General features: G+C 38.9%; 100 protein-coding genes and 5 tRNA genes (2 of these 105 only partly in view). 63 read left to right on the plus strand and 42 right to left on the minus strand.

The features are described from left to right. The 3 genes in view from ACKPCE_RS10955 to ACKPCE_RS10965 are tightly spaced (at most 27 nt apart) and all read left to right on the plus strand, a layout consistent with a single transcriptional unit that may run on beyond the window. Positions 1-51: the 3' end of an ABC transporter ATP-binding protein gene (locus ACKPCE_RS10955; protein ID WP_319505215.1), read on the plus strand. Its footprint begins 837 nt before the window's first position; only the last 51 of its 888 coding nucleotides appear in the window; its start codon lies beyond the left edge, outside the window; the stop codon is at positions 49-51. A gap of 18 nt (positions 52-69) precedes the next feature. Then, the gene (locus tag ACKPCE_RS10960; protein ID WP_319505216.1) at positions 70-741 is read left to right on the plus strand and encodes a hypothetical protein; all 672 of its coding nucleotides are present in this window, start codon (positions 70-72) and stop codon (positions 739-741) included. A gap of 27 nt (positions 742-768) precedes the next feature. Beyond that, a complete protein-coding gene (locus tag ACKPCE_RS10965) occupies positions 769-1,827 on the plus strand; it encodes a DUF4857 domain-containing protein (RefSeq protein ID WP_319505217.1) in 1,059 nt (352 codons plus the stop codon). A 118-nt stretch (positions 1,828-1,945) separates the two neighbouring features. Here ACKPCE_RS10965 and glyA read toward each other — a convergent pair whose 3' ends face one another. The 5 genes from glyA to pyrB form a co-directional block, all read right to left on the minus strand. Continuing rightward, positions 1,946-3,226, minus strand: a complete 1,281-nt coding sequence (gene glyA, locus ACKPCE_RS10970; protein ID WP_027318239.1) for a serine hydroxymethyltransferase — start codon at positions 3,224-3,226, stop codon at positions 1,946-1,948. 121 nt (positions 3,227-3,347) lie between these two features. Continuing rightward, the gene (locus tag ACKPCE_RS10975) at positions 3,348-4,175 is read right to left on the minus strand and encodes a porin family protein (RefSeq protein ID WP_319505218.1); all 828 of its coding nucleotides are present in this window, start codon (positions 4,173-4,175) and stop codon (positions 3,348-3,350) included. A 23-nt stretch (positions 4,176-4,198) separates the two neighbouring features. Next, positions 4,199-4,771 (minus strand): flavin reductase family protein, encoded by a 573-nt coding sequence (locus ACKPCE_RS10980; RefSeq protein WP_024997342.1) that lies wholly within the window; start codon positions 4,769-4,771, stop codon positions 4,199-4,201. Beyond that, positions 4,768-5,229, minus strand: a complete 462-nt coding sequence (pyrI, locus tag ACKPCE_RS10985) for an aspartate carbamoyltransferase regulatory subunit (RefSeq protein ID WP_319505219.1) — start codon at positions 5,227-5,229, stop codon at positions 4,768-4,770. The genes ACKPCE_RS10980 and pyrI overlap by 4 nt, the downstream gene beginning before the upstream one ends. Positions 5,230-5,250: 21 nt before the next feature. Beyond that, entirely contained in the window at positions 5,251-6,177 is a 927-nt protein-coding gene (gene pyrB, locus ACKPCE_RS10990) for an aspartate carbamoyltransferase (protein WP_319505220.1), read from the minus strand. A gap of 238 nt (positions 6,178-6,415) precedes the next feature. On the opposite strand from pyrB, the gene ACKPCE_RS10995 reads away from it, so the two are divergent. From ACKPCE_RS10995 to ACKPCE_RS11015, 5 genes are all read left to right on the plus strand, one after another. Continuing rightward, positions 6,416-8,743: a transglycosylase domain-containing protein gene (locus ACKPCE_RS10995; RefSeq protein ID WP_319505221.1), complete on the plus strand. Its 2,328-nt coding sequence runs from the start codon at positions 6,416-6,418 to the stop codon at positions 8,741-8,743. Between the two features lie 11 nt (positions 8,744-8,754). Further along, a complete protein-coding gene (locus ACKPCE_RS11000) occupies positions 8,755-9,132 on the plus strand; it encodes a 2-amino-4-hydroxy-6-hydroxymethyldihydropteridine diphosphokinase (RefSeq protein WP_319505222.1) in 378 nt (125 codons plus the stop codon). 17 nt (positions 9,133-9,149) lie between these two features. Continuing rightward, positions 9,150-9,908 carry a 3-deoxy-manno-octulosonate cytidylyltransferase gene (kdsB, locus tag ACKPCE_RS11005; protein ID WP_319505223.1) on the plus strand — a complete coding sequence of 253 codons (759 nt, stop codon included), beginning with the start codon at positions 9,150-9,152 and terminating at the stop codon, positions 9,906-9,908. Between the two features lies 1 nt (position 9,909). Next, positions 9,910-11,196 carry a M16 family metallopeptidase gene (locus ACKPCE_RS11010; protein ID WP_319505224.1) on the plus strand — a complete coding sequence of 429 codons (1,287 nt, stop codon included), beginning with the start codon at positions 9,910-9,912 and terminating at the stop codon, positions 11,194-11,196. A 78-nt stretch (positions 11,197-11,274) separates the two neighbouring features. After that, positions 11,275-12,429: an MORN repeat-containing protein gene (locus ACKPCE_RS11015; RefSeq protein WP_319505225.1), complete on the plus strand. Its 1,155-nt coding sequence runs from the start codon at positions 11,275-11,277 to the stop codon at positions 12,427-12,429. 184 nt (positions 12,430-12,613) lie between these two features. On the opposite strand, the gene ACKPCE_RS11020 is transcribed toward ACKPCE_RS11015, so the two are convergent. Beyond that, entirely contained in the window at positions 12,614-13,018 is a 405-nt protein-coding gene (locus tag ACKPCE_RS11020) for a hypothetical protein (RefSeq protein ID WP_319505226.1), read from the minus strand. A 264-nt stretch (positions 13,019-13,282) separates the two neighbouring features. On the opposite strand from ACKPCE_RS11020, the gene ACKPCE_RS11025 reads away from it, so the two are divergent. The 9 genes from ACKPCE_RS11025 to ACKPCE_RS11065 all read left to right on the plus strand — a co-directional run bounded on the left by ACKPCE_RS11025 (position 13,283) and on the right by ACKPCE_RS11065 (position 18,951). Continuing rightward, a complete protein-coding gene (locus tag ACKPCE_RS11025; protein ID WP_319505227.1) occupies positions 13,283-13,630 on the plus strand; it encodes an SH3 beta-barrel fold-containing protein in 348 nt (115 codons plus the stop codon). A gap of 122 nt (positions 13,631-13,752) precedes the next feature. Beyond that, positions 13,753-13,875, plus strand: a complete 123-nt coding sequence (locus ACKPCE_RS11030; RefSeq protein WP_276963758.1) for a hypothetical protein — start codon at positions 13,753-13,755, stop codon at positions 13,873-13,875. 958 nt (positions 13,876-14,833) lie between these two features. Then, the gene (locus ACKPCE_RS11035) at positions 14,834-15,334 is read left to right on the plus strand and encodes an NUMOD4 domain-containing protein (protein WP_319505228.1); all 501 of its coding nucleotides are present in this window, start codon (positions 14,834-14,836) and stop codon (positions 15,332-15,334) included. Positions 15,335-15,363: 29 nt separating this feature from the next. Further along, positions 15,364-15,813: an N-acetylmuramoyl-L-alanine amidase gene (locus tag ACKPCE_RS11040; RefSeq protein ID WP_319505956.1), complete on the plus strand. Its 450-nt coding sequence runs from the start codon at positions 15,364-15,366 to the stop codon at positions 15,811-15,813. Between the two features lie 5 nt (positions 15,814-15,818). Then, positions 15,819-17,039, plus strand: coding sequence for a DUF4373 domain-containing protein (locus tag ACKPCE_RS11045; protein WP_319505229.1), 1,221 nt, complete (start codon positions 15,819-15,821; stop codon positions 17,037-17,039). 28 nt (positions 17,040-17,067) lie between these two features. After that, on the plus strand, positions 17,068-17,298 hold the full coding sequence (locus tag ACKPCE_RS11050; RefSeq protein ID WP_276963766.1) for a DUF4248 domain-containing protein: 231 nt from the start codon (positions 17,068-17,070) through the stop codon (positions 17,296-17,298). 163 nt (positions 17,299-17,461) lie between these two features. After that, positions 17,462-17,986, plus strand: coding sequence for an HU family DNA-binding protein (locus tag ACKPCE_RS11055; protein WP_319505230.1), 525 nt, complete (start codon positions 17,462-17,464; stop codon positions 17,984-17,986). A gap of 156 nt (positions 17,987-18,142) precedes the next feature. After that, positions 18,143-18,238 (plus strand): smalltalk protein, encoded by a 96-nt coding sequence (locus ACKPCE_RS11060; RefSeq protein WP_319505231.1) that lies wholly within the window; start codon positions 18,143-18,145, stop codon positions 18,236-18,238. Between the two features lie 146 nt (positions 18,239-18,384). Beyond that, positions 18,385-18,951: a hypothetical protein gene (locus ACKPCE_RS11065; RefSeq protein WP_319505232.1), complete on the plus strand. Its 567-nt coding sequence runs from the start codon at positions 18,385-18,387 to the stop codon at positions 18,949-18,951. Positions 18,952-19,028: 77 nt separating this feature from the next. Here the strand turns inward: ACKPCE_RS11065 and ACKPCE_RS11070 are convergent. The 4 genes from ACKPCE_RS11070 to ACKPCE_RS11085 form a co-directional block, all read right to left on the minus strand. Beyond that, positions 19,029-19,101 (minus strand) — tRNA-Lys (locus ACKPCE_RS11070). Positions 19,102-19,123: 22 nt separating this feature from the next. Continuing rightward, positions 19,124-19,196: transfer RNA gene (locus tag ACKPCE_RS11075), tRNA-Lys, on the minus strand. A gap of 91 nt (positions 19,197-19,287) precedes the next feature. Next, positions 19,288-20,091 carry an MBL fold metallo-hydrolase gene (locus ACKPCE_RS11080; protein WP_024996978.1) on the minus strand — a complete coding sequence of 268 codons (804 nt, stop codon included), beginning with the start codon at positions 20,089-20,091 and terminating at the stop codon, positions 19,288-19,290. Between the two features lie 65 nt (positions 20,092-20,156). After that, complete coding sequence (locus ACKPCE_RS11085) at positions 20,157-21,533, minus strand: MFS transporter (RefSeq protein ID WP_319505233.1); 1,377 nt, start codon at positions 21,531-21,533, stop codon at positions 20,157-20,159. 81 nt (positions 21,534-21,614) lie between these two features. On the opposite strand from ACKPCE_RS11085, the gene ACKPCE_RS11090 reads away from it, so the two are divergent. Next, on the plus strand, positions 21,615-22,379 hold the full coding sequence (locus tag ACKPCE_RS11090; protein ID WP_319505234.1) for a TIGR02757 family protein: 765 nt from the start codon (positions 21,615-21,617) through the stop codon (positions 22,377-22,379). A gap of 84 nt (positions 22,380-22,463) precedes the next feature. Here the strand turns inward: ACKPCE_RS11090 and ACKPCE_RS11095 are convergent, their stop codons facing one another. The 8 genes from ACKPCE_RS11095 to ACKPCE_RS11130 are packed head-to-tail and all read right to left on the minus strand — an operon-like array spanning position 22,464 to position 33,288. Then, entirely contained in the window at positions 22,464-23,525 is a 1,062-nt protein-coding gene (locus ACKPCE_RS11095; RefSeq protein WP_319505235.1) for an acyltransferase family protein, read from the minus strand. A 39-nt stretch (positions 23,526-23,564) separates the two neighbouring features. Beyond that, positions 23,565-25,853, minus strand: coding sequence for a DUF4906 domain-containing protein (locus tag ACKPCE_RS11100; RefSeq protein WP_319505236.1), 2,289 nt, complete (start codon positions 25,851-25,853; stop codon positions 23,565-23,567). Between the two features lie 5 nt (positions 25,854-25,858). Next, positions 25,859-28,177: a DUF4906 domain-containing protein gene (locus ACKPCE_RS11105; protein ID WP_319505237.1), complete on the minus strand. Its 2,319-nt coding sequence runs from the start codon at positions 28,175-28,177 to the stop codon at positions 25,859-25,861. Positions 28,178-28,196: 19 nt separating this feature from the next. Next, positions 28,197-29,216, minus strand: a complete 1,020-nt coding sequence (locus ACKPCE_RS11110) for a hypothetical protein (protein ID WP_319505238.1) — start codon at positions 29,214-29,216, stop codon at positions 28,197-28,199. Positions 29,217-29,251: 35 nt separating this feature from the next. Beyond that, positions 29,252-30,154: a FimB/Mfa2 family fimbrial subunit gene (locus ACKPCE_RS11115; RefSeq protein ID WP_308765498.1), complete on the minus strand. Its 903-nt coding sequence runs from the start codon at positions 30,152-30,154 to the stop codon at positions 29,252-29,254. A gap of 57 nt (positions 30,155-30,211) precedes the next feature. Continuing rightward, positions 30,212-31,333: a hypothetical protein gene (locus ACKPCE_RS11120; protein ID WP_319505239.1), complete on the minus strand. Its 1,122-nt coding sequence runs from the start codon at positions 31,331-31,333 to the stop codon at positions 30,212-30,214. Between the two features lie 36 nt (positions 31,334-31,369). Next, positions 31,370-31,873 carry a hypothetical protein gene (locus ACKPCE_RS11125; RefSeq protein ID WP_308765500.1) on the minus strand — a complete coding sequence of 168 codons (504 nt, stop codon included), beginning with the start codon at positions 31,871-31,873 and terminating at the stop codon, positions 31,370-31,372. A 59-nt stretch (positions 31,874-31,932) separates the two neighbouring features. Continuing rightward, positions 31,933-33,288, minus strand: coding sequence for a DUF3575 domain-containing protein (locus ACKPCE_RS11130; RefSeq protein ID WP_319505240.1), 1,356 nt, complete (start codon positions 33,286-33,288; stop codon positions 31,933-31,935). 713 nt (positions 33,289-34,001) lie between these two features. Between ACKPCE_RS11130 and ACKPCE_RS11135 the strand changes: the two genes are divergently transcribed. Continuing rightward, positions 34,002-34,736, plus strand: coding sequence for a tetratricopeptide repeat protein (locus ACKPCE_RS11135; RefSeq protein WP_319505241.1), 735 nt, complete (start codon positions 34,002-34,004; stop codon positions 34,734-34,736). An 80-nt stretch (positions 34,737-34,816) separates the two neighbouring features. Here the strand turns inward: ACKPCE_RS11135 and spt are convergent, their stop codons facing one another. Next, positions 34,817-36,001 carry a serine palmitoyltransferase gene (gene spt / locus ACKPCE_RS11140; RefSeq protein WP_319505242.1) on the minus strand — a complete coding sequence of 395 codons (1,185 nt, stop codon included), beginning with the start codon at positions 35,999-36,001 and terminating at the stop codon, positions 34,817-34,819. Between the two features lie 194 nt (positions 36,002-36,195). Between spt and ACKPCE_RS11145 the strand changes: the two genes are divergently transcribed. From ACKPCE_RS11145 to ACKPCE_RS11165, 5 genes are all read left to right on the plus strand, one after another. Beyond that, positions 36,196-37,233: a diacylglycerol/lipid kinase family protein gene (locus ACKPCE_RS11145; protein ID WP_319505957.1), complete on the plus strand. Its 1,038-nt coding sequence runs from the start codon at positions 36,196-36,198 to the stop codon at positions 37,231-37,233. Between the two features lie 106 nt (positions 37,234-37,339). Continuing rightward, a complete protein-coding gene (aspS, locus tag ACKPCE_RS11150; protein ID WP_319505243.1) occupies positions 37,340-39,097 on the plus strand; it encodes an aspartate--tRNA ligase in 1,758 nt (585 codons plus the stop codon). A 313-nt stretch (positions 39,098-39,410) separates the two neighbouring features. Further along, positions 39,411-40,076, plus strand: coding sequence for a DUF2461 domain-containing protein (locus ACKPCE_RS11155; RefSeq protein ID WP_319505244.1), 666 nt, complete (start codon positions 39,411-39,413; stop codon positions 40,074-40,076). A 24-nt stretch (positions 40,077-40,100) separates the two neighbouring features. Then, the gene (locus ACKPCE_RS11160) at positions 40,101-40,547 is read left to right on the plus strand and encodes a NanQ anomerase/TabA/YiaL family protein (protein WP_276990891.1); all 447 of its coding nucleotides are present in this window, start codon (positions 40,101-40,103) and stop codon (positions 40,545-40,547) included. A gap of 26 nt (positions 40,548-40,573) precedes the next feature. Beyond that, positions 40,574-42,583 (plus strand): alpha amylase C-terminal domain-containing protein, encoded by a 2,010-nt coding sequence (locus ACKPCE_RS11165; RefSeq protein ID WP_319505245.1) that lies wholly within the window; start codon positions 40,574-40,576, stop codon positions 42,581-42,583. Positions 42,584-42,689: 106 nt separating this feature from the next. Here the strand turns inward: ACKPCE_RS11165 and ACKPCE_RS11170 are convergent, their stop codons facing one another. The 5 genes from ACKPCE_RS11170 to fabD form a co-directional block, all read right to left on the minus strand. Next, the gene (locus ACKPCE_RS11170; RefSeq protein ID WP_407654968.1) at positions 42,690-44,390 is read right to left on the minus strand and encodes an alpha-amylase family glycosyl hydrolase; all 1,701 of its coding nucleotides are present in this window, start codon (positions 44,388-44,390) and stop codon (positions 42,690-42,692) included. 8 nt (positions 44,391-44,398) lie between these two features. Beyond that, complete coding sequence (locus ACKPCE_RS11175; RefSeq protein ID WP_319505246.1) at positions 44,399-45,457, minus strand: Gfo/Idh/MocA family oxidoreductase; 1,059 nt, start codon at positions 45,455-45,457, stop codon at positions 44,399-44,401. Then, the gene (locus tag ACKPCE_RS11180) at positions 45,448-46,224 is read right to left on the minus strand and encodes a patatin-like phospholipase family protein (RefSeq protein ID WP_024996967.1); all 777 of its coding nucleotides are present in this window, start codon (positions 46,222-46,224) and stop codon (positions 45,448-45,450) included. The genes ACKPCE_RS11175 and ACKPCE_RS11180 overlap by 10 nt, the downstream gene beginning before the upstream one ends. Positions 46,225-46,317: 93 nt before the next feature. Further along, positions 46,318-46,815 carry a 3'-5' exonuclease gene (locus ACKPCE_RS11185; RefSeq protein WP_276963800.1) on the minus strand — a complete coding sequence of 166 codons (498 nt, stop codon included), beginning with the start codon at positions 46,813-46,815 and terminating at the stop codon, positions 46,318-46,320. 76 nt (positions 46,816-46,891) lie between these two features. Continuing rightward, positions 46,892-47,773: an ACP S-malonyltransferase gene (gene fabD, locus ACKPCE_RS11190; protein ID WP_319505247.1), complete on the minus strand. Its 882-nt coding sequence runs from the start codon at positions 47,771-47,773 to the stop codon at positions 46,892-46,894. Between the two features lie 418 nt (positions 47,774-48,191). Here fabD and ACKPCE_RS11195 point away from each other — a divergent pair, with 418 nt between their 5' ends. From ACKPCE_RS11195 to xylE, 4 genes are all read left to right on the plus strand, one after another. Further along, entirely contained in the window at positions 48,192-48,923 is a 732-nt protein-coding gene (locus ACKPCE_RS11195) for an NUDIX hydrolase (protein ID WP_024996965.1), read from the plus strand. Between the two features lie 53 nt (positions 48,924-48,976). Further along, positions 48,977-50,467 (plus strand): xylulokinase, encoded by a 1,491-nt coding sequence (locus ACKPCE_RS11200; RefSeq protein WP_276963803.1) that lies wholly within the window; start codon positions 48,977-48,979, stop codon positions 50,465-50,467. 89 nt (positions 50,468-50,556) lie between these two features. Continuing rightward, a complete protein-coding gene (gene xylA / locus ACKPCE_RS11205) occupies positions 50,557-51,873 on the plus strand; it encodes a xylose isomerase (protein ID WP_319505248.1) in 1,317 nt (438 codons plus the stop codon). Between the two features lie 14 nt (positions 51,874-51,887). Then, positions 51,888-53,336, plus strand: coding sequence for a D-xylose transporter XylE (gene xylE / locus ACKPCE_RS11210; RefSeq protein ID WP_319505249.1), 1,449 nt, complete (start codon positions 51,888-51,890; stop codon positions 53,334-53,336). 87 nt (positions 53,337-53,423) lie between these two features. Here the strand turns inward: xylE and ACKPCE_RS11215 are convergent, their stop codons facing one another. After that, complete coding sequence (locus ACKPCE_RS11215; RefSeq protein WP_319505250.1) at positions 53,424-54,647, minus strand: alkaline phosphatase family protein; 1,224 nt, start codon at positions 54,645-54,647, stop codon at positions 53,424-53,426. A 179-nt stretch (positions 54,648-54,826) separates the two neighbouring features. Between ACKPCE_RS11215 and ACKPCE_RS11220 the strand changes: the two genes are divergently transcribed. Next, on the plus strand, positions 54,827-55,459 hold the full coding sequence (locus ACKPCE_RS11220; protein WP_024996961.1) for a peroxiredoxin: 633 nt from the start codon (positions 54,827-54,829) through the stop codon (positions 55,457-55,459). A gap of 339 nt (positions 55,460-55,798) precedes the next feature. After that, positions 55,799-56,044, plus strand: coding sequence for an RNA-binding regulator (locus ACKPCE_RS11225; protein WP_024996960.1), 246 nt, complete (start codon positions 55,799-55,801; stop codon positions 56,042-56,044). 202 nt (positions 56,045-56,246) lie between these two features. On the opposite strand, the gene ACKPCE_RS11230 is transcribed toward ACKPCE_RS11225, so the two are convergent. After that, positions 56,247-57,449 carry an MFS transporter gene (locus tag ACKPCE_RS11230; protein ID WP_319505251.1) on the minus strand — a complete coding sequence of 401 codons (1,203 nt, stop codon included), beginning with the start codon at positions 57,447-57,449 and terminating at the stop codon, positions 56,247-56,249. 198 nt (positions 57,450-57,647) lie between these two features. Between ACKPCE_RS11230 and ileS the strand changes: the two genes are divergently transcribed. From ileS to ACKPCE_RS11255, 5 genes are all read left to right on the plus strand, one after another. Continuing rightward, a complete protein-coding gene (gene ileS / locus ACKPCE_RS11235) occupies positions 57,648-61,073 on the plus strand; it encodes an isoleucine--tRNA ligase (RefSeq protein WP_319505252.1) in 3,426 nt (1,141 codons plus the stop codon). A gap of 34 nt (positions 61,074-61,107) precedes the next feature. Then, positions 61,108-61,488 (plus strand): TraR/DksA family transcriptional regulator, encoded by a 381-nt coding sequence (locus ACKPCE_RS11240; protein WP_024996959.1) that lies wholly within the window; start codon positions 61,108-61,110, stop codon positions 61,486-61,488. Between the two features lie 107 nt (positions 61,489-61,595). Further along, on the plus strand, positions 61,596-62,219 hold the full coding sequence (locus tag ACKPCE_RS11245) for a lipoprotein signal peptidase (protein WP_319505253.1): 624 nt from the start codon (positions 61,596-61,598) through the stop codon (positions 62,217-62,219). Between the two features lie 22 nt (positions 62,220-62,241). Beyond that, positions 62,242-63,168 carry a DUF4296 domain-containing protein gene (locus ACKPCE_RS11250; protein ID WP_319505254.1) on the plus strand — a complete coding sequence of 309 codons (927 nt, stop codon included), beginning with the start codon at positions 62,242-62,244 and terminating at the stop codon, positions 63,166-63,168. Between the two features lie 11 nt (positions 63,169-63,179). Then, positions 63,180-63,548 carry a hypothetical protein gene (locus tag ACKPCE_RS11255; RefSeq protein WP_276990918.1) on the plus strand — a complete coding sequence of 123 codons (369 nt, stop codon included), beginning with the start codon at positions 63,180-63,182 and terminating at the stop codon, positions 63,546-63,548. Here ACKPCE_RS11255 and ACKPCE_RS11260 read toward each other — a convergent pair. After that, the gene (locus ACKPCE_RS11260) at positions 63,531-64,292 is read right to left on the minus strand and encodes a TrmH family RNA methyltransferase (RefSeq protein WP_319505255.1); all 762 of its coding nucleotides are present in this window, start codon (positions 64,290-64,292) and stop codon (positions 63,531-63,533) included. The genes ACKPCE_RS11255 and ACKPCE_RS11260 overlap by 18 nt on opposite strands. A gap of 144 nt (positions 64,293-64,436) precedes the next feature. On the opposite strand from ACKPCE_RS11260, the gene tamL reads away from it, so the two are divergent. Beyond that, positions 64,437-66,746, plus strand: a complete 2,310-nt coding sequence (gene tamL, locus ACKPCE_RS11265; RefSeq protein ID WP_319505256.1) for a translocation and assembly module lipoprotein TamL — start codon at positions 64,437-64,439, stop codon at positions 66,744-66,746. An 89-nt stretch (positions 66,747-66,835) separates the two neighbouring features. Here tamL and ACKPCE_RS11270 read toward each other — a convergent pair whose 3' ends face one another. Together ACKPCE_RS11270 and ACKPCE_RS11275 are read right to left on the minus strand one after the other, a co-directional pair. Further along, complete coding sequence (locus tag ACKPCE_RS11270; protein WP_319505257.1) at positions 66,836-67,384, minus strand: DUF3332 domain-containing protein; 549 nt, start codon at positions 67,382-67,384, stop codon at positions 66,836-66,838. A 79-nt stretch (positions 67,385-67,463) separates the two neighbouring features. Next, a complete protein-coding gene (locus ACKPCE_RS11275) occupies positions 67,464-67,895 on the minus strand; it encodes a DoxX family protein (RefSeq protein WP_319505258.1) in 432 nt (143 codons plus the stop codon). Between the two features lie 142 nt (positions 67,896-68,037). Here ACKPCE_RS11275 and ACKPCE_RS11280 point away from each other — a divergent pair, with 142 nt between their 5' ends. Further along, entirely contained in the window at positions 68,038-69,156 is a 1,119-nt protein-coding gene (locus ACKPCE_RS11280; protein WP_319505259.1) for a lipid II:glycine glycyltransferase FemX, read from the plus strand. Here ACKPCE_RS11280 and ACKPCE_RS11285 read toward each other — a convergent pair. Both ACKPCE_RS11285 and ACKPCE_RS11290 read right to left on the minus strand, forming a co-directional pair. Further along, entirely contained in the window at positions 69,151-69,705 is a 555-nt protein-coding gene (locus tag ACKPCE_RS11285; protein WP_024996954.1) for a glutathione peroxidase, read from the minus strand. The two genes, ACKPCE_RS11280 and ACKPCE_RS11285, sit on opposite strands and share 6 nt — an antisense overlap. 94 nt (positions 69,706-69,799) lie before the next feature. Further along, positions 69,800-69,874, minus strand: a tRNA-Pro gene (locus ACKPCE_RS11290). A 392-nt stretch (positions 69,875-70,266) separates the two neighbouring features. Here ACKPCE_RS11290 and ACKPCE_RS11295 point away from each other — a divergent pair. After that, a complete protein-coding gene (locus tag ACKPCE_RS11295; protein ID WP_319505260.1) occupies positions 70,267-72,435 on the plus strand; it encodes a bifunctional alpha,alpha-trehalose-phosphate synthase (UDP-forming)/trehalose-phosphatase in 2,169 nt (722 codons plus the stop codon). Here the strand turns inward: ACKPCE_RS11295 and ACKPCE_RS11300 are convergent. Continuing rightward, a complete protein-coding gene (locus ACKPCE_RS11300; RefSeq protein ID WP_319505261.1) occupies positions 72,432-74,231 on the minus strand; it encodes a glycoside hydrolase family 15 protein in 1,800 nt (599 codons plus the stop codon). The two genes, ACKPCE_RS11295 and ACKPCE_RS11300, sit on opposite strands and share 4 nt — an antisense overlap. Beyond that, a complete protein-coding gene (locus tag ACKPCE_RS11305) occupies positions 74,228-78,643 on the minus strand; it encodes a translocation/assembly module TamB domain-containing protein (protein ID WP_407655033.1) in 4,416 nt (1,471 codons plus the stop codon). The genes ACKPCE_RS11300 and ACKPCE_RS11305 overlap by 4 nt, the downstream gene beginning before the upstream one ends. A gap of 149 nt (positions 78,644-78,792) precedes the next feature. Here ACKPCE_RS11305 and tsaD point away from each other — a divergent pair, with 149 nt between their 5' ends. From tsaD to ACKPCE_RS11400, 19 genes are all read left to right on the plus strand, one after another. Then, positions 78,793-79,812: a tRNA (adenosine(37)-N6)-threonylcarbamoyltransferase complex transferase subunit TsaD gene (gene tsaD / locus ACKPCE_RS11310; RefSeq protein WP_308765517.1), complete on the plus strand. Its 1,020-nt coding sequence runs from the start codon at positions 78,793-78,795 to the stop codon at positions 79,810-79,812. A gap of 18 nt (positions 79,813-79,830) precedes the next feature. Further along, entirely contained in the window at positions 79,831-80,337 is a 507-nt protein-coding gene (locus ACKPCE_RS11315) for a CinA family protein (RefSeq protein ID WP_407654969.1), read from the plus strand. A 110-nt stretch (positions 80,338-80,447) separates the two neighbouring features. Beyond that, positions 80,448-80,708: a 50S ribosomal protein L28 gene (rpmB, locus tag ACKPCE_RS11320; protein ID WP_024996950.1), complete on the plus strand. Its 261-nt coding sequence runs from the start codon at positions 80,448-80,450 to the stop codon at positions 80,706-80,708. Between the two features lie 21 nt (positions 80,709-80,729). Beyond that, positions 80,730-80,918, plus strand: a complete 189-nt coding sequence (rpmG, locus tag ACKPCE_RS11325) for a 50S ribosomal protein L33 (RefSeq protein WP_008761579.1) — start codon at positions 80,730-80,732, stop codon at positions 80,916-80,918. A gap of 9 nt (positions 80,919-80,927) precedes the next feature. Beyond that, a complete protein-coding gene (locus ACKPCE_RS11330; protein WP_081698317.1) occupies positions 80,928-81,086 on the plus strand; it encodes a DUF4295 domain-containing protein in 159 nt (52 codons plus the stop codon). A 169-nt stretch (positions 81,087-81,255) separates the two neighbouring features. Then, positions 81,256-82,230: a signal recognition particle-docking protein FtsY gene (ftsY, locus tag ACKPCE_RS11335; protein ID WP_319505263.1), complete on the plus strand. Its 975-nt coding sequence runs from the start codon at positions 81,256-81,258 to the stop codon at positions 82,228-82,230. Then, the gene (gene rimO, locus ACKPCE_RS11340; protein WP_319505264.1) at positions 82,211-83,512 is read left to right on the plus strand and encodes a 30S ribosomal protein S12 methylthiotransferase RimO; all 1,302 of its coding nucleotides are present in this window, start codon (positions 82,211-82,213) and stop codon (positions 83,510-83,512) included. The genes ftsY and rimO overlap by 20 nt, the downstream gene beginning before the upstream one ends. A 33-nt stretch (positions 83,513-83,545) precedes the next feature. Then, complete coding sequence (locus ACKPCE_RS11345) at positions 83,546-83,818, plus strand: HU family DNA-binding protein (RefSeq protein WP_319505265.1); 273 nt, start codon at positions 83,546-83,548, stop codon at positions 83,816-83,818. A 10-nt stretch (positions 83,819-83,828) separates the two neighbouring features. Beyond that, positions 83,829-84,977 carry an HU family DNA-binding protein gene (locus tag ACKPCE_RS11350; RefSeq protein WP_319505266.1) on the plus strand — a complete coding sequence of 383 codons (1,149 nt, stop codon included), beginning with the start codon at positions 83,829-83,831 and terminating at the stop codon, positions 84,975-84,977. Positions 84,978-85,110: 133 nt separating this feature from the next. Beyond that, the gene (locus ACKPCE_RS11355) at positions 85,111-86,106 is read left to right on the plus strand and encodes an AAA family ATPase (protein WP_277638258.1); all 996 of its coding nucleotides are present in this window, start codon (positions 85,111-85,113) and stop codon (positions 86,104-86,106) included. 58 nt (positions 86,107-86,164) lie between these two features. Beyond that, entirely contained in the window at positions 86,165-87,031 is an 867-nt protein-coding gene (locus tag ACKPCE_RS11360; protein WP_319505267.1) for a DUF58 domain-containing protein, read from the plus strand. Between the two features lie 8 nt (positions 87,032-87,039). Further along, positions 87,040-88,122, plus strand: a complete 1,083-nt coding sequence (locus tag ACKPCE_RS11365) for a BatD family protein (RefSeq protein ID WP_319505960.1) — start codon at positions 87,040-87,042, stop codon at positions 88,120-88,122. 22 nt (positions 88,123-88,144) lie between these two features. Further along, a complete protein-coding gene (locus ACKPCE_RS11370) occupies positions 88,145-89,128 on the plus strand; it encodes a vWA domain-containing protein (RefSeq protein ID WP_319505268.1) in 984 nt (327 codons plus the stop codon). A gap of 27 nt (positions 89,129-89,155) precedes the next feature. After that, complete coding sequence (locus tag ACKPCE_RS11375) at positions 89,156-90,178, plus strand: VWA domain-containing protein (protein WP_319505269.1); 1,023 nt, start codon at positions 89,156-89,158, stop codon at positions 90,176-90,178. Positions 90,179-90,188: 10 nt separating this feature from the next. After that, positions 90,189-90,869: a TPR repeat aerotolerance protein BatC gene (locus ACKPCE_RS11380; RefSeq protein WP_319505270.1), complete on the plus strand. Its 681-nt coding sequence runs from the start codon at positions 90,189-90,191 to the stop codon at positions 90,867-90,869. 26 nt (positions 90,870-90,895) lie between these two features. Beyond that, on the plus strand, positions 90,896-92,722 hold the full coding sequence (locus ACKPCE_RS11385; protein ID WP_319505271.1) for an aerotolerance protein BatD: 1,827 nt from the start codon (positions 90,896-90,898) through the stop codon (positions 92,720-92,722). Positions 92,723-92,731: 9 nt separating this feature from the next. Beyond that, positions 92,732-93,559 (plus strand): tetratricopeptide repeat protein, encoded by an 828-nt coding sequence (locus tag ACKPCE_RS11390; RefSeq protein WP_319505272.1) that lies wholly within the window; start codon positions 92,732-92,734, stop codon positions 93,557-93,559. A 168-nt stretch (positions 93,560-93,727) separates the two neighbouring features. Further along, positions 93,728-94,021, plus strand: a complete 294-nt coding sequence (locus ACKPCE_RS11395; RefSeq protein WP_276991064.1) for a DNA-binding protein — start codon at positions 93,728-93,730, stop codon at positions 94,019-94,021. Positions 94,022-94,094: 73 nt separating this feature from the next. Further along, on the plus strand, positions 94,095-95,234 hold the full coding sequence (locus ACKPCE_RS11400) for a universal stress protein (protein ID WP_319505273.1): 1,140 nt from the start codon (positions 94,095-94,097) through the stop codon (positions 95,232-95,234). Positions 95,235-95,394: 160 nt separating this feature from the next. Here the strand turns inward: ACKPCE_RS11400 and ACKPCE_RS11405 are convergent, their stop codons facing one another. Together ACKPCE_RS11405 and gyrA are read right to left on the minus strand one after the other, a co-directional pair. Beyond that, positions 95,395-96,612, minus strand: coding sequence for a tetratricopeptide repeat protein (locus ACKPCE_RS11405; protein ID WP_319505274.1), 1,218 nt, complete (start codon positions 96,610-96,612; stop codon positions 95,395-95,397). Between the two features lie 40 nt (positions 96,613-96,652). After that, positions 96,653-99,187 (minus strand): DNA gyrase subunit A, encoded by a 2,535-nt coding sequence (gyrA, locus tag ACKPCE_RS11410; protein WP_319505275.1) that lies wholly within the window; start codon positions 99,185-99,187, stop codon positions 96,653-96,655. A 346-nt stretch (positions 99,188-99,533) separates the two neighbouring features. Here gyrA and ACKPCE_RS11415 point away from each other — a divergent pair, with 346 nt between their 5' ends. The 5 genes from ACKPCE_RS11415 (at position 99,534) to ACKPCE_RS11435 (ending at position 106,935) form a co-directional block, all read left to right on the plus strand. Further along, on the plus strand, positions 99,534-102,062 hold the full coding sequence (locus ACKPCE_RS11415; protein ID WP_319505276.1) for an ATP-dependent Clp protease ATP-binding subunit: 2,529 nt from the start codon (positions 99,534-99,536) through the stop codon (positions 102,060-102,062). A 106-nt stretch (positions 102,063-102,168) separates the two neighbouring features. Continuing rightward, positions 102,169-104,214, plus strand: coding sequence for a molecular chaperone HtpG (gene htpG, locus ACKPCE_RS11420; protein WP_319505277.1), 2,046 nt, complete (start codon positions 102,169-102,171; stop codon positions 104,212-104,214). A gap of 178 nt (positions 104,215-104,392) precedes the next feature. Then, on the plus strand, positions 104,393-106,696 hold the full coding sequence (locus tag ACKPCE_RS11425; protein ID WP_319505278.1) for a patatin-like phospholipase family protein: 2,304 nt from the start codon (positions 104,393-104,395) through the stop codon (positions 106,694-106,696). Positions 106,697-106,772: 76 nt separating this feature from the next. Then, positions 106,773-106,846 (plus strand) — tRNA-Arg (locus ACKPCE_RS11430). A 15-nt stretch (positions 106,847-106,861) separates the two neighbouring features. Beyond that, positions 106,862-106,935 (plus strand) — tRNA-Arg (locus tag ACKPCE_RS11435). Positions 106,936-107,039: 104 nt separating this feature from the next. On the opposite strand, the gene dapA is transcribed toward ACKPCE_RS11435, so the two are convergent. Continuing rightward, positions 107,040-107,933, minus strand: a complete 894-nt coding sequence (dapA, locus tag ACKPCE_RS11440) for a 4-hydroxy-tetrahydrodipicolinate synthase (protein WP_319505279.1) — start codon at positions 107,931-107,933, stop codon at positions 107,040-107,042. Positions 107,934-108,036: 103 nt separating this feature from the next. Then, on the minus strand, positions 108,037-110,037 hold the full coding sequence (gene ligA / locus ACKPCE_RS11445) for an NAD-dependent DNA ligase LigA (RefSeq protein ID WP_319505280.1): 2,001 nt from the start codon (positions 110,035-110,037) through the stop codon (positions 108,037-108,039). A gap of 72 nt (positions 110,038-110,109) precedes the next feature. Between ligA and trmD the strand changes: the two genes are divergently transcribed. After that, a complete protein-coding gene (gene trmD / locus ACKPCE_RS11450) occupies positions 110,110-110,787 on the plus strand; it encodes a tRNA (guanosine(37)-N1)-methyltransferase TrmD (protein WP_027318263.1) in 678 nt (225 codons plus the stop codon). A gap of 281 nt (positions 110,788-111,068) precedes the next feature. On the opposite strand, the gene ACKPCE_RS11455 is transcribed toward trmD, so the two are convergent. From ACKPCE_RS11455 to ACKPCE_RS11475, 5 genes are all read right to left on the minus strand, one after another. Then, positions 111,069-111,980, minus strand: coding sequence for a dihydroorotate dehydrogenase (locus ACKPCE_RS11455; protein ID WP_319505281.1), 912 nt, complete (start codon positions 111,978-111,980; stop codon positions 111,069-111,071). After that, the gene (locus tag ACKPCE_RS11460) at positions 111,968-112,744 is read right to left on the minus strand and encodes a dihydroorotate dehydrogenase electron transfer subunit (RefSeq protein WP_319505282.1); all 777 of its coding nucleotides are present in this window, start codon (positions 112,742-112,744) and stop codon (positions 111,968-111,970) included. The genes ACKPCE_RS11455 and ACKPCE_RS11460 overlap by 13 nt, the downstream gene beginning before the upstream one ends. Before the next feature lie 79 nt (positions 112,745-112,823). Further along, positions 112,824-113,282: a helix-turn-helix domain-containing protein gene (locus ACKPCE_RS11465; RefSeq protein WP_319505283.1), complete on the minus strand. Its 459-nt coding sequence runs from the start codon at positions 113,280-113,282 to the stop codon at positions 112,824-112,826. Positions 113,283-114,105: 823 nt separating this feature from the next. Next, positions 114,106-115,125, minus strand: coding sequence for a DNA polymerase III subunit delta (gene holA, locus ACKPCE_RS11470; RefSeq protein WP_319505284.1), 1,020 nt, complete (start codon positions 115,123-115,125; stop codon positions 114,106-114,108). Between the two features lie 11 nt (positions 115,126-115,136). Continuing rightward, on the minus strand, positions 115,137-115,343 hold the 3' end of the coding sequence (locus ACKPCE_RS11475) for an AMP nucleosidase (protein WP_319505285.1). It continues 570 nt past the right edge of the window; 207 of the gene's 777 nt are visible here — the last part of the coding sequence; its start codon lies off the right edge, out of view; it ends in the stop codon at positions 115,137-115,139.

A 115,343-nucleotide genomic window follows, 5' to 3' on the forward strand; every position in this document is an offset into this window, starting at 1 on the left:
GAAAAAGTCAATTTGGAAGACGCTTTCATAGGTCTTACCGGAAAATATTAACTTCAAAACAATTGTTTTATGTTGAAAGCTATCTTTTTCAAAGAATGGATTAAAACGCGCTGGTACTTGCTGCTTGCGCTACTGGTAACATTAGGATTCTCGGGCTATGGCATGCTTCGAATTGACCGTGTGGTTACGCTCAAGGGCGTGGAACACGTGTGGGAGGTCATGCTCTCGCGTGACACGATATTTATTGACCTCTTGAAATACATCCCCCTGCTTGCAGGATTATTGCTTGCCGTGGTGCAGTTTGTACCCGAGATGCACAAAAAGTGCCTGAAGCTCACGTTGCATCTGCCTTATTCGCAACAGAAGATGGTAGTTGCCATGCTTTTTTACGGACTGGTTGCCCTGCTGGTATGCTTCGGTTTAAACTTTCTATTGATGGGTGTGTACCTCAACGGGATACTGGCAACGGAGCTGCAACGCCACATTTTACTCACCGCTGTGCCTTGGTTTGTGGCCGGTTTGGCAGCTTATTTTCTGGTAGCATGGGTTTGTTTGGAACCCACTTGGAAGCGCCGGGTGCTGAACCTGTTGGTGTCGCTGCTGCTGTTGCGCATCTTCTTCCTGTCGGATACGCCGGAAGCCTACAACTCCTTTGTGCCGTTGCTCGTAGTGTTTACACTGCTCACAGCAACGTTGTCATGGTTGTCTGTTTGTCGCTTCAAAATAGGGAAACAAGATTGATTCGTTTTATCATTAAGTCAAGAAAATATGTTACGATTTAGCAAAATATTATTTTATTTTATCTTGGTCATGTTGCTTGTATGGCAATTACCTTGGTGCTACGACTTCTTTACTGCAAAGCCTTCCAAAGGAAACTTTGTGCTTTACAGTTCGGTGTCCAATGACTTTATTTTGACCGGTCAGCAAGAAGGCAAAGGGGTGGTTCGTCGCGACCTTGCCGGCAACAAATACACGCAAGATGAGGTCGACAGTTTGTTGCCTACATTCTATTGCCGTCAGCTGATGAGCGACGAGCGCTTTCCGGATACGCTGCACGGTGTAGCGGTTACGCCCCGCCTGATACAGAATGAGAACTTCATGTTCAAGGCCAGCCCGTCCGACATCAATGCACCGCGCATCGGTCTGTACCCGTTGCTCGAGTCACGTTCGGGACGTGTCGATTTGGAAATGCCATCGGATGTATTCCGCTTCACAGCCTCGGGCATTGAATTTGTTGACATGGCCACCAACCGGATTGATGCCGATAAAAGTGCCCGTTTCACGGATGCTTTGCAGAAAAAAGGATTTCACTTCCCTGCCACTGAGATTGCAGGTAACCCCACCACCCGTAAAGATTACGACGAAGGTTACGTGTTGCTTGATGCAAAAGGCGGGTTGTTTCACCTGAAACAAATCAAAGGGCGTCCTTACGTTCGTGCGGTTCAGGTGCCCGATGGTGTGAAGCTTGAGCATTTGTTCATTACCGAATTTAAAAACCGCAAAACGTTGGCGTTTATGACCGATGTCAAGCATGCTCTCTACGTGCTCACCACGCCTTACGAGGTGCTGAAAGTGGATATACCGGCTTACGATGCGGAAAAAGAGGCGCTTACGATCATCGGCAACCTGTTCGACTGGACCATACGCGTAACCGGGCTGACATCCGACCGTTATTTTGCGGTGAATGCTGATCATTATTCGTTAATCAGCTCATACACCGTTCCAACTGAAGAAGAGTCGGTGGCAACAAAAATAGGACGTTACATCCTGCCTGTCAGACTCACTTTCACCAGCGAGCTTGATAAATTTGTGAAGCCCCGTTTGTAACCTAAATAAAAAAAGCCACCGCGCAATTCACATTGAGCGGTGGCTGTAATTAAATTATTTTTTATTATGAAAAACAAACAATTTACACGTCTCACGACGCTTATTTAAAAGAAGAATCTTAATATGCAAACAGAGGATATTTCTCCATTGTTTTGTTTACGCGTGCACGAACTTCGGCAATAACAGCCTCATTCTCTACGTTTGACAATACAGTTTCAATCATTTCGGCTATTTCAGCCATTAAATCCTCTTTGGCACCACGAGTCGTAATAGCCGGAGTTCCCAAACGGATACCCGAAGTCTGGAAAGCCGAGCGACTATCAAACGGAACCATATTTTTGTTTACAGTAATATCAGCAGAAACCAAAGCCTTTTCGGCTACTTTACCGGTCAATTCGGGGTATTTGGCACGAAGATCAACCAACATAGAGTGGTTGTCGGTACCGCCCGAAACGATGGTAAATCCGCGATCCATCAATGCTTTTGCCAATGCAGCAGCATTCTTTTGAACCTGTTGTTGGTATTCTTTGTATTCGGGTTGCAAGCACTCGCCAAATGAAACAGCTTTGGCAGCAATGACATGCTCCAGCGGTCCACCCTGAATACCGGGGAACACAGCAGAGTCAAGCAACTGCGACATCATTTTCACTTCGCCTTTCGGAGTGGTTTTTCCCCATGGATTTGGGAAATCCTTACCCATCAGGATCACACCACCGCGTGGACCACGCAATGTTTTGTGAGTGGTAGAAGTCACGATGTGTGCGTACTTAACCGGGTTTTCGAGCAAACCTGCAGCAATGAGTCCGGCAGGATGCGCCATGTCAATCATCAGCAGTGCACCCACTTTATCGGCAATTTCGCGCATGCGTTTGTAGTCCCATTCGCGAGAGTAGGCAGAGCCACCACCAATAATCAATTTGGGTTTTTCACGTAAAGCAACTTCTTCCATCTGGTCGTAATCTACGCGACCGGTTTCTTGCTTCACGTTATATTCGCAGGGAGTATAGATAATTCCCGAAGTATTAACCAATGAACCGTGAGAAAGGTGACCACCGTGTGCCAGGTTCAATCCCAGGAATTTATCACCGGGGTTCAGAACAGCCAAGAAAACAGCGGCATTAGCCTGAGCGCCCGAGTGCGGTTGCACGTTGGCCCATTCGGCACCGAATATTTCCTTTAAGCGGTCAATAGCAATTTGCTCGCTCTGATCCACCACTTCGCAACCACCATAATAACGCTTGCCGGGGTAACCTTCAGCGTATTTATTCGTTAAGCAAGAGCCCATGGCCTGCATTACTTGGTCACTAACAAAATTTTCTGATGCAATCAGTTCGATGCCTTTCAACTGACGTTGATGCTCTTTTTCGATAATATCGAAAATTAAATCGTCTCTTTTCATTCTTTTTGTAGTAAGATAATAAGTAGTTGTTTCGAGATCCTTTGTTTAAGCGCACAAAATTAATCAAAAAGAATGATATATTCATGCAAACTATCGGAATTAATGCCGATAAAATTTCAATTTAGAATATTACGCCCAGCGAAAAACTCAGCACATTGTCTCGTCTTTTGAACGAAATATCACCACTCGATGTTCCTCCGGTTGTTGTTGCATCCGTGTAAGTAACAGATTTGGTGAGGTTGTTGAACCCCTGTTCGTAACGGAAGTCAAAGTAAATGTGCGATATGCTCACCGATACGCCGGCGGCCATTCCCACGTTAAACCTGCGCAATTCTTCTACCACATCTTGCTGCCCGAAGTTCTCAAACTCAATGTCGTTTTTCCCTGTGCGGATGTACTTGAGTTTGGGACCTGCGAAGACTGACATATTGTAAGGCCCTTCTTTCACGAGGCTGTAACCGTAATACACCGGCACGTCAATGCTGTGAATGCTAGACCGCAGGTAAGCATATTGCGGCTCCACATCCGTGCCGTGCTCACCCAGTCTGTCGAACTGAATTTCGCCCCGGCTGATGGTGTATGACACCTCGGGCTGAATGAAATGCTTCCTGATGTTGAACCGCATGAACAACGTTCCGGCATAACCAATCTTGTAATTGTTCTGTACATCGTCGATCGTGATGCCGCTTATCTTCAGCGACGAAACCTGGTACATGGTAGAGTTGAACCCCGCCCTGAAACCAACGTTCACCTTGTGTTGGTTAGGAAGCCGGTGTGTTTTCTTTTTTTGTTGTGGCAACACAGAACCGGCAGCCGAGTTTGTTTCGGAGCGGGTGCCGATAACTACGCCGTCTTGTTGCGACGGCACGGTTGTTAACGTATCTGTTTCTTGCGAAAAGATACTGCCCACGGCACAGGAACAAATGATAAAAGCAAGCAGTCGTTTCATTCTTTATCTTTTAGAGGTGACTATCACTTCTTATTCTTCTTCTCGACGGACCATCCGAACTTGCCGATGTGCGCTCCCAATTCGAAATATCCCCCGTGCACATACACCAGCGGGTTTGTTTCGGCCAGCTCCAGCTTGCCCGTTTCACGGTTCAGGTGCTCCTGATCTGCCCGCACATTCACCACATCGGCAATGAACATGTGGTGCGATCCCAGCGCCATGATTTCCTTTACGCGGCATTCAATGCACAAGGGCGACTCCTCCACCAGCGGAGCCTGCACCACGGAGCACTTGCCGGGAGTGAGTTTCATCTCCTCGAACTTATTAAAATCCTTGCCCGAACGCACCCCACACCAGTCGGTTGCAAACGCCATATCTTTCGTTGTGAGGTTAATCACAAACTCCATGTTCTTCTTGATAATGTCATACGAATGCCTTTCGGGGCGCACCGAAATGTAACACATGGGCGGATTGGTACAGATGGTTCCCACCCACGAAAGCGTAATGAGGTTGTACTCCTCCTCGGTGCTTCCGCAGCTTACGATAACAGCAGGCAGCGGATAAATCATCGTTCCCGGTTTCCAGTCTTCTTTCATAAAATAACAATCTCTTCTTTTCTTTGTTCCTTTTCGCAGTAGTGACATTTGAGCACACAATTCTCCTTATCGGTTACGTGAAACAGTGTGGCCATGGGCTCATTGTTGGTAATGCATTTGGGGTTGGCACACTTCACGATGCCTTTCAGATCATCGGGCATGCGCACCTCTTTCTTTTCAATAACCTCGTAATCACGAATAATGTTCAGTTTCACGTGCGGTGCCACGACAGAAATTCGGTTAATCTCCTCGTCGCAGAAAAACTTATCGGCTATTTTGATGATGCCCTTTGTGCCCAGCTTCTTGCTTTCGAGGTTGAAACCGATGGTGATGTTATTCTCCATGTGTTCCAGTCCCAACAGAGAAACCACTGTGAAGAGCTTTTCGGCAGGAATATGGTCAATTACAGTGCCGTTTCTTAGAGCGGCCACCTGCAAAGCTTGTTTATTCTTATTCATTTGTGCGTTCCGTTAATCAATTTATAAGATATCTTGAAGAGTAATTCCCAGCACATCACACAAGATGGCTTCGCGCGCATAAAGTCCGTTGAGCGCCTGCTGAAAATAGTACGCCTTGGGACTATCGTCTACGTCATACGCAATTTCGTTCACACGGGGCAGCGGATGCAGAATGCGCAGGTTGGGGCGCGTTTGCTCCAGCATTTTACTCCTTAATATATACACATTCTTCACTCGTTCGTATTCCATCATGTCGGTAAAGCGTTCGCGTTGCACACGAGTCATGTACAAAATATCCGCATCGGCAATGATTTCTTCGTTGAAATCAGTGTGTTCCACATACCTGATGTTGTTTTGCCTGCAATACATCTTGTATTCCTCGGGCATCTTCAGCTCCTCGGGCGCAATGAAATGAAAAACAGGGTTGAAGTGGCGCATGGCCATGAGCAGCGAGTGCACGGTGCGTCCGTATTTCAGGTCGCCCACCAGGTAAATGTTCAGATTCTCGAGCGTTCCCTGTGTTTTGTAAATGGAATACAAGTCGAGCATGGTTTGCGAAGGATGCTGGTTGGCACCGTCGCCCGCGTTGACAATGGGGATGGGAGACACCTCACTGGCATAGCGTGCCGCCCCTTCGAGGTGATGCCTCATGACGATGACATCGGCATAATTGCTCACCATCATAATGGTGTCTTTCAGTGTTTCTCCTTTTGAAGAACTGGTTGCTTTGGGGTCACTGAACCCGATAACCCTAGCCCCCAAACGATTGGCAGCAGTTTCAAAACTCAGTCGGGTGCGGGTAGACGGTTCAAAAAACAACGTGGCCACTACCTTACCCTGAAGAATTTTCCGGTTGGGGGTTTTTTCAAACTGCTTCGCCATTTCGAGCATATAGAGAATTTTCTCTTTGGAATACTCGGCTATGGTTACTAAACTCCTGTTTTCCATATTGTTATCTGTTAATTTATACAACATCATAAATACGGAGCGTAAAGGTACGAATAAAATATGTTACCTCACGTATTTTTGCATTAACTTTGTGTTAGAAATATGCACGAAAGCGTTCAAAAATGATAAAAATGAAAAGGCTTGGCAAATATGTTGTGAAAGAGCAACTTTTATTTTAATTTTGCACACTTATTGCAGATGCAAAAGAAGTGATTATTCGTAAAAATACACCCGTAAAATGATAAAAAAAGTAGTATTAGCATTGTGGATATTCTTTGCCGTAGGCCTAGTGGCAGCCGTTATGCTGTTTGCCTCCATTGCATACGGATGGATAGGTTACATGCCCGCGATTGAAGAATTGGAAAACCCGAATTACAAGTTTGCCACCGAAATCCTCTCCGAAGACGGTAAAGTAATGGGCACCTGGTCGCTCAGCAAAGAAAACCGTGTGTACACCAGTTACAACGAGTTGTCGGCCAACGTGATCAACGCCCTCATTGCTACGGAAGATGTTCGCTTCAAAGACCATTCGGGCATTGACGCCATTGCTTTGGCGCGTGCCGTTGTGAAACGCGGCATATTCATGCAGAAGAATGCCGGTGGTGGTAGTACCATTACCCAACAGCTGTCCAAACAGCTCTATTCGCCCGATGCGAACAGCGTGACGCAACGTTTGTTTCAGAAACCCATTGAATGGGTGATAGCCGTGCGCCTGGAACGCTATTATACAAAAGAGGAAATACTCACGATGTACCTCAATAAGTTCGACTTCTTAAATAACGCCGTGGGCATTAAAACCGCTTCGTACACCTATTTCGGTTGCGAACCCTCGGAACTGAAAATAGAAGAAGCCGCCACGCTGGTGGGCATGTGTAAAAACCCGTCGCTCTTCAACCCGGTGCGTTTCAACGAACGCTCGCGCGGCAGACGCAACGTGGTGCTCGATCAGATGCGCAAGGCCGATTACATTACCGAAGAAGAGTGCGACTCGCTGCAAGAGCTGCCCCTTACGCTGAAATACCACCGTGTGGACCACAAAGAGGGCCTCGCCACTTACTTCCGCGAATACCTGCGCAGCATGATGACCGCCCGCAAGCCTAGCCGTGGCGATTACCGCAGCTGGCAGATGCAGAAGTATTACGAAGATTCGCTGGCATGGGAAACAAACCCGCTGTACGGATGGTGCCAAAAGAATCACAAGAAAGACGGTTCGAATTACAACATTTACACCGACGGACTGAAAATATACACCACCATCGACTCGCGCATGCAGAAATATGCCGAAGAAGCGGTGGAAGAACACTTGGGAGGCTACTTGCAAGGTCGTTTCTTTGCCGAAAAGAAAAACCGCAAAACAGCCCCTTACACCAATCAGCTCACCGAAGAACAGGTGAAACAGATACTCGACAAGGCCATGAAGCAGACAGACCGTTACCGCATTATGAAGGACAACGGTGCCTCGGAATCGGAAATCAGACGGGCATTCAACACGCCCGAAGAGATGTCGGTCTTCACTTGGCATGGCGAGAAAGATACGGTGATGACTCCGATGGACTCCATCAGGTACTACAAATACTTCCTGCGCACCGGCTTTGTGTCGATGGATCCGTTCAACGGCCATGTGAAAGCCTACGTGGGCGGTCCCAACTACACCTATTTCCAATATGACATGGCCATGGTGGGACGCCGGCAGATTGGTTCAACCATTAAGCCGTACTTGTATTCGCTCGCCATGGAAAACGGATTCTCTCCGTGTGACGAGGCGCGCAACGTGGAACAAACCATCATTACCGAGGCCGGTGAGGCGTGGTCGCCCCGCAACAGCTCGCGCGACCGCTACGGCGAAATGGTTACGTTGAAATGGGGATTGGCCCGTTCTAACAACTGGATCTCGGCTTACCTCATGAGTAAACTCAATCCGTATGCGTTGGTGAGACTTATTCACTCGTTCGGAGTGCTGAACAAAGACATTCAGCCCACACCTTCGCTTTGTCTGGGCCCGTGCGAAATTTCCGTGGGCGAGATGGTGAGCGCCTACACCGCTTTTGCCAACAAGGGTATTCGCGTGGCACCGCTGCTGGTGACTAAAATAGAAGATAGTGACGGCAACGTGATAGCCAACTTCACTCCGCAAATGGAGGAGGTAATCAGCGCTACCAGTGCTTACAAAATGCTTATTATGCTGCGTGCCGTGATTAACGAAGGTACGGGCGGGCGCGTGCGCCGCTACGGCATTACGGCAGATATGGGTGGTAAAACGGGTACCACAAACCGTAATTCGGACGGATGGTTCATGGGCTTCACCCCCTCGCTCGTATCGGGCTGTTGGGTAGGTGGCGAGGAGCGCGACATCCATTTCGATACCATGTATGACGGACAAGGTGCTTCCATGGCTCTGCCTATCTGGGCGCTTTACATGAACAAGGTGTATGCCGACAAATCGCTGGGTTACGACCAAACGGAACGGTTCAAGTTACCCGAAGGATTCGACCCCTGCGGTAGTGGTGAAGGAGATCCTTCGACTACGCCGACGGAGAGCACCGGTCTTGACGACCTGTTCAGATAAGCACCGGTGGCATGAATACCTGCATTATCTGCCTGGGGAGCAACGACGGCCGGGAGCAACACCTGCAACTGGCACGTGAACGACTGACGGAAATTTATCCGTCTGTTCGTTTTTCTGAGGCATACCTCACTGCTGCGGAAGGACTTCAAAACCCGTCGCCCTTCCTCAATCAGGTGGCGGTGGTGCACACCCGGCAAACGGCCGACGAGGTGCGGGCTACGCTCAAGGAGCTGGAACGAGAGGCGGGTAGACTGCCTGCTCACAAGCAGCTCGAGGTGATCAAGTTGGATGCCGACCTGTTGCAATTTAACGACCGGGTGCTGAAACCGGCCGACATGCAGCGCAGTTACGTGCAGCGCGGCATGGCGCAAGTAATGACCAATGAATAACTTAAAAACAAGATAAGATGAAATTTCTGGGAATTATTCCGGCCCGATATGCATCCACCCGTTTCCCTGCGAAACCGTTGGCGCTCTTGGGCGGAAAAACCGTGATTCAACGTGTATATGAACAGGTGGCGGGCGTGCTCGACGAGGTGTATGTGGCTACCGATGACGAACGCATTGAGGCTGCCGTGAAGGCTTTCGGCGGGAAAGTGATTATGACTTCGCCGCATCACAACAGCGGTACCGACCGTTGTTACGAGGCTGCCACCCGTGCGGGAGGCGATTTTGATGTGGTTATCAATATTCAGGGCGACGAACCGTTTATTCAGCCTTCGCAGCTGGAAGCCATCAAAGAATGCTTCAACGATGCCACCACACAGATAGCCACTTTGGTGAAACCGTTTACCGAAGCCGACGGCTTTGAAGCGTTGGAGAATCCCAATTCGCCCAAGGTGGTGCTCAACAAAAACCGCCATGCACTCTATTTCAGCCGCTCCGTTATACCGTTTCAGCGCAACGCCGAGAAGAAAGATTGGCTGAAAGGGCAGGTGTACTACAAGCACATCGGACTCTATGCTTACCGCACCGAGGTGTTGAAAGAGATAACCGCCTTGCCGCAATCGGCCCTTGAATTGGCGGAATCGCTGGAGCAGCTGCGCTGGCTGGAGAACGGCTACACCATCAAAGCGGGTATCACCCACGTTGAAACCATTGGCATCGACACGCCTCAGGATTTGCAGCGAGCAGAAGAATTTCTTCGTCAGATGAATGCCCGATAAGATGGACAGAACCCAACAACCACCCATCTCTGAGCTCGAGGAACTTGATCTTCAGAAGCCCGTGCGCACGGTACTTCCCAACGGTATTCCGCTCAGTGTAATCAACAGCGGCGAACAGGAAGTGTGCCGCATCGACTTGGTGTTTGAAGCGGGACAACTGCGTCAGAACACCCTGCTTCAGGCGCTTTTTACCAACCGCATGTTGCGCGAAGGTACGGTTCGCTACACATCGGCCGAAATTGCTTCGAAACTCGATTACTACGGGGCATGGCTGGAGCTGACCTGCTCCATGGAGCACGCCATTGTAACGCTTTACACGCTGAACCGTTACTGCCGCGAAACCCTGTCGGTACTGCACTCCATGGTGACCGAACCGGTATTTCCGGAGAAGGAATTCGCCACTGTTGTTGACATGAACCTGCAACGACTGCAAGTGAATTTGGCCAACGTGGAGTACCTGTCGCAACGCTCCCTGCTTGGTTCGCTGTTTGGCGAAAACCATCCGTACGGGAAGTTTGCGAAGGAGGAAGATTACCGCAATCTCACAACAGAACACCTGAAATCGTTTTACGACAAGTATTACACGTCGGATAACTGTCACATCTTTTTGGCGGGAAAGATAACTCCTGCCGTGATGGATGCGGTGACCGATGTGATGGGCACCAAACCCTTCGGGAGCAACAAAGCCGACCTCACCAGACCTTGTTTTGAGATACAGTCGGCACCGCAGAAACGCATCTTTACCGAGAAGTCGGACGCCGTGCAAAGTTCCCTCAGGATGGGAGCTGTCACGATTGACCACAACCACGAAGACTACCTGAAACTGCGTGTGCTTATCACCCTTTTCGGTGGTTACTTCGGCAGCCGACTGATGACGAACATACGCGAAGAAAAAGGCTACACGTATGGCATTTCGGCGGGACTGATGTCGTACCCCGATACCAGTGTGTTGATGATTAACTCGGAATCTGACAACGAATATGTAGAAGCCGTTGTGCGCGAAGTGTACGCCGAGATTGACCGTTTGCATACCGAACCGGTGAGCGAACAGGAACTTACGATGGTGAAAAATTACATGATCGGAGAGATGTGCCGCTCGTATGAATCGGCCTTTGCATTGCAAGACGGCTGGATATTTATTTACGTGTCGAAACTTGATGATGATTATTTCAGGCGTTCGCTGCGTGCCGTGAAGGAAGCCACACCGCAAGATATGGCCCGTTTGGCACAGCAATATTTATGTAAAGAGACTTTAAAAGAGGTTGTTGCAGGTAAAAAGATGTCATAATAGCCGGCTGCGCTGGCGGTAATTTGAATAAAAATTGTATTTTTGTGATGATTACTAATCCAAAACACACCATAATAGATGAGATATTTTTACACTATCATATTGGCCTCCTACTTATCATACACACCTGTTCAGGCTCAGGACAATGGCGGCTTCTTCGGAAAAATCACCGAACGCTTTTCGGGCGAAGTGAAGATTGGCAGCTACACGTTCAAAGACGGCTCGGTGTACACGGGCGAACTCAAAAGCCGCAAGCCGCATGGCAAAGGCAAAACCATCTTCAAAAACGGCGACGTGTATGAGGGCGAATACGTAAAAGGTAAGCGCGAGGGCTTTGGCGTGTACAGCTTTCCCGATGGCGAAAAGTACGAGGGACAGTGGTTTCAGGATCAGCAACACGGCAGTGGTACGTATTATTTTCTGAATAATAACCGCTACACGGGCATGTGGTTTCAAGATTACCAGCACGGACAGGGCACTATGTTTTATCACAACGGCGACATGTACGAAGGGGGCTGGGCGAATGATAAACGCGAAGGTCAGGGCATTTACACCTGGAAGAACGGCTCGAAGTACTCGGGTGCCTGGAAGGGCGACAAGAAGAACGGGCAAGGCGAGCTCATGTGGAACGATGGCTGCAAGTACACCGGCAACTGGAAAAACGACTCGAGAGACGGTAAGGGTACTTTTGAATATGCCAACGGCGATAAGTACGTGGGCGACTGGGTAGATGATATTCAGCACGGCAAGGGTATTTATTTCTTCCACACGGGCGACCGTTACGAGGGGGCTTATCTGCTGGGTGAACGCACCGGTGCCGGTATTTATTATCATGCCAACGGCGATAAGTATGTGGGCAACTTCAAGGAAGGTATGCAAGATGGCAAGGGTACTTTCACCTGGGCCAACGGTGCTGTGTACGAGGGCGACTGGAAGGACAATAAACGCAACGGTTTTGGCCGTTATAAATGGAACAACGGTGATGTGTACGAGGGTGAGTGGAAGGATAACCAGCCCAACGGGCAGGGCACTTTGACGCTGACCAACGGAACCAAATACAAAGGCAGTTTCGTGAACGGTATGGAAGATGGCAACGGGGTGCAGGAAGACAAAGACGGCAACCGCTTTGAAGGCTTCTTCAAACAAGGAAAAAAACACGGTCCTTTCGTTGAAACCGATAAAGACGGTAACGTGATTCGTAAGGGTACTTATAAATTTGGGGCTTTGCAATAGTCTTACCTCGCTTTTTAATAGAAAACTTAGGGTGTGTTAGCATACCCAAAACATACAATCACCCTCGTTACAGATAGCTGTAGCGAGGGTGATTTTAGTTTATGAGAGGTTCTCAACATCCCCTCACTTCTAGGGTCCAACGGAGCGCTGGAGTCTATGGCTTGCCAGCCGTCCGAACACACGTTTACCATGCAGTAATGGCCTTGAAGTCTATTGCTAGTGCTTGTTCCGCCTTGTCGAAGTCTATAATGTACTTTTGGGGCACTCTGGAACGATTGGCTCCTTCATCACACAAAATCGCTTTGTACTTGGCCGGAATACTTAAAATATTCTGTAGCATGTAGAAAAGCTCGCCGAACAGCTCACGTATTTCGGGCCAATAAAGCGCATAAGCCTCGAACATGTGCAGAGCGCTTTTGCTGTTAATGCATTCGCCCGCTTCGATGTTGCTGACAGTACGTTGGGTAGTAGCGGCCATATTGGCAATGTCTTTTTGTGTTATTTTACGTCCTTTTCTAGCAAACAATAAGCGCACATAGAATAATAACTCCGATTGTCTCCTCCCAATTAATGAAAAAATATTTTTCATAGTATATTAATTTTGTTTAATGTTATCAATCACATTAAGGTTTTTTATTCTGCAAAAATAAGCAGGATATTTGTAATATCCACTATAAAAAGTTTCTAAAATGCATATTTTAATTTTAGAAACTTTTTTATCCTAGTTATCTGATTAATATTACTAGGTTTGCAGCACTTAATTTTTTATTAATAATTAATCAAGATGATGTAATTGATTATATAAATACATAATCAAGAAGTACTAATTTTAAAAATGACGAATATGGATTTTATGAACCAGTTGAGAATTAAAGCAGTGATTATCAAGCAAGAAAGTGGGTGCAGTTTTAGTTTAGCTATGGAAAAAGCAAGTTTAGCATTTAACTTAATTGAAAAACTTCACGCCGGCAATGTGACCTTTCAGTATCAGAAGGAAGATGGCACCCTGAGAGAGGCGGAGGGTACCTTGTGTAATTACGAATATTGTTTCAAACGACCTTATAAACCTCGCCACAATACGAGTTTTGTGGTTTACTATGATGTGCAACGGCAGGCGTGGCGCGCATGCAAAGCGGCTAATCTCATTCAGATTTGCACTCCTGAGCATGCTATCCAGCCGAAGTCGGATTTGTTGCCATGAGCACACTGCCCAACCAAAGTGAGGCGCGGGCGCTGCACATCCGCCTCTGCAAGCAGTATCAGGTTGATTCGCTTCGCGAGGCTGCCCTGGCGCTTGCAGAGGAGCTGCAATACGTGTTGAGCATGGTCGATGAGCTGGAGCCACAACCTGATACCTCTTCTCCCTCTTGCTATTATTCGGCCGAGGAGTTGGAGCAGGAACGCCAGGCTCTTTGCCGCCAATTGGGAATTTCTCGCTGGTGTTGACTAATTAGATAACGATTATTTCGATGTGCTTGAGGATCAGCTGTTTGCAGCGGTTGGATTATTTTTTTTGCTAGTGTTGTCTAAATGGTTAACGATTATTTCGATGTGCTTGAGGATCAGCTGTTTGCAGCGGTGGAATTATTTTTTTTGCCGGTGTTGTCTAAATGGTTAACGGTTATTTCGATGTGCTTGAGTATCAGCGGTTTACATTGGTTGGATTATTTTTTTTGCCGGTGTTGTTTAAATGGTTAACGATTATTTCGATGTGCTTGATTATCAGCTGTTTGCATTAGTGGGATTATTTTTTTTGCCGGTGTTGTTTAAATGGTTAACGATTATTTCGATGTGTTTGATTATCAGCGGTTTACATTGGTGGGATTATTTTTTTTGCCGGTGTTGTCTAAATGGTTAACGATTATTTCGATGTGCTTGAGGATCAGCGGTTTACATTGGTGGGATTATTTTTTTTGCCGGTGTTGTCTAAATGGTTAACGATTATTTCGATGTGCTTGAGGATCAGCGGTTTGCAACGGTGGAATTATTTTTTTTGCCGGTGTTGTCTAAATGGTTAACGGTTTTTTCGATGTGCTTGAGGATCAGCGGTTTGTGGTGGTGAGTGGTGGTTTTGTTTCTCTGCTTCAAAAATGATCTTTGACGGTAATAAATCGTTAAATCAAAAAGAGCTGTTTGTGTTTATGAAATAATAAAAACAAACGAGAAAAGAGCGTAATCAATGTCTTTTTGCCCTTAAAAATAGCTACAACGTATGGATGCTAGTTGTGCGTTGCGTGTTTTTAGTATATACACGAAAAGCGTGCAAGTTGTACACACAAAAGAAACTTCTTGTATTGAACGTTTCAAATGGTAATAAAATGGGCCGGCAGGCGTTAAATGAATGGCGTGCCGACTTCATAAATAATAGGAATAGTAATTTTATTTTATAACAAAAAACAATATCATGGAAAATTGGAGATTTATTGAAGGAACCGACTGTCGTTACATGGTGTCTGATGCCGGCAGGGTGGCGAGTTTTAAGCGTGGTGGAAGCTGCTTTCACAAAGCAAAGAACTCTTCTATGGGGTATGCGTCGGTGGGGATTTGCATGAAGGGTATTATGACTCAACACTTGGTTCATCGGTTGGTGGCCAAGGCCTTTCTTCCTAATCCCAAGAATCTGCCGATGGTGAATCACCTCGACGGTAACAAAGCGAACAACCGGGCGGATAACCTGGAGTGGTGTGATCAATATGAAAATTTTCAGCATGCATTGCTGCACGGACTGGTTAATTTTAAGGCCAAGCCTTGTGGCGTGCTCAACGAAGCGGGCGAGGTGGTAAGGCGTTATCCGTCGGTTAGCGCCATGTGCCGGGCCGAGAATTTTTCGATAGCTACCATCAACACGCAGTTGCGGGTACCTGCCGTTTGCGGGAAATATAAAAATGTAGTAACATATCTTTAAATTATAAACAGTAAATATATTAATTAATGATGAGAGATACAATCGTTATTCATTGTTCGGCCACACGTGCCGGTCACGATGTTACCGCGGCGGTTATTGATGCATGGCATCGCGATCGCGGATTTTGGAGCATTGGTTATCATTACGTAATTCGCCTGGATGGCAGCATTGAGGCGGGGCGCGACGTGATGCTCGACGGGGCGCATTGCATGGGGTGGAATGCCCGTTCTATAGGCATTTGTTACGTGGGTGGGCTCAACGAGGCGGGTCAGCCGTGCGACACACGCACTCAGCCGCAGAAGGAGGCGTTGCACAAATTGGTAGATGCGCTTTGCCTGACCTTTCCTTCGGTGAAGCAGGTGATAGGGCATCGGGATGCCAGTCCGGATGCAGATGGCAACGGTGTTATCACACCGAATGAATTTCTTAAATCCTGTCCCTGTTTTGATGTCAAAAATGAATTTATAATAACAAAATAACGAACATGGCAAGACCACAGAAAGACGGACTCGATTATTTTCCGTTCGACGTTGATTTTATGAAAGACACCAAAGTACGCCGCATTGCGCGTACTTTCGGTTGCACGGGCACCATGGCCATCGTGGTGCTGTTTACCGATATTTACCGCACGCGGGGGTATTACATGAATTGGGATGAGGACACTTGTTTCGACCTCAGCGAGAACCTGCAATGCGACCCCGAGCTAGCTGCTAAAATTGTTGATGCGTGCGTTTTGGCTAAGATTTTTAACGTTGATTTGTTTCAAGACAAGGCGGTGCTTACCTCGGCTGCCATTCAGCTGCGCTACCTGAAAATTAATCAGGATTGCAAGCGGCAACGCACCATCAATCCCGAATTTAGTTTGATTGAATTACCGCAGGAAGTACCCCAACTACCCGCTGAAAAACCCAAAAGAAAGGGTCGTAAACGGGCTGCTTCGGACGAACTGCCCCCAAATGCGCCTTCCGAAGCAGTTACTTCGGAAGGAATGCCCCAAAGGAAACAAGAGGAGACAAGAGGAAACCAAAACAAAGGAGAGAATAGTACAGCAAATCAAAATGAATTAAAACAGACTACAGAAGAGCATAGCACAGCAGATGAAATCGCCCGGTGTGGCATAACAGCCGCGGGCTGCCTGCCCCCACAAAGCGTTGCCGGAAACAGGGGTGAACCCGCTGTTGTTTCTAATGGTCTGTCTTCCGCTTCCGCTGATTTTATTTTTTCTTCTCCGTCTGGCGAGTCTATTAGGGAAGAGTTTTCGGGGGCCTATAAACCTGCTGGCTTCGGAGGGGGTAATAGCGAAGCTGCTCTTCCAACTGGAGCACTAAACATGAACGACGATCCGCAAAGCAGCGATGCAAACGGAACTCTTCCTGCAACCCTCTTAAACTCCCTTCGTGGAGCGCCCCCGCACGACGAAGGCACGTATCTTCGGGCGGTTGCCCGGGTGCGTGAAGTGATGAACATGCTCGAGGTGACCGACGAAAAATCCGTGTCGGCCATTTGTGAGATGTGCCGTCGCACCGAGCTTGGCGGCATCGGCGGACTGGTGTGGCGCATCTTGAACTTCTCTTATTTACCCGAGCTGAAGCGTAAGGAACGCCCTGCCGTTTATGTGCTTTGGGCATTTAACCACCCCGATCTGTTTATGGATACGTACGAAAAGTACATACGCAAGATACAGCGCAAAAACGGTAAATTATAAGCGAAGAAACATCTAAAATGAAAGAATAATGGAAACACAAGAAATGCAATTTCCCTATACCAGTCTCACGAAAACAGAACTGGCGCAGTTATATCTGCCCGAATTCACGGCTGCCGTGGCACGCAGAAAGCTCAATGTGTGGATTGCCCGCAACCGGCAACTAACCGACTGTTTGCAGCAAACGGGCTACTCATCGCGCTTGCACCTGCTCACTCCCGCACAGGTGAAATGTATTGTACACTATTTGGGAGAGCCTTAGAACGAATCAAACCTTTATAAACCACTGCGAACCATAAATAGCTACCCTCTTTGGGGCAGGTTGTACCTTTGCACTGTTCCGGAACAAAGGCAAGAAGCGAGAGTTCTGAATGCCACGAACCCGCTTCTTTCCATGAGTAATTAACCCTTAAAAGTAACTATTTATGACTTTATTTTACAAACCACGTCAGAGTAACATTGTGTCGAAAGACGGAGTGAAGAAATGGCATCCGCGCCTGGTCAAAGTGGGCAAGGTAATCGACACTCAGAAAGTGGGCGAACTGATTGCCGAAAAGGCTTCACTCACCCCGGGAGATGTGCACAACGTAATTCGCAACCTGATGAGTGTGCTCAGAGAACAGCTGCTCAACAGCCGCACCGTGCGGCTCGACGGATTGGGCTCGTTTACCATCCTTGCCAATGCCAGCGGTCGCGGCGTGAATAAAGCCGATGATGTTTCGGCTTCGCAGATTGGCGCCCTCAGGGTGCAGTTTACACCCACATCGACCCGCAGTCCGAGCACCCGAGGCGCTACCCGAGCCTTGTTTAGCGGGGTGGAGTATCAGCGGTGGACGGGAACGGAGGATGCCGAAACTCCCGATGAACCGGTTGATCCGGGCACAGGCGGAACAGGCGGTACCGGTGGCACAGGAGGTGCTGGCGAAGATCCCGATGATCCGAACGGATAACGCTGGCTCGGCCGTCCATGCCGATAACCAGAACGCATAATGCTGGCCCGACCGGTCATTCTATAACCCTGGCGAATAACGCTTCCCAAACCGATTGACCGGTCAGGCATGGGGTACATAAATGTAATACAATTGTTGAATTAAAAACCTGAAAAAATGAAGAAATTCAATTGGGGAATTCTCCTGAAAATCATCATCGCAGTGGCTAGTGCCGTTGCAGGTGCCGTGGGCGCACAAGCCATGACACTGTAAATAGTAATTTCCGGCTCCATGTACCTTGATTAAATAGCGTGCACGAGCCGGAAATTTTATTTAAAATTACTTGTATTTTGCAAATTATGATTTACCTTTGTGTTATTCATTTACATTACTGGAATTAACAAAACTATTTATTACGTATGAAAAAATTAGCTTTATCCCTCCTTTTGCTCCTCGTTACCGGAGGTGCAGGTGCGCAGGTCAGCACCGTTTACACAGATATTTACGGCAAGTTTGAGGTAATGATTGACCTCGAAGATGGTGGTTACGCCGTTGTTAACATGTATGGTGACATTCTTGAAATTGACACGCAGGCGTTTATTGATTATTATTCCGACTTTTGGTCATACGAGGCGGGCAAGGTGAAGCGCATCGGCAACGTTTCTTTCTCTTATTATTCTGACTTCTGGTCGTACGAATCGGGAAAAATAAAAAGCATCGGCAATGTGGGCTTTCAGTATTACTCCGACTTTTGGTCGTATGAGGCAGGCAAGGTGAAAAGCATCGGGCGAACTCAGTTTTCTTACTATTCTGATTTCAACGACTGGGAATGTGGAAAGCTCAAATCCATTGGTGGCAACCGTTACTCGTATGTGCCTTCTTACAATGGCAGGCGTGGCTCGACACCGGTATCCGGCAGGTTGAAGGTTGAAGACGGTGGAATAGCGTTTCGAGTCATGGGACCTGCACCGCGCAGGCGTTACTGATAAAAGTATAAAAAATAACCCCATTCTGAATCACACCAGAAAGGGGTTATAATTTAAAACAACAAAAACTAACAAAGTACACCCTCAGGGACTCGAACCCTGGACCCATTGATTAAGAGTCAATTGCTCTACCAGCTGAGCTAAGAGTGCAACAAATATGCAACAAGAAAAGTACACCCTCAGGGACTCGAACCCTGGACCCATTGATTAAGAGTCAATTGCTCTACCAGCTGAGCTAAGAGTGCATTTTTTTTCTGTTTGCGGGTGCAAAAATAGGCTTTTTATTTTTTACTGCCAAGTAAAAAAGAACCTTTTTTAAAGGCTTTTTTCGAGCGGCTACTCAAATACATACACTTCGGATGGCGTACTGCGCTTTAAAGCAGCGAGTTGCACATCTTTTCCGGCAATAATTCCTTTGCTTCTTAATTTCCATTCAATGGTTTTATAAGCCAGTTCGGGGTGATTATTGTCTTTGCTTAAATGGCATAGCCAGATGTATTTTAAGTGTTCGCTTATGTTTTCGGCCAGAAACTCGGCCGTATCCATGTTGCACATGTGTCCGGTGCTTCCGGAAATGCGTTCTTTCAAATAGGCAGGGTAGGGACCCATTTTCAGCATTTCTTCGTCATAATTAGCTTCTATAATAAGGTAATTGGCCTTTGAAATGTAGTGGGCTGCGGTGGGCGTAATCTCGCCAAGGTCGGTGGCAAAAGAGAATGTTTTGCCGTCAATTTCTACGCAGTAACCCACATTATCCGTTCCGTCATGCGGAACTTCAAATGAGGTTATGCGGAAATCTTCCAGTTGCATGGGCGCTTCTTTCTCGAGGTAACGCACGCTGTGGCACAACTTTTCGGTCATGCAGTAGCTTTTGTTTATTCCTTCGTGAATGCGCGCGGTGGTGTAAACCGGTATGTGAAGTTTTTCGCCCAAATGTCCCACGGCTTTTATGTGATCGGCATGATCATGCGTAACGAAAACGCCCCGAAGGCTTTCCATGGGTATTTGTACTTCTTTCAATGTCTTTTTTATGGTGCGGATTCCGATGCCTGCGTCAATCAGTATGCCGTATTTTTCTGTGCCTAAGTAGTAGCAGTTACCGCTACTACCGCTGGCAAGGCTTATAAATTTTATTTTCATGTTGAATATACGCGATGGTAAAATGGCCACAAATATACACAATAAAAAAGAACTGAACGTACCGACTATCCTTTTTTGTCCATTTTGTTGGTTATTTTAGCAAATGCCAGCAGTGCAAAAGCGGCTACCAAACCGATGCCTGCAAAATAATACCAGATGTAATGGGCGTTGGCGCTGGCGGCCATCCATGCCTCGCGGCTGTCGAACAAAGCGGGGTCGGGACAGTATTTGGTGAGCAGGATTCCTGCCAACCCGAAACCGAAAATGGACGAAAGGAAGGAGTGCAGGTGACTGAACCCGAGGTACATGCCTTCTTCGCCTTTGGGTGCCTGAAGCGAAAAATACTCTAGGTAGCGCGGTGAAATGAAGCATTCTGCCAGTGCCTGAACCACAATTCCGAGTATCATCATCAGGGTGATGTTGCTCATGCTGCCCAGCAAATCGTTACCCAGCAGGTTGCCACACGCCATCAGCAGGGCAGAAATGGGGATGAGGAACATGCCGATGTTCATCGATGTAATGGCGCTTTTGCGAGCCATGAGGCGTGTCACGAAACTAACGCAGCACACCACGATGAAGGGGTTAACGTTGGCTATCCATCCGGGTTTGGCGGTTTCGCCTGCCATGCGGATTACGTATTTGGGCATGGTGGCGTAAAGCTGTTGTTGCACCATCCAGAAACCGGTTACGATGAGTATCAGTATGAGCAATCGCCAGTTGGTGATGATGCGCAGAAAACCGCGACCGATGTCGCCCATGCTTTTGCCTTCGCCGGCTGTCTCGGTCGATTTGTAAAGTAATATAACGGCTAGCAGGGCGATGAATGTCATGGCGCCGGCAAAGTAATTGATGTAAATGTAGGCTTGGTCGCCAATCTGATCACGCAAGGGGTCGATAACGGTTTTGCCCGTAAAGGCTCCGATGTTCACCATCATGTAAAAAATGGAGTAGCCGCGTGCACGGGTAGCTTCGGTGGTTTCTTTGGCAACGGAAGCCGATATGATGGACTTGATGAAGGAACCGCCAATCATCAGCGTGACCAGCACAGGCACAATAATCCAGCGTTCGCTGCTTTGCGGCAAACCGTTAAACTGTGTGGTGCTGCCGTAGGTTACCAGTCCGGATGCTTCCAGAAAAGTGGGCAACGCACCCAGTCCCAGGTAAGCAATGGTGAGCAGGGTGAAAGCGGTAATCATTGACTTGCGGAAGCCTATTTTGTCGGCATAAGCTCCCGTCAAAATGGGTAGCAGATACAAACCGCCCGAGAATAGCCCGGAAATGATACTTGCCTCGAAATCATTGAAACCTAAAATACTCGATAAATAGATGGTTAGAACGATAAATACGGCATAGTATGCCATGCGTTCAAACAGTTCGACTGTGTTGCTAACCCAAAAGGCTCTTGTAAAGCCTTTGTTAGCAGCTTGAGGGGAATTGTTCATTTTTTCTGTTACTTTATTAAATTAGGAGAGCAAAGATAAAAAAAGTGCTGGAATTTTAAGATAAATCCTATCTTTGCGTGCATGCAGTTAAAGGATTTATTAGAAGAATTGACAGAAAAATACAATGTGCAGGCGTTTATTGATACGGATCCGGTGCAATTTCCCCGTCGGTTTTCGCGTTTGCAAGATGTGGAGGTGTCGGCTTTGCTGACTTCTGTGATCACCTGGGGGCGGCGCGACATGGTGCGCCGTGATGCGCAGCGGTTGCACGAAGCCATGGGCGATTCTCCGTTCGACTTCATCATAGAGGGTGGCTGGCAACGATGGGAGGATTCTGCGCGCAACGTGCACCGCACTATTTTTGAGCGCGATTTGTTCTTTGTTTGCCGGGCGTTGCAGGGGTTTTACGCCACGCACCATTCTTTAGAGGAGCTGTTTACCGGTCGCAACGGAGTGTTGGGCGGATTGCATGAACTATCTGCTTTGTTGCAAACCCGGCACGTGGCTTCGCCGCTTACGAAGAGCCCGTGCAAGCGTTCCAACCTGATGCTTCGCTGGCTGGTGAGGAATGACGGCATTGTCGATTTGGGCGTGTGGCAGCGCATCTCGCCTGCAGAGCTTATCATTCCGCTCGATGTGCATGTGGGGCGCATCTCGCGTGAGCTGTGGACGGACATTCCCCGAACCGAGCGGCTGAAAACGGCATTGATCATCACGGAACACCTCAAGGAATTTTGTCCGCACGACCCGTGCAAGTACGACTTTGCCTTGTTTGGTTTTGGCGAGGAGCAGAGCCGTATGAAGTTGGCCTCGACTTCTCTTACTGACCCCGAAAAAACTTTATAAACTTTCTTTTTTTGGGAAGTATTGTTCTGTAATCCATTCATAGGCGGGGTTTTCAAGTCGATGAGCGACCTTGCTTTGTGGGGATCAGTCTCTTTTACCCACCGTAAAGCGACTGAGCGCAGGCACGAAACGTTGTTGCAGGTAATACAGTGCCAAGGTAATGCCAACGGTGAGCAACAGGGGGAGCAGATACAGTATGAAAGAGGCTGTTTCACTGGTATCGGGCACAAAAGTAACCAGTGTTTTTCGGATCTGACTCAGCATTTGTTCGTGCGCAGCGTACACAAAAAAGCTTCCCGAAGCCAGAAAATGCCGGGGACGTATTTTCTCCTTTTCGATGAGCCACGAGGTGATGTTGAAGGTGAACACAATGCCTAGCAGGAGGCCTGCCGGATGCAGGTACGTGGTAGCCACTGTGCCTTTGCAAAGGGTATCGGCCAGCGCAATGGCGGGGTATGCCACCCACGAGAAACGTTGTATCTTTCTGCATTCGGTTACCATATTTCTGCCCTGAATGCTCAGCAATGCACCGATTGAAAAGAAGAAGATGGCACCCGTGTTGAGTCCGGTGACACGAAACGAAAAACCGCCGATCCACGCCACAAAAAGGGCGGCAATGAAGAGGTGCGGCAGGCGTTTTATGCCTGCATACACAAGGGGAGTGAGGAGCACGGTTACCATGAGGTCGCGTACAAACCACAGCGGATACACCAGCGGATAATGCGGTGCGCGGATGTCCCAGAAACACCGCAGATAGTCGGCTATCTGCCACGTTTCAACTCTGTCTACAGGACCGTAAGCCAGTGTGCGCAACTCAAAAACTTCTTGTAGTACAACGTATGTGATAATAGCCCACAAGTTCCAAAATAGGTAGGGCACCAGTAGGGAAGAGGCTCTCTTGCGGAGCTTCTCCCGGTATGTTGCACCGTTAAACTGCTTCAGTTTATAAAAAAACAGGTAGCCCGCAATGAGAAAAAACAGCGGAACGCAAAAGCGTGCCACGACTTCGGACGATAGGTTGCGCACAAACACAAATACCTCCCCTTTCGGATGAATGGGGTTGTAGCTGTGTATCAGCAATACGCCTATAATCATAGGGAATCTGAGCCACGCAATGGTTTTTGATTGTACTTCTTGCGGTGTCATGTTGGGGAACAAAGGTACTGTTTTTTTTGTTCCCTCTACTTATTCATTAATTAAAACGCATCGTATGGAGCAAGCCATTGATCTATCTTTGTACGTTGTATTATCTAAAGGATCTGTTAACGAAGGGTGTTCGTGGAATGTAAAGACAGCTCCTCCGGCACTGGATGCAGAGGTGAAGTATGTTCCACAATGACCAATTCTAAATGTATTGCCACTATATTCCCTTTCTCCATTAGATGGATAAAAGATGGTTTTGCCTGTTTTCCATCCACCAACAAAATAAGTATATCCGTAATTGAAAGCACTGCTCATGTTGATATTTGCTTCAGATGATGTAGATAATCCTGTTTTACTTAGTACTAAAAAGGCATCACTAGGTGGAAGCATCCATCCCGACGGACATGGATCAAATATTGATTTTTCTATTGCACCGTTATTAGCTAGCGCAGTTCCATATTTTTTTGTTGCTGTATTAAAATCGCTTCCACCCCATAATCTATCGTTGTGTCCCCAGAACCAGTCGCCATCATTAACTCTTGCTCCATTTGTATCGTAACCATCTGAAACGACAGCAGCACCACACACAAAAGCTGTAGGGTTTTTTGTTACATAATCGATTGTACCGTACGTACTCGAGGATACCAGAGACTTAAACAATCCTGTAGAACTTCCAACGGTCATATCGGTCCACGTAATTCTTGCACCTGCATTGTCATAAACAGGAATAACATTCGCGGAGGTATATGTAGTACCTAAATGATCCAACAATGCGCTTGCTTGCGGAAAAGGATCTTTTCTTCCCCATTGATAGTACAGACCGTACGCTGTTTGACTGCCTACAGTATTGTTTTCTGCCCCGAGGTTACATGACATAAAGCTATGACCTTTAATCAGCGTTGACGGATAAATGCCGCTGGCATCCCAATAATATGTATAATACTCTACTGCATTGGCCACGTTGGCAGGCTTCTGATTATTCACCCAAATGTGCCACGACCACAGAATTTGATTGCTGCTGTTGTATCCTGCAATGACTGCGTTTCCGTTTATGGCTCCTGTTTTTACATAAATCTTGTTATCTTTTAAGTATGCGTAGGCATTTGAGGAGTTGTTGCCCAGAGCTAATGAAGTGCTGCTGGTTCCTGTCTGCCACAAAATCTTCACACTTGTTATTGTTTTTGTGCTGACAGACTTGTTTACGTAATCCGAGTATTTAAAACCTCCACCTGTTTCGGGACGTGTGTAAGGGTCAAATCGGATCATACTATTTGTACTTACCACAAAACAGTTGGCAGGAGATGCGTCGACACGGGCGTCAGACAAATTGATATTGTTGATGTTTAATGTAACATTGTAATTGTAATTCCTGCGGATGTTAAAATCATTGGTGATATTCTCTCCCGGATACACCGTGAACACATACGAATTTCCATCATCCTTGTAATCGCCGTATAGTCTTATGTACATGCCATTCTGTGGGGCAAGGTCATTTTTAGCGTTTGCATTTGTATTACTTACCGTGCCTTTTTGGTTCTCGGGAACGTACCATGTGTAAGTAGCGGTTTTGGTACCTGCTGCAACAGCCGTCTCACTGTAAACAGCAGTGCTGAAACCACTAACTGCCGGATGTATATCAGTGCTTCCGGGAGCACCGCAACGTATTACATTGGGCACATTGTAAATACCCACGCTGGTAACACTTAAGTTCAACGCTTGTGGGATGGTGAATGTAAAAGTTATTTTAGCAAGCATTCTTGTTAAGGCAACACTGACAGACGTTTGCGAGGATATATACTGCGGACCGCTGCTGCCCATCATCATTAAGTTCTCATTTCCGTTACCGTAAATGGCTGCTTCTGTACTCAGCGTTGTGGCCTTATTGTTCAATGTGGCAACCGTACTGCCTTTGGTCAGGTCTGCTGCCCAAGTGCTACTGTTGGTATTGGCAATGATAAAAATCTGATATCTTTGGCTGGTAGATGTCTGTAATAAAAGCTTTAACGAAGTTGCTCCGGCTGATAAAGAATAATAGCGCGGAGCCTCTACCAACGTACTGCTGGTAGGATTCGATTCATTATAAGCATATTGAAGAACCCATATATTACTAATTTTTTTCTCATTGGTTATCAGTGTTTGCGATGCATTTCTGGTATTTGCACCTTTTGATACGCCTCCCACGAGCTTGGGCTCGTCGGCTCTCATCTTAAGAGTGACTTCTGATAGTGATGTCTCGGGCGATTCAACGTCGCTGAACTGTGATTCTGTACACGACGTTATCATTAACATGGTAACAAATACGAAGCTAAAAATAGTAAGTCTGTTTATCATCTCTATTATTCATTGATTAATATACATCTGATAGGTGCCCCGTTGGCTCTGTACGAATATCTGTCGCCAGGGCCCGACCATGGGTTTACCATCGCATCTGTATCCCAATTATGACAGTGTAATGTGTAAACACGGTTGTCGGAAGGGGTGGCGGCCGATGTTCTGTATACTCCACAGATAGCGGGACGGGTTATCTGACCGGTATACATGCGTGTTCCATTAAAAGGGAAATAGCTGGTAGGTGCTGTTTTCCATCCACCTACGTAATAAGTATATCCGTAGCGTGTAGCCGAAACAACATTTAAATTATCAATGCCCGCTGCCGCTAGTCCTGTTTGAGTGAAAATCATGTATGCGTCTGCCGGTGGCAACATCCAGCCTGCCGGACATGGGTCGAATATGGATTTCGAGGTGGCTCCGTTGTTTGCAAGCAGCGTGCCGTCGGGGGCTGTATATTTCACCGTGGCCTCACTATATGGAATGCCCCCCCAAAGGCGGTCGTTTAATCCGTAATACCAATCGCCGTAGTTCAACAGATCTGTTCCATCACCAGGGATGCTTGTGGCGCATATAAATGTTGTGGGGTTTTGTGTAGCATAGGCAATGGTGCCTACTGTTGGCGATGTACTAACTGCTTTGAAAACAGATGTGCTGTTGCCTACAGTAGATGGCATGTCTATCAATGCTCCGTTGTTATCATAAACAGCTTGAATGTTTGCCGAAGTATAATCAAAATCACTTAAACTACCCGATTCTGCACTTGGGTCGAGCACCAGCTTGTTTGCTCCCGGGAAAGGATCTTTTCGGCCCCATTGATAATAAAGTCCATAAGACGTGAGGCTCTGAAATTGACTGTCTTCAGCGCCCAGATTACATGACATGAAACTATGTCCTTGAACCAACTGATTGGTGTAAATGCCGGTTGCATCCCATTTATAAGTCATGTATTTTACTGCATTAGCCACATTGGCCGGCTTTTTATTATTAACCCAGATGTGCCATGACCATAAAATCTGATTGCTGGAATTGTATCCTGCAATGACTGCATTTCCATTAATGTTTCCACTTTTTACATAGATTTTGTCATCGAGCATGTAAACTAAATTATTTGCCGAATTATTCCCGATAGCCAAAGATGTTCCATTACCGGTTTGCCACAGTATTTTAACGTAGCTGATTGTTTTGGTTGTATTGGACTTATTTACGTAGTCTGAATACTTAAAGCCTCCTCCCGATTCTGTTCTGTTATAGGGGTTGAAGCGGATTGTACTGTTTTGCGTTACTACAAAACAGTTGGCAGGAGATGCATCTACTCTGGCGTCAGAGAGATTGACACTGTTTATGTCTAAGTTAACTGTGTAGTTGTAATTTCTTCGTATGTTAAAGTCATTGGTTTCATTCATGCCGGGATAAACAGTGAATACATACGAGTTTCCATTATCTTTGAAATCGCCGTATAGTCTTATGAACATGGCATTTTGAGGAGCCAAGTCATTTTTGGTATTTGCACTGCTGTTTGTTATGATCCCTTGTTGATTTTCGGGAACGTACCATGTGTACGTTGCGGTCTTTGTGCCTGCTGTCACAGCTATTTCACTATAGACAGCTGTGTTGAAACCGCTTGACGGATAAATATCGGAACTCCCTGGAGCACCGCATTTAATGATATTAGGTACATTGTAAATACCAACGTTGGTTACACTTAAATTTAGTGCATCCGGAATTTTAAATGTAAAAGTGATTTTGGCTAGCAGTCTGTTTAATGCAACATTAACGTTTGTTTGTGATGAAATTAATCCCGGAGTGCCGGTACCCATCATTAGTAAATTTTCATTGCCATTGCCATACATGGCTGCTTCATTAGCATAAGTTGTTGTTTTGCTGTAAAGTGAGCTAAGAGCACTTCCTTTAGCAATATCCGATGCCCAAGTGCTGCTGTTTGTATTGGCCACGACAACTATTTGATACTGTGTAGCCTTCGATGTTTGCAATAAGATACTTTGGCTGGTAGCACCGGCCGACAGAGAATAGTAGCGGGGAGCTTCAACTAATGTGCTGCTCAACGGCGTACTTTGATTGTATTCATATTGAAAAACCCATATATTACTGATTTTTTTCTCGTTAGTTGTTAGGGCCTGACTAGCGGTTCTAGTCTCTATACTTTTAGAGGTCGCATTACCTACCAAAGTAGGTGAACTAGTAGTTATGTTGAGCGTAACCTCTGTTTTTTCTGCCGAATTGTTGTCCGTAAAATCACTTTCGGTGCAGGTGCTTATTGTTAAACTTAACGATAATAATAATGTAATAATGATATATTTTTTCATATGGCTCTACGCTGGCTATTTAGCTAATTACAAAACTGTTTGTTATAGTAGTTACTCCATTTACAGAAAGAGTTATTCCTTCTTTGTATATTGTTGCTTTTACTTGATAAACACTATTGGGCACAATGGATAATGAACTACCATAGGTGTTGTTCGTCGATAAATATAATACATAATTATATGTCATTGTGTAACCGCTTTCGGTATAGGCTATCGTTATATTCAACTTGTTGACATCAGTTTCTACAAATGATGAACCTAACTTATTGGTAAAAGAATAGTTATATGAAACAAACGTGTATGTGTTATCTGTTGCCGGAGCGCTTGTTACTGCTGTAACAACTACGCCACTTGTGGTAGTTAGGGTTCCTGCATTTATATTGGCAATTGGGTATGTATAACTGTTTGTTTCGTCATATAATTTACCTGCTTTTCGAGTGTTCTCAAGCGTAACACTTTTGACCACTAAGCTGCCGCTTACATTAGCCTCTTTTCTCAGATAGAAATCAACTCTGGCCATTTTGCGCTCAAGAGAAATATCTATAGTGGCAGTATTTTGTGTTATTTGTTTGCTTTCTGCTTTTCCTGCCATTAATATACCTTTTGTAGGAATATTTGATACGGATGCATCAAATGAGCTAGCGTTAGTAATCATGGATAATAATTCTTGTCGAGACGGTTTGGCTGCAAGTCTGGTTTGTAGTTCAGCATCAGGATTAGCTATTACGTACACGTGTTTTATTCCTTCTTTTACCACCCAACGTTTGCTGGCAAGATTTCCGGCAGTAACTGAAAGGTCGCTTCCATTCTCTAGTATATAGTTCGAGTTGTAGATAAAAACATAAACGTTGGTGAGCGTTTCTTCACCAGTCAAGGCATTTTCATCGGATAATGAACGCGTTTGCAGGTTGATAGCCATGTTTACATCTTCACCTGTAGTAGCTAGTACCTCTGCTTGTGTGCACGAAAGCATCGTTAAACTACTAAGTGTGAAGAATATAATGTAATATATTTTTTTATAAATGCCTCTGATATTCATTTCTTCAGAATTATTTGATTATACAAATTATACATTTACCATTGAGGTGATACAGGCACTTCCTTCCAATCGGGAATGCTAATTGTTACTCCTAGCGGACTATATTCAAGTAATATAGCGATTGAAACCTCTTCTTTCTGAGAGATACTAATTTGGTTTTTGCTTATGAATTCACATAAACTAATTTTGTCTATAAGTTTTCTGTTTGAACCGTTATATACGTAAATAGAAGCGTCCGTGTTTTCGTCAAACCTAAAAACGGAACAATGTGACATGTACACTAATCTATCTTCTCTATAAGATGATTCGGGATAATAACAGATTTTATCTCCTTGAGCCCTCATGTCAAAATCGCATGAAGAGGGAAGATAACCAACGCTAATTACTGGTGCTATTGAAGCTGTAGTTGTTGATTGATCTATAATGCCTTTAACATATACCCAAATATCAATATGGGCACAGCAGAAATTGACTTCTGCGCTGCTGCTTAGTTTTTCTGAAGAGACCTCGAGGGTCGTTTTTGCGTAATATAAAGGGTCTGTGGTTTTTAATTGCTGTTCGCTGCTAGTTCTTGTATTTGCAATAATAGCTTTAGTTTTTCCTGATGTTACGTCTGCTAATAAAGTGTTATCATTTACATTCCCCCAACATATAACGTCATATTTGCCGGGATCTAGTAGTAAATCTGTTTGTTGAGAGCTAAGTAGCTGGTTGTTACTCACTTTGGCCGATTGGACGAATTTTCCCGTTTCGGCATCGTACACATATATCATTACACTGCCAATATATTCAGGAAGCACATCTTGTGTGCCTCCTGCTTTATATTGGAAATATAATGTCACATTCTTTCCCTCGCATAATTCTGCTTTGGTACATCCGGAAGCAAATATTATGAGTGCAAAGGAGCATAACGCGATAAATAACATTTTATATTTCATGCCTGATTTTTTATTATTCGTCTTCTTAAAAAATCAAGAAGACGAACAATTTGGTTACTACATAATCGGGGTAACTACCTCAACTTTCCATGTGTTAATTGTTACAGTAACCCATAAATTAATATCTTCAGGGTCTGGAAATTGAGTTAAATTATTTTTCTCAATGCTTACTTCATTAATATGGTAAATCGTACCTGGTGCAAAAGTGGTAATAGCTGTACCTGTACTATTTAAGAATCCACGTATGTTCACAAACTGAGGGTCGAGATAACTTTCGCCAGCAACACTACTAGTTATGCCGCTTAATTTTAAAGTAATTCTTGGATTCTCTGCACCTCCGGGGAAAAATTGATAAGCCCATACATTACCTGTTTTTGGTGAGGTTGTCAGTAAGGTCTTGTTGCCAATGCTAGTTGCGTCCTGATCGCACATCGTTTGGTAGGTACTATATACTCCTGTACCGGCGACTCCGAAATTGTCTGTTGATTCTTCATTTTGCAAATTGGCGAACACATTACTAAGAGTTTTATTTGCATAAAACCTATTAACATAGATACCTTTTAACGTATAATCTGTTATGGTTCCAGTCACTTTGATAGCACCAACCTCAATGCGAGCACAGAGCGGAGTCAATGATACTACTGCTTGTTTATCTGTTTCTGCACCTTCGAGAACAGCTGTCACTCCTCCTTCTCCAACAATAGTAAGGTCTTGTACGTTGTTCTGAGAAGAAATGCTAATGTTAACACCGGCTTTTAGTTCAGATAACGTTTTAAATCCTTCCATGGTAGTAGCTTCGCCACTTCCTAAATTGGGGTTACCAACAATGTACACTTTACTAACTTCTCCTGATACATTGCTAAATTTAAAGCCATTTTTTAAGTCAGTAGTTGTTATAACTTTGTTTGCGACATCAGAAGTACCCGAAGATGCTATCTTGTACCACTCTTTAATACCGTCTTGTGCGGTAATAAAGTAAATGTATCCATCGGTTAATGTTACGGCCTCTGCCTCAGTAACAGCGGTACCTTCAGATCTGGTTTGAGCAGATTCAATGTTACCAATTTTTAGGTAAATACTTTGATTGTCGGTGTCAACAGGCAAATCATTGTTCTCGGAACATGACATTAAGCCTAATGCAACTACAAGGGTTGCTAAAAAGGAGAATTTTGTTTTCATTTGTTTTGTTTTGTTACTTTTGAATTATAATCTTATTTATTTGTTTTGATTTTTTTCTGCGTTAACTCCTGAAACAGATAATTGTCTTCCTTGTACGGCTAAACTATATGTATAGGTGTATCCGGATGGCCAAGTGTCTTTCTCGTTTACATAAGGCAGTAGTACTGATAAAGGGTACCCGTCTACTATTACGCTTAGCATAAGTCCGCGTGGAGCATATACAGAACCCATTACTAATGAAGAAGTGACTTTTGTTTGACGTTGTAAACTGTAGGGATTAATTTTTGCTTTTCCAGTAAGTGTTAGTGAACCTACACTTTTTGAAGGGGTTAATTCTCCTTCTGTTTTAACATCTTCACTAAAAAAACCTGATAAAGTCAGCTCTGTCAACGCTCCGGAAGCATTTGTTTCAAACACTTCTCCGCGGCTGATAATAAAGCGAAAGACCGATTGCTCCGTTTTGATTGTTGTTTGTGCTTTTGCAGTTACAAATAATACCTGCAGCGCAATAATGGCTAAAAAAATAAATAATTTTTTCATTTTAATTGTTTTGGGGATTTGTTTTGTATGTAGTTATTTTCTCTATTTCAAATTAGAAATTAGAATCTGTACATCAGATTTATGCAGGTTCCTGTTATGTCAAATCTGTCTTTATTATGGGAGTACAAAAACAAATTATAATTGCTATCTTGCTTGTATTCGTTAACTTTTGAATGAACGTATCCAAATTTAAAGTTTAATTCGGCAGCAAAAGGACCATAAATAGGTTGCAAATATCCAACCGAAAGTCCTTCGCTGTGATATTTTCCGGTCTTGTTGCCTTCTGATGATACTATGTCGTGATATTTTTGGGTATTATAATCGCCGAACTGAGCATATATTCCTATAAATAAACCTTTGTATTTATTGTCTTTTATAAGCCAGTATCTAGGCTCAATGGTGTATGCAGATATTCCTTGAAATTTTTTATTGTTATTATATGCCCAATTTGAATAAGCAAAGGATAGTTCTAAAGAGTAATTACGTAAGAAATATGCTTCAATAGCTATATTGGGAATGGGCGTGGTATATTCCAAATTGGGGTTTAATCCTGCTAAAGCTAAAATATTAGTCTTCACAGAAAGTTTAGGGTACAAATCCTGAGGCTGATTAAATAAAAAATAACTATACCTTGCTTTTTGTGAATTTAATAATTCGCGTCGACGTTTTCTGGAATTGTCATTATACATGAGAAATTCTCTCTGCTGTTGAATAAGATCATTTTGATTTATCTTATTTTCTTCAGAATCGTTTTCTTGGTTTTCAAGGGAGTAAGGAAGTGCTAAACTCGCTTGTTTTTGCAATGTGTCTTGGCTGGTATACTCAATGTTTATCTCTACTCTTCTTAATGTTGGAAAAATGCTATTGCATAAGTCGCGATATGCTTTACCATGCTTAATTTTCTTTATTTTGTTTTCCCTTTTGTCAAAATTGGGCTCAGAAGAAATAATGTTTCTAATTAATTTTAAATAAGGATAGTTAATTGCTTCTAGTTGCTTTTGTAAACCATCCCAATCTTCTGCAACATGTGTTAATGATACATTTCTTACTTTTGATTCAATATTAAACTTCTCGTTTATATATTTATTTAAATTATAAAGTCTTTGCTTAGATAATGTATCATTGTGTTCATATAGGCCATCAGGAGAACTATAGCTATTTATATGTAGCTTATTGATGAATATAGTGCTATCATTTATTAATTTGTTAAAGAAACAATCTAGGCGATTAAGCTCGTATGGGTTATATCCAAAATTGTTTAGGATATTGGGATTGCTTAAAGGATAATTTAAAGTTCCGTTAATTTGTTGTGCGTTTTGTGCTTGTATAGTTTGGAAATAGCATGAAAAAAACAATATTGAAGTTGTCATTGTTAATTTCTTTGCACAGGTGATAAGCTTTTTTTTTGTTTTCATACCTTATGAACAAAGTTTACTGTTTGTTTGTTTTATTTGTTTTAATATTGCTAATATAGCAATTAATATTGAGATTATTGAATGTATTTTCCTTGTGATTTATAATTACAATATGCTTCTGTCTCTATTTATGCATTTTTAATGTAAGCAGTGTGATACTATTTTTGATTATAGAGTTTTCATCTTATGATCTGTTTTCTGATCCTATTTTATATATATTATTTTTCCTTTAAGTTAAGAATGATGTTTTAAAAATATTATTCTGTAGATTGATATTCAGTTTATTGCAATTAATATACGTTTTTTATACTTACTTAAATTTATTATTTTTATTTAATGTAATTGACATAAATAATCAATTGTATATTATTTAAATTATTTAAATATTAATATTAACTTTTTGTCATATAAATATTTTTAAAAAAAGATTTTATAAAATGTGAATTTTATAATCATTTTGATTTTATAGATATATTTAATGGACCATAATAGATTCTTTTTGAGACTTTTGGCTGTTTTATTATATCGTATTTGCAACAATAAAAGAATACATGTTTATAAAGCTAATCGGATTGATGAACTTTATTTTATTCAAAAAAAATAAAATAACAAACGTTACATATTTTGCAAAAATCTAAAAATATCAAAAAATATTTTTGGGAAAAGTGCTATTTCACTATATTTGGAGAACGACAAATTAAAATAAAATTATTATGAGAAACTTTTTAGTATTATTATCTTTCTGTTTTGTAGTAACTAATCTTTTTGCTCAAACTCCCGATCCGGCTAAGTTGAAGTCCGAAGGTGACAATGCTTTGAAGGCCAAAAACTACGCAGTGGCTTTTACAAAGTACAATCAGTATTTGAAGCAAACCAATTACCAAGATTCTATTACGGCTTTCAATTGTGGCGTGTGTGCGGACCGTACAAAAAAATATGCCGATGCAGCCAAATTATTCGATGTGGCCATTAAAAAGAATTACAATGTAGCTTCGGCATACATCGGTAAGGCTTCTGCGTTACGTAATTTGAATAAGGACAGTGAGTATCTGGCTACGCTGCAAGAAGCGATGCAGGTTGCTCCCGCTAATGCTACGATTGAAAAGTTATATGCCATTTACTATTTGAAAGAGGGACAGGCTTTTCAGAAGGCGGGTAATTTGGCCAAAGCGGAGGAGAGTTACAAGCATGCCACTGAAGTGGCCAGCAAAAAGTGGAAAACGGATGCTTTGTACAGCTTAGGGGTTTTGTTCTTCAACAACGGCGCGGTTACGCTTAAAAAAGCGGCTCCTTTGGCTAATAGTGATGCTGCAAAATACGAGGCTGAAAAGAAATCGGCCAATGATGATTTTCAAAAAGCGAGTACTTATTTAGAAGAGGCCGTTGCGTTATCGCCCGAAAGAGCGGAGATAGCAAAAGTTCTTGGACAAGTAAAAGCTGCCATGTAAACGGTGTGGTACAAAGAAAAAAAAGGGCATCCAAACGGATGTCCTTTTTTCTTGATAAAAAGTCGAATCTCTTATATCTTTTAAATGATAGAGAGCTTTTTGAAGCAAGTGGTCAGCTTATCAATAGCTATATCAATTTGCTCTTGCGTATGCGTAGCCATTAACGAGAAACGAATGAGCGTATCGTTAGGTGAGCATGCAGGAGGCACCACCGGGTTGACAAATACTCCTTCGTCAAATAACATTTTGGTAACGATGAAAGTCTTCTCCATGTCGCGCACATACAGCGGAATAATAGGAGTTGAGGTGTGACCAATTTCGAACCCTAAGTCGCGGAAGCGCTTGAGTGAATAATGGGTCATGTCCCACAAATGCTGAATGCGTTCAGGCTCACTCTTCATGATTTGCAGTGCTGCACGCGCTGCGGCAGTTGCTGCAGGAGTGTTGCTGGCACTAAAGATGTAAGAGCGTGAGTTGTGACGAAGGTAGTTGATAATTGACTCATCGGCTGCGATAAAACCTCCGATTGCTGCCAATGATTTGCTGAACGTACCCATGATCAGGTCTACATCATCCGTCAAACCGAAGTGGTCACAGGTTCCGCGACCTTGACGGCCCAAAACTCCTAATCCGTGAGCTTCATCAACCATGATGTTGGCGTTGTATTTCTTTGAGAGACGAACAATCTCGGGCAAGTTGGCTATATCACCTTCCATGCTGAAAACACCGTCAACCACAATTAGTTTTACAGCTTCAGGTCTGCATTTCTGCAACTCCTTTTCAAGCGACTCCATGTCATTGTGTTTGAATTTTAGCGCTGTAGAGAAAGAGAGGCGTCTGCCTTCTACAATGGAGGCGTGATCAAGTTCGTCGCAAATTACATAGTCCTCACGACCTGTAACACACGATACGACACCCAGATTTACCTGAAATCCTGTAGAATAGATGATGGCATCTTCTTTGCCTACAAATTCTGCGAGCTCTTTTTCTAATTGCAAATGGAGGTCGAGCGTTCCATTCAAAAAACGAGAACCTGCACAACCGGTACCATATTTGCGAGTAGCTTCAACAGCAGCTTCAATTACCTTCGGATGATTTGTCAGACCCAGATAAGAATTAGAGCCGAACATCAAAACCTTTTTGCCGCTCATAATTACTTCTGTGTTCTGTTCACTTTCGATACACCGAAAGTAAGGATATACGCCTTTTGCCTTCACTTGTTGCGGCAGGTCGTATTTTGCTAACTTCTCTTGTAGTAATTTCATGAATATATTATTAATAAATCCGCTTTCGAATCACATTAAATATGTTCTATAGCTTTATAATCTGTTATGTGTCTTTCAAACAGGCTGCAAAGATAACAAAAATATAAAATGATTATGCTTCTACTATAAAATAATAATATTACTTTTGTCTCTTGTCTTATGAATTAGCCCATAATCCGCATGTTTTTGTAATGATGAAAAGAGTTATTTTTATTTTGAACCCTGCTTCGGGAACTCAAAACAAGGAATTAATTATAAGTCAAATAGATGATATTATTAATAAGGAGAAGTATCAGTCAGAAATTGTATGGACCAGCTATGCCGGTCATGCGGTTGAAATAGCCCAAAAAGCAGCTGAAGAAGGCGTATATGCCGTAATAGCTGTTGGGGGCGATGGTACGGTGAATGAAATTGGGCGCTCACTTATTCATACCGATACAATCATGGGCATTGTTCCCAGCGGATCGGGTAACGGATTGGCCAGGCATTTACAAATTCCCATGGAACCTAAAAAGGCGCTTGAGGTTATTAATGAATCTTTGGTGGAAACCATTGATTACGGATTGATAAACAAAGTTCCTTTCTTTTGCACTTGTGGGGTGGGGTTCGACGCTTTTGTTAGCCTCAAATTTGCCAAAGCGGGCAAAAGAGGATTACTTACTTACCTGGAAAAGACTTTGCAGGAAAGTTTGACGTACCAGCCCGAAACCTATGAGCTGGAAACGGAAGACGGAATGGAGAAACACAAGGCTTTCTTAATAGCGTGCGGCAACGCTTCGCAATATGGCAACAACGCATACATTACCCCTCAGGCAACATTGACAGACGGTTTGCTGGATGTAACGATTCTAGAGCCTTTTACAGTGCTCGATGTTCCTTCGTTATCGTATCAGCTTTTCAATAAAACAATAGATCAGAATAGCCGCATTAAAACCTTCAGGTGCAAGAAGTTAAAAATCAGCAGAAGCAAATCGGGTGTGGCACATTTTGATGGCGATCCGATGATGACCGATCATGTGGTTAATATTGAAATAATAACCAATGGACTCAAGGTGTTTGTGCCCCGCGAAAAGGAGGTAAAAGAAGGACTCAACGTACTGCAGAAAGCGCAAGAGTATGTTAACGGACTCAAGCAGTTAAATGATTCGATCTTTGAAGATATAACGGCCAAGAACCGAACTTTACTAAATAAAAATAAGGAACTGCTGAAGAAACTCACAAAGAGAGATTGATTTAGTGGGGGCAACCAAAGTGGAATTGCAAATTATTGTGTATTTTTGCATATTCTTTGGAAGAATAGTTATTTTAGAAATAATCAATATAAAGATATAAAAGACCATGTTTAGAACCAATACGTGTGGAGAGTTACGCATCTCCGATGTAAACAAGCAAGTTACGCTGTCAGGCTGGGTGCAAAGAAGCCGTAAGATGGGAGGGATGACCTTTATCGACTTACGTGACCGTTACGGAATAACTCAATTGGTTTTTAATGAGGAGGTTGATGCCGAATTATGCGAAAAGGCCAATAAACTGGGACGTGAATTTGTTATTCAAGTTGTGGGAATTGTCAATGAGCGTTTCAATAAGAATGCCAACATTCCTACCGGTGATATTGAAATTATCGTTTCGGAACTTCGTGTTCTCAATGCAGCCGTAACTCCTCCTTTTACCATTGAAGATAATACAGACGGGGGAGATGATATTCGTATGAAGTATCGTTATCTCGACCTGAGAAGAAATGCGGTTCGTTCAAATTTGGAACTTCGTCACCAAATGGTTATGGAGGTGCGTAAGTATCTTGACGGACTGGGATTCCTCGAAGTGGAAACACCTATTCTTATTGGCTCAACACCCGAGGGTGCGCGCGACTTTGTGGTGCCTTCGCGTATGAATCCGGGGCAATTTTATGCTTTGCCGCAATCGCCTCAGCTATTCAAGCAATTACTAATGGTTTCGGGTTTCGACCGTTATTTCCAAATTGCCAAGTGTTTCAGAGATGAGGATTTACGTGCCGACCGCCAGCCCGAATTTACACAAATTGACTGCGAAATGAGCTTTGTGGAGCAGGAAGATGTGATTACCATCTTTGAAGGTATGGCCAAACACTTGTTCAAAACCATTCGTGGAATAGAAATCAACGAGCCATTTGCCAGAATGTCTTGGCATGATGCCATGAAAACTTACGGTAGCGATAAGCCCGATATTCGTTTCGGCATGCAGTTCGTTGAATTAATGGATGTATTGAAAGGGCACGGCTTCTCTGTTTTTGATGATGCAGCTTTTATAGGAGGTATTTGTGCAGAAGGAGCTGCAACATATACTCGTAAGCAGCTCGATGCGCTGACCGATTTTGTGAAAAGACCTCAAATAGGGGCTAAGGGACTTGTTTACGCACGCATCGAAGCCGATGGAACGGTGAAATCGAGCGTTGATAAATTCTATTCTCAGGAAACTTTGCAGCAGATGAAAGAAGCCTTCGGTGCCAAACCGGGCGATTTGATCCTGATACTTTCCGGAGATGACGCAATGAAAACCCGCAAGCAGCTTTGTGAATTGCGACTTGAAATGGGTAACCAACTGGGATTAAGAGATAAAAATACGTTTGCCTGCTTGTGGGTAGTCGACTTCCCTCTCTTTGAGTGGGACGAAGAATCGAAACGATTCATGGCTATGCACCATCCGTTTACCTCGCCCAAACCCGAAGATGTTCATTTGCTCGATTCAGACACGGGAGCCGTTAGAGCCAATGCTTATGATATGGTCATTAATGGCGTTGAAGTAGGTGGAGGATCTATTCGTATTCACGATAGTGCACTGCAAAATAAAATGTTCGAACTGATGGGCTTCACCCCCGAAAAAGCACAAGAGCAATTCGGTTTCTTGATGGATGCCTTCAAGTTTGGCGCTCCTCCTCACGGTGGTTTGGCGTACGGACTCGACAGATGGGTGTCACTCTTTGCCGGTCTCGATTCTATTCGTGACTGCATGGCATTCCCTAAAAATAATTCGGGAAGAGACGTGATGATTGATGCTCCCGCTCCGCTGGAGTTGTCACAGCTTGAAGAATTGAATTTAAAGATAAATATCAAAGAATAAAGACTCTAAAAACTAAAATAACACATAACTGTAACATAGTTGATAAAAATAATAGGATTTTGTGAACCTTTTTATTTGTGCCAATGTTATATAAATGTGTTTTTCATAGTATTAGATATAAGATTAGTAGTAAAAGATTGTATTCGCTTGGGATAAGTAAATACGTCGAAAACAGAAGAGTCTGTTTTTTTGATAAATGTGTTATTAGCATCGGTTCTTTCGGACCGATGCTTTTTTCTTGCTTTTTCATTATTAATATAGCTTGTTACAAATAAATTTCCTACATTTGTGGAGTTATATACGATGAATTACAATGAACGTACCTGTTATTTTTCAATTTCTGAAAGATTTGTCAGAGAACAATAATCGCGAATGGTTTCAAGAACACCGTGCTGAGTACGAAGTGGTCAGGGAAGAGTTTGAAAAGCTTCTGGCAGCAGCCATAACACGCATTTCTATGTTTGACGAAAGCATCAGAAGTGTTCAACCCAAAGACTGTACGTACCGTATTTATCGCGATACACGTTTTAGTGCAGACAAAACTCCCTATAAAACCCATTTGGGCGGATACATCAATGCCAAAGGCAAGAAGTCTGACCATTGCGGCTATTACATTCATTTGGAACCGGGCAACTGCATGTTGGCAGGAGGAAGCTACTGTCCGCCACCCAATATACTGAAAGCTTTAAGGCAGTCTATTTATGAAAACATCGACGAGTATGTGTCGATAGTTGAGGACCCTTCTTTCAAGCAATATTTTCCGGTGATAGGCGAATCATTTCTGAAAACTGCCCCCAAAGGTTTCCCAAAAGATTTCAAGTACATTGACTATCTAAAATGCAAAGATTTCACTTGTGCTTATAAGGTGGACGACAGCTTTTTTATGGATGCCAACTGGCTCGACAAAATGGAGGAGGTCTTTGTGCAGCTGAAACGCTTCTCGGACTTTACGAATTTTACGATTGATGATTTGGAATAAGAATATTATTTAATTACAATAACTATGATAGTAGATACTTTAGAAAACCTGGAAAAATATGCCGGGCTGAATCCATTGTTCGCTCAGGCTGTAGAGTTTTTAAAATCTCACGATTTGAATGCGCTAGAGGTTGGCAAAACAGAGCTTCAGGGCAAAAACCTGGTTGTCAATGTGGCACAAACAAATCCTAAAACAAAAGAACAGGCCAAATTGGAAACTCACAATGAGTTTATCGACATACAGATTCCATTGTCGGGCATTGAAATAATGGGGTATACTCCTGCAACAAGTTGTACACCTGCCGATGCTGCTTACAATGCTGAAAAAGACATTACATTTTTTGAAGGCTTAGCAGAAACTTATGTTACCGTAAAACCGGGTATGTTTGCCATATTCTTCCCCCAAGATGGTCATGCACCCGGCGTTACTCCTGAAGGAGTCAAAAAGGTAATCGTGAAAGTGAAAGCATAAATTTCAAACACTCTAATTCATCCTGCATGGAAAGAACTCTTAATATCATCAAACACGATCTGTGGCTAGAGCCTTTTGAAGAGGCAATCAATGGTCGTTATCGGTATGCACTGGGAAAAAAATCCGAGTTGACAAACGGAGGAAAACAATCTCTATCGGATTTTGCTACGGGATATCTTTACTTTGGCTTGCACAAAACAGGTAAAGGATGGGTCTTTAGAGAATGGGCACCAAATGCAACCCAGATTTATCTGATTGGAACTTTCAGTAACTGGAAGGAAGATCAGGCTTATGCTATGACCCGTTTGGAAAACGGAAACTGGGAAATAGAATTGCCGGCTGATGTATTGCATCACGGTGATTTGTATAAGTTAATTGTGCATTGGAATGGGGGCTGTGGCGAACGGATTCCCGCGTGGGCTACCCGGGTGGTGCAGGATGCACAAACCGGCATTTTCAACGCACAGGTATGGGACCCTCAAACACCTTATGTGCTTAAGACTAAGAACTTTAAACCTGCTACCGATCCGTTGTTGATTTACGAGTGCCACATTGGCATGGCTCAGCAGGAAGAAAAGGTGGGTACGTATAACGAGTTTCGCGAAAAGATTCTGCCGCGTGTTGCCAAAGCGGGTTATAACTGCATTCAGGTTATGGCCGTTCAGGAACATCCTTATTATGGAAGTTTCGGCTATCATGTATCTAACTTCTTTGCGGCTTCGTCTCGTTTCGGAACACCCGATGAATTAAAGGAACTTATTGATGCTGCTCATGCCTTGGGCATTGCAGTGATTATGGATATTGTTCATTCTCATTCCGTGAAGAATGAGGTGGAAGGACTGGCTAACTTTGCAGGTGATCCAAATCAGTATTTTTATCCGGGAGCTCGCAGGGAACATCCGGCATGGGATTCCTTGTGTTTTGACTATGGCAAAAATGAGGTGATTCATTTTCTGTTGTCTAACTGCAAATATTGGCTGGAAGAATATTCTTTTGATGGTTTCCGCTTTGACGGAGTAACCTCTATGCTGTATTTCAGTCACGGGTTGGGAGAGGCTTTTGTTAATTATGCCGATTATTACAACGGACATCAGGACGATAACGCCATCTGCTACTTAACTTTGGCCAATGATTTGATTCATCAGGTAAAGGTGAATGCCATCACCATAGCAGAAGATGTATCGGGTATGCCTGGCATTGCAGCGAAAATTGAAGATGGCGGGTATGGATTCGATTACCGCATGGCCATGAATATTCCTGATTACTGGATTCGTACCATTAAAGATAAAATTGACGAGGACTGGAAACCTTCCGGCATGTTTTGGGAAGTGACCAACCGTCGCAAAAATGAAAAGACTATTTCTTACGCAGAGAGTCATGACCAGGCTTTGGTGGGCGACAAGACTGTCATTTTCCGTCTCATTGATGCTGATATGTATTGGCACATGCAGAAAGGTGATGCTAACTACGTGGTTAACAGAGGAATAGCCTTGCATAAAATGATCCGGTTGATTACGGCTTCTACCATGAACGGTGGTTACCTTAATTTTATGGGTAACGAGTTTGGGCATCCCGAATGGATTGACTTCCCCAGAGAGGGTAACGGTTGGTCTTGTAAGTATGCTCGCCGCCAATGGGATTTAGTCGATAATAAGAACCTGCTTTACCACGTCATGGCCGACTTTGACGCTGATATGTTGAAGCTATTGAAGGGTGTGAAGAGTTTCCAAACCACTCCTGTGCAAGAAATTTGGCACAATGATGAAGATCAGGTATTGGCTTTTCAACGCAAAGATTTGATTTTTGTGTTCAACTTCAACCCCAAGAAGTCTTTTACCGATTATGGTTTTTTGGTAACGCCGGGTAAATACATGGCTGTTTTGAATACCGATAGTCCTCTTTACGGTGGCAACGGACTGACAGATGATACGGTTGAGCACTTTACCATTGCCGATCCGCTTTATGCACGTGAAAAGAAAGAATGGCTTAAAATCTACATCCCTGCTCGTACGGCAGTTGTTTTAAAGAAGATGTAAGCGTTTGGCTGTTACAAAAACAAAATAATAATACCGTTCTGAAGCAGAGCTCAATTAGGTAGCTCATCTATTCAGAACGGTATTTTTCTGTATTGAAAACGTGTGTCTAAAAAATAATCTTCAAAATTTTGGCTCCGTGCGCTGCGAGGCTTGTCTCGGTAGCTTTGTAGGGGAGCAAAGAAATGATTTCCTTTTTGTTCGTCAGCAAGTCGGTTGCTTCATATCCCTCCGTTTGGGGCATTTGAAGATAATCAAATGCGTGCGAGGGTAAATTGATGGCAACTTCAACAGCCACACAATCAAAGTTGACAACAATGAAAAGAAGCTCGTTTTTGTATTTTCGCAAAAAAGTATATTGCTTATGCTCGTTGAACTTCCAGCCATTTTGGTTTGCGTACATCAAATCGAAGAACTGTCCACAACTAATCGCTTTTTCGTGGGTAGAAAGTGTGAGGAGTAAACGATAAAAATCGAGTAAATGTTGTTGTTCCGGAGTTATTTTCTTGCCGTCAAACTTGCCTCCATTTCTCCACTTACGAATGCTGTCCATGCTCCAGTAATCAAAGATGCTGGTTCGTCCGTCCCGGCCGCTGAAGCCTTCCGTATCCATGCCTTTTTCACCCAATTCCTGCCCCGAATAAATCATGAATGGATTGGTGTTCATACACGAAGAAACCACTAAGGCCGGAATGGCTTTGCGTGGATCACGAGCAAAAAAGTCGGATGCAATACGCTGTTCATCGTGGTTTTCCAGAAAGTTAAGCATTTGTTTTTCCAGTCCGCCCAAGCTTTGCCAGCAACGAGTTATGGAGTTTGCCGATTCGTATCCGCAGGTAATGTTTCGCAAAGTGTCATACAATCCTACTTTATCATACAAATAGTCAAATTTGCCCTTTTGCAAATAGTTTTTGTATTCATAAGGGTTATAGACCTCAGCAATAAATAACAGATCGGGATAATCCTTTTTCACTTGCGGCACCACCCATTCCCAAAATTCCACGGGAACCATCTCGGCCATGTCACAACGAAATCCGTCAATACCTTTGGCAGCCCAGAAGAGAAGGATGTGCCTCATTTTCGTCCATGTATCCGGAGTGGGCGAGAAGCACCGCGTGCCTCCGTTGGGGTAATCAACTCCGTAATTCAACTTGACTGTTTCGTACCAGTCGTTTATGTTGGGCGAAGCATCGAAGCGGTTGTTGCCCGTTACCTTGGCGGGGTATTCCTTGTAAGGAGTATCATCCCCGGCTTTCAAGTCAAACTGCCCTTTAAATTCAGTCTGAGGTATGTAGTAATAATTGTTGTACGGACTGAATGACAGTGTTCGATTATCATCGGCACCCAGTTCGGCTATGTCGGCCGGTTGCACATCCGAGTGATATTGTCGAGCCACGTGGTTCGGAACAAAATCAATGATAACCTTCAATCCCTCTTTATGAGTTCGTTTCACCAATTCTTCAAACTCATGCATCCGCTTTTCAACATGAGTGGCCAAGTCGGGATCTACATCGTAATAGTCTTTAATGGCATAAGGAGAACCCGCTTTACCCTTCACAACAGCCGGATGATCCCGTTGAATGCCGTATGCACTGTAATCGGTTTGCGTGGCGTGTTCAATGATTCCCGTGTACCAAATATGCGTGACTCCCAGTTTTTTTATTTCACCGAGCGCTTTGGGCGTGAAATCACTAAACTTACCACACCCATTGGTTTCCAGGCTGCCGTTGTTAACGCAGTAATTATTGTTGTTGCCAAAAAGGCGGGGTAATACCTGATATACTATCAGTTTATTTTGTTTCTCTATCATGTTTGGGATTAGCGTAAGTGAATAATCCTTTCTTCCTTGTGACTTTGGTAGGCCGCCTCAATGATTCGTATCACATTGAGTACCTCGGATGCGTCTGTTTCCAGCGCTTCGTTTAGCCTCAGGTGGCGGTAAATGTTCTCGTAAAACGCACCGTAGTTTCCTGCCGGACCCTCGTAACGCGTATTTATCTCTCTGCCGTCGGCTTCGGTGTGTAGCCATCCGTAGAATTCTTTATCTTCTTTCCCCCAGTTTTGTTCCAGAGGAGACTTCCCGGCTATTAAATCTTCTTCCTGGCGGTCAATACCGTATTTTACAAATGATCCCAATGTACCGTGTAAAACAAAACGAGGTTCGGGAGTACGCATCAGGTAGCTGGCTTTTAGTGAAACTTTAAGCTCAGGAGCCAAGGCAGGACGCAGGAAGCGGATCACAAAATAATCATCGACCATCCCGCCGGTTCTTACAGTTCCCAAATCGGCATATACGGCTTCCGGTAATCCAAAAAGTCTGACAGCCTGATCAATAAGGTGCGAGCCGATGTTATAGGTTAATCCACCGCCTAATTCACCGGTTTCTTTCCACGTTCCCGGTTTAATAAAATTGCGGTAACGCGAAAACGTCGATTCAAATTCCACAACTCTTCCCAACAGGTTTTTAGCCAGAATTTCTTTTACCGAAAGGAAATCAGCGTCCCATCTTCTGTTTTGGTAAGCGCTGATCATTAGGTTTTTAGATTTTGCTATATCAATTAACTCTTTAGCCTGATCAGCGTTGCTGGTAATGGGCTTTTCAATGACCACATGCTTTCCGGCAAGCAATGCTGCTTTGGCGTATTCATAATGCGTACTGTCTGGTGTATTGATGACGATGAGTTCCAACTGCGCATCAGCAATCAGTTCATCAAAGCTTCTTACTATTTCTGCTTTTGGATATTTCTCTTTAGATAAATTTTTACTCCTTTCAACTATTTTTGAGAGTTCAAATTGAGGATTCGAACTGATGAAAGGCGCATGAAATACTTGTCCCGACATGCCAAAAGCAGCTAGTCCCGTTTTAATTACTTCCATATTTTTCCTTTTTCCTCTAATAGTTCGGTTATTAAATGATTGGCAGTCTCGTATCCGTGATTAAATATTTCTTCTGCCTTTTCAAGTTCGCGGTTGCTATATTTACTAAGATTGCCCGGCTCAATGAGCAGGTCGCAATACTCCATTTCTTTGAATGAGTTAGCCCTGAACATCAGGTGATAAGACCTCAGTGCAATACCAATAATATTCATTTTATATTGCTCCATGTTGAGCGGACTCACGTTGATGGCTACAACCTTTTCGCATTGTTTTCGGATAACCGAAGCCGGCAGGTTCATAAACAGTCCCCCGTCAACGTAGTGCACACCGTTTATTTTTACGGGAGCAAACAGGATGGGCATGCAACACGAAGCCGCAATTCGTTCGGGAATGCTTCCCTTTCTGAATTGAACGCTTTTGCCGTGATCCAAATCGGTTGCCGTAACGATTAACGGCGTCTTCAGCTCTTCCAGCTTTTGGGCTTTGAGGTTGCTACGAAGGAAATCTTGAAATTCGCCCAACTCGAAAAGTCCCACTTTGGGAATAACCAGTTTGGTAAGATCCTGAAACTTGTGCCCCGAGAAAAAGTCGAGCACCTTATAAGGTTCATTACCATCCGCATAAAACACACCCGCCAACGATCCGGCACTAACTCCGGATATTACATCGGGTTTAATGTCGTGTTCCAGAAGCGCCTGCATAATTCCCAAATGCGCAAAGCCTTTAATAAAGCCACCGCTTAAAGCATAACCAATATTGAAGTCCATTTGTTTATGACATTGAATTTGTTCGCTACGAAGTTAATTAGATTTCCCGATTAATTAACTTAACTGGCCATATAAAATGAGAGGATCCGGATTTTACAGCATCTGTAATTTCAATGCTATTTCCGCACATGCTTCAGCGTCGGCCAATGCATGGTGGTGATTATCCAGTATGTAACCCACGTGTGCCGAGACAGTGTGTAGCTGATGGTTTTCCAGTTTCGGGAAGTAACGTCGCGATGCCTGCAAGGTGCAATAAAAAGTGTAATTAGGATAAGGAATGTCATATACTTCATGACACTTTTTGAGGCATGGCTCATCGAAACTTTTGTTGTGAGCTATTAAAGGCAAGTCGGCTATCCGGGGTGCTATTTCAGCCCATACATCGGGAAACAGCGGTGAGTTGACCGTGTCATTAAACGTAATGCCGTGACACTCAGTGGCCCATCTGCAGTAAAAATTAGGACTAGGCTTTATCAAGCGATAAAAGCGGTCAACAATGATGTCGTTTTTTACAATGACAATCCCTACACTGCACACACTGCTGCGATGTTGGTTAGCTGTTTCAAAATCTATTGCTGCGAAGTCTTTCATATGGAAATTAGATTGTTTAGCTGAAAAAGGGCCGTACAATGCTGACGACCCTTTTACCGTTTACTTAAAATAAAGCTTAAGCTATTCCGTGAGCATCAACAGATGGCTCAATCTTCTTAATCATTCCTTGAAGAACAGCACCCGGTCCGCATTCGGTAAAGTCGGTTGCCCCGTCGGCTACCATGTTTTTTACCGTTTGAGTCCAGCGTACAGAAGCTGTCAGCTGAGCCACCAGATTCTTTTTAATTTCCACAGGGTCAGTATGCGGTTTGGCATCAACGTTCTGATAAACCGGACACTTGGGAGTGTGTATTTCAGTGGCATTGATAGCCGCTTCCAACTCAATCTTTGCAGGATTCATGAGCGGAGAGTGGAAAGCACCACCTACCTTTAAAGGAAGAGCACGTTTGGCACCAGCAGCTTTCATCAGCTCACATGCCTTTTCAATTCCCGGTACTGATCCCGAAATTACGATTTGTCCCGGGCAGTTGTAATTGGCCGGCACACAAACCTCTCCTTCGATTGAAGCGCAGATTTCTTCCACTTTCTCATCGGCCAGTCCCAAAATGGCAGCCATTGTCGACGGAGTAGCTTCGCATGCTTTCTGCATAGCCATTGCACGAGCATATACTAATTTTAGTCCGTCTTCAAAGTTGAGCGCTCCGGCTGCAACAAGAGCCGAGAACTCACCCAATGAATGGCCGGCAGTCATTTCAGGTTTGAAATCGTCGCCCATGCAAAGAGCAGAGATTACCGAGTGCAAGAAAACAGCAGGCTGAGTCACTTTGGTTTGACGCAAATCCTCATCCGTACCGTTGAACATAATATCCGTAATCCGATATCCGAGGATGTCATTTGCTTTTTCAAATAATTCTTTGGCAAGTGCCGAGCTTTCATATAAGTCTTTGCCCATTCCTACAAATTGAGCACCCTGACCCGGGAATACAAATGCTTTCATATTTTCTCTATTTTAGTAGTTTTTATAAAACACGGCCCCAAAGGTAAGGATTTTATTCATACGATGAATCTCAAAGAGAAAAGAATCTGCTTTTGAACGTTTCAAATGAAACCATGTGGCATATCGATGGTTGTGTGAATACAATAACTTCCCTGCCGTGTTGTAAATAACGGGTAAGCTAAAATGCCTGATTTTCAGACCATAAACTCTTTTTGTAATAAATACAATTAGCCCTGACGTAGGTTGGCTGCAATACATATTGTTTTTTGGAAGATAAGACAAAAGCATCATATTGTAAGTTGTAAGATATGTATTTGCCTGATAAATAATGTTTTATAGCATCATTAATTATCTTGTTTTTATGCTTGTAGAAATGAAAAAAGCATCTATATTTGCACGGCAAATTAAGATAAGTATTATGCAAAACATACTCAATGAAACTCTTTTGGCGAATAATCACATATCAGTTGACTGTGTGGTGATTGGTTTTGACGGTGAGCAACTCAAGGTGCTTCTGGTTAAAAGGGTAGGCGAAGAAGCGGGCGATATATACAACGACATGAAATTGCCCGGAAGCCTTATTTATATGGATGAAGATCTTGATGAAGCGGCTCAACGCGTGTTGAATGAATTGACCGGCGTAAAATCTGTGAATTTGATACAGTTTAAAACGTTTGGTTCCAAAAACCGCACGAGCAACCCCAAAGATGTTCGTTGGCTTGAAAGAGCCACCAAAATGAAAGTTGAGCGAATTGTTACCGTGGCCTACATGGCTATGGTGAAAATAGACCGAACGCTGAGTCAGTCTCTGGAAGATTACCAAGCCTGTTGGGTAGCATTGAATGAAGTCAAAACATTGGCTTTTGACCATAACCTTATTATTAAGGAAGCATTGGTTTCCATTCGCCAGGTGGTAGAGTTCAATCCCTCTATCGTATTCGACTTGCTTCCGCGCAAGTTTACCGCAGCCCAGCTTCGCATTCTTTTTGAACTTATTTATGATAAAGAACTTGATGTGCGCAACTTTCATAAGAAAATAGCTATGATGGAATACGTTGTGCCTTTGGAAGAACGTCAGAAAGGGGTGGCGCATCGCGCAGCACGCTATTACAAGTTCGATAAAAAGATATATAACAAGATCAGAAGATAACATCATCCAGTTGAATCGATTAATGAAAGTTTCTAATACTAAAAAATAAGTTTATGTTTTTACTAGGGTACGATATTGGTAGCTCATCTGTTAAGGCGAGCTTGGTTAATGCCGAAACCGGAAAATGTGTTTCGTCGGCTTTCTTCCCCAAAACGGAAGCAAACATCATAGCTGTTAATCCCGGATGGGCAGAACAAGACCCCGAGAGCTGGTGGGAAAACCTCAAGCTGTCTACACAAGCCATTATGACCGAATCCGGCGTTAGTGCCGCTGAAATAAAGGCCATCGGTATATCTTATCAGATGCACGGATTGGTTTGTGTTGACAAAGATCAACACGTGTTGAGACCTTCCATCATTTGGTGCGACTCACGTGCAGTGCCTTACGGTCAAAAAGCGTTTGAAACGCTGGGCGAAGAACAATGCTTGTCGCACTTGTTGAACTCTCCCGGTAACTTTACCGCTTCTAAATTGGCATGGATTAAAGAACATGAACCCGAACTTTATGCACGCATTTACAAAATAATGCTTCCGGGAGATTACATTGCCATGAAGTTGAGCGGTGAAATTTGCACCACCGTTTCGGGCTTGTCCGAAGGTATGTTTTGGGATTTCAAAACAAATTCTGTGGCAGACTTCCTGATGAAATATTACGGATTCGATGCTTCGCTGATAGCCGACATAAAACCAACCTTCTCTGAGCAGGGACGTGTCAATGCTGCTGCGGCCAAGGAATTAGGATTGAAAGAAGGAACACCTATTACTTATCGTGCCGGTGATCAGCCCAACAATGCGCTTTCGCTGAACGTATTTAACCCGGGAGAAATTGCTTCAACAGCAGGAACTTCGGGTGTGGTTTACGGAGTAAACGGCGAGGTAAATTACGATCCGCAGTCGCGTGTGAATACATTTGCCCACGTGAACCACAGTGATGAGCAAACCCGTTTGGGTGTGCTGCTTTGCATCAACGGAACAGGAATTTTGAACTCATGGGTTAAGCGCAATATTGCTCCCGAAGGAATTTCGTATAACGAAATGAATGTGCTGGCTTCCAAAGCACCTATCGGTAGTGCGGGCATCAGCATTCTTCCTTTTGGAAACGGTGCCGAAAGAATGCTTAATAATAAAGAAATAGGTTGTAGCATCCGTGGTGTGAACTTTAACACGCACGGTAAGCATCACATTATTCGTGCTGCGCAAGAAGGCATCGTGTTCTCATTCAAATACGGTATTGATATTATGGAGCAGATGGGTATACCAGTGAAGAAGATACATGCCGGTCATGCCAATATGTTCCTGAGTTCTATCTTCCGCGACACATTGGCCGGAGTAACCGGAGCCGTTATCGAGCTGTATGACACAGACGGATCAGTGGGAGCAGCCAAGGGAGCCGGTATCGGTGCAGGAATTTATAAAGATAACAACGAAGCTTTTGCTACACTCGAAAAGCTGGATGTAATTGAACCAAACGTTGCTAAACGCCAGGAATACGCTGATGCTTATGCCAAGTGGAAGTATCGTTTAGAGAAATCAATGAGCAAATAAATAATTAACTAACTTAATTTAATAACAAGTGAAAAGCAGCATATTCACTAATTGGCATGTGCTGCTTACACTTTAAAACCCTAAAAATTATGGCAACAAAAGAGTTTTTTCCCGGAATAGGAAAAATTAAATTTGAAGGAAAAGAGAGCAAAAACCCGATGGCATTCCGTTATTACGATCCTGAAAAGGAAATTAATGGAAAGAAAATGAAAGATTGGTTCAAATTCTCAATGGCATGGTGGCACACACTTTGCGCTGAAGGTGGCGATCAATTTGGTGGCGGAACAAAACAGTTTGCATGGAACGGTAATGCTGATAAATTGCAGGCTGCAAAAGATAAAATGGATGCAGGTTTCGAATTCATGCAGAAAATAGGTATTGAATATTACTGTTTCCACGATATTGACTTGGTTGACGAAGGTGCTTCTATTGAAGAATACGAAGCTAATTTGAAGGCTATCGTTGCTTATGCAAAACAAAAGCAACAAGAAACTGGTATTAAACTGTTGTGGGGTACTGCCAACGTGTTCAGCAATGCTCGCTACATGAATGGTGCAGCTACTAACCCTGATTTTGATGTAGTGGCTCGTGCTGCTGTTCAAATTAAAAATGCGATCGATGCTACTATTGAACTAGGTGGTTCAAACTACGTATTCTGGGGAGGTAGAGAAGGTTATATGTCTCTGTTGAACACTGACCAGAAGCGCGAAAAAGAACATTTGGCTAAAATGTTGACTATGGCTCGTGACTATGCTCGTTCTAAAGGTTTCCAGGGTACTTTCTTGATTGAACCTAAACCAATGGAGCCTAGCAAACATCAATATGACGTTGATACTGAAACTGTAATTGGTTTCTTGAAAGCTCACGGTCTTGAAAAAGATTTCAAAGTGAACATTGAGGTGAATCATGCTACGTTGGCCGGTCATACTTTTGAGCACGAATTGGCAGTTGCTGTTGACAATGGCATGTTGGGTTCAATCGATGCTAACCGTGGTGACTATCAAAACGGCTGGGATACTGACCAGTTCCCCATTGACCAATACGAATTGGTTCAGGCAATGATGCAGATCATCCGCAACGGTGGTTTGGGTAATGGCGGTACTAACTTTGACGCTAAGACTCGTCGTAACTCAACCGATCTGGAAGATATCTTCATTGCTCACATTGCAGGTATGGATGCCATGGCACGTGCTTTGGAAAATGCCGCTGCATTGCTTAACGAATCTCCTTACAATAAAATGTTTGCAGAACGTTACGCTTCATTCGATGCCGGTAAAGGTAAAGAATTTGAAGAAGGCAAGTTGGCACTAGAAGACTTGGTTGCTTATGCGAAAGCAAACGGTGAGCCGAAACAAACTAGTGGAAAACAAGAATTGTACGAGGCGATTCTGAACATGTATTGTTAAGAAATCCATATACTATGAATAATACAAATAACGGTAGTAAACTCTATCTTTATTCAATCACAACAGTAGCCATCCTCGGAGGGCTACTGTTTGGTTATGATACAGCAGTGATTTCCGGTGCAGAAAAAGGGCTTGAAGCTTTCTTTTTAATGGCACCGGATTTTCAGTATGATAAGGTGATGCATGGCATTACTTCATCGAGTGCTTTGATTGGTTGCGTTCTGGGAGGTGCCATGTCTGGTGTTTTCGCTTCACGCCTGGGGCGTAGAAACTCTTTGCGACTGGCTGCCATTCTGTTCTTCCTATCGGCATTAGGCTCTTATTATCCCGAATTCTTGTTTTTTGAATACGGGAAACCAAACATGGACTTGTTGATCGCTTTTAACTTGTACCGTGTGTTGGGTGGTATTGGCGTCGGACTGGCTTCGGCTGTATGTCCTATGTACATTGCCGAAATTGCACCGTCAAACATCCGTGGAACCTTGGTGTCATGTAACCAGTTTGCCATTATTTTTGGTATGTTGGTGGTGTATTTCGTGAATTATCTCATTTTGGGAGGTCACGAAAATCCTATTTTGGACAAGGATCCTGCAACGGGTATGCTGACGGTGAATAGTGCATCGGACATGTGGAGTGTAACCGAAGGCTGGAGGTATATGTTCGGCTCAGAGGCTTTCCCGGCCGGTTTGTTTGGATTGCTCTTGTTTTTTGTTCCTAAAACTCCTCGTTACCTGGTAATGGTACGGCAGGAAGACAAGGCTTTCTCTATTCTCGAAAAAGTGAATGGTACCATTCAGGCAAAACAAATCTTGGCTGATATTAAAGCAACGGCTCACGAGAAGACTGAAAAACTGTTCACATACGGGGTAACTGTTATTGTAATAGGTATTATGCTTTCCGTATTTCAGCAGGCCATCGGTATTAATGCGGTACTTTATTATGCACCGCGTATATTTGAAAGTGCCGGAGCTGAAGGAGGAGGTATGATGCAAACCGTGCTGATGGGTGTGGTTAACATCATCTTTACGCTGGTTGCCATCTTTACTGTGGACCGTTTTGGACGCAAACCTTTGCTCATTATCGGTTCTATTGGTATGGCTTTAGGAGCTTTTGCGGTTGCTTTGTGCGATGGCATGGATGTGAAAGGAGTTCTTCCCGTATTCTCCATTATCGTTTACGCAGCATTCTTCATGATGTCATGGGGTCCTATCTGCTGGGTACTCATTTCCGAGATATTCCCCAACACGATCCGTGGTAAAGCGGTAGCAATTGCGGTGGCTTTCCAATGGGTGTTTAATTACATCATATCATCTACTTTCCCTGCACTGTATGATTTTAGTCCGGTGTTTGCATATAGCCTTTACGGCTCCATTTGCATTCTTGCTGCTCTATTTGTATGGCGCTGGGTGCCCGAAACGAAGGGTAAAACTCTGGAAGATATGAGTCAGCTTTGGAAAAAATAAATCGAAATCACCCCCGCCACAGATCGTTGTAGCGGGGGTGATTTTTTAGTTTATGTTTGCAACAACTTGTGATGTTGGTAGGCCGGCTTAAGGGAGAATGGGATTGGCATCCCTGCTGGTCTGATTTATTAAATCGGCTATTCGTGCCGGTTGACCATCATTCTTTGCAGGTTTCACATGCAGCAGATAACATAGCAACGGGTAGATGTCAACGTTGACAAACCCTTTGGAGCGATATCCCTCTTTGAAATCGGGTCCGTATGCTCTGAAAATAACCTGCATGTCGGGCTCCTGAGGGAAATAACCGTGCGCCCCTTTTAGTCCGGATCCTTTCTCGGCAAACTGCCATCCGGTTGCAGGTGCAATGACTATGTCGCCAATCCGGTCACTGCTGCCATAATGCAGTTCGGCGGGTATTTCTTCCTTTTTCCACACATGAATGTGAGGCACATTTTTTAGTGAATTGTACACCGAATCCCTGAATTCGGGCTTTGTAAATACCGATGTTGGCGTTTTACCATCAATAACCCGGCACCATTCCGGTTTGAGATATGGGTGCATGTTGACCACACGCTCGTCGCTGATTTCAGTCATCCCGTGGTCCGAAGTTACAATTAAATTGATCCTGTCCGCTATAGGTAACCGACTGATCTTGTGCATCAGCACACCCACCAAACTATCCAGGTATTCAACTTTTCTTTTTGTTTCCAGGCTTCGCGGACCGAAGTGATGCCCTGTGCCGTCGGGCTCTTCAAAATAAAGCATGACGAGTTGCGGGCGTGCCTCTTCGGGCATGCGTAACCACGAAATAACAGTATCAATACGTTCTTCGAACGTTAGCTGCGGCTTCTGCCTGAACAATTTCTGATAAGTAGGAAATGTGTTTTTGATGGGTATATCGGCTGCCACCCAATACATATTGGCCGTTTTAACACCCTGCTTTTGTGCCGTAACCCATATCGGTTCGCCCAAATAATACGCCGGATTAAAACGTGTTTCCGGATTATTCATGGAATATTGCCGGTTGTTCTGCGTATCCCAAAATGTATTGTTTACTATGCCATGATGATCAGGAACCAGTCCGGTAGCCAGCGTGTAATGGTTCGGAAAAGTGGAAGCCGGATAGGAGGGAAGCATGGTGGCCGACGAACCTCTGGCGGCTATCTGGTCTAAATGGGGAGTGCTATACAAGGTAGGGTAATCCCAGCGAAAACCATCGAGCGATACGATAATGGTGTAGTTAGGATGCGATTGGCACCACGCTGATGCGGATAGCAGAATTAGAACGAATAAACTGACGAACTTTTTCATTTTACATACTTTCTGTTTAGTGACTACGAACGGATGTGCAAAAGTAATTGTTTCCTCTGATAGATTTCATCTATAAGTCCATAGATTTTATCCATTGTATTTTTTTTGCCACCTCTGCAGATTACCGTAGTTTTGCTCTCAGAAAAAGGATTAAACAACTTCTAAAAACAAAATACATTATGAGATCATTAATTGGAAAACAAGCACCTAAATTTAGTGCTGCAGCAGTAGTTAACGGACACGAAATAGTCGATAACTTTTCTTTGGAACAATACAAAGGTAACAAATACGTGGTATTTTTCTTCTATCCGATGGACTTTACATTTGTTTGTCCCACGGAACTCCACGCTTTTCAGGAAAAACTGGCCGAATTTGAAAAAAGAAATGTGGCAGTAGTTGGCTGTTCAGTCGATTCACAGCATTCACATTTTGCATGGTTAAACACACCTAAAAACCAAGGCGGTATTCAGGGTGTGACTTATCCGATCGTAGCCGACCTTTCCAAATCAATTTCTGAAAGCTTCGGCGTTTTGGCAGGTTCTTACGCACCCGATGAAAATGGCAATTGGGTTTGTGAAGGTACCCCCGTTGCGTACCGTGGATTGTTCCTGATTGATAAAGAAGGAGTGGTTCGCCATTCAGTTATTAACGATTTGCCACTCGGACGTAGTGTGGACGAAGCCATTCGTGTGGTAGACGCCTTGCAACACTTTGAAGAATTTGGCGAAGTTTGTCCGGCTAACTGGTCAAAAGGCAAAGATGCTCTTAAGGCAACCGAAGATGGTGTTGCCAGTTACTTGAGCAAGCACTAAAATTCACTGTAGGCCGTTGGGCCGAACAACATAAATAAGTGCTTTTATTATTGCAAAGAATGCGCATACCTTCATTTTTTTGAAGATTTGATGCATTCTTTGCTTTTTTTATTTCATTTTTATTTCAAATTTTCGCTCAAATCTTATTATTTGATGCGCATAATGAAAAAAAACACAGTTATATAGGTGTTTATTCAAAATAAATGCCTTACTTTGTAGCCGTAAACAATTGATCGTTTCGTATTTGTTCTTTTTTCTTCTCTTTTTAGTTGAATACAGATCTATCTCAAACTTCCGTTGTTTTATTATTTTATTTATCAATTTTTATTTTTTATTTTTATGAACATTTATGTTGGAAACCTAAGCTATCGCGTTAGGGAAGCAGATTTGAGACAGGTTATTGAAGAATACGGTACAGTTGATTCTGTTAAATTAATCGTTGACCGTGACACTAAAAAATCAAAAGGCTTTGCATTCGTTGAAATGCCAGACAGCACTGAAGCTGGTCAGGTTATCAAAGAACTTAACGGAGCTGAATACGAAGGTCGTCAGATGGTAGTTAAAGAAGCCTTGCCACGCAAGTAATTCTTTTAAAATAAATCTTACTTATAAAAAAGGATGCATCACATGATGTATCCTTTTTTTGTGCCTTTAAATAGCCTTGCCACAAAGCCTTTGAGAGTTGTGCACAAAGATGAATTCTTTTGTGCGTAGAAAACAAATATCTTGTGCGCAGTGAACAGCTGCGTTGAGCACAGCGTGGTAAAATGAAGCGTGCTGTTTGTTTTTATCGGTCAGATTTCTTTAGATTCGGTAAAAAGTAAGTAACCAATCCTAACAAAGGCATGTAGGCACATATCTCATAAACATATTCAATTCCTTTGCTATCGGCCATATTACCCAAAATAGCCGAAGCTACACCTGCAATGCCGAATGCCAGTCCGAAAAACAGTCCCGAAATAAGTCCCAGTTTGGCCGGCAATAGTTCTTGCGCATAAACCAGTATGGCCGAAAAAGCCGATGAAAGAATCAACCCGATGCAAATACTTAAAATGCAAGTCCAAAACAAATTGGCATGAGGCATCAACAACGTAAAAGGAGCTACCCCTAAGATAGATACCCAAATGACGTATTTACGTCCCACGCGGTCGCCTATGGGCCCACCCAACAATGTTCCCAGCGCAGCTGCAAAAAGAAAGGCAAACAAGTAAAATTGAGAGTTCTGGATGGAAACACCAAATTTATGCATCAGGTAAAAGGTATAGAAGTTGGTGAGACTGGCCATGTAGATGTATTTAGAGAAAATTAGTATGAGCAGAATGAGTAGTGAAAAAATCGTTTTGTTGCGTGACAACGGCCCTTTGACAGCTGCTACCTGCTTGCGTCCTCGTTGTCCGGCAATTTGCAGCACTCTTCTATACCATTTGCAAATGGGAATCATTGCTAGAATAGCAATTACTGCCAGCACAGCAAACAAAGCAATGTGCTGCTGTCCGTAAGGAGCAATGATCAGCGCAGCTAATAACGGCCCCATCGATCCGCCTAAATTGCCACCTACTTGAAACAAAGATTGCGCTAATCCGCGTTTACCACCCGATGCTAGCGAAGTAAGCCGTGAAGCTTCGGGGTGTAAAATAGACGAACCGACACCCACCAGAAACACCGATAAAAAAACCTGTGGGAGGGTAGTGGCGAAAGCCAGGAAAAGCAATCCTGCCAGCGTGAAGCTCATGCCGATGGGTAAAAACCACGGGTTCGGTTTTTTGTCGAGATAGATGCCCACCAACGGTTGAAAAACCGAGGCCGAAATCTGATAAACCAGCGTGATGAGCCCTATTTGCGCAAAGCTGAGAGATAAGCTATCTTTTAATAATGGGTAAATAGCTGAAATGACAGATTGTAGCGTGTCGTTTAATAAATGCGCAATGCTTAGCGCTATGAGGATGCTAAAGGTAGTTCCCCCGGCCGCTTTCGAATTAAATTGGTTCATGTGCTTTATCTTATTTACCTTTAAAAGGCTGCAAAGTTACACTAAATTTCTAGTATAACGATTTTAATGCTAGCCGTTTTCATGCAAATATTGTCATTATGCATCGCTTTTTGAGGGCAAATGCTTTCTCTCTTACTAATGTTTTTGTAAATTTGCACCCTTATAAATTTGAATAGTTAAAATTTAGAATATACAGTGATGAGTAAAAGATTTGCTGAACATTCTCAGTTCGACCTTTCTGAGGTGAACAAAGAGGTACTTAAAAAATGGGATGAAAACAGTGTTTTCGCCAAAAGTATGACAGAACGTGAAGGGTGTCCCTCATTTGTGTTTTTTGAAGGACCTCCCTCGGCCAATGGTATGCCGGGTATTCACCATGTAATGGCACGTTCCATCAAAGATATTTTCTGCCGTTACAAAACGATGAAAGGTTTTCAGGTAAAGCGTAAGGCCGGATGGGATACGCATGGACTACCGGTGGAACTGGGAGTAGAGAAAGCGCTGGGCATTACCAAAGAAGATATTGGTAAGAAAATCACTGTTGCCGAATACAATGCAGCTTGCCGCAAAGATGTGATGAAATTCACCAAAGAGTGGGAGGACCTTACGCTCAAGATGGGGTATTGGGTCGATATGAACGATCCCTACATTACGTATGATAACCGCTACATTGAAACTCTGTGGTGGCTGCTGAAACAACTGTATAAAAAAGGATTACTTTACAAAGGATATACCATTCAGCCTTATTCTCCGGCTGCCGGAACAGGGTTGAGCTCACACGAGCTGAATCAGCCGGGCTGCTACCGTGATGTGAAAGATACGACGGTGGTTGCACAGTTCCTGATGAAGAATCCCAAGCCCGAAATGTCGGCATGGGGTACTCCTTATTTTATTGCGTGGACTACCACACCGTGGACATTGCCCTCAAACACAGCGCTTTGTGTGGGGCCCAAAATTGACTACGTAGCCGTTCAGTCTTACAATGCGTACACCGGCGAGCCTATTACGGTTGTGTTGGCGAAGGCATTGCTGAATACTCATTTTAATCCGAAAGCAGCTGAAATAGCTTTGGAAGATTACAAACCGGGTGATAAGTTGGTGCCGTTTAAAGTGGTGGCCGAATACAAAGGAACCGATTTGGTGGGCATGGAATATGAGCAGCTTATTCCCTGGGTCAATCCGGGCGAAGGTGCGTTCCGTGTTATTCCGGGCGATTACGTAACAACGGAAGACGGTACGGGTATTGTTCACATTGCGCCTACGTTTGGTGCCGACGATGCCTTGGTGGCAAAAAATGCGGGTGTTCCTCCTTTGCAACTGATTAATAAGAAGGGTGAATTGCGTCCGATGGTTGATCTGACAGGTAAATTCTATACTTTAGATGAGCTGGACGAATCCTTTGTAAATCAGAGCGTTAACGTCGAACTATATAAAGAATATGCCGGTCGGTTTGTGAAGAATGCCTATGACCCTACGTTGACGGAAAAAGATGAATCATTGGATGTTTCCATTTGCATGATGATGAAGGCGTCTAACAAGGCGTTCAAGATAGAGAAGCATGTGCACAACTATCCGCATTGCTGGAGAACAGACAAGCCGGTGCTTTATTATCCGCTCGACAGTTGGTTCATCCGTTCTACCGCTTGCAAAGAGCGTATGATGGAACTGAACAAAACCATTAACTGGAAACCGGAATCGACGGGAACAGGCCGTTTCGGCAAATGGCTTGAAAACCTCAATGACTGGAACCTTAGTCGCTCGCGCTACTGGGGCACACCGTTGCCTATCTGGAGAACGGAGGATAATAGTGAGGAAATATGCATTGAATCGGTAGAGGAACTCTATAACGAAATAGAAAAATCGGTAGCTGCCGGACTGATGGCTTCGAACCCTTACAAAGAAAAAGGATTTGTTCCGGGCGAATACAATCAGGATAATTACGAAAAGATTGACCTGCACCGTCCGTACGTTGACGATATTATTCTGGTTTCCAAAGAGGGTAAACCGATGAAACGCGAACTCGATTTGATTGACGTGTGGTTTGATTCGGGTGCTATGCCTTACGCGCAAATTCATTATCCGTTTGAAAACAAAGAATTACTGGACACCAACCAGGTGTATCCAGCCGATTTTATTGCCGAAGGTGTTGACCAAACTCGCGGTTGGTTCTTTACATTGCATGCTATCGCTACGATGGTGTTTGATAGTGTGTCTTACAAAGCTGTTATCTCGAACGGATTGGTGCTCGATAAAAACGGTAATAAAATGTCGAAAAGACTAGGCAATGCCGTTGACCCCTTTAGCACAATCGAGAAATACGGATCCGACCCCTTGCGTTGGTACATGATAACCAATTCTTCTCCATGGGACAACCTAAAATTCGATGTGGAAGGAATAGAAGAGGTGCGCCGTAAGTTCTTCGGTACGTTATACAATACGTATTCGTTCTTTGCACTGTATGCCAATGTGGATGGTTTTGAATACAAAGAGGCAGATGTTCCCGTGGCTGAACGTCCGGAAATTGACCGCTGGATTCTTTCCGTACTCAACTCATTAGTGAAAGAGGTGGATAGCTGTTACAACGATTATGAACCCACCAAAGCCGGACGATTGATTTCTGATTTTGTAAACGATAATTTATCAAACTGGTACGTGCGTCTCAACCGTAAACGTTTCTGGGGAGGCGGCTACTCGCAAGATAAACTTTCTGCTTACCAAACGCTTTACACTTGTTTGGAAACAGTTGCCAAACTAATGGCGCCTATTGCACCTTTCTATGCCGATAAATTATACATGGATTTGATTGCTGCAACGGGAAGAGATGCGGTTGTGTCTGTGCATTTGGCTAAGTTCCCTGTGTGCAACAGTTCGCTGATTGATGCGGCGCTTGAAGCACGCATGCAAATGGCTCAGGATGTAACATCCATGGTATTGGCGCTTCGTAGAAAAGTGAATATTAAGGTTCGTCAACCACTTCAGTGCATTATGATTCCTGTTTCGGATGAAGCGCAAAGAACTCATATTGAAGCGGTTAAGTCTCTTATTATCAATGAGGTTAATGTGAAAGAAATTAATTTTGTTGATGGTACGGCAGGTATTCTGGTGAAAAGAGTGAAGTGCGATTTCAAAAAGCTAGGTCCTAAATTTGGTAAACAAATGAAGGCAGTGGCGGCTGCAGTAGGCGAGTTGCCACAAGAAGCTATTGCGGAACTGGAGAAAAACGGCAGGTATACTTTGTCATTGACCGATGGCGAAGCAGTTATTGAAGCGGCTGATGTTGAAATTATCAGCGAAGACATACCCGGCTGGCTGGTTGCCAACGAAGGAAAGCTGACAGTAGCTCTTGAGGTGACTGTGACGGAAGAACTTCGTCGGGAAGGTATAGCCCGTGAACTGGTAAACAGGATTCAAAATATTCGTAAATCGAGCGGATTTGAGATAACCGATAAGATAAGAATCAGATTATCTAAAAATCAGGAAACGGATGATGCGGTAAATGAATATAATAGTTATATTTGCAATCAGGTTTTAGGGGTTTCCCTAGAATTAGTTGATGAGGTCAAAGATGGTACGGAGTTGAACTTCGATGATTTCTCACTGTTTGTAAGTGTAATTAAAGAATAAATAAAAACTACTAACCTTTTAATTATTTAGAGTTATGACAGAAAAGACGAGATACTCTGATGCGGAGTTAGCTGAATTTCGTGCAATCATCATGGAGAAATTAGAATTGGCGCAACGTGATTATGAACAGTTGAAGCTAAGCATAATGAACAAGGATGGTAACGACACGGATGATACTTCGCCAACATATAAGGTGCTTGAAGAGGGCGCAAATACATTGTCAAAGGAGGAAACTACAAGGTTAGCGCAAAGACAGTTGAAATTTATTCAAGGTTTGCAGGCTGCTTTGGTTCGCATAGAAAACAAAACCTATGGCATTTGCAGGGAAACAGGTAAATTGATTCCCCCCGAACGTCTTCGTGCCGTACCACACGCTACGCTTAGCATTGAAGCTAAAAATGAAGGAAAAAGATAAAAGTGTGAAGTAATAGCTAAAGTGTTGGGCTGTTCCGCAATTATGCTGATAGCTCAACACTTTTATGTTTAATGGAGTGTTTGCTCCAACTCTTTACTCAGGTAAGAATGAAAAAAATACTAACAAAAGGCCGGATATCATTACTCGTAATCGTTTCTGTGCTTCTCATTGACCAAATTATTAAGGTTATTGTGAAAACCAATATGTACTTTCATGAAAGTATTCATATTACAGATTGGTTTTATATTTACTTTACAGAGAACAACGGAATGGCTTTCGGTATGGAAATATTCGGTAAACTGTTTCTCACCAGTTTTCGTATTATTGCCGTAGGCTTTATTGCTTTGTATCTGTATAAAACAATAAAAAAAGGAGCCAAAACGGGTTATATAATATGTTTGTCGTTGATACTTACAGGTGCGCTCGGAAATATAATTGATAGCGTTTTTTACGGTGTTCTGTTTGACCAAAGCACCAATTCTTCCATTGCTACATTCTTGCCTGCTGAAGGGGGTTATTCAACCTGGTTCTATGGCAAGGTGGTCGATATGTTCTATTTTCCCATCATCGATACAACCTGGCCTATGTGGATGCCGGTTATTGGTGGCCAACATTTTATATTCTTCAGTCCGATATTTAATTTTGCAGATGCAGCCATTAGTTGTGGTATTATTGCATTGCTTTTGTTTTACAGCAAATATTGGAATGAGAGTTATCACCACAAAAATTGACGAATAGTTAAGTGTATTAAACATGAAGAAACTCTGCTTTTTTTTCATACTTATGTTGACTGTAATGGCCTGTAAGGTTAAAAGACCCGACGGTGTTATTGCTGAGTCCCAAATGGAGGAGTTGCTCTATGATTATCATCTGGCACGCTCCATGGGAGAAAATCTGCCTGTGTCAGATAATTATAAAAAAGCATTGTACATTCAGTCCGTTTTTCAAAAGTATGACGTAACACAGGCCGAATTTGATTCTTCAATGGTTTGGTATACCAGGCACACTGATATTTTAGCGAAAATATACGAAAAAATAAATGATCGTTTGAAAGAGGAACAAGCATCTATCAACCACATGGTAGCCATACGCGATAAAAAGTCGCCTGTTTCACAGCCCGGTGATAGCGTTGAGTTGTGGTTTATGGAGCAGGTATCTTGTTTGACAAACGCGCAAGATAACAACAAAATATCTTTTGTAATACCGACGGATGTTAATTCGCAAGATCGTGATGCGCTGGTTTGGAAAGCTTCTTTCTTTTATCCTTCTAAAGCAGGGAAAGCAATGCCGAAAACTTACATGGCCATGCAAATGATTTATCGAAACGATAGTGTGATCACTTCCTCTCGCAAAATTACCCGATCCGGAGAACAGGAAATCCGTTTGCAGTCAGATACGCTGGGAGCGCTTCGTGAAGTTCGTGGTTATATTTATTTTGAAGGTGGCAAGGATGACTATGTGTTGGTTCACAACATATCGATGAAGAGGTATCGCGTAACAGGCGAAATAGCAAAACCTGTTGAGCCGGTTCCAACTGATTCGACTCATACTGTTAAATCTGCACCGGTCTCCAAAGATACGTTGACTCCTCAAGAACCTGTTAAAAGGATGAATCCCGAGGAACTGAATCGCAGGCGTAGAACGATGCCTGCCAGGAAACTACAACCCATGAAACGATAACTGTAATTACTATGAAACGATTTGCTTCTCATTATTTATTTCTTCCCGAACACGGATGGATGAAACAGATGGTCGTTGAAATTGAAAATGACAATGTTTCAAGGATTTTTCCTTTAAGCGAAGAATCGGAGCGTGTACAGTGGATGCCGGGTGTAAGCGTACTGCTGTCGGACACAGACGTTACTAAGGATTTTAATAGGGAAGCTATGCTGGCAGACAAAATTAGACCTTTACTGGCCGAAACAAAGATTGTTGATTACATAGCTTCTGATATGAATGAAGTCATTATGCAAAAAAAATGGGTGGTTTTCCGACTTTTCCCGTTTGATTTTATAGATATGCAACCTTATTCAGCTACCAAACTAGCCATTCTGCGCTAGTCTTCTAAACTCGGCACATACAATGGCCGTTGCTATGGCTACGTTTAATGACTCCGATGAATTTCTTTCCTGTGGGTAGTTGGGAATGTATAGCTTTCTGTTTACGTAAGTTTCTATATCAGGGCTAATTCCGTTGCCTTCGTTACCCATAATAATAATGCCGTTTTTAGTCAACGGCTCTTCGTACATGTTCTTTCCATCAAGGAAAGTTCCGTAAATGGGTGTATCTTTTAGTGCAGACAAAAACGCTGGCAAGTCTACATAATGAACCTTAACACGAGCAATAGCTCCCATGGTTGCCTGAACGGTTTTCGGATTGAATACATCAACCGTATTAAAAGAACAGTAGATGTTTTCTATTCCAAACCAGTCAGCCAAACGAATAATGGTGCCTAAGTTACCCGGGTCTTGAACGTCATCCAAGGCAAGAGATAAGTTATGGCCTATTGTTTCAGAATCTATTGTATAATTAGGTTGTTTAAAAACGGCAAGCACACGTTGAGGGGTTTTTAATAAACTCGTACGGGCTAACTCATCGGGCGTCACTTCTGCTATCTCATCGGCTTTTACGTAGGGATGTTCTTCGAGCCATTCACGTGTGGCAGCAAGAAAAGAGCAATGAAAATGCCCTAATAATTCTTCGGTTAATTTGGGGCCTTCTGCTAAGAAAACGCCTTCTTCTTTTCTGTTTTTCTTTAATTCCAGCGAATGAATATACTTTATTTTATTTTTACTAATAGACATTTCTTTAGATTCTGTTTATATTTTTTTTGCAAATCTAGGAAGATATTTTTAATAACCGCCCATACTTCACTCTCTTTTTCTTTTAGCGTGAAGAAAATATGACTTATATTTGTGAATCATTAAATAATTGATCTTTCCTAACGCATGAATAAAGGCTTTCGTTATATTATATATTCCCTTTTTGCCATGACAATGGTTGCCTGCTCTGGTACGAAATATGTGCCCGAAGGTGCTTATTTGTTAGATAAAGTAGCAGTTCAGGCCGATAATAATGATACTAAATCAACTGACTTGTCTACTTATATAAGACAAAAACCTAACAATAGATGGTTTAGTGTGATAAAAACGCAGCTGTATATTTACAACCTTTCCGGAAGAGATTCTACCAAATGGTACAATCGGATGTTAAGAAGGATTGGTGACGCTCCGGTTGTGTACAGTGAATATGATACGCAACGTTCGCAGGAAGAGCTCAAAAAAGCGGTGCAAAACATGGGATACATGGGAGCGGAGGTCTATACGGATAAAAAAATTAAGAAGAAAAAGATAGAAGTGACATATCGGGTTGCATCGGGCAAACCCTACATTGTTCGTAGCGTGAAACTGGATGTTAAGGACAAAAAAATAGCAGAATATTTGCAAAATGACTCGGCGAATTCTCTTTTACGTCCGGGAATGTTGCTCAACGTAAATAAACTCGATAATGAACGTCAGCGAATTACGTCATTCCTTCAGCAAAATGGATACTACCGGTTTAATAAAGATTTTATCTCTTACAGCGCGGATACCGTGAGGAGTACGTATCTGGTTGATTTAACACTGCATTTGCTTCAGTTTAAAGCATATACTGATAATGAACCATCAGACCACAAGCAATACAAAATAGGAAAGGTTAGCTTTATAACAGATTATGATGTTCTTCAATCATCGGCACTGAGCAGCATTGAAATCAATGATTCCATTCATTATAAAAATTATCCGATCTACTATAAGGATAATCTTTATCTGCGTCCCAAAGTTTTGGTAGATAATTTGCAAATTCGTCCGGGTGAGCTTTATAATGAAAGAAATGTACAGCGTACATATAATAACTTCGGACGACTTTCTGCACTGAAATATACAAATGTTCGTTTTTTTGATACTCAGGTAGCTGATACTAATTTACTAAATTGTTATGTGTTATTAACGAAGGGTAGGCATCAGTCTGTGGCTTTTGAGGTAGAAGGAACGAACTCGGCGGGCGACTTGGGGGCTGCTGCATCTGTTTCCTTTCAACATAGAAATCTGTTTCATGGTTCTGAAACATTCATGGTTAAACTGAGAGGGGCTTATGAAGCTATTTCGGGTTTACAGCAGGGTTATAGCAATGATAATTATACAGAATATGGAGTAGAGTCAAGTATTAACTTCCCAAGTTTCTTGTTTCCTTTTCTGGCTACAGACTTTAAAAACCGCATAAGAGCAACTACTGAATTCGGTTTGCAATATAATTCTCAGCAAAGACCTGAGTTTTCAAGAAAAGTAGCATCTGCCTCTTGGAGTTATAAATGGTCCAATTCTCGTAAATCTCAGCACCGATTTGATTTGTTGGATGTTAGTTTTCTATATTTTCCATGGGTCTCAGATACTTTTAAGCAGAAGTATGAAGAGAATAATCAAAGTTATATTTTTGAATACAATTACAAAGACAGATTGATTGTGCGCATGGGTTATATGTTCAATTACAATAGTGCAGGGGAGAGGATGGCGAATAACACGATTAAAAGTAACTCCTTCTCAATTCGAGCTGGTTTAGAGTCGGCGGGTAATGTAATGTATGCAATTTCAAATCTTACAAAACTGTCGAAAAACTCTGATGGTGAATATTCCTTGTTAAACATCCCTTATGCCCAATATGTTAAGGGCGATTTTGACTTCTCTAGGAATATTGTTATTGACGATAAAAATGCTATTGCTTATCACGTTGGAGTTGGTATTGCTGTCCCTTATGGAAATTCAAAAAGCATTCCCTATATTAAGCAGTATTTTTCAGGCGGAGCTAATAGTGTACGCGGATGGTCGGTTCGGGAACTAGGTCCTGGCTCATTTCCTGGTGATGGAAACTACTTAAATCAGTCGGGCGACATTAAATTTGATGCCAGTATAGAGTATCGAAGCAAACTTTTTTGGCTTTTGCAGGGAGCTTTGTTTGTTGATGCAGGTAATATTTGGACTATTAAGGAGTATGAAAACCAACCAGGCGGTCAATTTGATATTTCGAAGTTTTATAAACAAATAGCTTTTGCGTACGGTTTAGGGATAAGAATTGACCTTGATTATTTAGTATTTAGAATAGATGGAGGTATGAAAGCTCTCAATCCGGCTTATAGCAGTGGTAAGCAAAGATATCCGATTCTTAATCCTAATTTTAAGCGGGACTTTACGTTCCATTTGGCAGTGGGGTATCCTTTCTAAATAGATTCTTTGTCAGAGAGGGTTATGGAAAAACAAAGCCCTTTTGTTGAACAACAGCACAACAAAAGGGCTTGTAATACTATATCAATTTATCGAGCTGCAAAGAACGAGCTGTTCATTACAACTTGGCGTGCTGCCATCATACCTTGTGCATCAAGAGTTACATTCATTGTATTTCCATTCGGTAGAAATAAATCGGCAGTACCATCGTTATTCATTTTTAATAACTTAGTAGACTCTCCGTTGTATTCTACGTTCCATGTGTTATTTTCTTCATTGTATTTGAGATTCATTGATTGATCTTCTTTACTGATAGTGTAACCATCTTCTAACGTTTTCACCAAGTAATCTCCATTCTCACCTTTTACCTTTTTGACTTCTCCTACATTGGCGCTTGCAGGATTAGAACCGGTCCAAAACTCAATAGAGTTGAGAACTACAACGTCTATTAAACCCGCAATAGGGTAAATAGGTACAATGTTACAAGCAAGAAACACGAGTTCATTTACAAATTTGTTGCCAAGTCCCTGATTCCAGTCAAGAACTTTATGCCATAAGGCAAATGAACCGATACAAGAACTAAATAATAATGTGCCACTGATTAATAATGCACCGATAGATAATTTGATCTTTCTCATTCTTAATATGTTTTAAATTAATAGTAAATACAAATATATATCATTTTATTTATTTGCAACAATTGATAAAAAATAAAATCTATCTTTTATGTTTAATAAGTTTCTTCAGAATGTTATCAAGTGAATACTTTCCAGGGCCAATAAAGTACATCAAAAGAAATACTATCAAATAAATGAACGCTAGTTCTTTAACTACAAAAGGATCTGCTCCATGTACTATAAAAAATGCGACTACCATAGTTACAATCATAGGAATAAGAGATAATCTGTACAGAAAGCCTAGAATAAAAGCTAAAGAACAAATTAGTTCTCCGAAAATAGCTAATACTAACGAGGTACTGCTCCCTAATCCGATAGGATCTGGAAAACCAGATGACATTTGTTCAAACGCATTCCATTTTTGTAATCCGTGTAGCATCATTAATGTACCAAAAACGACTCTCATGCCAAGCAAAAACAAAGATGTTTTTGTATCATCCGGTTTTGACGGGAATAAAAAATTGTAAATCATATTATCTTCTTTTTAATATTTATTATTTTTATAACAGTTGTTATATCGAAAAAGTTTTTGCTTTTGTTAAAGTTGCTAATTAAATAATTAAAATTGGATTTATCAATTAGTGGGGCTATCTTTGTGAAAAAATAATTTAATAATGAATATTGAGGTCCTTAAAAAAGAAATTAGCGAAGTTTATCAAACACCCATTTTACATCAAACGGCCTTTTGGTCAGAAGTGAAAAGTAATTTAGGAGTAAAATCAAAAGCATTTGAATTTAAAATTAGAAACTCTGACTTATATACAAATACGGGAGGAAGGAGTTATACTGTATCTGATTTTTTAGTTTTAATACAACAGTTAAGTAAAGAATCAACAATAGCGTACGTTCCCTATGGACCCGAGATAGAACCTTCTGAGGAAAATCAGGGTCGCTTTTTAGAGGAACTGTCGGAAATTGTCAGATCTTATCTTCCAAGCAATTGTATTGCTTTACGATATGATTTGAATTGGCAATCTCATTGGGGAAAGGATGATTTTTGTGATGATGAAGGCAAATGGATGGGACCCCCTCAACCTAATTATCAGGAATTTCATTTCAATTACAATACTATAAATTGGAATTTTAAAAAGGCAAATACTGACATATTACCAGTCAATACAATATTTATTGATATACAGCCAGAGGTAAATGCTATTTTAAGTAAGATGAAAGCTAAGACTCGTTACAATATTAACCTGGCTTTACGTAAAGGGGTAGTAGTTAAAGAGGTTGGGATGGATAAATTGCACGTTTGGTACAACTTATACCGGGACACGGCTTATAGAAATAATATTTTTCTGAATGATATAGACTATTTTCAGACGGTGTTAGCTTCAAAGGCAGAAAATACATCGTCTCCGGCTATAGTCAAATTGCTACTTGCTGAATTAAACGGAGAACCTGTATCTGCCATGTTTTTAGTTATTACAGACCATCGTGCTACATATCTCTATGGAGCTTCTTCTTCAGCTCATCGCAATTCAATGTCTACTTATGCTTTGCAATGGGAGGCCATCCGAATTGCAAAAACTTATGGTTGCACAGAATATGATATGTTTGGCATACCGCCTAACTCAAATCCATCACATCCTATGCATGGACTATATCAGTTTAAAATAGGATTCGGTGGTGAATTATATCATCAAATGGGTTGCTGGGATTATCCTTTTGAAAAAGATAAATATGCATTGTTTCAAGCATACGAAATGAACTCAAAAGGCTATCATTTATAACTTTTTGTTTTCAATCCAGTTGATAATTTCTGGGCACATCGGACTTTCTTTAGGTGGAATCATTCCTATCCATTTACCATTTTCATCAATCATAAACTTTTGGAAATTCCACTGTACAGGTGCGTCTTCTTTTCCGTTTTTAGATTTTTGAGTTAACCACTCATAAACGGGAGAGATGTCGCTTCCTTTAACTGATATTTTAGCCATAAGTGGAAATTCAACATCGTAGTTTAGTACGCAGAAAGATTTGATTTCGGCATTACTACCGGGTTCTTGCCCATTAAAATTGTTAGCAGGGAATCCTACTATTGTGAATTTATCTCCTCCATATTTTTTATAAAGTTGCTGCAGCTCAAAATATTGGGGAGTAAGGCCGCATTTTGAAGCTAAATTGACTATTAACACCTTTTTCCCTTTTAGCTGGCTCAAAGGGAATGCTTCTCCATCAATGGTAGTAACTGTAAAATCATGCAAAGTGGCTTGCTGAGCATATATAGTACCTCCTAGAGGTGCTACGAGAAAAAGTAAAATATAGATTATTGTTCTCATCTGCTATGAATGTTATTATAAAATAATAATAAGAACAAATGGATTTCCGAATGGTTCAAAAACAAAAAAAGGTATCAAAATTGATACCTTTTTGTCGGGGTAGCGGGATTCGAACCCACGACCCCCTGCTCCCAAAGCAGGTGCGCTAACCGGACTGCGCTACACCCCGAAAACTTTAGTGTGTTACCATCTTTAAAGCGAGTGCAAAGGTAGGCATATTTTTTATATTTGCAAATATATTGGTGTAAAAAACACAAGTTTTTCGCATTTTATTTTTCAGTGATTTGTTTTGTGTTGATAATCAGCATGTTAAGTATTGTATTTATTTTTAATAAAAATGATGGCTAATCTTTATGAGGATTCATACAGATATAAAAAAACAAGTTTTATATTTTAATTTTAAGCGGAATAAATGTATATTTGTATTTCACATATGCGTTCTGAATTGCAAATATGCCAAATTCTGCATATTACTTCTTCTTTGATGTGACTTAACTTGATGGATTCATTTTCATTTGAAAGTTGAATTTATCATTATCTACTTTATTAAATTTAAATAATATGAAATTAATTATCATATCGAATAGACTGCCAATAAAAGCTTTTAAGAAAAATGGCAAAGTTATTTTTATTCCTAGCGAGGGAGGATTGGCAACTGGATTAGCGTCGTTGGATACCTCAATAGAAAAACATTGGGTTGGTTGGCCTGGTATATTTACCAAAGATGATAAAGAAATGACGGAAATTAGATCCCATCTGAAAAAATTTAATTATCATCCCGTTTTTTTATCTGCTGAGCAGATAGAGGAATTTTATCATAATTACAGCAATAGTGTAATATGGCCTTTGTGCCACTATTTTTATACACATATAAAATATGGAATAGCTTCATGGGAGGCATACAAAGAGGTTAATAGTCTTTTTGCACAAGTTGCGGATATGCACATTGAAAATGGCGATATCGTGTGGATACAAGATTATCAGTTAATGCTCTTACCGGCACTGATCCGCGATGGAAATAAAGATGTTAGCATCGGCTATTTTCACCACATACCTTTCCCCTCTTATGAATTATTTAGGATTTTACCGGAAAGAAAGGAAATTTTAGATGGTTTACTTGGTGCTGATTTAATAGGCTTTCATACTGCTGATTATATGCGTCATTTTATGAGTACGGCTGAGAGAGTTATGGATACTAAGTTTATGTTGGATGAAACCAGGTACAATAATAGGATCGTTCATGTGGATGCTTTTCCTATGGGCATAAATTATGAAAAGTACAGCGCCGCTCCACTAAAAGTGGCGCCTCAAAAGTTATCATCAGAATGGAAAATGAAGTTTGGCGAACGCAAGATAATCATTTCAGTTGATAGATTAGACTACAGTAAAGGTATTTTGCATCGGCTTAAAGCCTTTAATCGTTTCTTGGCTGAGCATCCTGAATACCATGAAAAAGTATCATTAGTAATGATTGTTGTTCCATCAAGAGATAAAGTTGGAGCTTATGCCGATCTTAAAATGAAGATTAATGAGAAAATCGGAATGATAAATGGCAAATACTCAAATCTTAATTGGACCCCTATTCATTATTTTTATCATAGCTTTTCGTTTGAACGACTAATTGCTTTTTATAATGTAGCTGATATTGCGTTGGTTTCTCCTTTGAGAGATGGCATGAATCTTGTTGCTAAAGAATATATAGCTGTAAAGAGGAGAAATCTCGGGATACTAATTTTAAGTGAAATGGCAGGTGCTGCTCAAGAATTAAGAGATGCAATTATTGTCAATCCCAATGATGTTGATGGCATGAAAGATGCTATTTTAAAAGCCTTGGAAATGCCTGCTGATGAACAATTAAAACGAATGAAGCGAATGCAGAAAATTGTTTCATCACAAACTGTTCAAAAATGGGCTACAGACTATATAGATGAACTATTGAGTCTAAAAAAACAGAATGAAAGAAATAAAACTAAATTAATTACAGATGTTAATAAACAAATAATAGTCTCCGAATATAAAAGATCACATAAAAGATTGATTATATTAGATTATGATGGAACACTATCTCCTTTTTACAATAACCCGGAAGAAGCAGCGCCATCGCTTCAATTAACTCAAATAATAAAAAGTTTACTTGCTGACAAAAGAAATTGCATAGCTATTTCTAGCGGACGTGATCAAGATACTCTTTCTGGGTGGTTTGGTGAATATCCCATAATTTTAGCTGCAGAGCATGGAGCTTTTGTGCGTGATAATGGTGTTTGGAGAAAGAATTTAGAAGATAGAAGTTGGAGTAGGGAAATTGTTGACATAATACTTAAAGTTACAGATAAAACACCTGGCTCATTTTTAGAAGAGAAAAAAACGGCTCTGGTTTGGCATTTTAGAAATGTTGATCCTTGGGTTGCAGCTTTGCGTGAACAGCAACTTTTTAATATGTTGGGAGATAAATGTGCGAGGGAAGGATTGCATATTATGAAAGGTAATAAAATTATAGAAATAAAACCAGTAGGGTGTGATAAAGGATATGTGGCTAAGCAATTATTACTAAAAGAAGACTTTGATTTTATGCTCGCAATAGGTGATGACACTACTGACGAGGATATGTTTAGAGAAATGCCTAAAGATTCCTATACGATTAAAGTCGGTGAGATGTCAGATGCTGCACGATTTTATCTAAAGAACCAACATGAAGTCTTACCTCTATTGAATCTATTTTTGTCTGATTAAGGTCGGATAAAATGTGATGTCTTTTTTTCTTTTGAAAGTAAAATGGCTATATCAATCATGGCTAGATGAGAATAAGCTTGTGGAAAATTACCTAATTGTTGCTTGGAAATAAAATCAAGATCTTCGCTCATTAAGCCAACATGATTCGTGTAAGAACAGAGTTGATTAAAGATTTTGCGCGCCTCTTCTTCTTCACCAGTTACAAATAGAGCTCTTACTAACCAAAATGTGCAAATAGTAAATGCAGAGGTTGGGGTCCCGAAATCATCTTCATTTTTGTAACGGTACATGAGGTCATAATGAAATAGTTTGTTTTTTATTGCTTTAACTGTTTTTCTATATTTCTCATTTGAGGGTTCAATAAATCCGTAAGTCTCCATCAGTAATAATGATGAATCCAAATACGTATTGTCGTATGCTTGTGAAAAACTTTGTAACTCTTCTTTCCATCCATTGGCAAAAACATCCTCTTTAATTAAGAAAGCTTCTTTTCCCCACACTTCTACGAAATAGTCCCTATTAAGTAATTGAGCTATTTTTATAGCTCTGTCAAGTGCTACCCAACACATTACTTTTGAGAAAACAAAATGATGATCAGTATTTCTTATCTCCCAAATACCTTTATCCGGCTTGCGCCAGTTGTCTGTCACATCTTTAGCAATAATTTTGACTACCTCAAACATCTCTTCAACCTCATCTAGTGAACCTGGAAAATTATAGAAGTATTGATGAATTACATCCATTAAATAACCTAATGAATCATTTTGTTTTTGAATATATGCCTGATTGCCAATTCTAACAGGTTTGGAATTTTCAAATCCGGATAAATGATTTAAAATAGTTTCGGTTAGCTCACGTTCACCTCTAATTCCATACATTATTTGGAGGCTATCATTTTTTGATTTTAGAATGTTTTTAATAAATGTAATAAATCTTTGTGCAGCACCCGAATGGTTGAGTTGCAATAATGTTCTGATAGACATTGAAGCATCTCGCACCCAACAAAATCGGTAATCCCAATTTCGTGTTTCTCCGATTGATTCTGGTAAACTAGTTGTTAATGCCGCTAAAACAGCACCTGTTCTATGATATGACATTAGTTTCAGAACTAACATACTTCGTGTTATTTCTTTATTGTATGTGAAAAATTTCTTAGATCTGTTGCTCCAATTTAACCAATATACCTTAGTGCGTTGATATTCTAGATTAACTCGGTCAATATCTATATGGATTAATTTTTGGTAATACGATAAAAGTAAGAAAGAATCTTCTGTTAATTCAATTTCTGAGTGATCTAAAATATGTTGCAGATTAAGATTTGAATACAAATAAACTGTGTCTTTATGATTATTTGAAGAACTTGTTCTTATAAATTCATCGTTTATCTTTTGGTTAATAGTAATATCTGCTGCGTAGTTCATTGCAGGAACATATTCAATCCTTATTTTGGGTTTTCCATGAATTATGCGTATTAGTCTATACAATTCGGGTGGAATATAGTGAGTGTTAATTCCTGTTTTATATCTCGGCATAAAATCGAGTATCTCAAATGACGCATCTTGACTAATGAACTTTGTAGAAAGAATATTGGTCTGATCAATATACGATTGCGTTATATTGTAACTGTCCGATGAAGCAATAATGTTCATGTATCCTCCTTTGTCTTCATCGAGTAGGCGTGCAAAAATAGATGGCGAATCAAAATCAGGAAAACATAACCAGTCTATTCTTCCGAATTTTGAAACTAACCCAGCAGAACGGCAGTTTCCTATTACACCATAATCTAATGTTTTCATTGTTGCTTATTTTTTGATTTAACTCTTTTAATCCAATTTTGCCAGAAAAACAATTCATTCCACCTATTAAAATCTTTCTTATACATAACACCAAACCCTTGAGTGGTAAGATTTGTTCGCGTGTAATATTTATCGTTGGTCTCATTATATGCTTTTAACCTAATATCACCACTACGGGTAAGTAGCCATTCGGCTTGAAAATCTCCTATGAAATTAGTGTTAGCCATGGGATTATCTCTGTATCCAAAATTACCGTTAATAAGTAACCTGTTATTTAATAGTTGACCGGATAAAAGTCCTTCAACTTCTAAATCAGTCCATCCTTTGTCTCCAGTACTTAAATTAGTTCCTATATTCCAATTACTATAATTGAGTATTTGTGATAGCATGTTGTTGAGTTGTCCAGATAAAGTTGAAGCTAAAACTGATGGCATAACGTTTGAGCTCTGCGCGCTGTTGACATTCTCAGCGGTGTAAAATTTTCCAATGCTTAACAAATATAGGATCTGCATATTTGTTTGTTCATCGGAATTGATGTAATTCCTCACTAAAGTTTGCACTTCATCATTTTCATTAGGAAGTTTTATTTCCATCTTTATTGTTGGTTTGATGAGAGCTCCACTTAGGAACATATTACAGTTAACTTTCACATTGGGTTGTTGTACTATTTGTGAAGCGTCAGGAAGAAGATCATTTAATGAAGCAGAGTTGACAGTGTAAATGGCCTGGATGTTTAAGTTGGCATCTAATGGATTACCATTAAATGATATTTCACTCCCGTTTTGAATGGTAAAATCTTTACGAATAATCTCCTGCAGACTAAATTTATAGACACCTTGGTTTATCTGATAATTACCAAACATTTTTATATCGCCTTTGTTGTAATACTCTGTTCTTATATTACCAAATCCTTTTCCACTGATATAATCACCGGCTATTGGATCCATTACTATTTTCATGGTAGCATCGGGGGTTGCATCAACAGAAATGTTTAGCCTAACATCTGTAGAGGTATCTGTAGGTGATTTGTCTATAGGATTTTCTATTGTTTCATCGACTATATCTACACTTCTTTTGGGAGTCTTATCTATAAATTTTATAAATTGATTATTTGTGGCAGATGCAATACCGCCAGCAATATAAACAAAATTACTGTTTTTGTTTGTAACGAGAGCTGCATCTATATTTAGCCCTTCAGGGTTTCCATTTAATAATGCGTTGCCGGTTGCATATATAGTACCATAGAATGGTGCACCGTTATTCTCTTTTGTGTTCATTACTAAGAGATTATTCGCTTTAAATTCTAGGTTGTAATGCATGTTTTTAAAGTTTTGATGCTTGATTGTGCCGTTAAGAGAGCCATTATGTCCTTCAAGATCAGAAATTGGTATATTATTAAATGAAAACTGATCAGCTTTCATCTCAATACTATCTTTTACAGCAAAATACGTGTTTAAAAGATTAATCTTTAATGTTGCATCAGGTTTTACCTTTCCTTCAATATTTAAAGCTTTGAATGTACCGAATAAATGGATATTTCCACTCCCTTTCCCCTTAATATCGGATATTATGGACTGTACATAATGCTCCATAAACTTTAAATTTGTATTTTGTGCGTTTATATATAAATCCAAGCCACTTTTAGGCTTTAATGGATAAATGTATCCACTAACTGTTGTTTTAGATGTATTTGGTTCTTGTATTTTGGCATCTAAAAGAATACCTTCATTTTTTTCATCCCAGTTGCCCGTGATATTCATATCGCCTATTATTCCATTATTGAACCTAAATTGTTTCACTGAAAGATTAGCTCTCATAGTGGGAGTTTTCATAGTTTTCGTTATATAGGCATTTCCAGAGGCTTTGCCTTTAAAATCAAGTCCTTGAAGATTAACTACGTCGAAAACATAGTCAATATTTATATCTCTTAACTGCATTTTTAGAGTATCGGACTCATTTTTTGATGCACTTCCATTTATATGAATATATTGGTCTTTATGACTAAAATAAAAATTGTTAATCTCTATTTTTTGTGATTCTAATTTGATAATTGATGGGTGTATTTTCCATAGAGTATCATTTAAAATAACATCTGTTGCTTTTATTTCTATTTGGGTAGCAATGTTGGATTCCTGCGATGCTTCATTTATTTTTCTTGTAAATTTTGTTACCGCTGATAACTTTCCACCATAAGTGTTTTTTGAATTATTACCCCAATTCAATGTCGTGTACAACGTGTCGTTTTTAGCTTTAGAATCCAATGAAAAATTGATTGCATTCTTATTATCACTAATGTTTGTAAACCGTATTTGGGCACTTATTTGATCTCCTTGATTGTCGCAGATTAAAACTCCTGATTCAATGTTGAAATTATCATATTTAAGCTTAGGAAAATAGGCCTCTAGTCTTGTGCGACTCATTTTATCATCTACATAACCTTTTATAGTGGAATGTGAATCAATATTTAATGGTATGTCAAGAAGGATAGGCAATATATCAGTGTTGTAAATATGAATGTCAAAGTTGAAATTATTTTCCGATTTTTTTTCTTGCGAATTTGTAGTTGAAGGAGCTAGAGAAGATAAATGTTTTTTTAAAATATTAGTAATGCTATTGCCGATTGTCTCATACGAATATTGTCCTAAAATAGTTCCCTTTATGAAAGATGAATTAATTTCTATTTTTTTATTTTTATCTTCATTAGAGGCACTTATTTTAATTTCTGGTATATAGAAATCTTTTGTTGCTGATTTACAAATAAAGCTATCGACGCTAACTTCTCCTGAAAGATCATTTATTGATTTACCGTGGAAATTTGCATTGATATTTAATGAAAATTCTGTTTCTGAATATTTGGATGATAAATTTAAATTGTGGGGCTTGATCTTACTTATCAGAGCTGTAAAGTTAAAATTAGGAATTTTATTATAGGGGCTAAACTCTCCTTTTAATAAAACATTGCCATTGGGATCATTTAAAGCTATTTTACCATTATATCCTCCTGCTTTGTATTCACCATCTAGGTTAATATTCTCATATTTGTATTGTTTGTATTCTATTTTTGATATTAATCCTTTTATATTAATCGTTGGGTATTGCATTTTGGGATGATACCCATTAACAATAAAATTCAAGGATGTTTGTCCTACTAAGGAATTGTTTATTAATTTTCCAAGACTAAAATCGATTGTCTTTATTTCTCCGGAATATGACAAAGCATGGGTTTCTTTGTTGCCACTTAACTTTAAATCGGTTTTGAATGATCCTAGGTCTGTTTTGAATAATCCATAGGTTACCAGATCACTATAATATCCGGAAACTTCACCACTAAAAGAAATATTCCCAAGGCGGTTGAGGATTGGTTTTATTCCTAAATATGTATCACTCATATTTCGGGTAATGAAATCAAACCCTTTAGAATCTATGAATAAATTATCCAATTTTCCATAAATATATGTGTTTTCGGGGTCTAATAAATATTGAAAAGAGAGTGAACTGTTCAATTTTAAATGTTCGCTCCCTTTAATTGACAAAAAAGGGATGTCTAATTGATTTATAGTACCTTTTAGTTTCATTTCTAATTCAATACTTTCTTTGAAATGAGCTAAAGATGTTACTATCGGAGATATGTCTTTAAAAGTAATTCTTGAAGGGAGTATCGAAAGTGCGAAATTAACTTTATTGCCAAAGTCATTAAAGTCTTCAAATGAGTTATAGCTCATTTCTATCTGATTTGTTTTTATTTGCGTGTTTGCTAATTCCAATTTAAAATTTTCAACTGTCATTTTCTTGTCGTTGGCAAGAACCTTCAAAGTTAACTTGCGTAATGATAAACCTGATTGCTCATCTAAACTTAACCTTTTAATTGAAGCATTAATAGAGTCATTATGAAGTGATTTTAATGAAATATTGGCAATAATGTTATGTAGTTTTATATGGCTAGGATTAAACTTGCCCGGAGTTGTATTTTCACTAAGTATGTCGTATGAAAGCTTTCCTCTTCGGATAAGAATTGAGTTAATTCTTAAATCCAAATTGTTGTTTTTTTTAGATGTTTTATTTGTGGGAGTCAATGCATCAATTATAAATTGATAGTTAGCCTTTGAGTTTCTGTTTGCTTTATTTAATGATATATTAAAGCCAAATAACTGTATACTATTTATTGATATTTTCCCATTCAATAGAGGCAGAATCTCAAATTTAGCAGAAAGTCTAGTTACTTTTAGTAGATCAGTGGCTGACTGATCTTTTAATGTTATGTTATCAACTACTATGCGGTTTAATAGCCCCAAATTAATTTTTTCAACACTGACAGATGTGTTAAGGAGTATGGATAATTGATTGCTTACGTATGCTGCAGTCTTTTGCTGAACAAAAGGGATGTTTAGCAAGATAATAACTCCTATGTACATTCCTAAGATAACGCCTAGGAGCCATTGAATTAGTTTTTTTAATGTTTTGATAAGCTGAAGATTTATATTTGGGAACAAAAATATAAAATATAATGGTATGAATCTTAGTTTTATGATTACTTTTGTAGCATCAAACTTAAAAAAAAGGTATGTCAGTAATTATATTAGGTATAGAATCATCGTGTGATGACACTTCAGCTGCAATTATAAAGGATGGGGTTTTAATATCAAATGTTGTTGCTAACCAATCTGTTCATGAATCCTATGGAGGTGTTGTTCCTGAATTAGCATCTAGAGCGCATCAGCAAAACATTGTACCGGTGGTGCACGAAGCGATGAAGAGGGCAAATGTTACTAAAGAGATGATAAGTGCCGTTGCATTTACTCGAGGGCCTGGATTAATGGGCTCTTTACTAGTTGGAGTTTCCTTTGCCAAAGGATTTGCAAGATCGTTAAATATACCACTAATAGACGTTAATCATTTAACTGGTCATGTGTTAGCACATTTTTTGAAAGAGCCAGATGAGATATTGCAACAACCTAAATTTCCTTTTCTATGTTTATTAGTTTCAGGTGGTAATTCTCAAATTATATTGGTGGAATCTTACAGTGATATGACTGTGCTAGGGCAAACAATAGATGATGCTGCTGGTGAAGCAATTGATAAATGTTCTAAAGTCATGGGACTTGGATATCCTGGGGGACCAATAATAGATAGGCTTGCAAGGAATGGAAATCCAAAAGCTTTTAAATTTAATAAACCAAATATACCAGACTTTGATTATAGCTTTAGTGGTCTCAAAACTTCTTTCTTATATTCTTTGCGTAATTGGATAAAAGATGATCCTAATTTTATAGAGAATAATAAAAATGATTTAGCGGCCTCGTTGGAGGCTACTGTGGTAGATATTTTGATGGATAAGCTAAGGAAAGCGGCAAAAAAGCATACTATAAAAGAGATTGCTGTAGCTGGCGGTGTTTCTGCCAATAATGGACTACGAAACTCATTTAGGGAACATGCTCAAAAATATGGATGGAATATTTATATCCCAAAGTTTAGTTATACAACTGATAATGCTGCGATGATCGCAATTACTGGTTATTTTAAATATTTGGATAATGATTTTTGCTCCATTTCACTGCCGGCATATTCCAGAGTTGTTTTGTGATTTTATAAAAAAACAAAGATGGATGAATTAAACCGGAAGTCTGTTATGTCTTTATTAAAAGAAGATATTTATGATATTTTGATTAATACTGGTGTTACAATCTCAACGGCGGAAAGTTGTACTGGTGGTAATCTGGCTTCACTGTTTACTTATTTTTCTGGAAGCTCAACTTTTTATAAAGGGGGAGTTATTGCATATGCGAACGAAGTGAAAACGAACTTGTTGGGTGTAGATGCTAAATTATTAGTTGAAGATGGGGCTGTCAGTGAATCTGTTGTTGTTGAGATGGCTAAAGGAGTGCAGAGGTTATTGAAGAGTGATTGTTCAATCGCTACTTCCGGCATTGCTGGACCTTTAGGGGGGACTGTTGATAAACCCGTTGGAACTGTTTGGATCGCTGTTGTTTATAAAACGAAAATTATTACATATAAGCAACAGGGAGATGATGGTAGGGAGATTAATATAATAAAAGCTTGCGGTAATGCACTGCGAATATTAAAAGAAGTGTTAGTGGATAAATATTAGTAAGTTGAGCTTATTTATTTAGTAAAATACTTGTTTTGTATTCATAAAAGTGCTTACTTTGCGCTCTGTTTGAAATAAATATAGATAAAAACTATAAAAACAAGATAGAAATGTCGAAGATTTGTCAAATTACAGGAAAGAAAGCCATGATTGGCAACAATGTATCACATTCAAAGAAGAGAACCAAAAGAACTTTTGATGTGAACTTGTTTAATAAAAAGTTCTATTATGTAGAACAGGATTGCTGGATTAGTTTGAGCTTAAGTGCTGCTGGTTTACGCTTAATTAATAAGAAGGGGCTTGATGCAGCCTTAAACGATGCGGTTACTAAAGGTTATTGTGATTGGAAGAGCATTAAAGTAATTGGCTAATTAAAGAGGAGAAGGAAACTTATGGCAAAGAAAGCAAAAGGTAACAGAGTTCAGGTTATTTTAGAATGCACTGAACATAAAGAAAGTGGTATGCCGGGTACATCTCGTTATATTACCACAAAAAACAGAAAGAATACTACGGAAAGACTTGAGTTGAAAAAATACAACCCAATCTTGAAAAGAGTAACAGTACATAAAGAAATTAAATAAGTATAATCCATGGCAAAAAAGACAGTTGCAAGTTTGCACGAAGGAACAAAAGAAGGGCGCTCTTATACAAAAGTTATCAAGATGGTAAAATCGCCTAAAACTGGTGCTTATATGTTTGATGAGCAAATGGTGCCAAACGAAAAAGTACAAGACTTTTTTAAGAAATAGTAGTATCTAGTAGCTACTAGTTGCTATAAAAAAATTCCCTGCATTCTTGCGGGGAATTTTTTTATATGTATATTCACTATCCTTGATTATTTTTCATTTTTCATTTTTGACTTACCGTTAGTTATTATATCTTTGTATCATAATGGTAATTTGCAAATAATGTTGTATTATGGGATTATTTAATTTTTTCTCAAAAGAGAAGAAAGAGACGTTAGACAGAGGATTGTCTAAAACAAAAGAAAGTGTTTTTGGGAAAATAACTCGAGCTATTGCAGGGAAGTCTAAAGTTGACGATCAGGTATTAGATGATTTAGAGGAGATCCTAATAACTTCTGATGTAGGGGTAGAAACAACTTTAAATATCATAGCTCGTATTGAAAAAAGAGCAGCCAGTGATAAATATTTAAATGTTCAGGAATTAAATACGATACTGCGTGAAGAAATTGCGAGTCTATTAATGGAGAATAATTCTGTTGATACAGATAGTTTTGATATATCTTCTAAAATTAGGCCTTACGTGATTATGGTTGTTGGAGTGAATGGTGTAGGTAAAACGACCACCATAGGGAAACTCGCATACCAATTTAAACAAAGAGGAAAATCCGTATATCTCGGAGCTGCTGATACGTTTCGCGCTGCTGCTGTTGAACAATTGGTTATTTGGGGGGAGCGGGTTGGAGTCCCTGTTATTAAACAAAAAATGGGTGCAGATCCAGCTTCGGTTGCTTATGATACAATAAGTTCTGCAATAGCTAATAATGCTGATGTTGTTATTATAGATACGGCAGGACGTTTGCATAATAAAGTAGGGCTCATGAATGAACTAACAAAGATTAAGAATGTCATGAAAAAAGTCTTAGAAGATGCTCCTCACGAAGTATTGTTAGTTCTTGATGGTTCAACTGGGCAAAATGCATTTGAACAGGCAAAACAATTTACCTTAGCGACAGAAGTGACATCGTTGGCAATAACAAAGCTTGATGGAACGGCTAAAGGTGGAGTTGTAATTGGAATATCGGATCAATTTAAAATCCCAGTGAAATATATAGGTCTTGGTGAAGGCGCTGAGGATTTGCAGTTATTTAACCGTAAAGAATATGTAGATTCATTATTTGGTGATAGCAATGAAAAGAAAAACGATTGATATAATAACCTTAGGTTGCTCAAAAAATCTAGTAGATTCGGAGCATTTAATTCGTCAGTTAAATGGGGTAGGATATGATGTAACTCATGACTCAACAAACCCTAAAGGTGAAATTGCTGTAATTAACACTTGCGGTTTTATTGGTGATGCTAAGGAGGAGTCTATAAATATGATACTTGAATTTGCTCAAGCTAAAGAAGAGGGTAGATTAAAGAAATTATTTGTAATGGGATGTCTTTCTGAAAGGTATTTAAATGAATTATCGACAGAAATACCTCAAGTGAATAAATTCTATGGCAAGTTCAACTGGAAAGAATTATTAAAAGATCTAGGGAAGGCTTATAATCCAGAATCTGAGATAGAGAGAACTTTAACTACTCCTAAACACTATGCTTATTTGAAAATCTCTGAAGGGTGTGATAGAGCTTGTTCTTATTGTGCAATTCCGATAATTACAGGTAAGCATATATCAAGGCCAATAAACGATGTTTTAGATGAGGTGCGTTACTTAGTATCTCAAGGGGTTAAAGAATTCCAAATTATAGCTCAGGAACTTACTTATTATGGGGTTGATCTATATAAGAAGCAAATGTTGGCTGAATTAATAGAAAAAATAGCTAATACACCTGGAGTAGAATGGATTAGATTGCATTATGCCTATCCTGCGCATTTTCCAGAAGATTTACTGCCAGTAATGAGGAAGTATCCTAATGTGTGTAAATATCTTGATATAGCATTGCAGCATATTAATGATAATGTTCTTCTGAATATGCGTCGAAATGTGACGAAAAAAGAAACTTATGAATTAATACATAAAATTAGAAAAGAAGTTCCTGGTATTCATTTGAGAACTACTCTTATGGTTGGGTATCCTGGAGAAGATGAAGCTGCTTTTGAAGAGCTGAAGACTTTCGTTAAAGATATACGCTTTGACCGAATGGGAGCTTTTGCTTATTCTGAAGAAGAAGGGACCTATGCTGCTACTAAGTTCGATGATGATATTCCATATGAAGTTAAACAAGAACGGCTGAATGAAATAATGAACATACAACAAGTTATATCATCCGAGTTAAATGCTGAGAAAATAGGAGAGTGCATTAGAGTTGCAATTGATAGAGTAGAGGGTGAATATTATATTGGACGTTCTGAATTTGATTCTCCTGAAGTTGACCCAGAAATTTTAATTCCAAAACAAAATGCAGAGCTAGTTATTGGTGACTTTTATAATGCTACAATAATTGATGCTGATGATTTTGATTTATATGCTGTAATTAAAAGCTAAATTTGTATCGTTTAAATTTTAATATTTATAGTCTTGAATAATAAAGATTTTACTTCGGAATTGTCAAAGAGACTCGGTTGTACAATGAAAGAAACTTCTGAGTTAGTTTCTTTTCTCATTAATGAGATGTCTGAGCAGTTGCAGAATAATAATCAAATTTCAATTCAAGGATTTGGTTCCTTTGAAGTGAAAAAAAAGGCTGAACGTATATCGGTAAATCCCACGAATAAACAACGAATGCTTGTTCCTCCAAAACTTGTATTAGCTTACAAGCCAAGTAACCTTTTAAAAGATAAGTTTAAATAAAATCTATGCTATGAATGAAAAACTAAATATGCAAGATCTTATTGATTTGTTGACGTATAAATACAATATCCCTAAGAAGAATGTCGAATTATTCGTAAAAGAGTTTTTTGATTTAGTAACATACGCATTGGAAAATGACAAATATCTTAAGATTAAAGGATTTGGTACTTTTAAACTTATTGATGTTGGTAGTCGTGAAAGTATCAACGTTAACACTGGGGAACGATTTATTATTGAAGGACATTCAAAAATATCTTTTACTCCAGATGTTTCATTGAAAAATTCCATAAATAAACCTTTTGCGCATTTTGAAACTATCATATTAAACGATAATATTCAGTTTCATAATATTGAAAATACTAATATGTCAGAGGAAGTCGTGTCATTGAATGATGATAGTGATACTGTGTTTCCTAGTAATGAATCAATAGAAGAATTCTACAAACAAGATTCTTTTAGTCAAGAAGATAAGACTTCTGTTGATGCCGAAGTAGCAGATTTTTATTTGGGTAAAGATTCTGTTGCTCCTGAGAAGGATGAGCATTTAAAAACTTTGTCTGTAGAAGAAATTATAGCTCAAGAAATTGAGAAGGCTGATTTGGAATATGGTAAGAAATACAAATCCAAACAAGAAAATGGATTGAGTGTTAATGTAAAAACTAGGAGAACTTTTATTTGTAGTGTTACATTTATTGCTATTGTATTTCTAATTTATGTTTTATATATTTTCCTAAATGGAAATTCTAATAATAGATTACCTAAAAATGATTTTGATTCAATACTGATCGCAGGTTCTGTTAACATACCTATTGATTCTGGAATTATTCATAATGATACAGTTCATTTCGATTCAACTAATAAGCAATCTGTAATCTTTAATTATAAAGACGATTCTATAAAGAAAATAAATAAAACTGCCTTAGAATCTGTAGACGGAACGGCTGTTGAATTGAACAAATTGGAGAAATATACTATTTCGGGTACATTAACTGATTATAAATTAAATGAAGGGGAAACTCTAACAAAAGTAGCATTGAAATTTTATGGTACTAAAGCTTTGTGGCCTTACATTGTTAAATATAATCGCTCGATAATATCTGATCCTGATAATGTTCCCTATGGCGTAATTATTAAAATTCCGAAGTTGACAGAAAAATGATAAAATGAAACCTTTATCGGTTAAAGGTTTAACATGTTTTTTTAATAGAAATTAGTTTTAGGGGTTGATTTTATACTGTACTTTTGAACCAATATAATTGAGTTGTTTTTTTATTCATAAAAGAAAAGAATATATGGCTGAATCGATAGATATCCGTGAATTAAATAATCGGATTGAACAACAAAGTCTGTTTGTGTCTAATTTGACAATGGGCATGGATCAAGTTATTGTTGGACAAAAACATTTAGTAGAATCTTTGTTGATAGGGCTATTGTCTGATGGACATGTCTTATTAGAAGGAGTTCCTGGATTAGCAAAAACATTGGCAATTAAGACTCTAGCCTCATTGATAGACGCTAAATATAGTAGAATTCAATTTACTCCGGATTTGCTGCCGGCTGATGTAATTGGAACTATGGTATATAGTCAAAAAGATGAGTCATTTCAAGTGAAAAAAGGGCCTGTGTTTGCGAACTTCGTTTTGGCTGATGAAATTAACCGTGCTCCTGCTAAAGTACAGAGTGCTCTTTTGGAATCGATGCAAGAAAGACAGGTCACTATTGGTAATGACACTTTTAAATTGCCAAATCCATTTTTAGTTTTGGCAACCCAAAATCCTATAGAGCAGGAAGGAACTTATCAATTACCTGAAGCACAAGTCGATCGTTTTATGCTTAAGGTAATAATTGATTATCCAAAAATAGAAGAAGAAAAATTGATTATTAGGCAAAATATTAATGAAAGAAAGATTGAAGTAAAATCTATATTAAAATCTGAAGAAGTTGTTGAAGCTAGAAAAGTAGTACGTCAAGTTTATATTGATGAAAAGATAGAAAAATATATTGTTGATATTGTATTTGCAACACGTTTCCCTGAAAAATATGATTTGAAAGATCTTCAAGGGTTAATATCGTTTGGTGGTTCTCCACGCGCTTCAATAAACCTAGCATTAGCTTCGAGAGCATATGCTTTTATTAAGAGAAGAGGCTATGTTGTCCCTGAAGATATTCGTTCTGTCGCTCATGATGTTTTAAGACATAGGATTGGGCTAACGTATGAGGCTGAAGCTAATAACATAAATTCTGATGAAATAATAAGTCGTATTCTGAATAAAGTTGAGGTTCCATAATTTATATTATTTATTTTGTGGTAAATAATAATTCTAGTATCAACCAAAATAATAACTAATGGAAACGGTTGAGTTATTAAAAAAAGTTCGAAAGATTGAAATAAAGACTAGAGGACTTTCTAATAATATTTTTGCAGGGCAGTATCATTCTGCTTTTAAAGGAAGAGGTATGGCTTTTTCTGAAGTCAGGGAATATCAATATGGAGATGATATAAGAGATATTGATTGGAATGTTACAGCCCATTTTAACAAACCTTATATAAAGGTTTTTGAGGAAGAACGTGAGCTGACTGTAATGCTTTTAATTGATGTCTCTGGCAGTCTTGAATTTGGTACTGTGAAACAATTTAAAAAAGATGTTGTAACTGAGATTGCTGCAACGTTGGCTTTTTCTGCTATTCAAAATAATGATAAAATAGGCGTTATTTTTTTTTCCGATAAAATAGAAAAATTTATTCCACCTCAGAAAGGGAAAAAGCATATTTTATATATTATTCGTGAGTTGCTCAATTTTGAGCCTGACAGTCGTATGACCGATATCAAAGTGTGTTTAGAGTATTTGATTGATGTAATGAAGAGGAAATGTACAGCTTTTATTATTTCGGATTTTATTGATGATGGCTTCTATAATGCTATGACTATAACTAATAGAAAGCATGATTTAGTCGCTATTCAGGTATATGATAGAAGAATTGAGGATTTACCTTCGGTAGGATTAATTAATGTCAAGGATGCTGAAACAGGTAATGAACAGTGGATTGATACATCTTCTTTATCATTAAGAAAAGCTCATTCTGAATGGTGGAAAACTAAACAGGACAAGTTGAGAAATGCGTTTAACAAGAGTAGAGTTGATGCTGTTTCTGTAAGAACCGATCAAGATTATGTTAAGGCATTACTCACACTCTTCGAAAAAAGAAATTAGTAATTATGATGATAAGGAATATACGTTGGGCATTTATTGTTATATTATTATTCTTGGGAATTAGGGTATTTTCTCAGTCAGTAACTGTTGACGCGAAAATAGATTCTTTGCAGATACTAATAGGAGAGCAAACTAGAATTCAACTTCAGGTATCATTTAATGCTAAGCAAAAGGCTCTTTTTCCAATTTACACTGATACTTTGATTAAAGGTGTAAATATTGTGGAAATAGCCAAACCTGATACTCAGTATTTAAACAACAAAGAGAGGTTATTAATTACACAAGAGTATATAATAACGTCTTTTGATTCTGCGCTTTATTATATACCTCCTTTTAGTATTACAGTTGATAATAAAATATATAAATCGAAAGCGTTAGCTCTTAAAGTGTATTCGGTACCAGTAGATACATTAAATCCTGATCATTTTTTCGGACCTAAAACTGTATTTAAAGCTCCATTTGAATGGGAAGATTGGTGGGACATGATAACTGCTTCGTTATTCTTATTGCCATGTTTAGCTCTTTTGATTTATCTTATCATAAGATTACGCGATAATAAACCCATTATAAGAAAAATAAAACTAGAGCCAAAGTTGCCTCCACATAAAATAGCCATGAATGAAATTGAAAAGATTAAAGGTGAAAAAAAATGGCAATTAGGTAGGTTTAAAGATTATTATACGGATTTAACTGACACAGTTAGAAATTATATAAAAAATCGATTTGGATTTAATGCTTTAGAAATGACATCCTCGGAGATAATTAATCAATTGATGGAAGTTACTGATAAAGCAAATGATATAAGTGAATTAAAAGTTCTTTTCCAAACTGCTGATCTTGTTAAATTCGCCAAACATAATCCTGATGTGAATGAAAATGATGCGAATTTAATAAATGCAATTCAATTTATAAATGAAACAAAGGAGACTATTGATGATAATTCAATAATTCAGCAGACAGAAATAACTGTGGTAGAGAAACGATCACTTAAAGTGAAAGTTGCTTTGATTTTTAGTATTATCACTCTTTCTGTTATCATCTCATTTGTTTTAATTTTTATAGTTCGTGAACTCTATGCTCTTTTAGCATAATGATTTAAAAAGATAGAAGATAATGGTATTTGCAAATATTGAATATTTATTTCTGTTGCTTTTATTAATACCTTACATAGTGTGGTATATATTAAAGCATAAAAAAAACAATGCGACATTACAGATGTCTGATACGAATATTTATAGGAGTATAAAAAAATGCTATAAAACATATTTGTTGCATGTTCCATTTATTTTACGAATTATAGTTTTAGCTTTAGTGATTTTAATTTTAGCACGTCCTCAGACTACAAATAATTGGCAAAATAGCGAAGTGGAGGGAATTGATATAATGCTTGCCATAGATGTGTCTACAAGTATGTTAGCCGAAGATTTGAAACCTAATAGATTAGAAGCGGCAAAAGATGTTGCTGCTGAGTTTATTAGTGGAAGACCTAATGATAATATTGGCATAACTTTATTTGCAGGTGAAAGCTTTACTCAATGTCCGCTAACTGTTGATCATACGGTTCTCCTTAATTTATTTCAGAGTATTAATTCTGGAATAGTAGAAGACGGTACTGCTGTCGGCATGGGTGTTGCTAATGCCGTATCAAGATTAAAGGATAGTAAGGCTAAATCAAAGGTCATAATTTTACTGACAGATGGTACTAATAATAAAGGAGATATTTCTCCATTAACGGCTGCAGATATCGCTAAAAGCTTTGGTATTAGAGTTTATACGATTGGAGTTGGTACAAATGGAATGGCACCATACCCATTACGGGTAGCTGGAACTATTCAATATATTAATACCCCAGTTGAAATTGATGAGAAAACATTGACCCAAATCGCTATAACAACTAATGGCAATTATTTTCGTGCAACGAATAATTCTAAGTTGAAAGAAGTTTATAAAGAAATAGATAAGCTTGAAAAAACAAAGTTGAATGTAAAACAATACAGTAAAAGGCATGAAGAATATCAATGGTTTGCTGTGATTGCTTTGCTATTTTTATTACTTGAATTTTATTTGAGGAATTCAATATTAAAGAAGATTCCTTAGGAAATTTACAACTAAATATATAGTAAAATGTTTCGATTTGAAGAGCCTGCATATTTATATTTGCTTCTCCTATTACCGCTTTCAACATTATTTTATTTGTTCTCTAATTATATTAGAAAAAATAGAATTAAGAAAATTGGTGATCCAGAACTTATTGGATTATTGATGCCTGATGTGTCTAAGTATAGACCTGAAATTAAATCTGGATTGATTTTAATATGTATATCCTTATTTTCATTTCTATTAGCAAGACCACAATTTGGTTCTAAATTAGAAAATATAAAACGTAAGGGTGTCGAAATAATGATTGCAGTTGATATCTCAAATTCTATGCTAGCAACCGATCTTCAACCTAGCCGGATCGAAAAAGCAAAAAGATTGGTAGCCAGATTAGTTGATAAACTTGAGAATGATAAAGTTGGAATGATTGTTTTTGCCGGTGATGCATTTACGCAATTGCCAATAACCAGTGATTATATTTCTGCAAAGATGTTTCTTGAATCAATAAATCCTTCTTTAATTAACAAACAAGGTACCGCTATTGGGGCTGCAATTAATCTAGCATCAAGAAGCTTTACTCCACAAGAAGGAGTTGGGAAAGCCATTATTATCATAACTGATGGTGAGAATCATGAAGGAGGAGTAACAAATGCAGTGAAAGAGGCTGTTGACAAAGGAATTCAGGTTCATGTACTTGGTGTTGGTTCTGCTAATGGTGCACCTATACCTCTCGATGGGACTAATGATTTTAGGCGTGATAGTGAAGGGAATGTTATTGTAACTAGATTAAATGAAGAGATGTGTAAGGAGATCGCTAAGGAAGGTAATGGTGTGTATGTACGTGTTGATAATACTAATTCTGCAGAAAAGACTATAAATGACGAGATAGCTAAAATGGCGAAGATTGACATCAATTTAAAAATATACACTGAATTTGATGAACAATTTCAAGCTATAGCTTGGATTATTTTATTCTTACTGTTTACGGAGATGATGATTCTTGATAAGAAGAATGTGTTTTTTAAGAAAATTAGATTGTTTTCAAAGTAGATAATTTGTTATGGAATCACTAAATAAATTTATATTATTACTATTAGGTTTGTTTGTATCCTTATGTTCTGTTTTTGCTCAAAAAGTAGAGCGCAATTATATTCGTAAGGGAAATAGATTGTACAATGATAGTAGCTATATTGATGCAGAGATAAATTATAGAAAAGCTCTTGAAATTAATCCTAAGTCAACTGTTTCTATGTATAATTTAGGTAATTCACTTATTTATCAACAAAAAAATAAAGATGCATTAGAACAATACGTTTCTGCATCTAAAATGGAAAAAGATAAATCTAAATTATCTTATATTTATCATAATATTGGGGTTTTGTTTCAACGAGATAAAGACTACAAACAAGCTATTGAAGCGTATAAAAAAGCCTTAATTAATAACCCTAAAGATGACGAAACCCGTTATAATTTATCTTTAGCACAAAAATTATTAAAGGATGAACAGGACAATAAAGAGAATAATCAAAAAGATAATAAAAATAATGATTCCAACAATAGTTCAAATAATAATAAACATGATTCCTCTAAATCAAGTCAATCAAGCGAGAGGGACCCAAAAATGTCTAAAGAAAATGCAGAACAACTATTGAATTCAGTGATGCAAGACGAAAGAGATGTGCAAGATAGAATAAAAAAACAGCAAAAGTTACGTGGAGGTCGTTTAGAAAAAGATTGGTAGTCCATATATGATAGATAGTATTTAATATGAGAAAAATAATATTCTTTATAATAGTTTTGTTTGCAAGCAAAGCTCTTTTATTAGCTAATGGCAAAGTTAATTTTAAAGCTATAGCTCCAGAAACAGTTGTAGTTGGTGATCAATTTAGATTGTCATACACGGTTAATAGTTTAAATGTGAGGGATTTTCGTATTGCTTCAATAAAGGGTTTCGAAGTGTTGATGGGACCCAGTCGCTCCCAACAAAGTAGTACACAAATTGTGAATGGTACTGCGGCGTCTAGTAACAGTATAACTTTTACATATATACTTATGGCCAATAATGAAGGAATATTTTCAATTCCAGGTGCATCGATAACGGCTGAAGGAAATCCAATCACATCTAATTCTGTTAGAATCAAAGTTCTTCCAACAGGGAAAAGAGCATCTAATACGAATGGTTCTGTACATGATTCAAAATCAATATCTGCAAAATCTGTATCTAATAATGATCTTTTCATAACGGCTACTGTAAGTAAGTCAAATGTTTACGAGCAAGAAGCCTTTTTACTTACGTATAAAATTTACACAGTAGTAGATCTTAGGAATTTTTCTAATGTAAAATTACCTGATTTTAAAGGATTTCATTCCCAAGAAATAGAACTACCTTCAAATGCAAAATGGGCGTTGGAACATTATAATGGTAAAAATTACCATACAACAATATATCGTCAATTTGTACTTTTTCCTCAACAATCCGGTAAATTGATAATTGAATCGGCTCGTTTTGATGCATCTATAGCTAAAACCTTACAATCGGTTGATCCATTTGATGCTTTCTTTAATGGTGGAAGTAATTATGTTGAGATAAAGAAGAATATAATTACACCTAGAATTACTATTAATGTACATTCTTTGCCAATCAAAAAACCTGTTGATTTTTCGGGTGGAGTGGGGACCTTTAGCATTTCTTCGTCAATTAGTAATACTAAAATTAAAACAAATGATGCCGTTACAGTTAAGGTGGTTATTTCAGGAATTGGCAATCTTAAACTTATAAGCAGTCCTAATATTAAATTTCCAGATGATTTTGAAGCTTATGATCCTAAAGTTGATAATAAAGTTAGATTAACAAAAGATGGATTGTCAGGTAGTAAAGTGATTGAATATTTAGCAATTCCAAGAAATCCTGGAATGTTTAAAATACCAGCTATTTCATTTTCTTTTTTTGATGTTAAAAATAAAGTTTATAAAAATGTATCAACGAAAGAGTTTGATTTAGAAGTTGAAAAGGGAGTGGGAAATGCAGATCAGGTCATTGCAAACTTTACCAATAAAGAAGATTTAAAGATTTTAGGTGAGGATATTAGATATATAAAATTGGGAGATGCAAAAATTATTTCCGGTAGCAGCTTCTTCTTTGACTCATTAATATATTGGTTGTGTTATATAATTCCAATATTCATTTTTGGAATTGTTTTTCTGATTTCTAAAAAGCAAATAGTTGAGAACTCAAATATTGCAAATGTGCGAAATAAGAAAGCAAATAAAATAGCTTTAAGACGAATGAAATTAGCGCAAACTCTATTAAGAGATGATAATAAAGATTTGTTTTATGATGAGGTATTGAAAGCTCTCTGGGGGTATATTAGTGATAAACTTAATATTCCAGTTTCAAGATTATCAAAAGATAATGTTGAAGAAACATTGAATAAATATAGCGTGCCAAATGAACTCATAAGAGAATTTATAGATACGTTGAATGAATGTGAATTTGCTCGCTATTCGCCAAGTGATAAAAATAGAGCGATGGATAACTTATACGTTTCTGCTGTTTCTGTAATTACTAAGATTGAGAGTCTTATTAAAAAATGACATATTGTTATGAGAAAGATATTATTTATTACATTGTTTATTTTGACATATCAAGTGTCGCATTCGCAAGGTTCGTTAGAAATTGATTCATTAACGGCCAATGATTCAATTGTTAATGCTACATCAAAATTAGGGAGCCGAAATATTGTTATCTCCAAATCTTTAGCTGATAGTGCGTATATTAGAAGCGATTTTACTACAGCGATTCAGATATATGAAATGATATTGAGGAAAGGTGAGTCTGCAGATATATATTATAATCTAGGTAATAGTTATTATAAGGTAGGAGATATAGCCAAAGCCATTTTAAACTATGAACGAGCTTTGATTTTAAAACCAGCTAATGAAGACGTTATATCTAATTTAGAAATTGCAAGAGGTAAGACGGTTGATAAGGTAACAGATGTACCTGAGTTGTTTTTTATCACTTGGTTGAAGGTTATTATAAACTCAATGGGTATTCAGTCATGGGCGATTATTGCTATTTCCTTTTTTCTATTATTTATTGTATCAATATACTTTTTCTTCTTTTCGACTAAGATTGTGGCTAGAAAAATATTTTTTAGTTTGGCCTTATTTTTCCTTGTATTTTGCGTTATAGCGAATATATCTGCTGCTTTTCAGAGAAGGGTTCGTTTAAATAGAATGAATGCAATAATTATCTCTCCAAGTGTAACAATTCGCAGTACCCCTAATGATAATGGTACAAGTTTATTTATTCTCCATGAAGGCAGAAAAGTGTTTATTAAAGATGATTCTATGAAAGATTGGAAAGAAATTCAATTAGAAGATGGTAATGTTGGTTGGGTGAAAAAAAATGACTTAGAAGTTATTTGATGATACTTATTGATCGTTAAACTGTAGTTTGTTCTTTTTATATAAATAAACAAAGCAGCAATATTGATATTTAAAAAACAAATTATTATTTGAAATAATTTGTTTTTTCTTTTTTATTTATTAAGTTTATAGCGTGATACATAGTATTAACCATAAATTTAATGAAACATGAGAACAATAACATTTAATGAACTCCGGAGGATTAAAGATTCGTTACCAAGTGGGAGTATGCATAGAATTGCAGACGAGTTAGGTTTAAATGTAGATACTGTACGAAACTTCTTTGGTGGCCATCATTTTAAGGAAGGTAAGAGTGTAGGGATACATTTGGAATCAGGACCAGATGGTGGGTTAGTGATGCTTGATGATACTATTGTACTTGACAAAGCTTTGAAAATTCTTGATGAGTTAAATATTAGTTTGCGTAAAGATGATTTTGTTGAACAATCGGCTGATATATGAGATTTAACTAATAATGTCCTAATTGAATATTGCAATTAGGACTTTTATTTTATACTATAATAAATTAAGAATTATGGAAGATAAACTTGTAACATTAACTATTTTGACTTACACTAAGGCTCAAATACTAAAGAATGTACTTGAAAATGAAGGTATTGAAACATATATTCACAATGTGAATCAGATTCAACCAGTTGTGTCATCTGGAGTAAGGTTACGTATAAAAGAGAGTGACCTACCAAGAGCACTTAAAATTACTGAGAGTTCTATATGGTTAGCAGAAGATATCGTGGGAGAGAATGAACTTAAAAAGATTGATATACCCCAAAAAGTATTAATTCCTGTTGATTTCTCAAAATACTCAATAAAAGCGTGCCAATTCGGTTTTGCTTGTGCAAAAGCCTTTAATTCTGAGGTCGTCTTATTGCATGTGTATTTTACTCCAATCTATGCTTCTTCATTGCCATATGGAGATATATTCACTTATCAATCACCTGATAATGATGTAAAGAATGCTCTTCATAAAGTACATTCTGATTTAAATGTATTATCAGATGAAATTAAAAAAAGAATTAGTTTAGGTGATTTACCAGATGTTCAATTTAACTGTGTTTTAAGAGAAGGAATTCCTGAAGAAGAGATTATTAGATTTACCAAAGAAGAGAATCCTAAGTTGATTGTGATGGGTACACGAGGAAAAAATCAAAAGGATTTAGATTTGATTGGTAGTGTTACTGCAGAAGTTATTGAACGCAGCAAAACTACAGTATTAGCTATTCCTGAAAACACTTCCTTAAATGATTTTTATAATGTTAATAAAATCGCCTTTTTGACTAATTTTGACCAAAGAGATCTTATTGCATTCGATGCGTTAGTAAATTCCTTTAAAGCTTTCAAATTTTCTATTTCTTTAATTCATTTATCAGACGTTTCCGACACATGGAATGAAATAAAATTGGCAGGTATAAAGGAATATTTTAGAAATCAATATCCTGAATTAATTATTGAGTATAGTATTGTAAAACATGATGATATCTTGGATAGTCTTGATAATTATATAAAAAATAATGCAATAGATATCTTAACATTAACAACGTACAAGAGAAATATTTTTTCCCGTCTGTTTAATCCTGGAATAGCCCGAAAAATGATTTTTCATTCAGATACGCCTTTATTGGTAATCAATACTAGACGTAATTTTGCTAAACCTTGAATTTAACAAGTCGTAACTAACAAATAACTTGTTAAATTCAAGGTTTATTTGAATACATAATTTGTATTATGTTTAATAAAAGCTTGGTTTTATATTAATAGGAAAGGCTGTCTTAATTCATGAATTAGGACAGCCTTTCCTATATGTTAATGAATTGATATTAATTATTCATTAATTTATCAATCTCTTCAAACTCTTTACCTAAATTGAGATTATAATAAATTCTGTATAAACCTTGAATCCACAAATCTTTTTGGTCCGGCTTTAAATCTCTCGCTTTTTCATAATATGGTCTAGCTTCTTCATAGAACTTTTTTATTTTAGCTTGTTCTTTAGAATACTTAGGATCATTAACGTCTGCTGTCGTTTTTGATGCATAATCCTGAGCTTGCAAACAGTAAATTAATCCTAAGTTTGAATAGGCTTCTGCGTATTTAGGATCAATTTCAATTGTTTTTTTGTAGAACTGAATCGCCTTATCATAATCCTTCATATTATGATATAAATATCCCTTGACATATAAATAAAATGTGTTATTAGGATCTTTATTCAACATATCATCAGCAAACTGCATTGCTTCGTCATACTTATTTGTATTGCTATAATAGTCAATTAGATGACCAAAAAAGAATGCATGCTGAGGATATTTTTGTATTCCCTCTTTCAATGTTTCAACCCATTTAGCTGTGTCCGCCTGAGCTTTATATGCTGTGGCCATAAACTCTAAGGCGTATTTACCGACTTCCTTATCGTTTTTAGCAAATGGAGCATATTTTAGTACAGCTGGATAATTTTCCATTTTAGCAGCAGCAAGTGATGCATAATAGGCTACTTGAGGAAGAACAGTATCTTTTTCTACAAAATTTTCTTTTTCAAAAATAGGATGTGCAGAAGCATCAACATAGGCAGCAAAGAAAGACAAAGCTTCTTTGTTTTTATCTAAATTAAAATATTGTATACCACCGTTGATAAGATTAGAACGTTCTGCAATCATAGTTGCAGCATTGGTCTTTCTATATTTATTTTTAACCTTACCTTTTTCATTAGGAGTTTGAGCTAATTTATCACATTTTAAAAAGTAGCTATACATATTTAAAACGCTATTATATACCTTTAGAGTATCATATGGTTTTTTTAAATATGCATTTTCCATCTCTTTTTCATTTATTCTTTTTTGAATAAATCCAGCTACATCCCATGTTTCGGGATTATCTTTGGTTTCGGGATTTGTTAAGGCTTCATTTATTAATTGTTCAGCCTTACTAAAATCTGGTTTTACTTCATTAGCAATTTTCTTTGCTTCTTTTACATTTTTTTCTTGTGCAAAAGCAAAGCTAGCTATAATAAGTAAAATCATTGAAAATAATACTCTTTTCATGATGTTTTTAATTAAATATTAATATTATGTCTATTCAATATTACTTCTCTTTGTGTTCATTAAATTCTTCGGCACTACTTTCAATAGCATTGTTAGCAGTCTCCACTTCTTCCTCTAATAAATCCTCATTTTCAGACGTCACTTTACAAACAGAGCCTATTTGATCATTGCGTTTTTCAAGATTAATTAGTCTTACTCCTTGGGTAGCGCGTCCCATAATACGAACATCAGCTACTTTTAAACGAATAGTAATACCAGATTTATTAATGATCATCAAATCATTATCGTCAGTTACAGACTTTATCGTGACAAGTTTACCCGTTTTTTCTGTAATATTCATGGTTTTAACACCTTTTCCACCGCGATTGGTCTTACGATAGTCCTCTATGTCAGAGCGTTTTCCATAACCTTGTTCAGATACGACCATAATAGATTCTGCTTCGGAATCTTTAATACATATCATTCCAACTACTTCGTCTTCGCCATCTTCATCAAGGGACATTCCACGTACTCCAGTCGCAGTACGTCCCATAACACGAACCGTGTTCTCATTGAAACGAATTGCACGACCATTTTTGTTGGCAATAATAATTTCATTATCACCGTTGGTCATACGTACTTCAATGACACGATCATCTTCACGAATTGTGATTGCATTAACGCCATTTTGACGTGGTCTGGAATATTGTTCTAATAAAGTCTTCTTGATGACGCCATTTTTGGTACAAAAGAGCACATAATGGTTGTTAATATAATCTTGATCTGATAAGTCTTTTACACGAAGATATGCATTAACAGCATCATCTGAATCTATATTTAATAGATTTTGAATTGCTCTTCCTTTCGAATTTTTAGACCCTTCGGGTATTTCATACACCTTTAACCAATAACACTTGCCCTTTTGAGTAAAGAACATCATTGTGTTGTGCATAGTTGCCGGATATATATGTTCTACGAAATCTTCATCACGTGTTTCTGAACCTTTTGAACCTACCCCACCTCTATTTTGAGCACGGAATTCTGTTAATGGAGTTCTCTTAATATAGCCCAAATGTGAAATCGTGATAATCATTTCATCATCCGAATAAAAATCTTCTGGATTAAATTCTTCAGAAGAGTATACTATTTCAGAGCGACGAATGTCTCCATATTTATTTTTGACTTCAATTAGCTCATCTTTAATTACTTGCCGGCAAATTTCATCATTTGAGAGAATTTCTTCAAAATAAGCGATTTGCTTCATTACTTCTGCATATTCAGCATGGAGCTGATCTTGCAACAAGCCTGTTAATTGTCGTAGACGCATTTCAACAATTGCACGAGCTTGTATCTCGCTTAATTCAAATCTAGATATTAAGTTTGCAATTGCATCGTTAGGCGTTTTTGCTGCTCTGATAATACGAATAACTTCATCAATATTATCTGATGCAATTATAAGACCTTCTAAAATGTGAGCTCTTTCTTTTGCTTTCTTGAGATCAAATTGTGTACGGCGGATAACGACATCATGTCTATGCTCAACAAAGTTAGAAATTAAGTCGTACAAATTCAAAGTCTTTGGACGACCATTTACAAGTGCTACATTGTTAACTCCAAAAGAAGTTTGCAATGCTGTCATTTTGTAAAGCTTGTTTAGAACGACACTTGCATTGGCATCTCTTTTAACGTCAATAACAATACGCATACCGTCGCGATCTGACTCATCATTTGCATTTGAAATTCCTTCTATTTTCTTTTCGTTAACAAGATCGGCAATATTTTTAATCAGTTCTGCTTTGTTTACGTTGTATGGAATTTCGGTTATAACTATTTTGTCATGGTTATGCCCTGATTCGATTTCTGCTTTTGCTCGCATTATTACACGACCTCTTCCTGTTAAATAAGATTCTCGTACTCCACTTATTCCATATATAAATCCTCCAGTGGGGAAATCCGGAGCCTTTACATATTCCATCAATTCTTCAACAGTGATTTGCTTATTATTTAAATAAGCAACGCACGCTTCAATAACTTCAGATAGATTATGAGGAGGCATATTAGTGGCCATACCCACAGCAATACCAGAAGCGCCGTTTACCAGAAGATTGGGAATGCGTGTAGGCATTACCTTAGGTTCAACAAGTGTATTATCAAAGTTAGGATCAAAATCTACAGTTTCTTTATAAAGATCTTGCATCATTTCTTCACCTAATTTGTTTAAGCGTGCTTCTGTATAACGCATCGCAGCAGGACTATCACCGTCAACAGAACCAAAGTTACCTTGCCCATCTACTAAAGGATAACGCATCGCCCACTCTTGTGCCATTCGCACCATAGCAAGATATACAGAAGAATCACCATGAGGGTGGTACTTACCGAGTACTTCACCCACTATTCTTGCCGATTTTTTATAAGGTTTGTCTGAAGTATTGCCTAGTTCCATCATTCCATATAGAATTCTGCGATGAACTGGTTTAAATCCATCTCTAACATCAGGAAGAGCTCTCGATACGATAACAGACATAGAATAATCTATGTATGACGATTTCATTTCTTCTTCAATGTTAATCTTTATAATTCTGTCTTGTTCAAGCATTTAAAAAGATTATTAATTATACATTCGTGGCTTATGAAAAACCACGCTAAAGTACTACATTTTCACGATATACAAAAGTATTCAGCTAAAAACTTTATTGTCTGTATTCTCTTGTTGTTAATGAATGTCGTGAGATCATTTATAACATACCATATTAATCTAAAAAAAACAATAATATCAATGCCTTTTTACGTGTTATTGATGAAATTAATCTCTAGTTTTAAGGACTATTTTAATCAAAACTGGCATGACATTTGTTGATAGATAAATAAGGAAAGAGATATAAAAACGGGCTTAAATAGAATTTTTCTATATTTGCCATTAATAACCTTTATAAAATATGAAGATGAATAATCAGTTTTCGCAAAAAGTCTCCGAAGTCATAATATATAGCAAGGAAGAAGCAAATCGCCTCAAAAATGGCTATATAGGACCGGAACATTTACTTCTAGGATTAATTCGGGATGGTGAAAGCAGAGCTATTGAGGTATTAAATACACTCCATATAGATCTTAATGATCTAAAAAAACGCATTGAGTCAATTTTGAAATTTCATCAAGATGACATGTTATTACCTGACGCTGATATTCCGTTATCTAATGACACAGCTCGAATTTTGAAACTTGGAATTTTAGAAGCGCATCTTTATAGAAGCAATGTTGCAGATACGGAACATTTGATATTAGCAATTTTAAAGGATCGTAATAACACAGCTGCTACTATTCTTGGTGAAAATAGCATTGATTACAAAGCCTTTTTGGAACATATGTCATACTTACCTGACGTTAATGCAAGCTCAAGTTTCTCGGAAGACGATGAGGAGGAAGATGATATGGAAGACTCACGAGCGAGTAGTAGTTCAGGAAGTACAGAACACCACCAAACCCAGGCAGTTCGTAAACCTTCAAATGATACACCTGCACTTGATAATTTTGGGGTTGACATGACAAAGGCTGCTCAAGAAGGTAGGTTAGATCCAGTTGTTGGACGTGAAAAAGAAATTGAACGTTTGGCACAAATACTTAGTCGTAGGAAAAAGAATAATCCAGTTTTAATTGGAGAGCCTGGAGTTGGTAAGTCGGCTATAGTTGAGGGACTTGCGCTCAGGATAATCCAAAAAAAAGTATCTCGTATATTATTTGATAAACGAGTAGTAGCTTTAGATATGACATCGATTGTTGCCGGTACAAAATATCGTGGGCAATTTGAAGAACGAATTCGTACTATATTGTTAGAATTACAGAATAATCCTAATGTAATTGTCTTTATTGATGAAATTCATACTATAGTTGGTGCTGGATCAGCTGCAGGCTCTATGGACGCAGCAAATATGCTTAAACCCGCTTTGGCTCGCGGTGAAATACAATGCATTGGTGCTACAACTCTTGATGAATACCGTAAGAATATAGAAAAAGATGGAGCTCTTGAACGTCGTTTCCAGAAAGTGTTGGTAGAACCAACTACGCCTGATGAAACGATTCAGATATTACGTAATATAAAAGAAAAATATGAAGACCATCATAATGTTAATTATACAGAAGCTGCATTGCTGGCGTGTGTTAAGTTAACAGATAGATATATTACTGATAGAAATTTCCCAGACAAAGCAATTGATGTGCTGGATGAATCAGGATCCAGAATTCACTTGACCAATATTACGGTACCTAAAGAAATAGAAGACCAAGAGAAGCTGATTGAAGAAACCAAACAACAGAAAACTGAAGCTGTTAAGTTGCAAAATTATGAATTGGCAGCTAGTTTCAGAGATAAAGAAAAGATGTTTTCAGAACAACTAGAACAGATGAAAAAAGATTGGGAAGCAACCCTTAAAGACAATAGACAAACTGTTGATGAGGAAGATATAGCGAATGTTGTTTCTATGATGTCTGGTGTGCCTGTACAGCGAATGGCGCAGGCTGAAGGAGTAAAATTGGTTAATATGAAGACTGATCTTAAATCCAAAGTTGTTGCTCAAGATGCCGCTATAGATAAATTGGTAAAAGCAATTTTACGCAGTCGCGTTGGGCTTAAAGATCCCAATAAACCTATTGGTGTATTTATGTTCTTAGGTCCTACTGGGGTTGGTAAAACACATTTAGCCAAAGAATTGGCTAAATATATGTTTGGCACTTCAGAAGCATTAATTCGTATTGATATGAGTGAGTTCATGGAAAAATTTACGGTGTCCAGATTGGTTGGAGCTCCTCCAGGGTACGTTGGATATGAAGAAGGTGGACAGTTAACAGAAAAAGTTCGCCGGAAGCCATATTCTATTGTATTACTCGATGAAATAGAAAAAGCTCATGCTGACGTCTTTAATCTCTTGCTGCAAGTCATGGATGAAGGACGGCTAACTGACAGTTATGGCAGAATGGTTGATTTTAAAAATACAGTTATAATTATGACTTCAAATATTGGAACTCGTCAATTGAAAGATTTTGGTAGAGGGGTTGGTTTCGCTACCCAAAGCCGTTTGGATGATAAAGAATTTTCAAGAAGTGTTATTCAGAAGGCTCTAAATAAATTTTTTGCTCCTGAGTTTTTGAATCGAGTTGATGAATTAGTAACGTTTGATCAATTATCTTTGGACGCTATAATCCAAATCGTAGACATAGAGCTTAAAGGTCTGTGTCAAAGGGTTCAAAATATTGGATATTCTCTAGCGATTGATGAAGAAGCCAAGAAGTTTATAGCGACAAAAGGTTATGATATTCAATATGGTGCACGTCCACTTAAACGTGCAATTCAAACTTTATTGGAAGATCCTTTGTCTGAAATGATTATTACTTCTGATTTACAAGAAGGCGACATCATAAAAGTAACCTTTAATTCGGAGATGAATTCTTTAGATATTACGAGACAAGGTAATCAATAAACTAAATAATCAACCGTCAAAATGTCAGGCAATGTTGCCTGGCATTTTTTTTGTGATTGTTTTTAAAACTACTGTTATTATTGATAATTAAAAAATATAAGTTATTATGCAAAAAGGTAATATTGGGGTTACAACGGAGAATATTTTCCCCATCATAAAAAAGTTTTTGTACAGTGACCATGAAATTTTCCTACGAGAAATAGTTTCTAATGCTGTTGATGCTACTCAGAAGCTAAAAACACTTTCTTCAATGGGTGAATATAAAGGAGAATTGGGTGATTTGACGGTGAGAGTATCGTTAAATAACGATACAATAACTATTTCGGACCGTGGAATAGGTTTGACCGCAGAAGAAATAGAAAAATATATCAATCAAATTGCTTTTTCCGGTGCGAGTGATTTTCTTGAAAAGTATAAGAATGATGCTAATGCTATCATTGGTCACTTCGGTCTTGGTTTTTATTCTTCCTTTATGGTTTCAAAAAAAGTGGAAATTGTAACCAAATCGTATAAAGAAGGTGCTCAAGCTATCAAATGGTCGTGTGATGGTAGTCCGGAATATACACTTACAAATGCTGATAAAGAAGATAGAGGAACAGATATAATACTTTACATAGATGATGATTGCAAAGAATTTTTGGATACAACTCGTATATCCTCTCTTTTAAACAAATATTGTAGTTTTCTTCCGGTTCCTGTTTCATTTGGAAAAAAGAAAGAGTGGAAAGACGGAAAACAGATTGAAACATCTGAAGATAACATCATCAATGAAACAAACCCATTATGGACACAAAAGCCTAATGAATTAAAAGACGAAGATTATAAATCTTTCTACAGTAAACTGTATCCTATGTCCGATGAACCATTGTTTTGGATTCATCTGAACGTGGATTACCCGTTTAACCTTACAGGTATTCTTTACTTCCCAAAAGTTAAAAGTAACATTGATTTGAATAAAAATAAGATTCAGTTATATTGCAATCAAGTTTATGTAACTGATTCAGTTGAAGGAGTTGTGCCTGATTTCTTAACGCTTCTACATGGTGTTATTGATTCTCCGGATATTCCTTTAAATGTTTCTAGGTCTTATCTTCAGAGTGATTCTAACGTGAAGAAAATTTCTAGTCATATTTCAAAAAAAGTTTCAGATCGTTTACAATCTATTTTTAAAAATGATCGTAAACAATTTGAAGAAAAATGGAACGATTTGAAGCTCTTTATCAATTACGGTATGCTTACGCAAGAGGACTTTTATGAGAAAGCTCAAAAGTTTGCTCTGCTTGGTGATACAGATGGCAAATACTACACATTTGAAGAATACAAAACATTGATTGCGGAAAATCAAACAGATAAAGAAGGCAATTTGATTTATCTTTATGCCAATCACAAAGATGAACAATATAGTTATATTGAAGCTACTGTAAATAAAGGATATAATGTGCTTTTAATGGATGGTCAGCTTGATGTTGCTTTAGTTAGCACTTTGGAACAAAAATTTGAAAAGGCTCGTTTTACCCGTGTCGATAGTGATATTGTTGACCATTTGATAATTAAAGAGGATAAAGATGCTCATGTGCTCGAGGTGTCAAAGCAGGAAGCTTTGACTACAGCTTTTAAGAGTCAATTGCCTAACATCAATAAAGTAGAATTTAACGTAATGGCACAATCTATGGGAGAAAACGCCTCCCCTGTTGTAATAACTCAGAGCGAATATATGAGACGTATGAAAGAAATGGCAAATATACAAGCAGGCATGAGTTTTTATGGAGAAATGCCTGATATGTTTAATTTGATTCTTAATACTGATCATAAATTAGTAAAATCAGTACTTGAAGATGAGGTAAAGGAATGTGGTGCTTTAATTAATCCAATAGAGAAAGAAATAGAGGGAATTAGTATTCTTCGAAAAGAGATTCAAGATAAACAGAAAAATAAGAAAGATGAAGATATTCCTGTTTCAGAAAAAGATGAATTGAAGAGTCTTGATGATAAATGGGATGATTTGAAAAATAAGAAAGAATCTATATTTTCAGATTACGCAAGTCGAAATAAAATAATTCGCCAGTTAATTGATTTAGCTTTGTTACAGAACAATATGCTTAAAGGAGAATCTTTGAGTAACTTTGTTAAGAGAAGTATTGAATTGATATAAGAATTATTTTTTAAGGATTTGAATAAAAAGTATCTTGGGTATTTAACATTATACCTGAGATACTTTTGTTATATTGCATATAACCTATATAAAGTTATAGCAAAATCGGTCATTAATATTTTTTTTATTTATATTTGAGTTTTAATATTGGATACAACTCTATAATATTTCCTTCATTATGAAAAGATTGATTCTAACCTTTATAAGTATTAGTCTCCTTTTTTCACTTGCGCAAGCGCAAAAAGTAGGCTTGGTACTTAGCGGAGGTGGAGCTAAGGGACTCACTCACATAGGAATTATACGAGCGCTTGAAGAAAATAACATTCCGATTGATTATGTTACAGGAACATCAATGGGTGCCATTATTGGTTCTTTATATGCAATGGGTTATTCCCCTGATGAAATGGAAACACTTATCGGTTCTGAAGAGTTTAAACGCTGGTATTCAGGGCAGGTTGAGGAAGGATATGTTTATTATTTCAAGAAAAACTTACCTACGCCTGAGTTTTTTAATATTAAACTTGCTATTAAAGATTCAATTTATCTAAAGCCGCAGATCTTACCCACTAGCGTTGTAAATCCTATTCAGATGAATCTTGTTTTCATTGACTTATTTGCTAGAGCTACAGCGGCTTGTGAAAATGATTTTGATAAACTGTTTGTTCCCTTCCGTTGTGTTGCATCAGATGTATATAATAAAAAGCAAATTGTAATGCGTGATGGAGATTTAGGTGATGCTGTACGTGCTTCGATGAGTTTTCCGTTTGTATTCCGTCCTATTAAGATAGATGGAGTTTTAGCCTATGATGGAGGTATCTATAATAATTTCCCTACGGACGTAATGCGAGAAGACTTTAAGCCTGATCTAATCATTGGTAGTGTTGTTGCTAAGAACCCTACAATTCCTGATGAAAAAGATATTATGAGCCAAATTGAGAATATGGTAATGCAACGTACGGATTATACATTGCCTGACTCAGCAGGAATATTAATGACATTCAAGTATGAAGATGTTAATCTGCTTGATTTTCAGCGTTTAAAAGAACTTGAGTCTATTGGTTATAATCGTACAATTAGTATTATGGACTCAATTAAAAATAGAATACATAGGCGGGTTAACTATGAAAATGTGCGTTTAAGGCGTCTGGTTTATAAAAGTAATTTGCCCGAACTACGTTTTAAAAATATATATATTGAAGGAGCTAGTCCTCAGCAAGAAAGCTACATAAAGAAGGAATTTCATCAATCAGACGATAACGGTTTTACTTATGAAGAATTAAAAAAGGCTTATTTCAGACTTTTATCTGATAACATAATTTCTGAGATCATACCTCATGCCCGATATAATCCGGATAATGAATCTTATGACCTTTTCTTAAAGGTAAAAATAGACTCAGAATTTGCTCTTCGGGTAGGTGGAAGTATATCTACAACAAGTTCTAACCAAATTTATTTTGGAATTTCTTATCAAGATTTGAATTATTACTCTAAAGAAATCAGTTTTGATACACAAGTAGGTAAGATATATAATAATCTTCAGCTAATGGCGAAAATAGACCTTCCAACAACCCTACCAACTTCGTATCGTTTTATTGCTTCTATGAGCACATTTGATTATTTTAAAAAGGATAAATTATTTTCTCGTGATGATGTGCCTGCATTTAATAGTAAAGAGGAACGATTTGTTAAGTTGAAAATGGCACTTCCTTTCCTTTCCAGTAAGAAAGCTGAATTTAGCGTCGGACTAGCTCGTTTCGAAGATCGCTATTATCAAAGCAGCGTGATAAACTTTGATGATGACAAAAACGATAAAAGTACATATAGTATATTTGGTGGCTCTATCAGTTTTAATGGCAGTACTCTTAATGCTCGTCAGTATCCAACTCAAGGATACCAAGATGCACTTGTTGCTCAAATATATACAGGAACAGAAAGGTTTAACCCTGGCACACAAACTTATTCAAGTAATATTGATAATTACAAAAAAAACCATGCATGGTTGCAACTTTCGTACTTAAGAGAGAAGTATCATCGTTTATCTCCAAAATTCACTCTAGGTTGGTATGTAAACGGATTGATTTCATCTAAGAATTTTTCTCAGAATTATACTGCTAGTGTATTACAAGCAGGTGAATTTACGCCAACTGCACATAGCCGTTTAACATATAATGAAGCGTTTCGTGCCAATCAATATGTGTCGAGCGGAATAATGCCAATTGTTCATCTAAATGACTTGTTTCATCTTCGTGGTGAATTTTATGGATTTATGCCGATTTTCCCAATTAGGCGTAATGAATATAATAAGGCATACTATGGGAGATCGTTCTCTGAATTTGAATATTTAGGTGAAATTTCTTTGGTTTGTCAGTTGCCTTTTGGTGCTATTTCGGCTTACGTAAATCATTATAGCTCACCAAGTAAGGAGTGGAATGTGGGGCTAACTTTAGGTTGGCAGTTGTTTAATTATCGCTTTATTGAGTGATTTTTATTTTTAAAAAAACTCCGGAAAAGCTTGCTGGTTCGGAAAAAGTGCGTATCTTTGCACCCGTTAAACAAATGGCCGCGTAGCTCAACTGAATAGAGTAGCTGACTACGGATCAGCCGGTTACAGGTTTGAATCCTGTCGCGGTCACTTTTTAACCTGAAAGGTCGCGTAGCTCAACTGAATAGAGTAGCTGACTACGGATCAGCCGGTTACAGGTTTGAATCCTGTCGCGATCACAAAAAAAGAGATACTTATTAGGTATCTCTTTTTTTGTATGTATCTAAATGTAATTTTTCCCAAAAATTCCCACGTGTTTATGGGGAATGTTTGGGAAGTGAAGTTAGCATTTTATATTTAGTTCATTTAAAACCTTTCTAATGGCTTCAAAAGTAGTAATGCGGGTAGGCACAAGAGGTAATCTTAGTTTATTTTCAATCATTCCCATTGCACTAAGCATAGATTTTACACCAGCTGGATTACCATCTACAAATAGCAAATCGAATAGTTCAGTGAAGCGGTGATGAATCGCTAAAGCATTAGCAAAATCACCTTGTAGCGCTAATCTTGTCATTCTGCTAAATTCTCTGGGAAATGCATTTCCAATAACTGATATAACTCCAACAGCACCAAGTGTAATCAATGGAAAGGTTATGCCGTCGTCTCCTGATATAACTTCAAAATTCACCGGCTTATTTTTTATGATATCATCCATTTGAGTGATATTTCCAGATGCTTCCTTAATTGCTATTACATTCTTGAAATCACGGGCTATTCTCAATGTGGTTTCTGCTGTCATGTTTACTCCCGTTCTCCCTGGTACATTATAGAGTACTATTGGTAATTCTGTTGATTCGGCAATAACCTTATAGTGCTGATATATTCCTTCTTGAGAAGGTTTATTGTAATATGGAACAACTGATAACACAGCGTCAACTCCCGTGAAATCATCATTTTTTAATTGCTCAGCTACAGCTCGAGTATTGTTACCCCCTACACCCAGTAAAATGGGAATACGTCCATTAACTCTGTCTATAACCAGCTTTTTTATTTTCTTTTTCTCTTCCTCTGTCAATGTCGGTGTTTCGGCTGTTGTTCCAAGCACACATAAAAAATCAGCATTGTTTTGGACTAGATAATCTACCAGTCTCATTAAGGCATTGTAATCAACGCTTTCATCTTCTTTGAAAGGAGTAATCAATGCTACCCCCATTCCTCTCAATTTAGTCTGTATCATGAGTATTAATAATAATCTCTAAGTAATATGAATACAAAAGTACAAATATTTTCTCTTTTACCTCGTTTAATGCTATATAAAATAACTACGAGGCTTAAAAATGTTACGAAATGAGTTTTAGAAATTCCTCTTCGTTAATAATCTTTATTCCTAATTTGTTGGCTTTTTCAAGCTTTGAAGGTCCCATGTTTTCACCGGCTAAAATGAAACTTGTTTTCGCTGAAATGCTACCTACATTTTTGCCTCCATTCTTTTCTATCATGGCTTTATATTCATCTCTCGAATAGTGAGTAAAGACTCCACTTATTACTATCGATAGGCCAGATAACTTATCTGTGTAATCAGCACGTTCTTCTTCTGAGCGTTGCAGAGTAAGCCCTGCATCCTTCAGGCGTTGAATAAGCGTTCTGTTTGTTTCATTACTAAAGAAATTCAGTATACTTTGAGCAATTTTCTCGCCAATTTCATCAATACTAATGAGTTCTTCTTTCGATGCATTTATTAATTCATCTATATTGGTGAAAGATTTAGCTATTTTTTTGGCTACTGTTTCACCCACAAAGCGAATACCTAATGCAAATATAACTCTTTCAAAGGGAACCTTTTTGCTTTGCTCAATCCCATTAATTATGTTTTCAGCAGATTTTTCGCCTTTACCATCTAGGTCTTTAATCTTTTCAATTGTTAATTGATAAAGATCAGCTGTGTTTTGTATGAGTCCCAATGAGTAGAATGAGTCTACGGTTTCGGGTCCCAGCCCATCAATATTCATCGCTTTTCGGCTAATAAAATGTTCAATTTTACCTTTTATTTGGGGAGGACAAGCAGAATCATTGGGACAATAATGAGCAGCTTCCCCTTCGTAGCGAATTAATGTACTGCCACATTCGGGACATTGATTTATAAATTTGACCTTTTCACCAATCATGAAACTACGTAATGCAGTGTCTACTCCGGTAATTTTGGGAATAATTTCTCCTCCTTTCTCAACGTATACCATATCACTGATGTACAAGTCCAGGTTCTCAATGATATCTGCGTTATGCAAAGAAGCTCTTTTCACGACTGTTCCCGATAGCTGTACGGGCTCTAAATTAGCTACAGGTGTTACAGCCCCTGTTCTGCCAACTTGGAAAGTCACGCTATTAAGTCGTGTCAATGCTCTTTCTGCCTGAAACTTATATGCGATAGCCCATCGTGGAGATTTTGCTGTAAAGCCGAGGTTCTTTTGTTGCTTTAAACTGTTTACTTTTAGAACAATTCCGTCGGTAGCAACTGGGAGATTCTTTCTTTCAATATCCCAATAACTTATAAATTCAAAAATTTCTTCAGTAGAATGACATTTTCTCATTAAAGGTGATATTTTGAATCCCCATTTTTTTGCTTCCTGTAGATTCTCGTAATGTCCATCGAACGGCAAATTATCACCCAATAGGTAATATAAATAAGCATCTAGTTTTCTAGATGCCACGATTGATGAATTTTGCAATTTCAGAGTACCCGAGGCTGCATTTCGCGGATTAGCAAAAAGAGGCTCTTCTCGTGCTTCTTTTTCCCGATTTAATTCTTCAAAAGTATCCCATGGCATTAGTATTTCCCCTCTCATTTCAAACACTGGCGGATAGTTGTTGCCATGTAATACCAAAGGAATTGATTTTATCGTTTTCACATTGTCTGTAACATCATCGCCTTTTTCGCCATCACCTCTAGTGACAGCACGCATTAGTTTGCCATCTTCATAAATTAAAGAAATTGAAGTACCGTCATATTTCATTTCACAACAAATTTCAAATTCTTCGTTTAAAGCCTTGCGTACTCGTTGGTAGAATTCATTAACTTCTCCTTCAGAATAAGTGTTGGAGAGTGAAAGCATTGGATGTTTATGGCTGACTTGCGTGAAATTTTTATTAATATCACTTCCCACGCGCACACTTGGTGAATTTTCATCCTGGTATTCCGGATGTTGTTCTTCCAATTCTTGAAGTTGCCGCATTAATGAATCAAATTCTTGATCGGATATACTGGGCGTATTCAATACATAATAATTATAATTGTGCTGATGCAGTAAGGAACGTAGCTGCTCTATTTGTTCTTTAACGGTCATATTCAACATTGTTTTGGGCAAAAATAACTGTTTCTCTTCGAATATTAGTACTTTTGCGCAAAAATAAAAACTATGCGAATTGATATAATAACAGTATTGCCGGAGATGATTGAAGGCTTCTTTAACTGCTCCATCTTGAAACGAGCTCAAAATAAAGAGCTGGCCGAGATTTATATTCATAATTTACGAGATTATACGGAAGATAAATATCGTAGAGTAGATGATTATCCTTTTGGCGGTTTTGCGGGTATGGTTATGAAAATAGAGCCCATAGAGCGATGTATTAACACATTGAAAGCTCAGCGTCATTATGATGAAGTGATATTTACTACTCCTGATGGCGAACAATTCAATCAAAAAATGGCGAATAAGTTATCATTGAGTGGTAACTTAATTATTTTATGCGGGCATTTTAAAGGAATTGATTATCGTATCAGGGAGCATTTAATAACAAAAGAAATTAGTATCGGCGATTATGTATTAACCGGTGGTGAATTAGCCGCTGCAGTCATTGCAGATGCTATTATTCGAATAATACCCGGAGTCATTTCAGATGAGCAGTCTGCTTTATCTGATTCATTTCAAGATAATTTGTTAGCGGCTCCTGTTTATACAAGACCGGCCGATTATAACGGGTGGAAAGTTCCCGATGTTTTGCTTTCAGGGCATGAAGCTAAAATTAAAGAATGGGAACTGCAACAATCTTTGGAACGGACTAGAAGATTGCGCCCTGATTTATTGAATGAATAAAATGTATAGAAAATGAACTTTAAATAGAACTAAAGATGTTTGTTATAAAAATAAACATTTAGTTTTTGGTGCGAATACTATATGTTAAATATATTGATTTAATATTTCGTTTTTAAACAGATAATCATGAAGTTGTTATTTTAAAAAAATGAAGTTGAAATACCCTCTATTGTTATTTATCAAATAAAAAAGCATCGTTTGCAATAAACGATGCTTTTTTATTTGATAAATATATCATTTTGATTTACTTTTATTTGCGAATGCTTTTTTTTGTTTTGATGTTATATCTCAAGAGCACCAATAATATCTGTTATTGACTGATATTTATGTTTGTTTAGATAGTTATTGATACCGTCTTCTACTTTGACGCAAACAGTAGGATCAATGAAATTGGCCGTTCCAATTTGAATAGCAGATGCACCTGCCAAGATGAATTCAATAGCATCTTTCCAGTCCATAATACCCCCCATTCCAATGACCGGTATTTTTACCGCCTTAGCAACTTGCCATACCATCCTTAATGCGACCGGCTTTACTGCTGGTCCTGACAAGCCACCGGTAACAGTAGATAAGAGTGGTTTTCTGCGCTCAACATCAATGGCCATGCCTAATAACGTATTTATTAATGAAACACTATCGGCTCCATTTGCTTCTACAGCTTTTGCTATTTCTGCTATATCGGTAACGTTCGGTGAAAGCTTAACTATCAGTGTTTTATCGTATGCTTTGCGAACAGCGTTGACTACACTGGCTGCTCCCGTTGTGGTTACGCCAAAAGCCATTCCTCCTTCTTTCACATTGGGGCAAGATATATTTAGTTCTATTGCTGAAATCTTGTCAAGCGAGTTGATTATTTGAGCAGTTTCCACATAATCTTCTATAGCAGAGCCCGATACATTTACAATAATATTAGTATCAATGTGTTTAATGCGGGGATAAATGTGATCTGCAAAGTAGTGAACTCCTTTATTCTGCAATCCTACAGCGTTTAGCATGCCTGCAGGTGTTTCTGCCATTCGGGGATATGGGTTTCCTTCACGCTTGTGAAGAGTAGTTCCTTTTACAATGATACCGCCTATTCGCGATACATCAATAAAGTCTTCGAACTCTTCACCATATCCGAAAGTCCCTGATGCCGTCATTACAGGATTCTTTAATCTTAAATCTCCAATATTTACATTTAAATCTGCCATAATAGTTTTTTAATATTAAAAACAGGACCTTCTTTACAAACACAAATATGCCCTTCTGTTGTATTTTCAACGCAGCATAAGCATACTCCAAAGCCACAAGCCATGGTGTTTTCTAATGAAACCTCACACTCTATATTATTTATTTTTGCATATTTTGCAACAGCCATCATCATAGGTTTAGGCCCGCATGTATATATTTTATTAAATGTTTGCGTTGACAAAAGTGAATGTTGAGTTACATATCCTTTTTCTCCCATGCTTCCATCTTCTGTAGTGGTGAAGACATTTCCATATTGAGTAAATTCGTCAAGTTGCAGCAGGTCATTTTGGCTTCTGGCGCCTAATAAAAAGTTTGGAGTGAATCCTTTTTTGCTTAATTGTTCACCCAAAAATAGCATGGGGGCAGTACCTACACCTCCGCCAACCAATAATAGCCTTTCTGATACGTTTTCAGGCATTGTGAAGCTGTTTCCAAGTGGTAAGATAACATTGATTGTTTGTCCACGTTTAACAGCCGCTAAGTGCCTTGTTCCATCGCCAACTAATTGGATTAGAAACCATACCTCATTATTATCTTTGTCGATAAAGTTAATGGATATCGGTCTACGCAGAAATGTTTTTGAAGATCCTTCCACTTCCAGTTCCGCAAACTGTCCCGGTAGCATGTCGGGCAATTTTGTGGGAGCGGTCATCTTGAGCAATACATAGTTGTCGTTTAGCTGAATATTTTCAGAGACAACCAAGTCTAAAATATATTTTTTCATGTGGATAAATAGAAGAGTATTAATTCTTGATTTACCTTGCAAAGATACGGCAAAAAGCTCAAAGATTAGAAATTACTACTTATTTTTCTCCTTTAAAGGTTTCATAGGTATTATCATCAAAGAAAATTCTTATTTCCGTTATTTTTCTAGGAGGTCTTTCTATATACTTAACTTCCTGTTTTACAGGCTCTTTAGTATTGTAATCAGGCTCTTTTAATGGCATTTCCTTGCGATATTCTCTTTCTGCTGATATATTGGACGTATTTATTGCATTCTCATCAAACAGAGAGGGCAGAAAATCCATTGAAATAGATTTCTGACTTTGTTCATTCAAATTGCCGTTCCCATATAATAACCACTCTAAATCTATTGAGCTATATTTTTGGTGAACTTTCATGATGACATCCAGACTTGGTTTGTTTCTACCATTAAGAATGTGTGAAAGAGTGGACTGCTGTATGCCAATGCTTTCGGCAAAGGCGCCTGAGGTCATGTTCTCTTTCTCCATGAGCATTTTAATTCTATCTTTTATATCCATCTGTTTTATGAATTTCAATAATGTACCAATCTTAATTGATTATACAAAAGTAATAGAAAGAAATCACATTTGCAAATTAATTATATAAAATTGAATTATTACATAAGTATACTAGACGTTTACTGATGGAATGAAATACCTTAAAAACCTTGTTTTACTTTTGTATTTGTATTGTAGTTTTAGATTATATTTTTATTATAATTAATTGATTATCATCATTATATGTTGTTGTATTTTTATTGTTTATGGCTTGATTCACATTTGTTTTATGAAACGGTTTATTAGATTGAAGTAATAGAGTCATTTAGTTGTTGTAATATGCTGATAATCAGATTTTTATTTATTAAATAAGGCTTTGTTAAAAGCGTATTGTTACATTTTTAAATAGGCCAAATTTTATTTGTAATATTTGTTTTTACAGATGTATTTATGTTGTTTTGTATACATGTGTGTATAAATTTACAATTATACTTTTATATATGTAAATACATATATTACATGCGTAAAGAAACAAAGTTAAGTAAACAATTATAATCACTTATCTATAAGATGAAAGAGATAGTATATTACTCGTAAACGCCAAATCCTTTTCATATTTGGGGTAATTCCTTATGCTATATTTTTTAAGCAATTCTAGAAGGGTTGTTTTTTATGTAATTGTTTGATATTTAGGAGTTTAATCCTATTTTTATAAAATGTAAAATAGGATATTCTAGAATTATTATGCTGATTAGAAGGCATAAAAACGCTGTTTACCATTATTCTTTATCGAAATAATGATAAAATAGAAGTTTAAGTAGATAGAAGAAAGGAAATGACGACGTTAATGGAGTATTTTAAAAACGAGTTCTTTTAAAATTTGGCTGTCGGATAAGGAGGCATTATCTACACCTTTCACTTTTGCATCAGCTTGCCTTATTTCAGAAATGATTTGCATTGTTTTTACACCGGAATATTTTTTTATTGCCAACATATAGTCTTTAGCTTGCCATGGAGTTCTTAACCCTAACATGTTGGCAATACCTTGATCCGACTTATCGGGTGCATAGTAAGCCAGCATCAAATTAGAAAAGAAACTAAATAGAAGTGGCAAAGTCATTTGAATAGGATTCGATTTGGGATTCTCTTCAAAATACTTGATGATACGATTTGCTTTTAATACGTCTTTATTAATCAGTGCATTTCGCAGTTCAAAGTTGTTATAGTCTTTACTTATTCCAATGTTTTTCTCAACTTGCTCAGGTGTCACCCTAGTTTGACCAGTAGGTAAAGTGATGATAAGTTTTTCCAGTTCACCTGTGAGTCGGCACAAATCATTGCCAATAAATTCAGTGAGCATCTCTCCTGCTTTTTGTTCTATGTCCACTCCTTTACGTTTCAGATAAGAAGCGATAAAACCAGGAAGATTGGCTTCTTTTATTTTTTTTGATTCAAACAATACGCCGCTCTTCTCAATTTCGGCGGCAAGTTTTTTTCTGCGATCAAGTACGCCATGTTTATGGCAAATAACCAAAATAGTAGAAGTTAGCGGTTTTTGTAAATAAAAAGCTAACTCCTCTATGTTTTTAATGTTTTGCGCCTCTTTTACAATGACTACTTGGTATTCTGACATCATTGGATATCTTTTGGCAGCATTTATTACCGTAGCGATATCCACATCGGAACCGTAAACAACTGTTAAGTTGAATTCCTTTTCAATATCAGTTAGAATGTTATCGGTTATATAGTCGGTAATAATATCAATATAATATGGCTCTTCACCCATTAAATAATAAACGGGATAGAATTGTTTTTTTTTCAGTTCACTTAAAATATCGTCGCAAGTCAATTCCTTTTTAGCCATATTAATTTCTGTTACCAGTCAAATTTGAGGTGTTTTACCGTTTTCTTTTCTTCAATAATCATTTTAAGAGATGCAATACCAATTTGCACGTGTTCTTCAACAAAATTTTGAGTTACGATGGTATCACTTCTGTCAGTCTTTACCCCTTCAGGAATCATGGGCTGGTCAGAAACAAGCAACAATGCGCCAGTGGGAATGTGATTAGCGAACCCCACACT

The sequence above is a fragment of the Bacteroides graminisolvens genome, from assembly GCF_963666085.1.
GTDB classification, from domain to species: Bacteria; Bacteroidota; Bacteroidia; order Bacteroidales; family Bacteroidaceae; genus Bacteroides; species Bacteroides graminisolvens.

What these genes read in the sequence shown, in the direction of transcription:
- ACKPCE_RS10960 (WP_319505216.1), top strand. Translation starts at nt 70, where the DNA reads ATGTTGAAAGCTATCTTTTTCAAAGAATGGATTAAAACGCGCTGGTAC.
- ACKPCE_RS10965 (WP_319505217.1), top strand. Translation starts at nt 769, where the DNA reads ATGTTACGATTTAGCAAAATATTATTTTATTTTATCTTGGTCATGTTG.
- glyA (WP_027318239.1), bottom strand. Translation starts at nt 3,226, where the DNA reads ATGAAAAGAGACGATTTAATTTTCGATATTATCGAAAAAGAGCATCAA.
- ACKPCE_RS10975 (WP_319505218.1), bottom strand. Translation starts at nt 4,175, where the DNA reads ATGAAACGACTGCTTGCTTTTATCATTTGTTCCTGTGCCGTGGGCAGT.
- ACKPCE_RS10980 (WP_024997342.1), bottom strand. Translation starts at nt 4,771, where the DNA reads ATGAAAGAAGACTGGAAACCGGGAACGATGATTTATCCGCTGCCTGCT.
- pyrI (WP_319505219.1), bottom strand. Translation starts at nt 5,229, where the DNA reads ATGAATAAGAATAAACAAGCTTTGCAGGTGGCCGCTCTAAGAAACGGC.
- pyrB (WP_319505220.1), bottom strand. Translation starts at nt 6,177, where the DNA reads ATGGAAAACAGGAGTTTAGTAACCATAGCCGAGTATTCCAAAGAGAAA.
- ACKPCE_RS10995 (WP_319505221.1), top strand. Translation starts at nt 6,416, where the DNA reads ATGATAAAAAAAGTAGTATTAGCATTGTGGATATTCTTTGCCGTAGGC.
- ACKPCE_RS11000 (WP_319505222.1), top strand. Translation starts at nt 8,755, where the DNA reads ATGAATACCTGCATTATCTGCCTGGGGAGCAACGACGGCCGGGAGCAA.
- kdsB (WP_319505223.1), top strand. Translation starts at nt 9,150, where the DNA reads ATGAAATTTCTGGGAATTATTCCGGCCCGATATGCATCCACCCGTTTC.
- ACKPCE_RS11010 (WP_319505224.1), top strand. Translation starts at nt 9,910, where the DNA reads ATGGACAGAACCCAACAACCACCCATCTCTGAGCTCGAGGAACTTGAT.
- ACKPCE_RS11015 (WP_319505225.1), top strand. Translation starts at nt 11,275, where the DNA reads ATGAGATATTTTTACACTATCATATTGGCCTCCTACTTATCATACACA.
- ACKPCE_RS11020 (WP_319505226.1), bottom strand. Translation starts at nt 13,018, where the DNA reads ATGAAAAATATTTTTTCATTAATTGGGAGGAGACAATCGGAGTTATTA.
- ACKPCE_RS11025 (WP_319505227.1), top strand. Translation starts at nt 13,283, where the DNA reads ATGAACCAGTTGAGAATTAAAGCAGTGATTATCAAGCAAGAAAGTGGG.
- ACKPCE_RS11030 (WP_276963758.1), top strand. Translation starts at nt 13,753, where the DNA reads ATGGTCGATGAGCTGGAGCCACAACCTGATACCTCTTCTCCCTCTTGC.
- ACKPCE_RS11035 (WP_319505228.1), top strand. Translation starts at nt 14,834, where the DNA reads ATGGAAAATTGGAGATTTATTGAAGGAACCGACTGTCGTTACATGGTG.
- ACKPCE_RS11040 (WP_319505956.1), top strand. Translation starts at nt 15,364, where the DNA reads ATGAGAGATACAATCGTTATTCATTGTTCGGCCACACGTGCCGGTCAC.
- ACKPCE_RS11045 (WP_319505229.1), top strand. Translation starts at nt 15,819, where the DNA reads ATGGCAAGACCACAGAAAGACGGACTCGATTATTTTCCGTTCGACGTT.
- ACKPCE_RS11050 (WP_276963766.1), top strand. Translation starts at nt 17,068, where the DNA reads ATGGAAACACAAGAAATGCAATTTCCCTATACCAGTCTCACGAAAACA.
- ACKPCE_RS11055 (WP_319505230.1), top strand. Translation starts at nt 17,462, where the DNA reads ATGACTTTATTTTACAAACCACGTCAGAGTAACATTGTGTCGAAAGAC.
- ACKPCE_RS11060 (WP_319505231.1), top strand. Translation starts at nt 18,143, where the DNA reads ATGAAGAAATTCAATTGGGGAATTCTCCTGAAAATCATCATCGCAGTG.
- ACKPCE_RS11065 (WP_319505232.1), top strand. Translation starts at nt 18,385, where the DNA reads ATGAAAAAATTAGCTTTATCCCTCCTTTTGCTCCTCGTTACCGGAGGT.
- ACKPCE_RS11080 (WP_024996978.1), bottom strand. Translation starts at nt 20,091, where the DNA reads ATGAAAATAAAATTTATAAGCCTTGCCAGCGGTAGTAGCGGTAACTGC.
- ACKPCE_RS11085 (WP_319505233.1), bottom strand. Translation starts at nt 21,533, where the DNA reads ATGAACAATTCCCCTCAAGCTGCTAACAAAGGCTTTACAAGAGCCTTT.
- ACKPCE_RS11090 (WP_319505234.1), top strand. Translation starts at nt 21,615, where the DNA reads ATGCAGTTAAAGGATTTATTAGAAGAATTGACAGAAAAATACAATGTG.
- ACKPCE_RS11095 (WP_319505235.1), bottom strand. Translation starts at nt 23,525, where the DNA reads ATGACACCGCAAGAAGTACAATCAAAAACCATTGCGTGGCTCAGATTC.
- ACKPCE_RS11100 (WP_319505236.1), bottom strand. Translation starts at nt 25,853, where the DNA reads ATGATAAACAGACTTACTATTTTTAGCTTCGTATTTGTTACCATGTTA.
- ACKPCE_RS11105 (WP_319505237.1), bottom strand. Translation starts at nt 28,177, where the DNA reads ATGAAAAAATATATCATTATTACATTATTATTATCGTTAAGTTTAACA.
- ACKPCE_RS11110 (WP_319505238.1), bottom strand. Translation starts at nt 29,216, where the DNA reads ATGAATATCAGAGGCATTTATAAAAAAATATATTACATTATATTCTTC.
- ACKPCE_RS11115 (WP_308765498.1), bottom strand. Translation starts at nt 30,154, where the DNA reads ATGAAATATAAAATGTTATTTATCGCGTTATGCTCCTTTGCACTCATA.
- ACKPCE_RS11120 (WP_319505239.1), bottom strand. Translation starts at nt 31,333, where the DNA reads ATGAAAACAAAATTCTCCTTTTTAGCAACCCTTGTAGTTGCATTAGGC.
- ACKPCE_RS11125 (WP_308765500.1), bottom strand. Translation starts at nt 31,873, where the DNA reads ATGAAAAAATTATTTATTTTTTTAGCCATTATTGCGCTGCAGGTATTA.
- ACKPCE_RS11130 (WP_319505240.1), bottom strand. Translation starts at nt 33,288, where the DNA reads ATGAAAACAAAAAAAAAGCTTATCACCTGTGCAAAGAAATTAACAATG.
- ACKPCE_RS11135 (WP_319505241.1), top strand. Translation starts at nt 34,002, where the DNA reads ATGAGAAACTTTTTAGTATTATTATCTTTCTGTTTTGTAGTAACTAAT.
- spt (WP_319505242.1), bottom strand. Translation starts at nt 36,001, where the DNA reads ATGAAATTACTACAAGAGAAGTTAGCAAAATACGACCTGCCGCAACAA.
- ACKPCE_RS11145 (WP_319505957.1), top strand. Translation starts at nt 36,196, where the DNA reads ATGAAAAGAGTTATTTTTATTTTGAACCCTGCTTCGGGAACTCAAAAC.
- aspS (WP_319505243.1), top strand. Translation starts at nt 37,340, where the DNA reads ATGTTTAGAACCAATACGTGTGGAGAGTTACGCATCTCCGATGTAAAC.
- ACKPCE_RS11155 (WP_319505244.1), top strand. Translation starts at nt 39,411, where the DNA reads ATGAACGTACCTGTTATTTTTCAATTTCTGAAAGATTTGTCAGAGAAC.
- ACKPCE_RS11160 (WP_276990891.1), top strand. Translation starts at nt 40,101, where the DNA reads ATGATAGTAGATACTTTAGAAAACCTGGAAAAATATGCCGGGCTGAAT.
- ACKPCE_RS11165 (WP_319505245.1), top strand. Translation starts at nt 40,574, where the DNA reads ATGGAAAGAACTCTTAATATCATCAAACACGATCTGTGGCTAGAGCCT.
- ACKPCE_RS11170 (WP_407654968.1), bottom strand. Translation starts at nt 44,390, where the DNA reads ATGATAGAGAAACAAAATAAACTGATAGTATATCAGGTATTACCCCGC.
- ACKPCE_RS11175 (WP_319505246.1), bottom strand. Translation starts at nt 45,457, where the DNA reads ATGGAAGTAATTAAAACGGGACTAGCTGCTTTTGGCATGTCGGGACAA.
- ACKPCE_RS11180 (WP_024996967.1), bottom strand. Translation starts at nt 46,224, where the DNA reads ATGGACTTCAATATTGGTTATGCTTTAAGCGGTGGCTTTATTAAAGGC.
- ACKPCE_RS11185 (WP_276963800.1), bottom strand. Translation starts at nt 46,815, where the DNA reads ATGAAAGACTTCGCAGCAATAGATTTTGAAACAGCTAACCAACATCGC.
- fabD (WP_319505247.1), bottom strand. Translation starts at nt 47,773, where the DNA reads ATGAAAGCATTTGTATTCCCGGGTCAGGGTGCTCAATTTGTAGGAATG.
- ACKPCE_RS11195 (WP_024996965.1), top strand. Translation starts at nt 48,192, where the DNA reads ATGCAAAACATACTCAATGAAACTCTTTTGGCGAATAATCACATATCA.
- ACKPCE_RS11200 (WP_276963803.1), top strand. Translation starts at nt 48,977, where the DNA reads ATGTTTTTACTAGGGTACGATATTGGTAGCTCATCTGTTAAGGCGAGC.
- xylA (WP_319505248.1), top strand. Translation starts at nt 50,557, where the DNA reads ATGGCAACAAAAGAGTTTTTTCCCGGAATAGGAAAAATTAAATTTGAA.
- xylE (WP_319505249.1), top strand. Translation starts at nt 51,888, where the DNA reads ATGAATAATACAAATAACGGTAGTAAACTCTATCTTTATTCAATCACA.
- ACKPCE_RS11215 (WP_319505250.1), bottom strand. Translation starts at nt 54,647, where the DNA reads ATGAAAAAGTTCGTCAGTTTATTCGTTCTAATTCTGCTATCCGCATCA.
- ACKPCE_RS11220 (WP_024996961.1), top strand. Translation starts at nt 54,827, where the DNA reads ATGAGATCATTAATTGGAAAACAAGCACCTAAATTTAGTGCTGCAGCA.
- ACKPCE_RS11225 (WP_024996960.1), top strand. Translation starts at nt 55,799, where the DNA reads ATGAACATTTATGTTGGAAACCTAAGCTATCGCGTTAGGGAAGCAGAT.
- ACKPCE_RS11230 (WP_319505251.1), bottom strand. Translation starts at nt 57,449, where the DNA reads ATGAACCAATTTAATTCGAAAGCGGCCGGGGGAACTACCTTTAGCATC.
- ileS (WP_319505252.1), top strand. Translation starts at nt 57,648, where the DNA reads ATGAGTAAAAGATTTGCTGAACATTCTCAGTTCGACCTTTCTGAGGTG.
- ACKPCE_RS11240 (WP_024996959.1), top strand. Translation starts at nt 61,108, where the DNA reads ATGACAGAAAAGACGAGATACTCTGATGCGGAGTTAGCTGAATTTCGT.
- ACKPCE_RS11245 (WP_319505253.1), top strand. Translation starts at nt 61,596, where the DNA reads ATGAAAAAAATACTAACAAAAGGCCGGATATCATTACTCGTAATCGTT.
- ACKPCE_RS11250 (WP_319505254.1), top strand. Translation starts at nt 62,242, where the DNA reads ATGAAGAAACTCTGCTTTTTTTTCATACTTATGTTGACTGTAATGGCC.
- ACKPCE_RS11255 (WP_276990918.1), top strand. Translation starts at nt 63,180, where the DNA reads ATGAAACGATTTGCTTCTCATTATTTATTTCTTCCCGAACACGGATGG.
- ACKPCE_RS11260 (WP_319505255.1), bottom strand. Translation starts at nt 64,292, where the DNA reads ATGTCTATTAGTAAAAATAAAATAAAGTATATTCATTCGCTGGAATTA.
- tamL (WP_319505256.1), top strand. Translation starts at nt 64,437, where the DNA reads ATGAATAAAGGCTTTCGTTATATTATATATTCCCTTTTTGCCATGACA.
- ACKPCE_RS11270 (WP_319505257.1), bottom strand. Translation starts at nt 67,384, where the DNA reads ATGAGAAAGATCAAATTATCTATCGGTGCATTATTAATCAGTGGCACA.
- ACKPCE_RS11275 (WP_319505258.1), bottom strand. Translation starts at nt 67,895, where the DNA reads ATGATTTACAATTTTTTATTCCCGTCAAAACCGGATGATACAAAAACA.
- ACKPCE_RS11280 (WP_319505259.1), top strand. Translation starts at nt 68,038, where the DNA reads ATGAATATTGAGGTCCTTAAAAAAGAAATTAGCGAAGTTTATCAAACA.
- ACKPCE_RS11285 (WP_024996954.1), bottom strand. Translation starts at nt 69,705, where the DNA reads ATGAGAACAATAATCTATATTTTACTTTTTCTCGTAGCACCTCTAGGA.
- ACKPCE_RS11295 (WP_319505260.1), top strand. Translation starts at nt 70,267, where the DNA reads ATGAAATTAATTATCATATCGAATAGACTGCCAATAAAAGCTTTTAAG.
- ACKPCE_RS11300 (WP_319505261.1), bottom strand. Translation starts at nt 74,231, where the DNA reads ATGAAAACATTAGATTATGGTGTAATAGGAAACTGCCGTTCTGCTGGG.
- ACKPCE_RS11305 (WP_407655033.1), bottom strand. Translation starts at nt 78,643, where the DNA reads ATGTACATAGGAGTTATTATCTTGCTAAACATCCCTTTTGTTCAGCAA.
- tsaD (WP_308765517.1), top strand. Translation starts at nt 78,793, where the DNA reads ATGTCAGTAATTATATTAGGTATAGAATCATCGTGTGATGACACTTCA.
- ACKPCE_RS11315 (WP_407654969.1), top strand. Translation starts at nt 79,831, where the DNA reads ATGGATGAATTAAACCGGAAGTCTGTTATGTCTTTATTAAAAGAAGAT.
- rpmB (WP_024996950.1), top strand. Translation starts at nt 80,448, where the DNA reads ATGTCGAAGATTTGTCAAATTACAGGAAAGAAAGCCATGATTGGCAAC.
- rpmG (WP_008761579.1), top strand. Translation starts at nt 80,730, where the DNA reads ATGGCAAAGAAAGCAAAAGGTAACAGAGTTCAGGTTATTTTAGAATGC.
- ACKPCE_RS11330 (WP_081698317.1), top strand. Translation starts at nt 80,928, where the DNA reads ATGGCAAAAAAGACAGTTGCAAGTTTGCACGAAGGAACAAAAGAAGGG.
- ftsY (WP_319505263.1), top strand. Translation starts at nt 81,256, where the DNA reads ATGGGATTATTTAATTTTTTCTCAAAAGAGAAGAAAGAGACGTTAGAC.
- rimO (WP_319505264.1), top strand. Translation starts at nt 82,211, where the DNA reads ATGAAAAGAAAAACGATTGATATAATAACCTTAGGTTGCTCAAAAAAT.
- ACKPCE_RS11350 (WP_319505266.1), top strand. Translation starts at nt 83,829, where the DNA reads ATGAATGAAAAACTAAATATGCAAGATCTTATTGATTTGTTGACGTAT.
- ACKPCE_RS11355 (WP_277638258.1), top strand. Translation starts at nt 85,111, where the DNA reads ATGGCTGAATCGATAGATATCCGTGAATTAAATAATCGGATTGAACAA.
- ACKPCE_RS11360 (WP_319505267.1), top strand. Translation starts at nt 86,165, where the DNA reads ATGGAAACGGTTGAGTTATTAAAAAAAGTTCGAAAGATTGAAATAAAG.
- ACKPCE_RS11365 (WP_319505960.1), top strand. Translation starts at nt 87,040, where the DNA reads ATGATAAGGAATATACGTTGGGCATTTATTGTTATATTATTATTCTTG.
- ACKPCE_RS11370 (WP_319505268.1), top strand. Translation starts at nt 88,145, where the DNA reads ATGGTATTTGCAAATATTGAATATTTATTTCTGTTGCTTTTATTAATA.
- ACKPCE_RS11375 (WP_319505269.1), top strand. Translation starts at nt 89,156, where the DNA reads ATGTTTCGATTTGAAGAGCCTGCATATTTATATTTGCTTCTCCTATTA.
- ACKPCE_RS11380 (WP_319505270.1), top strand. Translation starts at nt 90,189, where the DNA reads ATGGAATCACTAAATAAATTTATATTATTACTATTAGGTTTGTTTGTA.
- ACKPCE_RS11385 (WP_319505271.1), top strand. Translation starts at nt 90,896, where the DNA reads ATGAGAAAAATAATATTCTTTATAATAGTTTTGTTTGCAAGCAAAGCT.
- ACKPCE_RS11390 (WP_319505272.1), top strand. Translation starts at nt 92,732, where the DNA reads ATGAGAAAGATATTATTTATTACATTGTTTATTTTGACATATCAAGTG.
- ACKPCE_RS11395 (WP_276991064.1), top strand. Translation starts at nt 93,728, where the DNA reads ATGAGAACAATAACATTTAATGAACTCCGGAGGATTAAAGATTCGTTA.
- ACKPCE_RS11400 (WP_319505273.1), top strand. Translation starts at nt 94,095, where the DNA reads ATGGAAGATAAACTTGTAACATTAACTATTTTGACTTACACTAAGGCT.
- ACKPCE_RS11405 (WP_319505274.1), bottom strand. Translation starts at nt 96,612, where the DNA reads ATGAAAAGAGTATTATTTTCAATGATTTTACTTATTATAGCTAGCTTT.
- gyrA (WP_319505275.1), bottom strand. Translation starts at nt 99,187, where the DNA reads ATGCTTGAACAAGACAGAATTATAAAGATTAACATTGAAGAAGAAATG.
- ACKPCE_RS11415 (WP_319505276.1), top strand. Translation starts at nt 99,534, where the DNA reads ATGAATAATCAGTTTTCGCAAAAAGTCTCCGAAGTCATAATATATAGC.
- htpG (WP_319505277.1), top strand. Translation starts at nt 102,169, where the DNA reads ATGCAAAAAGGTAATATTGGGGTTACAACGGAGAATATTTTCCCCATC.
- ACKPCE_RS11425 (WP_319505278.1), top strand. Translation starts at nt 104,393, where the DNA reads ATGAAAAGATTGATTCTAACCTTTATAAGTATTAGTCTCCTTTTTTCA.
- dapA (WP_319505279.1), bottom strand. Translation starts at nt 107,933, where the DNA reads ATGATACAGACTAAATTGAGAGGAATGGGGGTAGCATTGATTACTCCT.
- ligA (WP_319505280.1), bottom strand. Translation starts at nt 110,037, where the DNA reads ATGACCGTTAAAGAACAAATAGAGCAGCTACGTTCCTTACTGCATCAG.
- trmD (WP_027318263.1), top strand. Translation starts at nt 110,110, where the DNA reads ATGCGAATTGATATAATAACAGTATTGCCGGAGATGATTGAAGGCTTC.
- ACKPCE_RS11455 (WP_319505281.1), bottom strand. Translation starts at nt 111,980, where the DNA reads ATGGCAGATTTAAATGTAAATATTGGAGATTTAAGATTAAAGAATCCT.
- ACKPCE_RS11460 (WP_319505282.1), bottom strand. Translation starts at nt 112,744, where the DNA reads ATGAAAAAATATATTTTAGACTTGGTTGTCTCTGAAAATATTCAGCTA.
- ACKPCE_RS11465 (WP_319505283.1), bottom strand. Translation starts at nt 113,282, where the DNA reads ATGGATATAAAAGATAGAATTAAAATGCTCATGGAGAAAGAGAACATG.
- holA (WP_319505284.1), bottom strand. Translation starts at nt 115,125, where the DNA reads ATGGCTAAAAAGGAATTGACTTGCGACGATATTTTAAGTGAACTGAAA.